The 115,343-nt window shown below is 35.6% G+C and carries 82 protein-coding genes (2 of these 82 cut by a window edge); 33 read left to right on the plus strand and 49 right to left on the minus strand.

Annotated elements, in window-relative coordinates; genetic code table 11:
* The 3 genes from GQ45_RS16585 to GQ45_RS16595 form a co-directional block, all read left to right on the plus strand.
* Nucleotides 1-788 carry the 3' portion of a pitrilysin family protein gene (locus tag GQ45_RS16585; RefSeq protein WP_047419711.1) on the plus strand. The gene continues 2,077 nt to the left of window position 1, outside the view, so the window shows 788 of its 2,865 coding nt (coding positions 2,078-2,865); its start codon lies beyond the left edge, outside the window; the stop codon is at nucleotides 786-788.
* A 537-nt stretch (nucleotides 789-1,325) separates the two neighbouring features.
* Complete coding sequence (gene rlmF, locus GQ45_RS16590; RefSeq protein ID WP_047419713.1) at nucleotides 1,326-2,288, plus strand: 23S rRNA (adenine(1618)-N(6))-methyltransferase RlmF; 963 nt, start codon at nucleotides 1,326-1,328, stop codon at nucleotides 2,286-2,288.
* A 107-nt stretch (nucleotides 2,289-2,395) separates the two neighbouring features.
* Nucleotides 2,396-2,974, plus strand: a complete 579-nt coding sequence (locus GQ45_RS16595) for a hypothetical protein (protein WP_047419715.1) — start codon at nucleotides 2,396-2,398, stop codon at nucleotides 2,972-2,974.
* An 84-nt stretch (nucleotides 2,975-3,058) separates the two neighbouring features.
* Here GQ45_RS16595 and GQ45_RS16600 read toward each other — a convergent pair whose 3' ends face one another.
* Nucleotides 3,059-3,274, minus strand: coding sequence for a DUF2945 domain-containing protein (locus tag GQ45_RS16600; RefSeq protein WP_047419716.1), 216 nt, complete (start codon nucleotides 3,272-3,274; stop codon nucleotides 3,059-3,061).
* Between the two features lie 410 nt (nucleotides 3,275-3,684).
* On the opposite strand from GQ45_RS16600, the gene GQ45_RS16605 reads away from it, so the two are divergent.
* The 3 genes from GQ45_RS16605 to GQ45_RS16615 all read left to right on the plus strand — a co-directional run bounded on the left by GQ45_RS16605 (nucleotide 3,685) and on the right by GQ45_RS16615 (nucleotide 5,473).
* Entirely contained in the window at nucleotides 3,685-3,927 is a 243-nt protein-coding gene (locus GQ45_RS16605) for a hypothetical protein (protein ID WP_047419718.1), read from the plus strand.
* 617 nt (nucleotides 3,928-4,544) lie between these two features.
* Complete coding sequence (locus GQ45_RS16610; RefSeq protein ID WP_047419720.1) at nucleotides 4,545-4,787, plus strand: hypothetical protein; 243 nt, start codon at nucleotides 4,545-4,547, stop codon at nucleotides 4,785-4,787.
* Nucleotides 4,788-5,230: 443 nt separating this feature from the next.
* Nucleotides 5,231-5,473 (plus strand): hypothetical protein, encoded by a 243-nt coding sequence (locus GQ45_RS16615; protein WP_047419718.1) that lies wholly within the window; start codon nucleotides 5,231-5,233, stop codon nucleotides 5,471-5,473.
* A 115-nt stretch (nucleotides 5,474-5,588) separates the two neighbouring features.
* Here GQ45_RS16615 and GQ45_RS16620 read toward each other — a convergent pair whose 3' ends face one another.
* From GQ45_RS16620 to GQ45_RS16650, 7 genes are all read right to left on the minus strand, one after another.
* A complete protein-coding gene (locus GQ45_RS16620; RefSeq protein WP_047419722.1) occupies nucleotides 5,589-6,797 on the minus strand; it encodes a sensor histidine kinase in 1,209 nt (402 codons plus the stop codon).
* A 181-nt stretch (nucleotides 6,798-6,978) separates the two neighbouring features.
* Nucleotides 6,979-10,341: a preprotein translocase subunit SecA gene (gene secA / locus GQ45_RS16625; RefSeq protein WP_047419725.1), complete on the minus strand. Its 3,363-nt coding sequence runs from the start codon at nucleotides 10,339-10,341 to the stop codon at nucleotides 6,979-6,981.
* A gap of 174 nt (nucleotides 10,342-10,515) precedes the next feature.
* Nucleotides 10,516-10,740, minus strand: coding sequence for a DUF2795 domain-containing protein (locus GQ45_RS16630; RefSeq protein ID WP_013551418.1), 225 nt, complete (start codon nucleotides 10,738-10,740; stop codon nucleotides 10,516-10,518).
* A gap of 143 nt (nucleotides 10,741-10,883) precedes the next feature.
* Nucleotides 10,884-11,456 (minus strand): cob(I)yrinic acid a,c-diamide adenosyltransferase, encoded by a 573-nt coding sequence (locus tag GQ45_RS16635; RefSeq protein WP_047419728.1) that lies wholly within the window; start codon nucleotides 11,454-11,456, stop codon nucleotides 10,884-10,886.
* A 363-nt stretch (nucleotides 11,457-11,819) separates the two neighbouring features.
* The gene (locus GQ45_RS16640) at nucleotides 11,820-12,308 is read right to left on the minus strand and encodes a hypothetical protein (RefSeq protein WP_156125459.1); all 489 of its coding nucleotides are present in this window, start codon (nucleotides 12,306-12,308) and stop codon (nucleotides 11,820-11,822) included.
* Between the two features lie 42 nt (nucleotides 12,309-12,350).
* Nucleotides 12,351-14,237 (minus strand): ABC-F family ATP-binding cassette domain-containing protein, encoded by a 1,887-nt coding sequence (locus tag GQ45_RS16645; RefSeq protein ID WP_047419730.1) that lies wholly within the window; start codon nucleotides 14,235-14,237, stop codon nucleotides 12,351-12,353.
* Nucleotides 14,238-14,287: 50 nt separating this feature from the next.
* On the minus strand, nucleotides 14,288-15,466 hold the full coding sequence (locus tag GQ45_RS16650) for a DUF4105 domain-containing protein (protein ID WP_047419731.1): 1,179 nt from the start codon (nucleotides 15,464-15,466) through the stop codon (nucleotides 14,288-14,290).
* Between the two features lie 273 nt (nucleotides 15,467-15,739).
* Here GQ45_RS16650 and GQ45_RS16655 point away from each other — a divergent pair, with 273 nt between their 5' ends.
* The gene (locus GQ45_RS16655) at nucleotides 15,740-16,483 is read left to right on the plus strand and encodes a phosphatidylcholine/phosphatidylserine synthase (RefSeq protein ID WP_047419732.1); all 744 of its coding nucleotides are present in this window, start codon (nucleotides 15,740-15,742) and stop codon (nucleotides 16,481-16,483) included.
* A gap of 441 nt (nucleotides 16,484-16,924) precedes the next feature.
* Nucleotides 16,925-17,374 carry a pyridoxamine 5'-phosphate oxidase family protein gene (locus GQ45_RS16660; RefSeq protein ID WP_047419733.1) on the plus strand — a complete coding sequence of 150 codons (450 nt, stop codon included), beginning with the start codon at nucleotides 16,925-16,927 and terminating at the stop codon, nucleotides 17,372-17,374.
* 3 nt (nucleotides 17,375-17,377) lie between these two features.
* Here GQ45_RS16660 and lptB read toward each other — a convergent pair whose 3' ends face one another.
* From lptB to GQ45_RS16675, 3 genes are all read right to left on the minus strand, one after another.
* Nucleotides 17,378-18,115, minus strand: coding sequence for an LPS export ABC transporter ATP-binding protein (gene lptB / locus GQ45_RS16665; RefSeq protein WP_047419734.1), 738 nt, complete (start codon nucleotides 18,113-18,115; stop codon nucleotides 17,378-17,380).
* Between the two features lie 140 nt (nucleotides 18,116-18,255).
* Entirely contained in the window at nucleotides 18,256-19,101 is an 846-nt protein-coding gene (gene tatC / locus GQ45_RS16670; RefSeq protein ID WP_047419735.1) for a twin-arginine translocase subunit TatC, read from the minus strand.
* On the minus strand, nucleotides 19,101-20,066 hold the full coding sequence (locus GQ45_RS16675) for an SIS domain-containing protein (protein ID WP_047419736.1): 966 nt from the start codon (nucleotides 20,064-20,066) through the stop codon (nucleotides 19,101-19,103). Before GQ45_RS16675 ends, tatC begins: the two co-directional genes overlap by 1 nt.
* Before the next feature lie 190 nt (nucleotides 20,067-20,256).
* Here GQ45_RS16675 and recQ point away from each other — a divergent pair, with 190 nt between their 5' ends.
* Nucleotides 20,257-22,458, plus strand: coding sequence for a DNA helicase RecQ (recQ, locus tag GQ45_RS16680; protein ID WP_047419737.1), 2,202 nt, complete (start codon nucleotides 20,257-20,259; stop codon nucleotides 22,456-22,458).
* 198 nt (nucleotides 22,459-22,656) lie between these two features.
* Here recQ and GQ45_RS16685 read toward each other — a convergent pair whose 3' ends face one another.
* From GQ45_RS16685 to GQ45_RS16750, 14 genes are all read right to left on the minus strand, one after another.
* Nucleotides 22,657-23,709 carry an LD-carboxypeptidase gene (locus tag GQ45_RS16685; RefSeq protein ID WP_047419738.1) on the minus strand — a complete coding sequence of 351 codons (1,053 nt, stop codon included), beginning with the start codon at nucleotides 23,707-23,709 and terminating at the stop codon, nucleotides 22,657-22,659.
* Nucleotides 23,710-23,911: 202 nt separating this feature from the next.
* A complete protein-coding gene (locus GQ45_RS16690) occupies nucleotides 23,912-25,246 on the minus strand; it encodes a carboxypeptidase-like regulatory domain-containing protein (RefSeq protein WP_047419739.1) in 1,335 nt (444 codons plus the stop codon).
* A gap of 189 nt (nucleotides 25,247-25,435) precedes the next feature.
* Nucleotides 25,436-27,475, minus strand: coding sequence for a DUF349 domain-containing protein (locus tag GQ45_RS16695; protein ID WP_047419740.1), 2,040 nt, complete (start codon nucleotides 27,473-27,475; stop codon nucleotides 25,436-25,438).
* Between the two features lie 194 nt (nucleotides 27,476-27,669).
* On the minus strand, nucleotides 27,670-28,419 hold the full coding sequence (locus GQ45_RS16700; protein WP_047419741.1) for a shikimate dehydrogenase: 750 nt from the start codon (nucleotides 28,417-28,419) through the stop codon (nucleotides 27,670-27,672).
* Nucleotides 28,400-29,410: a DUF368 domain-containing protein gene (locus GQ45_RS16705; protein ID WP_047419742.1), complete on the minus strand. Its 1,011-nt coding sequence runs from the start codon at nucleotides 29,408-29,410 to the stop codon at nucleotides 28,400-28,402. Before GQ45_RS16705 ends, GQ45_RS16700 begins: the two co-directional genes overlap by 20 nt.
* Before the next feature lie 12 nt (nucleotides 29,411-29,422).
* Nucleotides 29,423-30,340, minus strand: a complete 918-nt coding sequence (locus GQ45_RS16710) for a DUF368 domain-containing protein (protein ID WP_047419743.1) — start codon at nucleotides 30,338-30,340, stop codon at nucleotides 29,423-29,425.
* 144 nt (nucleotides 30,341-30,484) lie between these two features.
* Nucleotides 30,485-31,885, minus strand: a complete 1,401-nt coding sequence (locus GQ45_RS16715; RefSeq protein WP_047419744.1) for a lipopolysaccharide assembly protein LapB — start codon at nucleotides 31,883-31,885, stop codon at nucleotides 30,485-30,487.
* 81 nt (nucleotides 31,886-31,966) lie between these two features.
* The gene (locus GQ45_RS16720; protein WP_047419745.1) at nucleotides 31,967-33,160 is read right to left on the minus strand and encodes an aspartate aminotransferase family protein; all 1,194 of its coding nucleotides are present in this window, start codon (nucleotides 33,158-33,160) and stop codon (nucleotides 31,967-31,969) included.
* Nucleotide 33,161: 1 nt separating this feature from the next.
* Nucleotides 33,162-34,958 carry an OstA-like protein gene (locus GQ45_RS16725; protein ID WP_081980944.1) on the minus strand — a complete coding sequence of 599 codons (1,797 nt, stop codon included), beginning with the start codon at nucleotides 34,956-34,958 and terminating at the stop codon, nucleotides 33,162-33,164.
* A 138-nt stretch (nucleotides 34,959-35,096) separates the two neighbouring features.
* Nucleotides 35,097-36,371: an adenylosuccinate synthase gene (locus tag GQ45_RS16730; RefSeq protein ID WP_047419746.1), complete on the minus strand. Its 1,275-nt coding sequence runs from the start codon at nucleotides 36,369-36,371 to the stop codon at nucleotides 35,097-35,099.
* Between the two features lie 13 nt (nucleotides 36,372-36,384).
* Nucleotides 36,385-36,852, minus strand: coding sequence for a Fur family transcriptional regulator (locus GQ45_RS16735; protein ID WP_047419747.1), 468 nt, complete (start codon nucleotides 36,850-36,852; stop codon nucleotides 36,385-36,387).
* A 43-nt stretch (nucleotides 36,853-36,895) separates the two neighbouring features.
* Nucleotides 36,896-39,100 carry a bifunctional (p)ppGpp synthetase/guanosine-3',5'-bis(diphosphate) 3'-pyrophosphohydrolase gene (locus GQ45_RS16740; RefSeq protein ID WP_047419748.1) on the minus strand — a complete coding sequence of 735 codons (2,205 nt, stop codon included), beginning with the start codon at nucleotides 39,098-39,100 and terminating at the stop codon, nucleotides 36,896-36,898.
* Nucleotides 39,101-39,145: 45 nt separating this feature from the next.
* Complete coding sequence (locus GQ45_RS16745; protein WP_047419749.1) at nucleotides 39,146-40,378, minus strand: M48 family metallopeptidase; 1,233 nt, start codon at nucleotides 40,376-40,378, stop codon at nucleotides 39,146-39,148.
* Nucleotides 40,379-40,416: 38 nt separating this feature from the next.
* Nucleotides 40,417-41,226, minus strand: coding sequence for an RNA methyltransferase (locus tag GQ45_RS16750; protein ID WP_047419750.1), 810 nt, complete (start codon nucleotides 41,224-41,226; stop codon nucleotides 40,417-40,419).
* A gap of 274 nt (nucleotides 41,227-41,500) precedes the next feature.
* Here GQ45_RS16750 and GQ45_RS16755 point away from each other — a divergent pair, with 274 nt between their 5' ends.
* From GQ45_RS16755 to GQ45_RS16770, 4 genes are read left to right on the plus strand one after another with little or no spacing between them, the layout of a single operon-like run.
* The gene (locus GQ45_RS16755) at nucleotides 41,501-42,100 is read left to right on the plus strand and encodes a molybdenum cofactor guanylyltransferase (RefSeq protein WP_047419751.1); all 600 of its coding nucleotides are present in this window, start codon (nucleotides 41,501-41,503) and stop codon (nucleotides 42,098-42,100) included.
* Complete coding sequence (locus tag GQ45_RS16760) at nucleotides 42,093-43,166, plus strand: HesA/MoeB/ThiF family protein (RefSeq protein WP_047419752.1); 1,074 nt, start codon at nucleotides 42,093-42,095, stop codon at nucleotides 43,164-43,166. The genes GQ45_RS16755 and GQ45_RS16760 overlap by 8 nt, the downstream gene beginning before the upstream one ends.
* Nucleotides 43,150-43,920, plus strand: a complete 771-nt coding sequence (locus GQ45_RS16765) for a sulfite exporter TauE/SafE family protein (protein WP_047419753.1) — start codon at nucleotides 43,150-43,152, stop codon at nucleotides 43,918-43,920. The genes GQ45_RS16760 and GQ45_RS16765 overlap by 17 nt, the downstream gene beginning before the upstream one ends.
* Nucleotides 43,917-45,107 carry a molybdopterin molybdotransferase MoeA gene (locus GQ45_RS16770; protein WP_047419754.1) on the plus strand — a complete coding sequence of 397 codons (1,191 nt, stop codon included), beginning with the start codon at nucleotides 43,917-43,919 and terminating at the stop codon, nucleotides 45,105-45,107. The genes GQ45_RS16765 and GQ45_RS16770 overlap by 4 nt, the downstream gene beginning before the upstream one ends.
* 57 nt (nucleotides 45,108-45,164) lie before the next feature.
* Here GQ45_RS16770 and GQ45_RS16775 read toward each other — a convergent pair whose 3' ends face one another.
* The 3 genes from GQ45_RS16775 to GQ45_RS16785 all read right to left on the minus strand — a co-directional run bounded on the left by GQ45_RS16775 (nucleotide 45,165) and on the right by GQ45_RS16785 (nucleotide 50,831).
* Complete coding sequence (locus GQ45_RS16775) at nucleotides 45,165-46,457, minus strand: amidohydrolase family protein (protein ID WP_047419755.1); 1,293 nt, start codon at nucleotides 46,455-46,457, stop codon at nucleotides 45,165-45,167.
* Nucleotides 46,458-46,587: 130 nt separating this feature from the next.
* Nucleotides 46,588-49,554 carry an amidohydrolase family protein gene (locus GQ45_RS16780; protein ID WP_047419756.1) on the minus strand — a complete coding sequence of 989 codons (2,967 nt, stop codon included), beginning with the start codon at nucleotides 49,552-49,554 and terminating at the stop codon, nucleotides 46,588-46,590.
* A gap of 209 nt (nucleotides 49,555-49,763) precedes the next feature.
* On the minus strand, nucleotides 49,764-50,831 hold the full coding sequence (locus GQ45_RS16785) for a DUF3810 domain-containing protein (RefSeq protein WP_047419757.1): 1,068 nt from the start codon (nucleotides 50,829-50,831) through the stop codon (nucleotides 49,764-49,766).
* 72 nt (nucleotides 50,832-50,903) lie between these two features.
* Between GQ45_RS16785 and GQ45_RS16790 the strand changes: the two genes are divergently transcribed.
* On the plus strand, nucleotides 50,904-52,361 hold the full coding sequence (locus tag GQ45_RS16790) for an aminoacyl-histidine dipeptidase (RefSeq protein ID WP_047419758.1): 1,458 nt from the start codon (nucleotides 50,904-50,906) through the stop codon (nucleotides 52,359-52,361).
* Between the two features lie 211 nt (nucleotides 52,362-52,572).
* Here the strand turns inward: GQ45_RS16790 and GQ45_RS16795 are convergent, their stop codons facing one another.
* A complete protein-coding gene (locus tag GQ45_RS16795; protein ID WP_047419759.1) occupies nucleotides 52,573-54,162 on the minus strand; it encodes a peptide chain release factor 3 in 1,590 nt (529 codons plus the stop codon).
* A 470-nt stretch (nucleotides 54,163-54,632) separates the two neighbouring features.
* Here GQ45_RS16795 and GQ45_RS16805 point away from each other — a divergent pair, with 470 nt between their 5' ends.
* The 12 genes from GQ45_RS16805 to GQ45_RS16860 all read left to right on the plus strand — a co-directional run bounded on the left by GQ45_RS16805 (nucleotide 54,633) and on the right by GQ45_RS16860 (nucleotide 84,132).
* Nucleotides 54,633-59,075 carry a gliding motility-associated C-terminal domain-containing protein gene (locus tag GQ45_RS16805; RefSeq protein WP_052188317.1) on the plus strand — a complete coding sequence of 1,481 codons (4,443 nt, stop codon included), beginning with the start codon at nucleotides 54,633-54,635 and terminating at the stop codon, nucleotides 59,073-59,075.
* A 31-nt stretch (nucleotides 59,076-59,106) separates the two neighbouring features.
* Entirely contained in the window at nucleotides 59,107-60,057 is a 951-nt protein-coding gene (locus GQ45_RS16810) for a type IX secretion system membrane protein PorP/SprF (protein WP_047419760.1), read from the plus strand.
* Between the two features lie 9 nt (nucleotides 60,058-60,066).
* Entirely contained in the window at nucleotides 60,067-62,004 is a 1,938-nt protein-coding gene (locus tag GQ45_RS16815; RefSeq protein WP_047419761.1) for an OmpA family protein, read from the plus strand.
* Between the two features lie 292 nt (nucleotides 62,005-62,296).
* Nucleotides 62,297-65,332, plus strand: a complete 3,036-nt coding sequence (locus GQ45_RS17695; RefSeq protein WP_052188320.1) for a PA14 domain-containing protein — start codon at nucleotides 62,297-62,299, stop codon at nucleotides 65,330-65,332.
* A 403-nt stretch (nucleotides 65,333-65,735) separates the two neighbouring features.
* Nucleotides 65,736-67,409 carry a hypothetical protein gene (locus GQ45_RS16825; protein WP_047419762.1) on the plus strand — a complete coding sequence of 558 codons (1,674 nt, stop codon included), beginning with the start codon at nucleotides 65,736-65,738 and terminating at the stop codon, nucleotides 67,407-67,409.
* Between the two features lie 320 nt (nucleotides 67,410-67,729).
* Complete coding sequence (locus tag GQ45_RS16830; protein ID WP_047419763.1) at nucleotides 67,730-78,568, plus strand: hypothetical protein; 10,839 nt, start codon at nucleotides 67,730-67,732, stop codon at nucleotides 78,566-78,568.
* A 29-nt stretch (nucleotides 78,569-78,597) separates the two neighbouring features.
* Nucleotides 78,598-80,613: a gliding motility-associated C-terminal domain-containing protein gene (locus tag GQ45_RS16835; RefSeq protein ID WP_047419764.1), complete on the plus strand. Its 2,016-nt coding sequence runs from the start codon at nucleotides 78,598-78,600 to the stop codon at nucleotides 80,611-80,613.
* Between the two features lie 5 nt (nucleotides 80,614-80,618).
* Nucleotides 80,619-81,572: a type IX secretion system membrane protein PorP/SprF gene (locus tag GQ45_RS16840; RefSeq protein ID WP_047419765.1), complete on the plus strand. Its 954-nt coding sequence runs from the start codon at nucleotides 80,619-80,621 to the stop codon at nucleotides 81,570-81,572.
* A gap of 308 nt (nucleotides 81,573-81,880) precedes the next feature.
* Entirely contained in the window at nucleotides 81,881-82,414 is a 534-nt protein-coding gene (gene idi / locus GQ45_RS16845; RefSeq protein WP_047419766.1) for an isopentenyl-diphosphate Delta-isomerase, read from the plus strand.
* Nucleotides 82,411-82,818 (plus strand): 6-carboxytetrahydropterin synthase, encoded by a 408-nt coding sequence (locus GQ45_RS16850; protein WP_047419767.1) that lies wholly within the window; start codon nucleotides 82,411-82,413, stop codon nucleotides 82,816-82,818. Before idi ends, GQ45_RS16850 begins: the two co-directional genes overlap by 4 nt.
* A 14-nt stretch (nucleotides 82,819-82,832) precedes the next feature.
* Nucleotides 82,833-83,798, plus strand: a complete 966-nt coding sequence (locus tag GQ45_RS16855; RefSeq protein ID WP_047419768.1) for a type I phosphomannose isomerase catalytic subunit — start codon at nucleotides 82,833-82,835, stop codon at nucleotides 83,796-83,798.
* Nucleotides 83,799-83,862: 64 nt separating this feature from the next.
* Complete coding sequence (locus GQ45_RS16860; protein ID WP_047419769.1) at nucleotides 83,863-84,132, plus strand: hypothetical protein; 270 nt, start codon at nucleotides 83,863-83,865, stop codon at nucleotides 84,130-84,132.
* Between the two features lie 87 nt (nucleotides 84,133-84,219).
* Here GQ45_RS16860 and GQ45_RS16865 read toward each other — a convergent pair whose 3' ends face one another.
* From GQ45_RS16865 to GQ45_RS16905, 11 genes are all read right to left on the minus strand, one after another.
* Nucleotides 84,220-84,936: a DUF4369 domain-containing protein gene (locus tag GQ45_RS16865; protein WP_047420578.1), complete on the minus strand. Its 717-nt coding sequence runs from the start codon at nucleotides 84,934-84,936 to the stop codon at nucleotides 84,220-84,222.
* Nucleotides 84,937-85,086: 150 nt separating this feature from the next.
* Nucleotides 85,087-86,349 (minus strand): DUF819 domain-containing protein, encoded by a 1,263-nt coding sequence (locus GQ45_RS16870; protein WP_047419770.1) that lies wholly within the window; start codon nucleotides 86,347-86,349, stop codon nucleotides 85,087-85,089.
* 44 nt (nucleotides 86,350-86,393) lie between these two features.
* Nucleotides 86,394-87,194 (minus strand): Cof-type HAD-IIB family hydrolase, encoded by an 801-nt coding sequence (locus GQ45_RS16875; protein ID WP_047419771.1) that lies wholly within the window; start codon nucleotides 87,192-87,194, stop codon nucleotides 86,394-86,396.
* An 11-nt stretch (nucleotides 87,195-87,205) separates the two neighbouring features.
* Complete coding sequence (locus tag GQ45_RS16880; RefSeq protein WP_047419772.1) at nucleotides 87,206-89,404, minus strand: DUF5916 domain-containing protein; 2,199 nt, start codon at nucleotides 89,402-89,404, stop codon at nucleotides 87,206-87,208.
* 64 nt (nucleotides 89,405-89,468) lie between these two features.
* A complete protein-coding gene (locus tag GQ45_RS17925; protein ID WP_081980946.1) occupies nucleotides 89,469-89,639 on the minus strand; it encodes an Arc family DNA binding domain-containing protein in 171 nt (56 codons plus the stop codon).
* Nucleotides 89,640-89,702: 63 nt separating this feature from the next.
* Nucleotides 89,703-89,873 (minus strand): DUF4177 domain-containing protein, encoded by a 171-nt coding sequence (locus GQ45_RS17930; RefSeq protein WP_081980947.1) that lies wholly within the window; start codon nucleotides 89,871-89,873, stop codon nucleotides 89,703-89,705.
* Between the two features lie 9 nt (nucleotides 89,874-89,882).
* Nucleotides 89,883-90,743 (minus strand): SPFH domain-containing protein, encoded by an 861-nt coding sequence (locus GQ45_RS16885; protein ID WP_047419773.1) that lies wholly within the window; start codon nucleotides 90,741-90,743, stop codon nucleotides 89,883-89,885.
* A 140-nt stretch (nucleotides 90,744-90,883) separates the two neighbouring features.
* Nucleotides 90,884-92,281, minus strand: a complete 1,398-nt coding sequence (locus GQ45_RS16890) for a S9 family peptidase (protein WP_047419774.1) — start codon at nucleotides 92,279-92,281, stop codon at nucleotides 90,884-90,886.
* Nucleotides 92,282-92,390: 109 nt separating this feature from the next.
* The gene (locus GQ45_RS16895) at nucleotides 92,391-92,984 is read right to left on the minus strand and encodes a hypothetical protein (protein WP_047419775.1); all 594 of its coding nucleotides are present in this window, start codon (nucleotides 92,982-92,984) and stop codon (nucleotides 92,391-92,393) included.
* A 5-nt stretch (nucleotides 92,985-92,989) separates the two neighbouring features.
* Complete coding sequence (locus GQ45_RS16900; RefSeq protein WP_047419776.1) at nucleotides 92,990-93,256, minus strand: DUF2089 family protein; 267 nt, start codon at nucleotides 93,254-93,256, stop codon at nucleotides 92,990-92,992.
* An 80-nt stretch (nucleotides 93,257-93,336) separates the two neighbouring features.
* The gene (locus GQ45_RS16905; protein ID WP_052188322.1) at nucleotides 93,337-95,583 is read right to left on the minus strand and encodes a transglycosylase domain-containing protein; all 2,247 of its coding nucleotides are present in this window, start codon (nucleotides 95,581-95,583) and stop codon (nucleotides 93,337-93,339) included.
* A 116-nt stretch (nucleotides 95,584-95,699) separates the two neighbouring features.
* On the opposite strand from GQ45_RS16905, the gene GQ45_RS16910 reads away from it, so the two are divergent.
* Nucleotides 95,700-96,473, plus strand: coding sequence for a S1/P1 nuclease (locus GQ45_RS16910; protein ID WP_047419778.1), 774 nt, complete (start codon nucleotides 95,700-95,702; stop codon nucleotides 96,471-96,473).
* 143 nt (nucleotides 96,474-96,616) lie between these two features.
* On the opposite strand, the gene GQ45_RS16915 is transcribed toward GQ45_RS16910, so the two are convergent.
* Together GQ45_RS16915 and GQ45_RS16920 are read right to left on the minus strand one after the other, a co-directional pair.
* The gene (locus GQ45_RS16915; RefSeq protein ID WP_047419779.1) at nucleotides 96,617-98,104 is read right to left on the minus strand and encodes a RagB/SusD family nutrient uptake outer membrane protein; all 1,488 of its coding nucleotides are present in this window, start codon (nucleotides 98,102-98,104) and stop codon (nucleotides 96,617-96,619) included.
* 11 nt (nucleotides 98,105-98,115) lie between these two features.
* Nucleotides 98,116-101,244 (minus strand): TonB-dependent receptor, encoded by a 3,129-nt coding sequence (locus tag GQ45_RS16920; protein ID WP_047419780.1) that lies wholly within the window; start codon nucleotides 101,242-101,244, stop codon nucleotides 98,116-98,118.
* Between the two features lie 816 nt (nucleotides 101,245-102,060).
* Here GQ45_RS16920 and GQ45_RS16925 point away from each other — a divergent pair.
* Together GQ45_RS16925 and GQ45_RS16930 are read left to right on the plus strand one after the other, a co-directional pair.
* Nucleotides 102,061-105,138 (plus strand): TonB-dependent receptor, encoded by a 3,078-nt coding sequence (locus GQ45_RS16925; RefSeq protein ID WP_047419781.1) that lies wholly within the window; start codon nucleotides 102,061-102,063, stop codon nucleotides 105,136-105,138.
* A gap of 16 nt (nucleotides 105,139-105,154) precedes the next feature.
* Nucleotides 105,155-106,732 carry a RagB/SusD family nutrient uptake outer membrane protein gene (locus tag GQ45_RS16930; protein WP_047419782.1) on the plus strand — a complete coding sequence of 526 codons (1,578 nt, stop codon included), beginning with the start codon at nucleotides 105,155-105,157 and terminating at the stop codon, nucleotides 106,730-106,732.
* Between the two features lie 59 nt (nucleotides 106,733-106,791).
* Here GQ45_RS16930 and GQ45_RS16935 read toward each other — a convergent pair whose 3' ends face one another.
* Nucleotides 106,792-107,391 carry an alpha-ketoglutarate-dependent dioxygenase AlkB gene (locus tag GQ45_RS16935; protein ID WP_047419783.1) on the minus strand — a complete coding sequence of 200 codons (600 nt, stop codon included), beginning with the start codon at nucleotides 107,389-107,391 and terminating at the stop codon, nucleotides 106,792-106,794.
* Between the two features lie 338 nt (nucleotides 107,392-107,729).
* Between GQ45_RS16935 and GQ45_RS16940 the strand changes: the two genes are divergently transcribed.
* Entirely contained in the window at nucleotides 107,730-108,122 is a 393-nt protein-coding gene (locus GQ45_RS16940) for an acyl-CoA thioesterase (protein ID WP_047419784.1), read from the plus strand.
* 104 nt (nucleotides 108,123-108,226) lie between these two features.
* Here the strand turns inward: GQ45_RS16940 and GQ45_RS16945 are convergent, their stop codons facing one another.
* Nucleotides 108,227-109,099 (minus strand): AraC family transcriptional regulator, encoded by an 873-nt coding sequence (locus tag GQ45_RS16945; protein ID WP_047419785.1) that lies wholly within the window; start codon nucleotides 109,097-109,099, stop codon nucleotides 108,227-108,229.
* 209 nt (nucleotides 109,100-109,308) lie between these two features.
* On the opposite strand from GQ45_RS16945, the gene GQ45_RS16950 reads away from it, so the two are divergent.
* Complete coding sequence (locus GQ45_RS16950) at nucleotides 109,309-109,893, plus strand: DUF3244 domain-containing protein (RefSeq protein ID WP_047419786.1); 585 nt, start codon at nucleotides 109,309-109,311, stop codon at nucleotides 109,891-109,893.
* A gap of 67 nt (nucleotides 109,894-109,960) precedes the next feature.
* Here GQ45_RS16950 and GQ45_RS16955 read toward each other — a convergent pair whose 3' ends face one another.
* The 3 genes from GQ45_RS16955 to GQ45_RS16965 all read right to left on the minus strand — a co-directional run bounded on the left by GQ45_RS16955 (nucleotide 109,961) and on the right by GQ45_RS16965 (nucleotide 112,841).
* Complete coding sequence (locus GQ45_RS16955; protein WP_047419787.1) at nucleotides 109,961-111,742, minus strand: DUF885 family protein; 1,782 nt, start codon at nucleotides 111,740-111,742, stop codon at nucleotides 109,961-109,963.
* Between the two features lie 46 nt (nucleotides 111,743-111,788).
* Nucleotides 111,789-112,433 (minus strand): MOSC domain-containing protein, encoded by a 645-nt coding sequence (locus tag GQ45_RS16960; RefSeq protein ID WP_047420580.1) that lies wholly within the window; start codon nucleotides 112,431-112,433, stop codon nucleotides 111,789-111,791.
* A gap of 63 nt (nucleotides 112,434-112,496) precedes the next feature.
* Complete coding sequence (locus tag GQ45_RS16965) at nucleotides 112,497-112,841, minus strand: DUF6249 domain-containing protein (protein ID WP_047419788.1); 345 nt, start codon at nucleotides 112,839-112,841, stop codon at nucleotides 112,497-112,499.
* 129 nt (nucleotides 112,842-112,970) lie between these two features.
* On the opposite strand from GQ45_RS16965, the gene GQ45_RS16970 reads away from it, so the two are divergent.
* Together GQ45_RS16970 and GQ45_RS16975 are read left to right on the plus strand one after the other, a co-directional pair.
* Entirely contained in the window at nucleotides 112,971-113,555 is a 585-nt protein-coding gene (locus tag GQ45_RS16970; RefSeq protein WP_047419789.1) for an RNA polymerase sigma factor, read from the plus strand.
* Nucleotides 113,542-113,955 (plus strand): hypothetical protein, encoded by a 414-nt coding sequence (locus GQ45_RS16975; RefSeq protein WP_047419790.1) that lies wholly within the window; start codon nucleotides 113,542-113,544, stop codon nucleotides 113,953-113,955. Before GQ45_RS16970 ends, GQ45_RS16975 begins: the two co-directional genes overlap by 14 nt.
* Nucleotide 113,956: 1 nt before the next feature.
* Here GQ45_RS16975 and GQ45_RS16980 read toward each other — a convergent pair whose 3' ends face one another.
* On the minus strand, nucleotides 113,957-114,316 hold the full coding sequence (locus GQ45_RS16980) for a MauE/DoxX family redox-associated membrane protein (RefSeq protein ID WP_047420582.1): 360 nt from the start codon (nucleotides 114,314-114,316) through the stop codon (nucleotides 113,957-113,959).
* Nucleotides 114,317-114,468: 152 nt separating this feature from the next.
* Nucleotides 114,469-115,343, minus strand: partial view of a molecular chaperone HtpG gene (gene htpG, locus GQ45_RS16985; RefSeq protein WP_047419791.1) — the end only. The gene runs 1,012 nt beyond the window's last position; only the last 875 of its 1,887 coding nucleotides appear in the window; the start codon falls outside the window, past its right edge; it ends in the stop codon at nucleotides 114,469-114,471.

Raw genomic sequence — 115,343 nt, forward strand, 5'->3', positions numbered from 1 at the left:
CACCTTCTATTAGCACCATTCACGTAGTAGGTAAAATTGATAAAGCCAAAACTTTAAAAACCTTAAAAGGATTAGAAACGGAATGGGCGGCAAAAGAAGTAACTATTCCAGAATACCCTATTGCTAATAACCGTGATAAGGCTTCTTTGTATTTTGTAGATATACCAGAAGCAAAACAATCAGTTATTACTATTGGTAACATTGGTTTGGCGCGTAATGACAAAGACTTTTTTCCAGCCGAGGTTATGAACTACAAGTTAGGTGGTTCTTTTTCAGGGAATATAAACTTAATTTTAAGAGAGGAAAAAGGATATACCTATGGAGCAAATTCAAGGTTTAGCGGTAGTAAAATACCAGGAACCTTTACCGCTTCGTCAAGTGTTAGAACCAATACTACAGGAGAATCAGTTAGTATTTTCAAAGATGAAATTAAAAAGTATAAAGAGGGTATCTCTCAAGAAGATTTAGATTTTACGAAGAATGCATTAATAAAGTCTAATGCACGTCGTTTTGAAACACAAGGCTCTTTATTAGGTATGCTTCAAGAAATGAGTGAATATGGTTTGGATCCTAATTATATAGAAAAGGAAGAGGAAATCATCAGAAACATGAGCTTGGAGCAACATAAGGCTTTAGCTAACAAATTATTAGATGAATCAAAGATGGCTTATTTAGTAGTAGGTGATGCAGCAACGCAATATGCTCAATTTAAGCTTATGGGCTTTGATGAGGTATTATTAATTAATAAAGAAGGAGAAGAAGCAAAAATGGATGGGGTAAAAAACTAAGTCTGTTTAATGCTATATTTAAAAAGGTTGATGTGTATGCATCGACCTTTTTTTTAGTTTAATTTTTGAATTTGTTAGGCGAATAAAAATCTAAAAAGTAATAAGCTGAATAAGATTATAGCCAAAACAATTCCAGAGATTTTTAAGGTTGGTCTTTTTAATTTTTTCATTTTGTTGAGCTTTGACAGGTATTTATTACTAAGATACAGCATATTACATGGTGTAGCTGCACAACTAGTAGTTGAATTTTTTTCAGAGACTATCTTTAGGCTATTGAGATCATAAATTCATAAAAGAAGGGATTAGAAGTGCTACCTTTGTGCTTTTAAAAGGGCTAATGATTTCTGGGTTCAGAGCCTTATGGAAAAACCTTGCGAATTTCAAAAGCGAGCATATGTCGTGATTTATAGCTAAACTCCTTAAGTCAAAAAAGAAATTGAATCTTACAGGTGCATCTATGTGAAGAAAAACAAGAAGTACCCCCATGAAATTAAAGAAGGGTACATTTCAATGAAATATAAGAAAACTAGCCTACTCATGTCCAAAGAAAAAAAGCAACAAGAAAAGAAAAAACTACATACCAGAAACAAAAATCGCGATAGGTATGATTTACCAGCTTTAGTCACTGCAACTCCTGAGTTGGCACAGTATGTAAAGCCTAATTTGCATGGCGAAGATACCGTTGATTTTTCGAATGCTAGTGCTGTAAAACTTCTTAACAAGGCCTTATTAAGTCACTATTACGGGATAAAGAATTGGGATTTTCCTGATGAAAATTTATGTCCGCCTATTCCAGGGAGAGCAGATTATATACATTATGTCGCTGATTTGTTAGCGGAAAGCAATTTTGGTGTGATTCCAAAAGGGGATAAGATTAGGTGTTTAGATATTGGTGTTGGCGCTAATTGCATTTATCCTATTATAGGCGTTACCACATACGATTGGAACTTTATTGGCTCAGATATTGATCCAAAATCTATTGCATCAGCACAGCATATTGTAGCGAGTAATGCAGCACTTAAGGATAAAATTGATTGTAGGTTACAGGAAAATCGAAAAGATGTTTTATATGGTATCCTAGATAAGGAAGATAAAATTGATGTAAGCTTGTGCAACCCACCTTTTCATGCATCAGTGGAGGAGGCTGAAAAGGGAGCACTCCGAAAAATCAAGAATTTGTCTGGGAAAAATGAAAAACAGCCTGATCTTAATTTTGCAGGAATTAGTACGGAGCTTATTTGTGAGGGTGGTGAACTTAAGTTTATTACCAATATGATTAGAGAAAGTAAAAATTTTGGCAAAAACTGCTTTTGGTTTACAAGCTTAGTCTCTAAAAAATCTAATCTGACAGGAATTTATAAAGCCTTAGAAAAAGCGGATGCCAATCAGGTAAAAACGATTCCCATAGGTACCGGTAATAAATCGAGTAGAATTGTGGCTTGGACGTTCTTAACCAAAGAAGAACAGAAAGCGTGGAGAACAACGAGGTGGAAACTATAAGTAAGCCTCTTTTCGAAATGCCGATGCAGTACAACTAAAAATTTTTTCCTTTATTAGGTTAATTTGGATATATTTATCTTGGAGCAATAACACCAGGTTAAGAAGCTATGAATACTAAAATTAACGAAAGAAAGAACATCATTGTTTCTTTTAAAGCTAATGTAAGCTTACCCAAGGGTATAGACAAAAGAATTCAAAGCCTTACAGGGCTAACAATTATTAATGCGCTTATTGCTTTGCCTTGTATTTGTATTGTTATTTCTACTATTCTTTTGGAACCCTTAGGCATAGAGGTTTTTAAATGGGATAAAATGGGGTTATTAGTTATTTTTAGTGTAAGCTTTTCTTTGGGATTACCAGAGTATTTTTACGAATTAAAGCTATTGAATCATCTCAAAAAAATAAATAAAGCTACAGATTTTGAAGGCCTTGAAGCCTTAAATTCTGAATTGAAAATGATCATTAACGTACTAAACAACAAACTTAAAAACTACAAGTATCTAATTCCTTTGGTCTTGGTGATTTTTATTTTTGGACTCCTTCAGATTTTTTCAGATAGGCTGAATCCATACTGGGGCTATATAAGAATTCCTGTGCTTTTATTTTATGGAATCAGCATCAGTAGGTTTGTTTTGACCTATCCTAAAATCAACAAAAATATAAGAGCTGCCGAAAAAGCGCTGTAGTAAGTTCTAAGTGGCTCCAAACTAATTCTCAAATTTCAAGTACCCCGAAGTGGTTCAGGAGCAAGATACATTAATGAATGTTATTTATTCATCTTCGCGCGCTACCTCGTTCTCACTCTTTAAAACAAAATCACCATCCTCTTGTTCAATAAACAAAGCTTTATTGCCTACCTCTCCATGTCGTGTAACTTCGGAACCTTTTATGGTCTTGGTAATAGACTCGGTATAGGTCTCTTTAACTGTTCCTCTTCCAAATCCGTTTCCCCATTTCCATTGTACTCTGCTGCCTTTCTGTATCATAGCTACTTAATTTTATACAAAGATCCTTCATTGCTTGCCTTTTTGGGGTCGCAATCCAGATAAAATATTGATCCATATGCACCATGGTAAATATTAAAAACAAACGGGTAGCATGAAAGACAACTTTAATTTAATACTGCTTTAGAGCAAGATGCTAAAGTTCAATTAGCTTCACTTTTTGTTTTTAAGTCAACTTAGGCAACAGTAATCTAGAAGCTTAAAAAATATTTTACCGATAAAAAGCACAATAGTTCGGTCAATGAATTTTCAATGCATTTTCGGTAAACGGTGAAAATGTTGCTGATATCTAGATAAATTTCATTCACCGATAGATAAGCGGGACTGACCGATTTATGGCGAAATAGGCTTCATCGCGGGGGTATCTTTACAGTGTAATTAAACCACAAGTCATGAAAACTATCTTAACTATCTTATTTATTCTTTTTACAGGTCTTTTCGCTCAAGCTCAAGAAAACACTGTGAATGTTAAAGTAGAAGTGACTATAGAAACTGTTGTTTTGGTTACACCAACAATCGAGTCAGTTTTAAATGCTAACGAAACTAAAGTAGCTCGTTTGTATATGGATAAGAATTACAAAGTAAAAAAAGAGTTGTCTTTCGCAACTAAAGCTAACAAATCTAAATTAGCCTAATTCATCTCCCTTTTATTTTAAACGACATAGCCTTACCGCATTTTCTAAAATTACCGTTCTCCCTTAAATTTTATAAACACGAATTGACTACCCGTAGCGCTAAGAATTTTTGTGTTTCTAACAGACTCCTTTTTAGGAATACATAAATAGAAGTAGCAGAAGCTATTGGTTATAGTTTGCTCATGTTTTTATTTTCACACTTTCTGAAATAAAAATACCACTCGAAGTAGTAGTTTATAAAAAGCTATTTAAAAGAATATCACAGTAGCTACAAATTGGGTCATTTAAAGATCCTTGAAATTACTCATCAGGCATTTTACCCTGCACTAAGTTCACAGACCGTAAGATTTTTAGGAGCCACTACTTAATTTATTCCATCACTTTCAACTCCAAAGCAGCGTTTTGGACAGCTTTCGATACGGATGTCAAATTAGAAATTCCGATAAAAAGCACAATAGTTCGGTCAATGAATTTTCAATACATTTTCGGTAAACGGCGAAAATGTTGCTGATATCTAGATAATTTTCATTCACCGATAGATAAGCGGGACTGACCGATGTATGGCGAAATAGGCTTCATCGCGGGGGTATCTTTACAGTGTAATTAAACCACAAGTCATGAAAACTATCTTAACTATCTTATTTATTCTTTTTACAGGTCTTTTCGCTCAAGCTCAAGAAAACACTGTTAATGTTAAAGTAGAAGTGACTATAGAAACTGTTGTTTTGGTTACACCAACAATCGAGTCGGTTTTAAATGCTAAAGAAACTAAAGTAGCTCGTTTGTATATGGATAAAAATTACAAAGTAAAAAAAGAGTTGTCTTTCGCAACTAAAGCCAACAAATCTAAATTAGCCTAATTCATCTCCCTTTTATTTTCACACTTCCTGAAATAAAAATTCCACTCGAAGTAGTAGTTTATAAAAATCCATTCAAATAAACATCAGAGTAGCTGCCAATTTGGTTATTTATGGATATCTCTTACATCAAATACAAGGCATTTTATCTTTCACTAAGTTCACAAACCATAAGATTTTTAGTAGCCACTACTTAATTTATTCCATCACTTTCAACTCAAAAGCAGCGTTTTGGACAGCTTTCAATACGGATGTCAAATTAGAAATTCCGATAAAAAACACATTAGTTCGGCCAATGAATTTTCAATGCATTTTCGGTAAACGGTAAAAATGTTGTTTACATCTAGATAATTTTCATTCACCGATAGATAAACGGGACTGACCGATTTTTCGCGAAATAGGCTTCATCACGGGGGTATCTTTACAGTGTAATTAAACCACAAGTCATGAAAACTATCTTAACTATCTTATTTATTCTTTTTACAGGTCTTTTCGCTCAAGCTCAAGAAAACACTGTTAATGTTAAAGTAGAAGTGACTATAGAAACTGTTGTTTTGGTTACACCAACAATCGAGTCGGTTTTAAATGCTAACGAAACTAAAGTAGCTCGTTTGTACATGGATAAGAATTACAAAGTAAAAAAAGAGTTGTCTTTCGCAACTAAAGCAAACAAATCTAAATTAGCGTAATTATGATAGGTATTTTAATTTTCGTAGGCATTTCAACCATTATTTCATTATTTTATTTTAAGAATAAAACAACGTTTACCAAACTTATAAAGGTAAAAGCAGATAGGAAGTAGATTTATTGAGCTCCGATAGCTTGAAAGTGTTGGCCTATCTCTTTGAACTTTATGATATAATTGGTGCCTTTTTTATTATCATCTTTTAAAATAGAGCCTTTGAGCTGCCTTGTAAGGTTGTAAATAAGCTTTAAGCCTAAAGATTTTGTGGTTTGCGGATTGATGTTTTCTGCGTAACCCTCTCCGTCATCTCCAATATTTAGGACATAGTCGTCTTCATTTTCTTTTTTTAGGGTAATATTAATTTCTCCTTCACCATTATCTTTAATACCGTATTTTAAAGAATTAGTGATAGCTTCATTAATTAATAAGCCTAAGGGAATGGCAGTGTCGATTCCTAAATTAATATCGATGATATCGATGGCTACTTTAATTTTATTATCTGTACCTTTTATAGACCGCACTAAATAATCACTGAGTTCTTCGACATAAGATTTATATTCTATTTTCGATAAATCTTCTCGCATATATAACATTTCGTGTACCATAGCCATAGAGTTTACTCTGTTTTGGCTACTTTTTATCATGCTTTTCATTTCAGGATCATTCATGCTACGGGCCTGTAAACTCAATAAACTTGAAACCGTTTGTAAGTTGTTTTTAACTCTATGGTGTACTTCTTTAAGTAGTGTTTCTTTTTCCTTAACCTGTTGTTCTACTTCCATCTTAGATCTGTAGAGGTCATAATGCGTTTTAACCAACACTTTTCCAAAAACACCTCCTAATAAGTAAACAGAAAACATGATACTCATAAAGCTAAATAAATTTCTTGAGGATTCGGGAACAACGTTCACTAGAAACTTGAGTTCAGCAATACTTTCAATATAAATTAAACTTACAATTAGAAAAACCAGATACAAATAAAATTTACCGTATTTTTTAGTGGTAACATAGCCTCCAAAGACAATAAGTGCTAAAACAAATATAAAGGCACTATTGATGCCACCGCTGTACATAGTAATGAGCACGGCACTAATTAATGCTAGAAAAGAACTTATGTTATAGGTTACTGTTAGATTTTTGTGAAATTTAAAAGCACTAATGTTTAGTAGGTTCAGAAGCGAAAATCCAATAAAAATATAGGGGATGATACGGTACACTTCTAGGAGATAAATACACGATAAACCAAATAAAAATGAAAGTCCTGAGGAAAAGTAACTTACCTTTAAGGTTAACTTGGTTTTTGTTTTAAGGCGCTGTTGGTATGCCATTCAGTTTTTTTACTTACTAGTAATTATCTTTATTAAGAGCTCTTAAGGTATGAAGATAAGTAATTTCATATTAAAGTAGCTATTGCTTATCATATTGTAAAGCTAATTATGTTTTTGATGAAAATCAAAAACGACAGCTTTTTTTTGCTGTCGTTTTTGAAATAATATAAGTAAAGATCAATTAATGTTCCGTAATAACCCATTCTCCCTTAGAAACTAATGGCTCTGCTTGTTTGTATTTTAAGGTTTTGCTTTCACCAGAGAGTACATTTTTGATGGTTACTCTGTCATTACGTCCAATTTTTGGAGCTTCTCGCGTTATGGTTTCAGTAACTTGCGGTCTATTCCCTTGGTTTTGGCCTACAGAACGGTTCTGAGCAGCTAACTCATCACTATTTAAAACCTCTTCTTTATTTAAGTTCAATTTTTCTTTTGGACGGTTCACATTTCTTGCCTCCTGAATATTGGTATTGTTTCCGTTCGGAATGTCTCCTTTGTATAGGAACGATACCACCTCTTTATTCACTTTTTCAATCATTTTTTGAAAAAGTTCAAAGGCTTCGAACTTATAAATTAAAAGAGGATCTTTTTGTTCGTGAACCGCTAATTGTACCGACTGCTTTAATTCATCCATTTTTCTTAAATGAACCTTCCAAGCATCATCAACGATAGCTAATGTAATATTTTTTTCAAAATCATTAATTAACTGTTTTCCGTCACTTTCATAAGCTTCCTTTAAATCTGTAACAATGTTAAAGGTTTTAATCCCATCAGAAAAAGGAACTACAATACGTTCAAATTTATTAGCTTCTTCTTCATATACATTTTTAATAACCCGGTAGGCACTAGTAGCGCTCCTATCCATTTTTTCCAAGTAGTGCTCATAGGCCTTTTTATAAAGTAAGGTAGCTATCTCTTGGATGGTTTTTTTTGTAAATTCTTCTTCTGAGATAGGGGCAGTAATTGCAAAATACTTTATAAGCTCAAACTCAAAATTTTTATAATCGCTTGCGTTTTTATTGGTTTCGGCGATAACTTCGCAAGTATCATAAATCATATTGGCGATATCTACTTTTAAACGTTCTCCATGCAGTGCGTGTCGTCTTCTTTTGTATATCACCTCACGTTGAGCATTCATCACATCATCATACTCCAATAAACGCTTACGAACACCAAAGTTATTTTCTTCTACTTTTTTCTGAGCGCGTTCAATAGATTTGGTCATCATCGAATGTTGAATAACCTCACCCTCTTCTAAGCCCATTTTATCCATCATTTTAGCGACCCTATCTGAGCCAAATAAACGCATCAAGTTATCTTCTAAAGAAACATAAAATTGGGAGCTTCCGGTATCTCCTTGACGTCCGGATCTACCTCTTAACTGGCGGTCAACTCTTCGAGAATCATGACGCTCTGTTCCAACAATGGCTAAACCACCGGCTTTCTTTACTTGTTCAGATAGTTTAATATCGGTACCTCTACCAGCCATGTTTGTAGCAATAGTAACAATTCCTGATTTACCAGCTTCTTCTACAATATCAGCTTCTTTCTTGTGTAATTTTGCGTTCAGTACATTATGTGGTACTTTACGAAGCGTTAACATGCGCGATAAAAGTTCTGAAATTTCTACAGATGTGGTTCCAATAAGTACTGGTCTGCCTGCATTAGAAAGTTTGGTGACCTCCTCTATAATCGCGTTGTATTTTTCTCTTTTTGTTTTGTAAATTAAGTCGTTACGATCTTCGCGTGCAATAGGTCTGTTCGTAGGAATCTCCATAACATCTAGTTTGTAGATTTCCCAAAATTCTCCTGCTTCTGTAATTGCCGTACCAGTCATACCAGCTAACTTGCTGTACATTCTGAAGTAATTTTGTAAAGTTACAGTTGCAAAAGTTTGAGTAACGGCTTCAATTTTTACATTTTCTTTCGCCTCAATAGCTTGATGCAATCCGTCAGAATAACGGCGACCATCCATGATACGACCTGTTTGCTCGTCGACAATCATTACTTTATTTTCCATTACTACATACTCCACATCTTTTTCAAATAAGGTATATGCTTTTAATAATTGATTTAAAGTGTGGATGCGTTCGCTTTTTACCCCAAAGTCTTGAAACAGAACTTCTTTTAATTCTGCTTCCTTTTCAATATCAAGGTTTTGCTTTTCGATTTTTGCTATTTCACCACCAATATCTGGCATCACAAAAAATTCTTTATCGTCTTCTCCAGAAATATGCTCAACTCCTTTTTCAGTAAGTTCTATCTGGTTATTTTTTTCATCGATAACAAACCATAATTCCTCATCAACCTTGGGCATTTCACGGTTGTTGTCTTGCATATAAAAATTTTCAGTTTTTTGAAGCAGTTGTTTAACACCCTCTTCACTCAAAAATTTGATCAATGCTTTGTTTTTTGGTAAGCCTCGATATACACGCAATAATTGAAAACCACCTTCTTTGGTATCACCAGCGGCAATTAATTTTTTAGCCTCAGCTAAAACACCGGTTAAATATTGCTTCTGCAGCAGTACTAAGTCATTGACCTTTGGTTTTAACTGATCAAATTCATGAATATCGCCTTTTGGGACTGGACCAGAAATAATTAATGGCGTACGCGCGTCATCCACTAAAACAGAATCTACTTCATCGACAATCGCAAAGTTGTGGGGGCGTTGCACCAAGTCGCTTGGTGTGTGTGCCATATTATCTCTCAGGTAGTCAAAACCAAATTCATTATTGGTACCATAGGTAATATCTGCATTATAAGCACTGCGTCTTCCTTCAGAATTTGGTTGGTGGTTATCGATACACTCAATAGTCATCCCATGAAATTGAAATATAGGAGCCATCCAAGCACTATCACGTTTTGCTAAATAATCGTTTACGGTTACTAAGTGTGTTCCGTTTCCTGTTAATGCATTTAAATAGAGTGGAAGGGTTGCTACTAAAGTTTTACCTTCTCCGGTTTGCATTTCGGCTATTTTACCTTGGTGTAATGCAATACCGCCAATTAATTGTACATCGTAATGTACCATATCCCAAGTGACTTCTTTTCCTGCAGCGTTCCAAGAATTTTTCCAAATAGCTTTATCCCCATCGAGAGTTACATAATCTTTGGTTCCTGAGAGTTCCCTGTCGTATTCTGTGGCTGTTACAATTAAGTTTTCGTTATTTTTAAAGCGCTTTGCAGTTTCTTTAACAACAGCAAATGCCTCAGGAAGAATCGTCTCTAATGTTTTTTCTGATATCTTATAAGACTCTTCTTTTAGTTTGTCGATTTCCGCATAAATATCTTCATTTTTATCAATATCTTTTGAAGCTTTTACCTCGGCTTGAAGTGCGGCAATTTTATCGTTAATTTCTTTACAGTCTTGGCTTATTTGCTCTTTAAATGCCAAGGTTTTATTTCTGATTTCATCAAGGCTTAATTGCTCAAGCTCTTTTTCAAAGGAATGAATTTGATCGATTATAGGTTGTAGTGCTTTGACATCTTTTTTTGCCTTGTCTCCTACGAAAATTTTTAAAACTGAATTTAAAATACTCATACTAGTAATTTATTTATATAATAATATGCCATAACCATACCAAACGATTTTTGGTAGAAAAACATGACAGAATGATCTCTCTATACAATTTCGATCAGGCTAACCTAATCTAGCTCAAAATTAAGTAAAAAAAAAGCCTCAGATGAGACTTTTTTAATGTTATTCGATTCTATTTTAATATTCGTCCTCATTCCAGAGGTAATCTTCTTCCGTTGGGTAATCTGGCCAAATTTCTTCAATAGATTCGTAAATTTCACCACCTTCTTCTTCCATGGATTGTAAATTTTCTACAACCTCCAATGGAGCACCGGTTCTAATAGCGTAATCTATTAATTCGTCTTTGGTAGCTGGCCAGGGTGCATCACTTAAATACGATGCTAATTCTAAAGTCCAATACATGTTAGTAGTCTGTTTTTAATTTTTGCAAAAATAAATTTTAAAATGATATATACAAGTAAATTTGTGCTTAATATTTTTATTTATGCAGAAGTAAGGGGTATCGTATTGAAATAAAGGCTTTTAGTGCCCATTTTAGGGCTTAATTATTTTTTTTCTGGAATCCATTTTATTTCATCTGCCTGAAGTTCTACCGCTAATTTTCGAGATAACACAAATAAATAATCAGAAAGTCGATTAATATAAGACAATACATTAGCTTCAAAGGGTTCTAATTCATTTAAATGCGATGCTAAACGTTCAGCACGACGACATACTGTTCTAGCAATATGACAGTATGACACTGTGGTGTGGCCACCAGGTAATAAAAAATGAGTCATTGGCGTTAGTTGTTCTTCCATAGCATCCATTTCTGTTTCTAAAAGTGCAATATTCGCATCGCTAATTCTATTGATATTTAAACGTTCTTGGCCATTTTTTAAAATAGCTTTCTCAGGATCTGTGGCTAAAACAGCACCTATAACAAAGAGCTTATCTTGAACTTGTATCAAGATGTCCTTGGCGTGTTGCTCTATTTTTTGATCACGAATTAACCCAATCCAAGAGTTAAGTTCGTCAATGGTACCGTAACTTTCTATTCTTATATGGTGTTTTGCTACTCTCGTGCCGCCGAATAGGGCAGTTGTTCCTTTATCACCCGTTTTTGTATATATTTTCATAATTTAGTATCTAAATATCTAGTCTCTACTATTGAATTAATTTTTTTATTCCCGATTTCTGAGTACTCAGCGAATGTAACTGCATGCTACCAAGAAAATAAGGAGTAGTTGATAAGGGTTTCTTTGTTGATGCCATACCCTAGTTTCTCTTACATGCTATTTAACCTGATGCTTATCGCTTTAAGATTCATTTCCATCATTCTTTTTTTCGATCTAAAAACTTACGATCCTTTCTTTTTTTAGTTCTTTTTTTGTTGTTGATAAGATTGTAAACAAAAACAATTGCGAGTAAAACAAATAGAATGTATAAACCGTACTTCATAATGCTCCTTTTTAATACTGATGTTGTTCAAAAATACCGGTTTAAATCCTAATCTTAAAATCCTCTTTTACTTGTTCTTTTCTAAAAAAAAGCAAACCACAGTAAAAAAGATCAATGCTCACTGTAATTTTTTCAGATTTAATTAGTTTTTGCCAAGCATCTTTTTCCTTGAAAATTTCATCTATAAAAAAAATACTTTCGTTGTGGAATTGATTTTCCGCTATTCTTTTTAAAAGTTGACCCTCCTTTATCGACTTAACATACAAAAAGTTTTCTTCAGAACCAATGAGATCAATTTCTGGAAATATTTTTAAAATTTGATCCGCTATTGCAGCATTTTCTTTATCAACTTGCAAGGACTCCATCTTAAAATAGCTCAGTACGTTTAAAAGTATATTTGTCGATTTTTGAGCACTATACTTTTTTTTAGCATATAGGCATTTTGTCACAAAAGCATACACAAATGGAGAGTGTACACCGTGCTGATTGGTGGCAGAAACCAAGAATTTCAAGTAACTAAAAAAGTACATTTTTAGTGTTATTTTTTTTTGACTTTTATAAGCGGCTACTACTTATTCTAATAGCGCCGATATTTCAAACCAACGTTCTGTTTTAGCTTCAATTTGATCTTCAAGCTCTTTGAGTTCGACAGCAAGCTTATCTATTTGCTCTCCCGAAAGTGAAGCGTCTGTAAACTTATGCTGGGTTTCTTCTTTTTGAGCTTCAAGCTTTTTTATTTCTTTTTCCAGGTTGTTAAATTCTTTTTGGTCGTTAAAAGAAAGTTTTTTCTTTTCTTCTGTCTTTCTTGAATTTTTATCCTGTGCATGTACAGCAACTGGTGTTGCTACTTCTTTTTTTGTATTTCTATTTTCGATGACAATACTATCTTCATAACTTCTATAGTCTGAGTAATTACCAGGAAAATCCTCAACCACAGCATCTCCTCTAAACACAAAAAGGTGATCTACAATTTTATCCATAAAATACCGGTCGTGTGATACTACCAGTAAGCAGCCCGGAAAATCCATTAAAAAACTCTCTAAAACGTTTAGGGTAACAATATCTAAATCGTTGGTAGGCTCATCGAGAATTAAAAAGTTAGGATTCTGAATTAAAATGGTACATAAATACAGACGCTTACGTTCACCACCACTTAATTTATCCACAAAATCGTATTGCTTTTTACGATCAAACAAAAAGCGTTCTAAAAGCTGTTGTGCTGATATTTGTCGTCCTTTCATTAAGGGAATATAGTCGCCAAATTCACGGATTACATCAATAACTTTTTGGCCTTCTTTAATATTGATGCCTTTTTGAGTGTAGTATCCAAATTTAATGGTTTCCCCAACAATGACTTTTCCGCTATCCGGTTCATCTCGACCACTTATAATATTTAAGAAGGTAGATTTTCCTGTACCATTTTTACCAATAATCCCTAGGCGCTCACCTCTTAAAAAGTTGTACTCGAATTTATCTAGAATAGGCTTTCCAGGATATGATTTTGAGATTTTATGAAGCTCAAGAATTTTACTTCCCATGCGCTCCATATTAATTTCTAATTCAACTTCATTATCATTTCTTCTTTTACTAGCGCGTTCTTTTATTTCGTAGAAATCATCTATTCTTGATTTAGATTTTGTAGTACGTGCTTTTGGCTGACGACGCATCCAATCGAGTTCTTTTTTAAACAACAGTTTAGATTTGTGTTGTTCCGTAGCTTCTTGCTCAATTCTGTTTTCTTTTTTTTCAAGATAGTACGAATAATTTCCTTTGTAACTGTATAAAACGCCATCTTCAAGTTCCATGATTTCATTACATACACGTTCTAAAAAATACCGATCGTGTGTCACCATAAAAAGGGTCATATTTTCTTTGGCAAAATACTGCTCTAACCATTCGATCATTTCTAAATCTAAATGGTTGGTAGGTTCGTCTAATACCAATAAGTCTGGTTTATTGATCAATGCATTAGCGAGGGCTAAACGCTTTTTTTGTCCACCTGATAAAATATTCACTTTTAAGTGAATGTCGTTCAAATTTAATTTAGAAAGAATTTGTTTGTATTGTGTTTCAAAATCCCAAGCTTGGAAACGTTCCATACCTTCGAAAGCAGTCTGGTAGGCATCGGCATCATCTGGATTTTCCAAGGCTTTTTCATAGGCTCTAATGACTTGCAAAACTTCGTTATCGGAAGCAAAAATAGTTTCTTCAATTGATAAGTTTTCGTCTAAATCAGGTTCTTGATCTAAAAAAGAAACTCGAATGCCTTTTCTAAAATTTACTTGGCCTGAATCTGGGCTATCTAAACCCGACAAAATATTTAAGATTGATGTTTTTCCTGTACCGTTTTTAGCAATTAAAGCTATTTTTTGGTCCTTGTTAATACCAAAAGATAAGTCTGAAAACAACACGTTTTCACCATAGGCTTTGGCTATATTTTCTACGGATAGTAGGTTCATTATGAAAATTGAAAGTTAAACTGAAAAATTTATTTTTTACCGCAGCAAAGTTAGTGAACTCTACTTGACCTATGACTATAAATTAAAAATAGATACCTTACTGCCAAAGGCACTATAATGAGCAGTACTAAAGGTGAGAAAACTTGAATTTTAAAACCCCAAAGTATAAGGCTTAGCAATAAGAACACTAGAAGCACCATTACATAGGTAGTGATCCATTTTGGTATTGTCGCTTTTTTAACCAACAAAAAAGCGATAAAGAAATTGAGAGGAAAAGTCCATAAGAAATTATAATTACTGGCGGTAGCTTTGTGGTCTGTACCAAACCAAAGAAATACAATTAACATACCCGCTAATCCAGTGGTCAAAAACAACCCAAAGTCTAACCAACGAGTTCTTGTCTTATTTTTATAATCTTGATACGTGATGAACAAGATAAAAATGGCTGCTATGCTGAGCCAAAATAAAGGAGATCCTAAAAAATTTGCCCTAGATGTTGTTGGTTTTTCATCTAATAATAAAGAGTCTTTGATGACAAAATTTTCACCGTTTAGGCTGTCAAAAGAGAGTTGTTTGTACACATAAATGGGTAAAAATAGCTGTTCATAAGGGCTCGCTTCGCGATCTATTACGGAGCCGAGAGCAAGGTCTATGCCGAAATTTGACCATGAATTTACGTCTAAATTCTGGTGCAGTAATTCCCTAAAGGTATAGCGGTTTTGTATATGTGAATAATCAAAGCTTAATTCATCTTTTAAAACCGTTACGAGGGCATCAGGAATCCTAGTGGAACAATTGTCAAACAAAAAATCGTATTTGTAAAACCTATTTTCAGGGAGGTAATTATTTTCTAAGAATTGTAATACTTTATTTTTTTGAGGGGTAGTAAGATTTAATTCTTGCTCGCGAACCCACCTATTTTCCAGTTCATAATTGTATAAAAAATTAGAGAAACGCTCTCTTGCCAGGCTATACAGTAATTTTCCGCGGGTAAATTTCATGTAAAAATTGGGTGTGGTAAAGTCAAAATGGCCATAATTGTAGACCACATCAATACCTAAAACAGGATCCTGCACTCGGATAGCACTATGTCCAAATTTTGCATACAATTCATCTGCTGTACCAACAGTAAGGATGCTAATGGTTGAAGACGAAGACAATTCTGGCTGTGAAAAACCACCTATTGAAATCAAAATAGCACCTATTAACAATATTTTTTTTAATCGCATCTCTTATAAAATCACAAGCATACGGCAAATATGCAACGTTTTTTTTTGATTAGATCTTGTCTTGACTTTTTTTTAAGACCCGATTAGGGAGGTTTTTATAGCTTAATAAAACAATCATAAGGTATGGAGCCGTCATGAGTAAAATCAAAAATACCAAAATTAAGGCTTAGACTGCAAAATACGGAGTTAAAATAAAAGTTGGGATTAGTTCTTATAGGGCTTATGAATTATTTGATTAAAAATTATGTTATTTTTACCAAAATAGCATAAAAAATGAAGAAGCACATTCCTAACTTGATTACTTTATTAAATTTATTCTGCGGTTGTATAGCCATACTTTTTGCTGTTCATAACAGATTTGAAATGGTAGCACTTTTTGTTTTTTTAGGGATTATTTTTGACTTTTTTGATGGCCTAGCTGCACGTTTATTAGATGTAAAAAGCGAATTAGGCTTACAATTAGATTCTCTTGCCGATATGGTTACTAGCGGAGTGGTGCCAGGTTTGGTTATGTTTAAATTATTAGAAATGTCACTTTCAAATGGTTGGGAAACGAGTGGCATTTTATCGGATAGTTTAGAAATATCTAATTTATGGCCGCTTTTAGGTTTTGTCATTACCTTAGCCTCTGGCTATCGCTTAGCGAAATTTAATGTGGATGAAAACCAGACAGATTCTTTTATTGGTTTACCAACACCCGCAAATGCACTGCTTATTATCTCCTTACCCTTAATATTGTTTTACCACAACAACGATATTTTAAATACTATGATCTTAAATCCATGGTTTTTAATAGGACTTACGTTTTTAAGTGCGTTTTTATTAAATGCCAATATGCCACTTTTTGCCTTAAAATTTAAACATTGGAGTTTTGTTGGGAATGAAATACGCTATCTATTTTTAATTATCAGTGCTATACTTTTAGCGACCTTACACTACTTGGCAGTACCGGCCATCATTGTGTTTTATATTTTGTTGTCTGTTGGTCATAATATTCAGCATAAGAAAATATCCTAAACAGTAAACTATAGGCTTAACTAACACAAGGGTTAAAGGTGGTATAATTTTTAATTGTATCTTTTTGTTTTAAAATTTTGAGCATCTAGTTTCCACTGCTAGACCAAACGTTTGTGGTTATAGATATACTTAGTGCTGAGATGAATGTAGAAATGGTTATTTGTTACCATCAAAAAGGAATGTAAGTATAAAGAATTTCATTTAAAACCAAACCTAACATAGCTTCTTTTTTCTCAATTCAAATTGTTGATTTAAATGTCCTGTATTCGTCATTTAATGGGCAGCTAAGTTTTCGGGAATGACAAATATACGCGTAACGACTTCGAACACTACATAAGATCATTCCCTTTGTGTTTTTATAAAGTTTTATTGTGTGGATAACGCATTAAAATAATGATAATTGTCATTCTTCATATCGGCAATAATTTGTAACTTAGATTTATGATAAAATCTATAAAACAAGAAGAATGTGAACTGTTATTGCAGCAAAATTATATTGGGCATTTGGCATACGTTTATCAAAATAGACCATTTGTAATTCCGATCACTTATTTTTATAATGATGCTAAAATTATTTGTTATTCTAACGACGGTCACAAAATTAAGGCATTGCGAACAAATAGTGCGGTTGCCTTAGAGGTTTCTGAAATAGCATCGGTAAATAAGTGGCAATCTGTTGTAGCACATGGCACCTATGAAGAACTTGATGGAATTACGGCAAAGGCCATGTTGCATGAGTTTTCACTGGGGGTTAAGGAGGTGATTTTGAAAAAAGAATTAAAAGATCTTGATTTTATTAGAGAGTTTTCTGTAAAAATTGAAAACGGTCTTATTCCGGTTGTATTTGTCATTCATGTTGAAGAAATGACCGGTAAAATACGCCGTGAATAAAAGCTAAAATAATTTCTTTTTTCGCAATTCAAAATTCTGACCTAAATAAACTTTACGCACCATTTCATCCGCAGCTAAGTCTTCAGGAATTCCAGATTTAAGAATACCGCCTTCGAACATGAGATAAGAGCGTTCTGTTATGGCTAGAGTTTCTTGAACGTTGTGATCGGTAATTAAAATACCAATATTTTTATCCTTTAATTGCGCTACAATACGTTGAATATCTTCTACGGCCACAGGATCAACCCCTGCAAAGGGTTCGTCTAGCAATATAAATTTAGGATCTGTGGCTAAAGCTCGTGCAATTTCTGTTCTTCGGCGCTCACCACCTGAAAGTAAGTCGCCACGGTTTTTGCGAATATGACCTAGGCTAAACTCTTCAATAAGCGATTCCATTTTCATTTCTTGCTCTTTTTTACTGAGCTTCGTGAGTTGTAAAACGCTTAAAATATTATCTTCAATGCTTAATTTTCTAAAAACCGAAGCTTCTTGTGCCAAATATCCAATGCCGTTTTGTGCTCTTTTGTACATAGGGAATTTGGTTATATCCATATCATCCAAATAGATATTTCCTCCATTTGGTTTTATTAAACCAACAATCATATAAAACGATGTTGTTTTACCTGCACCATTGGGCCCCAGAAGGCCTACAATTTCACCTTGGTTTACTTCTAAAGAAATACCTTTAACCACCTGCCGACCTCGGTACGACTTCATTATATTTTCTGCACGTAACTTCATAAATGGTTATTCTATATCCGGATTCTTATTTGTATAAGAGGTAAATTTTATTTTTCAATCCTAAATTCAAAACTAAGGTAAATTATAGTGCTGCTCAATTAATTTACTAAAATTTAACCTTCTTACTCTTTAGCGCTCTACTATTTTGACGCAGCTTTCTTTTTTAATTTAGCTTCTCTTTTTGCTTCTTTTCGCAATACGTAACCAGAAATATAAATACTGATCTGGTATAAAAATATAATAGGAATGGCTACAACAATTTGACTTGCAACATCTGGAGGCGTAATGATAGCAGATAATATTAAAACGACTACCAAGGCAATTTTGCGATACTTCTTAAGAATAGCCGGCGTTACCAAACCAATCTTAGTTAAAAAGTAAATGATAATCGGCAGCTCAAAAATAATTCCACAGGCAATAACGGATGCTCTTAATGTGGATATATAGGAACCAATATCAAACTCATTGGTCACCACATCGCTAATAGAATAAGTCCCTAAGAAGTTAATCGATAATGGCGCTACCACATAATAGCCAAATAATACTCCTAAAAAGAATAGAAATGAGGCGATAATGATAAAGCCTCTTGAGTTTTTACGTTCTTTTTCATATAAACCAGGACTGATAAACTTCCAAATCTCATAGAGTACATATGGAAAAGCGATAATAAATCCAGCCCAAACAGAAGTCCAAATATCGGCAGAAAATTGCCCAGCCATTGTTCTACTTTGTATGGTAAAAGGTAAAGATTCTGCACAGAAATCAGAATCAAACCCAAAATATGTCGCGATACTACAAAAGAATTTATAGGTAGGAAAATCCATTCGTGTGGGGGCAAAAATAATCTTATCAAAAATAATTTTGCTAAAGGCAAAAGCAGCCGAACCAATAATTAAAATCGCAAGTGTTGATCGTATTAAGTGCCAACGTAACTCCTCTAAATGATCTAAGAAAGACATCTCTTCCGTTGTTTTTTTCTTTGCCATTATAGTATTCCTTCGTTGATTAAATTGTGTAAATGTACTATGCCCATATAGGTCTCGTTTTCCATGGCGAGGAGTTGTGAAATTCCTTCAGATTGCATTAATTCTAGCGCTTTTACGGCAAGCATAGTGTGTGCTATAGTTTTTGGATGAGGACTCATAATATCTTTCGCTTTGAGTCCTTTTATTTCATCATATTTTTTGAGCATTCTTCGAATATCACCATCGGTGACAATACCTACAACTTTGTTATTTTCAAGGACAGCGGTAACTCCTAGCATTTTTTCAGAGATTTCAATAATCACTTCTTTTACATCGGCGTTGAGGTCTACCTGTGGTTTCATATTATTTTGTGCAATATCACAAACACGAAGGTAAAGTCTTTTTCCTAAGGAGCCACCAGGATGATACTTAGCAAAATCTTTACTGCTAAAGCCGCGAAGTTCTAAAAGGCATATAGCTAATGCATCACCCAAAACTAACTGTGCTGTTGTACTGGTGGTTGGTGCTAAATTATTTGGACATGCTTCTTTTTCTACAAAACTATTTAAAACATAGTCTGATTGTTTTGCCAATGCAGAGTCTAGATTTCCGGTTATGCCAATTAAGGTGTTGCCTCCTTTTTTAATTAAGGGAACTAACATTTTAATTTCAGGGGTATTCCCACTTTTTGAAATACAAATCACCGTGTCATGCTCTTGAATAGTACCTAAATCGCCATGAATAGCATCAGCGGCATGCATAAATATAGCAGGTGTGCCGGTAGAATTTAAGGTAGCTACTATTTTTGAAGCGATGATGGCACTTTTTCCAATGCCTGAAATAACAACTCTTCCTGAGGAATTTAAAATATGAGTAACGGCATCTGCAAATGTAGTATCTAAAAGTGTCGCTAAGTGCTGTATCGCTTTTGCTTCATTTTCGATAGTGTTTCTGGCAATGTTGAGTATTGTCGAATTGTTTTTCAATGTAATAAAATCAATTATTTGATGGTATTGCTAAAAGAATGTGTTATATTTAGTTACAAAATTACGTAAACTTAATGTTTTTAGAAGACGTAATATTCTGTAATATAAAAATTTGTTTTTTATCTTAAATTTGAATGAATCACTGATCCTGAAAATCAGCAACAAAAATATATAAATAGTACATACCATTATGAGTACGAATGAAATTGATTTACATTCTTCACTAAAAAAATATTTCGGTTTTTCTAAGTTTAAAGGACTTCAAGAGGGAGTTATGAAAACCATTCTGGAGGGTAAAAATTCTTTTGTAATTATGCCAACAGGAGGTGGAAAATCGCTCTGCTATCAGTTACCGGCTTTAATGCAAGAAGGTACAGCCATAGTTGTATCTCCACTTATCGCATTAATGAAAAATCAGGTTGATGCTATCCGCGGTGTTTCCTCAGAAATAGGTGTGGCGCATGTTTTAAATTCTTCCTTGACAAAAACGGAAATAAAACAAGTAAAGAGCGATATTACAAGTGGTATAACGAAACTACTATATGTAGCTCCAGAATCATTAACGAAAGACGAATACGTAGATTTTTTACAATCTGTGAAGGTTTCATTTGTGGCTATCGATGAAGCCCATTGCATTTCAGAATGGGGCCATGATTTTAGACCTGAATATCGTAATTTAAAGCATATCATCAGTAAATTAGGAGAAAATATTCCTATCATGGCGCTAACGGCAACTGCAACGCCTAAAGTTCAAGAAGATATTATAAAAAACTTAGGTATTCCTGATGCCTCTCTTTTTAAGGCGTCTTTTAATCGACCTAATCTTTATTATGAAGTTCGACCTAAAACAAAAAACATAGAATCTGATATTATCCGATTTGTAAAACAAAATTCAGGAAAATCGGGTATTATTTATTGTTTAAGTAGAAAAAAAGTAGAAGAGTTAGCTCAGGTTTTACAAGTAAATGGTGTGAGTGCAGTGCCTTACCATGCTGGTTTTGATACCAAAACAAGATCTAAATATCAAGATATGTTTTTGATGGAAGATGTTGATGTGGTTATTGCCACAATCGCTTTCGGAATGGGTATTGATAAACCCGATGTTCGATTTGTGATACATCATGACATTCCGAAAAGCATAGAAAGTTATTATCAAGAAACAGGGAGAGCCGGCAGAGATGGGGGAGAAGGTCATTGTTTGGCTTTTTATTCCTATAAAGATATTGAGAAACTAGAAAAGTTCATGTCTGGTAAGCCCGTTGCAGAACAAGAAATTGGCAATGCGCTTTTACAAGAAATGGTGGCCTATGCAGAAACATCTATGTCGCGTAGAAAATTTATTCTACATTATTTTGGGGAATATTTTGATGAGATACATGGAGACGGGGCTTTAATGGATGACAATACCAGAAACCCTAAAGAAAAGCAAGAAGCTAAAGACGATTTAGTAAAGGTGATTCAAGTAGTACAAGGCACAGCCGAAAAGTTTAAATCAAAAGAAGTCGTAAAAGTATTGATAGGAAAAACCAATGCTTTAATTGCCTCACATAAACTCGAAGGAAAAGATTTTTTTGGTGTTGGTAAGGATAAAGACAAAGAGTACTGGATGGCTTTAGTGCGTCAAGCTTTGGTTGCAGGCTTATTGCGCAAAGAAATAGAACAATATGGTATTTTGCATGTCACAGAGGAAGGGAAGGCCTATTTAAAAAAGCCAGTTTCTTTTATGATGACTAAAGATCATGTCTACAATCAAGAAACTGATGATGCTATTGTTAGTGCTGCTAAAACGAGTGGAGGTGTCGCTGATGAAAAACTATTAAAAATTTTAATGGATTTAAGAAAAAAAGAAGGAAAAAAACTGGGAGTGCCTCCCTTTGTTATTTTTCAAGATCCTTCTTTACAAGACATGGCTTTAAAATATCCAATTACCATTGATGAACTCGTTAATATTCATGGGGTTGGTGATGGAAAAGCTAAAAAGTACGGGAAACCATTTATAGCGTTTATCAAAAACTATGTCGAGGAGAACGATATTATTCGCCCTGATGATTTGATTGTTAAAAGCACAGGCGCTAATTCTGCTTTAAAATTATATGTGATTCAGAATGTAGATCGAAAATTACCTTTAGATGATATTGCTTCCGCAAAGGGCTTAGCGATTCCTGAATTAATTAAAGAAATGGAGCAGATTGTGTATAGTGGAACCAAACTAAACATTAGCTATTGGATTGACGATATTTTAGATGAAGATCAGCAAGAAGAACTTCACGATTATTTTCTAGAAGCTGAAACCGACGGTATTGATGCTGCCATTGATGAATTTGAGGGGGATTACGAAGATGAAGAATTGCGCTTATTCAGAATTAAATTTATAAGCGAAGTGGCGAATTAAATGTATCTATTCAATAGTTCGGGAACCCTAGCTTTTTGGATTACAAAAAACAAAGGTATTCAATAGCAGGCAATAGGAATTTTTTGAAGTGTAGCAATTTTAGCGGTTCCAAAATATTTTGACTGCTCAAGGCCAATGGCCTACTTTTTATGTCAATATTGTTGTTACCATACGATTTTCGCATTATGGTAGATTCATTTATTTCACGGCCGTTTCCAATAAATCTAAGGTCATGGCATCTGCATCGAAAGTAGCTGCAATGCCAATGGGAATTGTAAAATTGTGGTCAACGTGGCCAAAACTCATCCCGTAAGCGGCAGGAATATTCAGAGGCTTTATCCTATCGATCATTACTTCTTTTAAGGTGAAACCATCCGGTTTTGGTGGTTTGTCACATCCCTTTGACACCCCAAGCATAACGGCAGCAGCTTTTTTAAAAGTTGGTCCCTCCAGAAGTTGCGTTAGCATTCGATCCATCCGGTACGGTGCTTCTTCCACATCTTCAATACAAACAATAGTACCCGTAAAATCTATTTCATGTGGGGTGCCAATCATTGCTGTAATTAATGTTAAGCTACCTCCCACTAGTTTGCCTGTAGCTTTGCCAGAATTTATGGTATAGCGCTCAAATTCAGAATCTTTCATTTGAGTATCGTCTAAGGATACATTTTCTATACGAAGGTTATCTTTTGGAGTGATCAATATATTCTCCAGTTGCTCAATACTGTATTCATTGTTTAAAGTACTACCAACCGGTCCATGAAATGTAATTAGGCCAGTTTTTTTGTAAATTCCATTGGCTAGTGCTGTAATATCACTAAAACCAAGCAATACTTTTGGATTTTTTTTTATAAGGTCATAATCAATACTTTGCATAATTCGTGTACAGCCATAGCCACCACGTGCACATAAAATACCATGTACATTAGGATTAGCAAACATTTCGTTGAGATCAGTTGCTCTTTCTTCGTCGGTATTGCTAAAGTAACCGTGATTACCTAAAATTCGATGCGTATGGTACGGAATAAAACCCAAACTTCGAAGTGTTTCTTTTGCAGCTTCTAAAACATCTTCTTTAATTGCTGAAGCTGGCGCTATAAGTCCAATGGTGTCACCTATTTTGAGCCTATTAGGCTTTATGGTCATTAAATGATGTGGCGCTTCAATTATACGCGCCACTGTAGAAAATGGAAATAGTGATACAGTAGATACCCCAAAAAGATTTCTAAAAAAATGTCTACGGGTCTTCATAAATGTTATATTTTAAACCAAGATAAAAAAAATGGACCTAAACTTAAACTAAAAAATATAGTTTAAGTTTAGGCCCATTTTTCAAAATTTGTCACCAAAAAGTGTGGTCATTAATTACCTTATGTAATTCTGGTCTAAAAACAAAACCATAGAACCAACACTACATTTAATTTTCAAAAATTAATATCCATATACTATAAAATCAAGGTTTTGGATCGGCAATCGCAACAGTTCCCCCAATTTTATCTTTCTTAAGTTGTTTTTGAATTTTTTTGATAGCTGATTCGATAGATTTCTCTGGCTCTATAATATTGTATTCTCCCCAAAAATCAGGATCTGAAAACCCAATAGCTTCATCACTTAAAATAATACTTTTTCGCAATTTTTCTTTGTTCTTTAAGCGATCATTTAAGTTTTTCTCCCAATCGGTAACTGCCATCTCACAGGTCATGCTGTAAACGGTGTTGAATAAACGGTCATCCCAATTAATTTTAAACTCTAACATAACATTGCTATACCCGTAATACCATTTGTTATCTTTTTCTCTGTAATCGACTCTATAGGCCACTTCAGTCGGGAAAACATTTGCTTTTGCTGGTTTTTTTCTCACAAACATACGTGAAGCTTCATATTTGTCCGTAATGTTCAAATTAAAAATAGCACTGGTTAAAATTTTCTTTTCAGCATCGATAAATAATTGCCCTTCGTAAAGCTGATCTGTTTGATTTTCTTTTTGTGAAAAGTTGATGACATAAATTAATTGATCGTTTATTCTTGCGGAGCGGTCAAAAGAGTAATTGTAGAACGACAAGGTTTCTGGTGTAAATACATATTCTGGATATTTCATGATGTCTACAAATAGCGCATTGAATGGACCACCTTGTAACTTTAGGGCTAGGGTATCTAGTTTGTCATAATCGGTACTCTTGCGCGCCTTATAAAGTTCTACATCATCTCTTTGGTTGGAAGAATACCCTGCTTTATGAATATTTACCACGGCTTCGGACAAAGATACATTTTTACGTCTTTTACGTATCGTCTCTCTGTAAAACGCAGTCATCAGTGTAGGATCTTCAAAATAATTTTGACCTTTTTTCTTAAAGGTTTCTCTCACTAATTCCTCTGCATTTTTAGGCACTATAATATTCACTTCTGAAAGTTGAAGAACAGAAGTTTCTAGCGCTATCGTATTATAGGATTCTTTCAGGTCTGCTAACGAAATCCCCTTAGTTTTATACCCTAAAAAACTAACACTAACAGTGCCATTTTTAAGGCTTGAAGGTACCTTTAAGGAAAATTCCCCTTCCGTGTTAGAAACGGTGCTGATATTCGAATTTTCTATAGAAATTGTCGCAAAAACCAACTCTTTATTAGATGTGGCATCTACAACTTTTCCTTTAAATTGAATATAGGTTTCATTTTGAGAAACTTGATCTTGAACTATAGCAGCATTTAGTGATGCTGTAGACCCAAGTACGAGCATTATACATGCTGCTACGAAGGATTTTTTTGAGGTATTTATCGTTGTTTGTTTCATGATACTATAAGATATGTTTGCTTTTTTTTAGGGTTAAGTTAATGAAAAATAGGGGGACAACCTAGTACATTATCTAATATTTAACTTTTTTTAGCTCGTGAATTTTTGCTGTGACTTTTGTTCAAAAAAAAATCCACGACGCTTCATAAGAAGGATCGTGGATTTTAAGGGATTGGTTTTTTATTTTATCTAAACCTCATTATCCGCATCATCATTTAGTTTTTCAGCGTCCTCCTCAGACTCTTTAGTAAGGGTATGTTTAAAGATGTTAAGCTTTTTAAGTTTTGCTTTCCACGTAGCTAATTCTTCCTTGTGGACGTTGATTTTCTTTATCACGTCTTTAACAACAGGGCTATCTTCCGAAGCATTTGAGAAAAATTGTAAATTAGTTTCAAATTGTCGAACTTCATTTTTACATTCATCTATTTTTCGTCTGATAAACGTACGCTCCCGTTGTAAGGCTAGTTCTGTATCCTCGTTTTGTGATAGTTGTTCTATTTTGTTTCCGTATTTTAGTAATTCACCCTCTTTTCGGTCAATATCTAATTTTTTAAATAAAACATCTAAAATTTTATTGAACTTAACATTGATATTTTTTTTATTGAAGGGCACTCTTCCGTATGTTTTCCACTCCCCAATAAATCCTTTAATAGCTTCTAGATCTTTGGTTCTTTCTCCAGATAATGTAAAGGCTTGTAAGCGTTCTAAACACTTATTTTTTTGCTCAAAGTTTTCCAATTCTTCTTTTTGCGCTTCATTTTTACTTGCATGTAGTTTGTTAAAATAATGATTACAAGCGTCCTTAAACTGTTTCCAAATTTTATCAGAATATTTTCTAGGTACATGCCCTATCTGTTTCCATTCATTTTGAATTCGCTTCATTTCTGAAGTTACATCTGCTGAATTTTCGCTATCTTTTAAACGTAAGGCTAAATCTAAAAGTGCTCTTTTTTTATCTAAATTATCCTGTTGCTCTTTCTTTTGGTCTTTATAAAAATTGTTCTTTTTTCTATTGAAGGCACGAACACTATTTTTAAAAGTAGCCCACGTTTTTTCATTGACTTTTTGAGGTACTTTACCGGCGCCAAAGAATTCATTTCTTAGGATTTCTATTTCTTTTATTTGTTGCTGTAGCCCTTTGTGATTATTGGCTACTTTAGCCGTAATGGCATCTATTGATGCTATAATTTCGGTTTTCTTAACAAGATTTACTTCATACGTTTTTTCTATTTCGGCATAATAATCTTGTCTTCTATTGTGTAGGGCTTTTGTGGCATTGCTAAACCGTTCCCAAATTGCTTCGCGGTGTTGTTTGTCGACAGGGCCTATGTCTTCTTTCCAGATTTTATGTAATGTTTGTAATTCTTGAAAAGCAGTGTTTAAATCTTCTACTTTTTCTAATGCCTCCGCTCGATCAGCCAGTTTTTCTTTTTCTTCTAAATTTCTTTTAAAATCTAAATCTCGAAGCTCTCTATTTAAATGTAAAAAATCATAAAAAATTTCAATGTGATGATGGTATGTGCGCCAAACATCATTATAATTATTTCGGGGGATAGGACCCGCTTGTCGCCAGCTTTCTTGAAGGTCTTTAAAGCTTTTGTACGTGGTGTTTATATCCTCTTCAATAGTAACCAAGCCTTTTAAATCTTCAATAATTTGAAGTCTATTTTCAAGATTATCTTTTAGAGATTTTTCTAAACTTTTATAATATTGATTTCTTTTTTCGCGATACTCCGAATAAACCTCGTTGTATTGTCTTTTGGTCACCGAATTATACTTAAAGTCTATTTCTTGACCTCCATTTTCTATAAACTCTTCTTTTTTCTGGTCTATAAACTCTTGAAACTTTAAATCAAATTCATATTTAATGCCATCTACATGCTTTTTTATGGCCTGTACTTTTTCATTTTTGACCAATCGTTGCAATTCTCCCACTAAATTTTCCATAGATAGGGCATGGTAATCTAATACAGGAATCACATGACGTTGATGGTTATCCGTGTCTTCAGCATCCTCTGCATTAGAATCATCTATTTCATTTAGTAGTTCGTCATTGGGTTTCTTGTCTACTTCTGGTTTATTTTCTGCTGTTTTTTCCTCGTTAACAGTTTCGTTGCCAGTAGCTTCTGTCTTGTCTATTTCTGACTCTTCTCTACTATCTCCTTTTGATGTTATAGTTTGGTCATTACTACCGTTATTCTGTAGTGTATCATCTTTCTCGTCCAACATTTTGTACGTATTCGGCTGTTAGCCTATTTCTAGGGTAAGATAGTAACAAGCTTGTGAACTTCAAAAAAATAAAGCAAACTTCTTTAAAAAAAGAAAAAAACTAAAAAATGAAATATAAAATACACTAGCATTTCAAGGCAAAAAAAAGTTGTTTTTAGTTTTAGGGAGCGGGGAAGTGTTTCGTAAAATTAAAATTAACTATGCCAGATTTCCCAAGCTTTTTCGGCTTGTAAGGCTAACATTTTTTCTCCGTTTTTTATTTGTGCTCCTTGTGCTTCTCCTGCTGACAAAAAAGCTGTTTTTACGGGATTGTAAATTAAATCAAAAAGAATGTGTTTGTCAGTGATAAAGCCGTACGGAATGTCTGGTTTATGATCAATATTTGGAAAAGTACCTAATGGGGTACAGTTTACAATTACGGTATATTTGGCTAAAACTTCTTGAGTTAAATCAGTGTAGGTCAAATGATCTTTATGAGCACTTCTAGATACATAGGAATAAAACATGCCTAGGCGTTTAAATACATATGCCACTGCTTTGGACGCTCCACCTGTACCTAAAATTAAGGCATGGGTATGGTGTTTTTTTAAAATAGGTTCAATGGCTTTTTGAAATCCATAATAATCTGTATTATAGCCTTTTAATCCTGTGGAAGTAATTTTTATAGTATTCACTGCGCCGATTTCCTGAGCCGTAATGTCTAAGGCCGATAGCAATGAAATCACTGCTACCTTGTAAGGGATGGTCACATTAAAACCTTGGATGTTTTGGTTGTTTTTTAAAAGGGCTGTCAGCTCGTTAATATCTTGAAAATCAAAATTCTCGTAGCTGTGGTTTTCTAGTTTTAAATCTTTGAATTTTTGAGTAAAGTGCGCTCGCGAAAATGAGTATTCAATATTTTTTCCAATTAATCCGTAGCGAATGTTATTTTTTTCTTTTTCCATACCAATCTAAACCTAAAAGAATACCAACTCCAAAAATAATAAAGAAAAATGCCCACCATGTTTCTAAACTTGAAAAATTTGGAAAGTAACGTTCGTAATTAACAATAATTGGGTTCTGACTTGAGTCTAAGATTAACCTTCCATTTTCTCCTGTTTTGAAAATGGTTTTTTTCCACGGCCATACCACGCCCAACGACCCTGTAATAAAACCAATAATTAGGGCATTAGTAACGTGCTTAAAGTGTTTTAATAAATACGATAATACGTGTGACAACGTGACCAAACCAACTGCTGATCCTGAGGTAAATACGGCTAAAATGGTTAAGGTGTTTACTCTTTTTTCGTTTTTTATAAAGCTAAAATCGCCCGTAATCACTTCCGCAAAAGTATCATACAACGCATTTACTGAATCCACCAAAAGCAATACATAATTGCCTAGAAGAATCAGTATAAACGAACCAGAAAGTCCAGGTAAAGTCATGCCAGAAACGCTAATGATACCACAAAAAAAGATAAAAATTAAATTGGTATTTTCTTTTGCAGGATTTAAAAAGCTAATCGCAATTCCCAATACTAAACCAATAAAACCGGCGGTATATGTTTTTTTATTCCAGTGATTAAAATCTTTTGAAATGTAATAGATAGAGCCTAAAATCATTCCGAAAAATGCCGACCAAACAAAAAGTTCTTTTTGCACTAGAAAGTAATCTAATATTTTAGAGATGCTAAAATAACTCACAAGCATGCCGAAAATTAAAAGACTTAAAAATTGTAGATTTGTATAGCGGTAAAAACTTTTAAAACGACCATTAAAGAAAAGTTTAAAAGCTTTGCTGTTTACTTTTTGTAGGGAATAAATAAATTCTTCGTAGAAACCAGCCACATAGGCAACAATACCGCCAGAAACCCCAGGTACTTTATTCGCAGCACCCATGAACAAGCCTTTGATAACAAGCCAAAACTTATCTGAGGATGTTCGAGTTTCGTACATAAAAAGTTGTGCTTATTTTTTCGAAGCAGATTTTTCTAGGATAAAAATAAGGGAAAAACCCACTAAAGCCAGCAATATGGCAAATAATAATTGATTATCGCCCTCGAAAGTGAAAGGAGAAATACTTTGTTCTTTTATCGTAATTATTTTATCGCCAAAAATTTTGGTTTCTAACACCTTTTTCCAAGGCCATATTTTGGGTAAAGAACCTAAAATAAAACCAGTGAGCACGGCTAAGGTGATGTTTTTGTAGCTGTTAAATAGCCATTTTAAAACTTTAGCAAAACTCAACAGGCCAAAAATAGCGCCAAAACCTACAGTGACAACTATTTTTAAATCTCTTTCATGAACAGCTTCAAGAATTACCTTATAAGAACCTAAAAGCACTAAAATAAAAGCACCTGATATGCCTGGTAAAATCATAGCGCATATGGCTAGCGCCCCAGAAAAGAATAAAAACGGTAAACTTTCAGTATTCTCAGCAGGCGGTAATGTAGTGATGTAGTACGCCAATACCGCCCCTATAGCAAAAAATAGCACTGCCGCTAGATTCCATTTTTCTATAGATTTCCCTACAAAAAAAATGCTGGCAAGGACCAAGCCGAAAAAAAACGACCATAAAAGAATAGGTTGGTGTATTAGTAACCAACTAATACCTTTGGCTAAAGAAAGTACACTTATGGCGATGCCCGTAAAAAGAGCCAGTAAAAATGGACCATTTAATTGTGTCCAAAAAGCTTTAAAACCATCCCTTTTTAAGGTTTTGAAAAGCGATACATTAATATTGTTGATAGAGGTGATCAACTCTTCATAAATTCCTGATATAAAAGCTATGGTACCACCTGAAACACCAGGAACTACATCTGCTGCTCCCATGGCTAGGCCTTTCAAAGTAATAAAAAAATACTGTAGTAAGTTTCTGTTTCTCATTCCAATAAAAATTCACTGATCTATTTAGGTACTTTTTGTTCCCGTATATTATTTTATACCTTCAAAATTGGACCATTCAAGAAACAAACCTAATTGGGGTTTTTTCATAGAAAATAGCGAAAGTAGTGGACAAAAATACTTTTTTTATTTGGAAGTCTTTTTATATTCTTTTAGGATCATCTTCACCCAATCTGTTTCACAAAACTTAGGGTAATTTATTTGAAAATCAGGAAGACCATCGGCATCTAAAATAATGGCTTCGGCTAACAAAACCTTGGCTCTTTCGTTATTAAGCACTAAACTGTAAAGACCCGACAGTTGAAATAAAATAGAAGCTTCTTCAGGATGAAACTCCCTTCCTTGCTTTAAAATTTCGATAGCGGCACTGTATTCTTTGTTTTTTACCACTACGGCCGCCCAATGCAACCAAGTGTCTAAGTCATAATCACCAAAATCAATGGCTTGCTTATACGCATAATCAGCTTCATCATACTTTTTTAAAGCATTTTTTATTTTACCGCATTTTTTCCAATAGCGTGGATTTTCGGCATCAATGTTTAAGGCCTTATTAATATAATACCCAGCTTTTTGGTAATTATTTAAGCGGAAATAAAAATCAGTAATGGCCAACCAACCCTTGTCTAATAGGGGGTCTTCATGGACTGTTTGGTAATAGTGGTATTTTGCCATTTCGATATTCCCTAATTTCTCATGGCATTTGCCTATTCTTAAATAGGCATGTGATGTAGGATCCTCGATACTTATGGTAGTTTCGTAATTTTCAATAGCTTCATTGTACTTACCCAATTTTTCAAGTACTTTTCCTTTTTCAAAATAGGCGCCTAAAAAAGTATCATCAGATATAATTGCGAAATCATAAGCGGTTAGCGCTTTTTTGTACTTCTTTTTGGAAAAATACTGTTTTCCAAGTTGGTGCCAAGCAACTTCACTGTAAGGATTCTTTTCTAAATAATCATTCAGGTAACTTATGGCACCATCAAAATCTTCTAAAAACTCAAAGCAATAAATCACATTGTAAAGTGAGGAATAATCCTCCTCATCAAAATCTACACATTTCATGAAGCTCTTCTTAGCCATTTCAAAATCATCCATAAATAAATACTCCATACCCAGGAGAGCATAAATATCAAAGGTGTCATCTGTAAGTTCTAATGCACGTTCTAACAATTTAACGGCTTCGGGATGGTTGTTCTTTTTTGAGTGGATATTAGCTCTTTGAATGTAAATTTCTTCGTTAGAATGTGCTATAATTTGAAGTTCGTCTAACAAGTTTTGTGCCGCTTCAAGCTTATCTTCAAACACCAAAACCTCGACATGCAACAATTTAAGTTCTATAGAATTAGGATGTTGTTGTAGTCCAATTTTTATTGCTTTTTTAGCCAAAGAAATTTTTCCATTATTTAAATAATGGTGTATAATGTCTTCAAAATCTTCTGAATCAAAGAAATAGACATCATCTGTCTTTAACATGGATTCAAACTTGGTTATGGGTTGGCTAGGTCTTTCCTCTGCATCTAATGCCATTGGCCTTTATTTTTCAATTATTTTAAAAGTAAGATTTTGAGGTGGTCTATTACCTCCGTGTGTAGCTATATTATTAACAAATTAGTTAACAAGTTCTGAGGTGTGGTGATTTAAAATACTGATGATTTGCTCACAGCCTACTTTAATCTCTTCATTAGAAATGGTTAATGGCGGAGAAATGCGCACAGCTCTAGGTTCAAAAAGCAGCCAAAAAAGAATTAAATTTTGCTTTGCAGCGGTTAAAACCAAAAAGTCTGCCATCTCGCTACGATCCATTATTAAAGCTAACATGAGACCTTTACCTCGTATTTCTTGAATGAATTTATGTTTTAAATACCTTCTAAAGAGCGCTTCCTTTTGTAAAGTTTGAGCCATTAAGGTAGTTTCTGTAATTTCTTTTAAGGTTGCCAAACTTGCTGCGGCAATTACAGGATGGCCACCAAAGGTCGTAATATGACCTAATTTAGGACTGTCTTGCAAGGTTTGCATTAAGCTTTGTGAGGCCACAAATGCCCCTGCAGGTAAACCACCTGCCATTCCTTTTCCAATCACTAAAATATCAGGAATACAATTATAATGTTCAAAAGCAAACAGCTTTCCTGTGCGTCCAAATCCAGGTTGAATTTCATCTAAAATTAATAAGGCACCAACTTCGGTACAACGTTTTCTAATTTTCGAGAGGTAGCCATTTTCAGGTTCAATAAACCCAGCGCCGCCTTGTATTGTTTCTAAAAGTACACCAGCGGTTTTATCTGTAATTTTTTGGATGTCTTCTTCCTTGTTAAAAGTAATGAAGCGTACATCCGGAATTAAAGGTCTAAATACGGCTTTTCGCTCCTCAAATCCCATGACACTTAAGCTGCCCATAGTATTGCCGTGATAGGCATGGTTCGCAGCAATTAATTCGGTTCTTCCTGTAGCTCTACGTGCCAATTTTAATGCCCCTTCAATGGCTTCTGTTCCTGAATTAACTAAATAGGTGGTCTGTAGGCTTTCGGGTAGGTGTGAGGCTAATAGTTTGGTATAAGCAACTGCTGGCTTTTGAATATATTCCCCATAAACCATGACATGGGCATACTGATCTAGCTGATCTTTAATGGCTTGAGTGACTTTTGGGTGGCAATGTCCCAAACTACAAGCCGATACGCCTGCCACAAAATCTAAATGGGCATTACCGTGAGTATCATAAATATAAGAGCCTTTAGCATGCGAAATTTCCAGTGCTAAAGGGTGCGGTGTGGTTTGAGCTTGGTGTTTATAAAAGTCGGTTTTCATACTAATTATTCGACTTTTTTAAGATGGTGTTCGATATATCTTCCTTAAGTTCTGGTTCTTTGGGAGCCGTTACTTTGGGTTTAGCAGCGCCTTTTTTGGGCGCTAAATTTTGTGTTTTCTGGTTAATGGGATCAGAAATATTTTTGCTTCGTTCTGCTTCTTCGGCATCGATATCTATGGGGTTTTCTATACCGCGAATAACCACTAAGGTTAAATTGTTATCATCCTCGTCAAAAATAGCATCCTTAGTTAAAATTCGTTCATCGCCACGCCAAACCATACCTTTTAAAATTCTAAATTCTTCTTCTAAATTCGTTTCGGTGAAAATAGTGCCGTCTGGTTCAACAAAAAAAGTTAAATCTTCTACATCATTATTTGCAAAGGTAATATTGATTTTACTGCACAGGGTTTTATTGATACCGATGAGTTCTTGATCGTCGTTATACATCCAATAAACCACTTCGGTGTTGCTAATTAAATCTACCTCTTTGAGCTCATTCTCGAAAAATTTTCCGAATAAATTAATGCCTTTTGCTTGGTTATACCCTGTTTTTCCGACGGTATCTAACGAAACGATAAAGGCGTTTTGTAACACTTTAAGGGAATCTAATTTTTCTGTTTCTACATTTGATAATAAATGAATAGTATCACCAGTCATCTGGTTTTCACCATTCCAAATTATAGGATAAAACTTCGGCCAGTCTTTTTCTTTTGCCACGACAGGAATTTTTTTTCCAATCAATTTTGTTAATCCTGTAGCTTGATCTATATGTATAGAGTCTGCCTTACCGCTTAAATCTGTTTTAAAAAATTTTGCATTTCTAAAGGCTCTTACAATTCTTTTGTCAGGAACACCGGTAATCATTAAGGTGTCACCATGCATATAGAGCGAATCTTTTTCTACTAAACTCACAGCAACTGCTCTTCTGGTGGCAAAAACCGAATCTTGTGCTTTAAAAACTTCTGCGTAATGGGCTCTTAAAATACCTTTATTAATGGTATCCGTGATTTTGATATTGTTGGTGGCAGAAGCAAATTCATTTGCTTTATTGAAATACACGCTATCACCAACAATTATTCGGTTATTGTAGTCAATTCTAGTGTTCTTAATGCCATAGCCACTTTCTACTTTAGTGTCATAAAAGCCTCTTTCGCAGTAAATTTTATAGGTTTCACCGGTTATAGTAGATGGCCCGTACATGTAGGCATTTTTAGAATTGGTATAATAATCTAACTGCTTTGAATCTAAAATGTATTCTGGATTATCAATATGGACACTATCTAAAAATTGATATTTTTTAGTTTCCATATAATAGCGACCAATTTGGCTAGTCAGTGTGTTTACAGAGTCGATAACGGTCCCGAAATCTTTGTAATAGGCTTCTTGGTTTTCACGGTCAAAACGCAAGGTATCGGTTTCTAGACGCATACCTGGATTTTGTTCTAAGATCACACTTTGCCATGCTTTGGCGAGTTTTGTATTCCCGTCGTAATCTATTTTGCCACTTGTCATTTGAATCGAATCGCCTTGCTGTAAACGAATGTTTCCTATAGCTTTTAGACGATTCTCCTTTTGATAAAAGATAGCAATATCGCACCATAAATCAGCTCCTTGATGCTCAAATTGTACTTGTCTTTCATCCTTGCTGAAAATAGAGGCGCCAGGATATTGAGCTTCATCTTTACTAAACGAACCTCCGTAAACAATATTTATTTGCTTGCCTTCAGCCGGTTTAACCTGCCCAAAACTAGAAGTAACAATAGCAAGCGTAAGTAAAAAGTAGAGGGTTTTATACACCTATTTTATTTTTGTCCAAAAATAGCGAATTTTCAAGCAGTCAAAAGCAGATTGGGATAATTTTAGTAAATCTGTGCGCCAAATAAAAAGAAAGCTACTCGAGAGTAGCTTTTTAGATGTAGGTAAATGATTCTTAATTTAGTTGCGATAAATGGTCTGCTTTCTATCAGGCCCTACAGAAACTATTTTAATAGGCACTTCCAATTCTTTTTCAAGAAAATGTATATAATCGTTTAGCGCCGCAGGTAATTCACTGGCTGCACTCATTTTTGTTAAGTCTTCTTCCCAACCCTCCATTTCAGTGTAAATAGGCGTCACACTTTCTGATTCAATATTGTAAGGAAAATGGGTTATTTTTTCTCCTTTATAATGGTAAGCCGTGCATACTTTTAGTTTTTTAAAACCACTTAACACATCGCCTTTCATCATCATTAATTCGGTAACACCATTAATCTGAACAGCATATTTCAGCGCTACTAAATCTAACCAGCCGCAACGTCTTGGTCTGCCTGTAGTAGCGCCAAATTCGTTCCCTACACGTCCCATGGTTTCTCCATCAGCATCAAAAAGCTCTGTTGGAAACGGACCGCTACCAACGCGTGTGGTATAGGCTTTAAAAATTCCTTTTACCTCACCAATTTGGTTCGGGGCAACGCCCAAACCAGTGCATGCACCAGCGGCTGTAGTGTTTGAGGAGGTGACAAAAGGATAGGTGCCAAAATCAATATCTAATAAAGAACCTTGGGCGCCCTCTGCTAATATTTTTTTACCTTCTTTTTGTGCTTTGAATAGGTATTCTTCGCTATCGATAAAGGTCAGTTTTTTTAACTCCTCAACCGATTTGAAAAAATCAGCTTCTAATTCGTGCAAATCATACTGAACATCTACATTATAAAAACCAATCATCGCTTCGTGTTTATCCGCTAAATGACGGTACTTCTCTTTCCAATCACTTAATTCTAAATCACCAACGCGCATCCCATTTCTTCCGGTTTTGTCCATATACGTTGGACCAATACCTTTTAAGGTAGAACCTATCTTTGCTTTACCTTTTGCAGCTTCTGAGGCAGCATCAAGCAAGCGATGTGTGGGTAAAATTAAGTGCGCTTTTCTAGAAATGAATAGGATTGATGGGATATCTAAATTAAATTTCTTTAGGTTCGCTAATTCCTTTTGAAAAATAACAGGATCTATAACGACACCGTTCCCAACAATATTGATAGCGCCTTTATGAAAAATACCCGATGGTATGGTGTGTAACACATGTTTTATACCGTCAAATTCTAAGGTATGACCAGCATTAGGCCCCCCTTGAAACCGGGCGATAATGTCATAGTTTTTAGTTAATACATCAACAATTTTTCCTTTTCCTTCGTCTCCCCATTGAAGCCCAAGTAGTAAATCTACTGCCATTCTTGTAATTTGCTTAGTTGTTTTTAATTTCTTCTTTGTGCTCGTTTTTATTCTTTGTTCCGTAGAAGTATAGCGAGTGGTTGCTAATGGTGATATCAAAAACCTCTTCTATGGTTTTTTTTATAGATTGAATTCTAGGATCGCAAAATTCGATAACTTCACCCGTATCGGTCAAAATTACATGATCGTGCTGCCTATCAAAATAGGATTTTTCGTATTGTGCCTGATTTTTGCCAAACTGATGTTTTCGAACCAATTTACAATCTAATAAAATTTCAATAGTATTGTATAAGGTGGCTCGGCTTACCCTGTAATTTTTGTTTTTCATTTTAATGTAGAGACTTTCTATATCAAAATGATCTTCACTAGCGTATATTTCTTGAAGTATAGCATAGCGTTCAGGTGTTTTTCTGTGCCCGTTTTCTTCTAAAAAAGTGGTAAAGACATTTTTTACGATGTCTTGGTTCTTGTTATTGCTCATGAGAACTTTTGCATCAATCAGGTTACAAATGTACAGCTAAAATTTAAATTCTACTGACTTTATCAATGCCATTGATGCTCTTTAAATTGTTGATAACTTTTTTAAGAATCTCATTGTTTTTGACCACAACTGTAATTTTTCCTTTAAAAGTACCCCCATCCGTACTAAAATTAATATTTCGCATATTTACATGCATATTTCCTGAAATTACTTCTGTTATTTTACTTACCAAACCTAGATTATCAATACCTGTTAAGTTAATTTCAGAGGTAAATTCTTGTTGGCTCGAGTCAATCCATTTCGCAGACATAATACGGTAGGCGTAATTGGACTGCAGCGCAATGGCATTCGGACAATTTTTTGAATGCACCTTAATGCCTTCGTTAATACTTACAAAACCAAAAACTTCATCTCCTGGAATAGGGTTGCAGCAAGGCGATAACTTGTAGGGTAGTTTTTCTTCTTCTTTTCCAAATACTAAAACATCAAATTTTGACGTAATTTCTTCTTTATCAATTTCACCAGGAGTTTGCTGTCTTCTTATTTTATTTTTGAAAAAACTAATAAATGCGTTGCTGTAAGACGAAGCAAATTCTTTTATTTTTTGATTGTCTATGGTCCCAATACCCACCCTGTAAAACAAATCTAGACTTGTTTTTAATTTAAAATAAATCACCATTTTATTGATGGTATCCTCGCTGAAATTTATTTTTTGGGATTTTAATTTCCTTCTTAATACCTCTTTACCTTCAAGGGCAACACTCTTTTTTTCTTCTCTTAAAACCGATTTTATTTTTGATCTCGCCCTAGCAGTAGTGGCATAGTCTAACCAATTTTGATTAGGTTGAGCGCTTTCAGAAGTGATGATTTCTACTTGGTCACCGCTCTGCAATGTGGTATTTAAAGGTACAAGTTTGCCATTTACCTTGGCACCACGGGTATGCATCCCAACTTCGGTATGTATGTTGAATGCAAAATCTAATGGGGTCGAATTTTTCGGTAGCGACTTTAACTCACCCTGAGGGGTAAACACAAATATTTCTTTGGCGTAAAGATTTAATTTAAATTCCTCAACGAAATCTACGGCGTTGGTATTTGCATTTTCTAAGGCTTCCTGTAGTTTATTGAGCCATTCTTCAATCCCAATTTCTTTTTGGTTGCCATGTTTGTATTTGTAATGTGCTGCGTATCCTTTTTCTGCAATTTCGTGCATGCGTTCGCTGCGTATTTGAACTTCCACCCATTTCCCTAAAGGTCCCATTACGGTAATGTGCAAGGCTTCATAGCCTGTAGATTTAGGCGAAGAAATCCAATCGCGTAAGCGCACTGGGTTGGGTGTGAAATGGTCTGTGACAATAGAGTAAATTTTCCAAGCCAGGAACTTTTCGTTTGGTTTATCAGACTTATAAATGATACGAAGCGCAAATTTGTCATAAATTTCATCAAAGGTCACGTTTTGAGTAACCATTTTTCTTCGGATAGAATAAATAGACTTCATCCTGCCTTTTATCGTGTAGTTCAACCCTTCCTTATCTAGAGAATCGCTGATGATCGCCGAAAAATCTTCAATATATTGTTTTTGTTCCTCCTTAGTTTCTTCAATTTTACCAAGAATATCATTGTAGACTTCGGGCTCTGTATATTTTAAACTTAAATCTTCTAATTCTGTTTTAATATTATATAATCCAATTCTATGGGCAAGCGGTGCGTAAATATATAAGGTCTCTGAAGCTATCTTTACTTGTTTATGCTCTGGCATGGAGTCCATCGTGAGCATATTGTGGTACCGATCTGCGATTTTGATAATGATAACCCGAATATCGTCATTTAAGGTCAAAAGCATTTTTCTAAAATTCTCAGCCTGTTGCGATATGTTCATATCTTTTTTCAGGTGGGCAATTTTTGTAAGTCCGTCAACAATTCGCGCAACAGTTTCACCGAACATGCGCTCGATGTCATCTAAAGTATATTCAGTGTCTTCTACCACATCGTGGAGTAGGGCAGAAGCGATAGAGACAGCATCTAAGCCAATTTCAGAAGCTACAATTTTAGCTACAGCAATAGGATGAAATATGTAGGCTTCACCAGATTTTCTCCGCTGATCTTTATGCGCATCAACCGCAACATCAAAAGCAGTCCGAATTAATTTTTTATCATCGTCGCTTAGTGTTTGGTAGCTTATGCGTAATAACTCTTTGTATTGCTTGGCAATTTGTTTGTTTTCTTTTTCTAAAGCTTCTTCGGTCATCATAAATGGTACGTATACTATAATAGCTATACTAAGTTACAAAAATTATGCCTTTAAATTTTTTATTCTTTCTAGTAAGGTTGGGTGTGAATAATGCATAAATACATAGGCAGGATGTGGTGTTAGATTGCTCAAACTATTTTTTGATAATTTTTTTAGCGAAGAGATTAAGGGAGACGCGGCAAAAGTAAATTTTGCATAATCATCAGCCTCGTATTCAAATTTACGAGACATAAAGTTCATCATCAATCCAGTAATTTCAGAAATAGGACTGTACAAAATTCCAAAGCCAATTAAGGCCGCATGAAAACTAGCTTGTTGTACCCCAATGACCAAAGATACCTCTGGTGTATTTATAAAAAGTGACAAAATAAACAGGGTAAATCCTGTAAGAATAATTGAGGCAACTAAATTAAATACAATATGATTTCGTTTATAATGCCCAACTTCATGGGCTAAAACAGCGACAACTTCATCTTCACTTAAATCGTTGACTAATGTATCGTAGAGCGTTACCCTTTTTTGTTTGCCAAATCCTGAGAAATAGGCATTGGCTTTCGTCGAGCGTTTAGAACCATCTATGATAAAAATATTGCGCAACTCGAAACCCACTGTAGCGGCATAATGTTCTATTTTACTTTTTAAAGTGCCTTCTTCTAGCGGGGTTTGTTTATTAAATAGGGGAACAATTAATCTACTGTAAAATAGGTTCATGATTAAGGTAAAACCAGTTACTAGGAGCCAAGCATACATCCAAAAATTAGTACCAGCCCATTCAAAAAACCAAAGTATTAAGGTCAAAATTGTTCCTCCCAATAGCGCCGTCATCAACCATCCTTTTACTTTGTCAAGGATAAATAATTTTTTGGTAGACTTGTTAAAGCCGTATTTTTCTTCAATCACAAAGGTGGCATAGTATGAAAATGGTGTCGTGAGAATATCGCTGCCAATCATAATTATTCCAAAAAAAGTTAAAGCGATTACTATTGGGTTATCCGACAAATTTCTAGCCAGTGCATCTATCCATTCAAAACCACCAAATAGCAAAAAGGATAGGGTAAGTACAAAAGAGAAGGCTGAGGTTAGTACCCCGAAATTATAATTCGTTTGTTTGTATTCTTGTGATTTTTGATAGGCTTCAGAATCATAAACATCGTTTAATTCATTGGGAATGGCATCTTTATAATGTTTTGCATTTAGATACTCTAAATAGGTTTCAATAATAAATTGAAGTGTAAGAATCGTAATGATGATATAAAATAAAACTTGCGTATTCATTAGCGTGATGGTTTGGTTTGGTTCGTGTGGCCATCGAGCTACATAGCTCGTTGTCTTTTGGCTTCAAAGATAATTATTGCGGCGGAGACCGACACATTCATAGAGTCTATTTCGCCTTCCATAGGAATGATGATATTTTGAGTACTGCTTTCAAGCCATTCTATAGGTAAACCAGTTGATTCGGTGCCTACGACAATAGCACTAGCTTTTGTGTAGTCAATTTTCGAATAATTTTCTGAGGCTGTAAGTGCTGCGCAATAGATAAAAATTTTATTTTCTTTTAAAAAAGCAATCACCTCTTCTGTGCTTCCTGTTGCTATAGCATTAGTGAAAATACAACCTACACTGGAACGAATGATGTTGGGGTTATAGAGGTCGCCTTTGGGATTGACTATAAGCACCGCATCTAGTCTAGCGGCATCGGCAGTTCGTAATATAGCACCCAAGTTACCTGGTTTTTCGGTGGCATCAGCCACTAGAATAAGCGGATTTTTATTTTTAAATTTTAAATCGGATAGTAGGTGCGATTTACTTTTTACCAAAGCGATGATACCTTCAGTCGTTTCTCGATAGGCTATTTTTTGATAAACGTCTTTAGAAACTTTAATGACTTCTAGTTCGCCATGATCAAGCGGAATGATTTTTTCTAATTGATCGCTAGAGAGGATGGCTTCATTAAAAAAAACAGTTTTAATATCATAATTAGCTTTTAAGGCTAATTGAAATTCTCGTAGTCCTTCTAAAATAAATTCACCTGTTTTTTTACGTTCACGCGACTTATCTTTTAGGACTAAAACCTTTTTAATTAATGGGTTTTGTAAGCTACTTATTTCTTTATACCTGTTCATGCTTTACTAAATGACTACCAAAATAAATTTTATAAAAAACAATGCGTTTTTCATTTTATTTACCAGCTGTATCCTTGAAAGTCAAAAGTATAACAAAATCTACAGAAAGTCTCCGTTAAACATTTGGCAATTTTCAGTTTTTATTGCCAAGCATTATCCTTAACTTTCTACCTTAATTTTAAAAGCAAAATTTTAGAAACCTATTGTACCCTATAAGGCGTACCATTTTTCGAAAAATTTATAAGTACTGCATCAGATAAAAAGTTTATTGAAAATGATTTTCCCAGATACATTATATGGTTTAGTACTTTCTGGCGGTAAAAGCATCCGAATGGGAACGGACAAAGGATTAATTACTTATCACAACAAACCTCAACGAGAGTATGTTTATGATTTGTTAGCTAAAGTATGCAACAAAACTTTTTTAAGTATCCGCCCAAATCAATTGGATGAGGTTTCTAAAAAATTTGAATTTATCGCAGACGAGGATGAGTTTAGTGGTCCTTTTAATGGGATACTTTCAGCGCATAAAAAACACCCAAAAGTAGCTTGGTTAGTTCTAGCCTGCGATTTGCCGCTGATGAAAATTGAGGCCTTGGAAGTCCTAATTTCAAAACGGAATAGGTCTAAATTAGCCACTGCTTTTGCTTTAAAGGAGAATCCGCTACCAGAACCCTTAGCGGCTATTTGGGAGGCAAAAGGGCTATCACGAGCACTAGATTTTAAAAAAAGTGAACAGGGTACCGGTCCTCGCAAATTTTTAGTTCACCATGATGTGGAACTTGTTTTTCCGAAGGATGACAACGTACTTTTAAACGCTAATTCCGAATCAGAGTATGTACATGCCCTTAAATTAGTGAGTAGTTATGAATAGCAATCGATATTCAAGGCAAATTCAACTTGCACAATTTGGTGAAAAAGCACAAGAAAAGCTTTTCAATGCTAAAGTTTTGGTCGTTGGCGCTGGAGGTTTAGGAATTCCGGTACTGACGTATTTAAATGCTATGGGCGTGGGAACACTCGGTATCATCGATGACGATGTCGTTAACATATCTAATTTACAACGCCAAGTGGCTTATCGTGAATCGGATGTTGGAAAACTAAAAGTAGATGTTTTAACCAAAGTTTTAAAGGCTCAAAATTCTGAAACCACCCTAATTAAGCATTATGAATTACTGACCACAAAAAATGCCTTAGCGCTCATTAGTTTGTATGATTTGGTCGTCGATGCCTCTGACAATTTTGGTACACGGTATTTAGTAAATGATACTTGTGTTATTTTAAAGAAACCTTTTGTGTATGGGGCACTACACGGTTTTGAAGGGCAAGTAAGTGTTTTTAATTACAATGAGGGTCCCACCTATCGTTGTTTATTCCCTGACTTACCAAAAGCGAATACTGTTCCTAATTGTGATGAAAATGGCGTTCTAGGAGTTATCCCTGGAATTATCGGGAATTTACAAGCCTTAGAAGTTGTGAAAGTGATCACAGGAATAGGGAAAGTGCTTGCTGGAAAATTATTACTTTTCGATGCCTTGCAACAAAATTATCAAAAAATAAGCTTTAAAAAAGTACCTGAAAATTTAGAAATAAGCCAATTAAAACAGCATTACGGTTTTGATTGTGCCACTAGCTTTTCGACGATTGATGCGCATAGCTTTGAATTAATTTTAGGCAAAAAATCGATTCAAGTAGTAGATGTGCGAACCGCAGAGGAATTTCAAGAATTTCATTTAGAAAATACCATTCATATTCCACTTTCTGATTTAGAAAACAAGCCAACTGAATTAGATGTCTCCCAAGAAATATATGTACTTTGTGCTTCAGGAAAAAGAAGCCAACAGGCAATTTTAATTTTAGAAAAGTACTTTCCCCAAACAAATTTTATCAATGTTGTAGGAGGTATTCAAAAATTTAAGCGCTATGATGCTAAGCACTGAAAACTTAATATTGCTTTGTTTAGGGTTTTTTGTTGTGGCTACCTTATACTCTTCGGTTGGTTTTGGTGGAGGCTCTAGTTATTTGGCTTTGTTGACCTTATTTTTTGCGAGTTTTTTTGTCATACGCTCCATTGCTTTACTGTGTAATTTAGTGGTAGTGAGTACCAGTACCTATTTGTATTTTAAACACGGTCATGCGAAGCTCAAAGACTTTCTCCCATTTGTTGTTACTAGTATTCCTTTGGCCTATGTTGGGGCTAGCTTTACATTAAGTGAAAATGTGTTTTTTGTCATTCTAGGGATTTCTTTAATCATTTCAGCCTTGGCCTTGGCATGGCAAACCTTTCGTAAAACAAGCTCAGCTATAAAAAATTATCCGTCTTATTTTAGTTATAGTATAGGGGGGGCTATTGGTTTATTATCAGGTTTGGTGGGCATTGGAGGGGGTATTTTTCTAGCCCCTATTTTAAATCATTTTAAATGGAGTCTTCCCATAAAAATTGCGGCTTTGGCCAGTTTTTTTATTTTGGTAAATTCGGTTTCAGGTTTGGTAGGTTTGTTTCATGCAGGCACCTTGGTTTTGCCCTGGAAAGAGGCTATTATTTTAATAATCGTTGTTTTTTTAGGGGGGCAATTGGGCATTAGAATTAGCTTAAAAAAATTGACGCCCAACGGTATTAAAAGAGTAACGGCACTGCTAGTTTTAGTCGTTGGTTTAAGAGTATTATTAAAAAACGGATTAGAAGTATTATGATAACATATGACGAAGCTTTTAGAAGAGTGATGCTTTATGCCAAAGAATACGGTGTTGAGTCTGTTCCCTTATTAAAAAGTAATTGCAGAGTTCTTGCAGAAACAATTCACGCAGATCGCGATTTTCCTCCCTTTCATCGCGCTACAAAAGATGGAATTGCCATAAATTTTTCAAGCTTCGAAAATGGAACAAACACCTATAAAATTGAAGCTGTTGTGGGCGCTGGAATGCCTCAGAGCGAACTTCAAAATACTGCCAATTGTTTAGAGATAATGACAGGAGCGGTATTGCCTCAAAATACAGATACCATTATTATGTATGAGGATATTGAAATTAAGGATGGTTTTGCTACTATTTTAAGTGTTCCGGAAGTGGGTCAGAACATCCATATCCAGGGCGCAGACAAATTAAAAGGTACTGCGCTTTTAGAAAAAGGACTAAAAATAACGCCGGCAGAAATTGGTATTTTAGCCTCGGTGGGTAAGCGAAAAGTTAGGGTCACAAAATTACCGAAGGTGCTTGTTATTTCTACTGGAAATGAACTCGTGGCAGTATCAGAAACACCAAAGCCACATCAAATTAGGACTTCAAATGTTATATCACTACAAGCAGCATTAAGCGCAGAGCATGTAAGCGCCAGGCACATGCATATTTCAGATAATAAAAAAACGATAACTAAGAAAATTAAAAAAGCACTAAAAGAACATGATGTTTTGTTATTAAGCGGAGGGGTGTCAAAAGGTAAGTTTGATTTTATACCCGAAGTCATGGATGATTTAGGCGTAGAGAAAGTTTTTCATAAAGTGTTGCAACGCCCCGGAAAACCTTTTTGGTTTGGAATTCATGACAACCTACAAACTTTGGTTTTTTCATTTCCCGGAAATCCTGTTTCTACGTTTGTCAATTACCATAGTTATTTTTTGCCATGGTTTAAAAATTCTATTGGTATCGGCTATGGCGACCAGTTTGTAAAAATAGATGAAACTGTATCAAATAACACTGGAATGATGCTATTTCATCTTGTAAAAACGTATTGGGAAAATGGTTCCTTGTATGCATCCATTATTGCCAATAATGGCTCTGGAGATTTAACTAGCCTTTCTGAAGCGGATGGCTTCATTTGTTTGCCGCACAAAGACACAGCCTATGAAAAAGAAGCATTAGTGGTTTTTGTGGGTACGAAATAAAAAAGCATCAATTAAAAAATTGATGCTTTTTTGATTAAGTTAAATGTTTTTTATAGTTTATTCCCCTTGGTATTTTCCCATATAACGTTTCCAAAGTTCAGTTTGGTGGGTTTCTAATGATATAGCCCTTCCGTCAATATAAGCATGGCTTAAGAGGTTGGTTCGCATGTCTAAAGCATCACCTTCTGATACAAAAAGGGTAGCGCTTTTACCAACTTCTAAGGTGCCATAATCGGCGTCAATTCCTAAAATTTTAGCATTGTTACCTGTGATCATCTGTAGTGCCACTTCTTTATCTAGTCCTTGACCAACGACTTGTCCGGCATAAAAGGGTAGGTTTCTAGTCTGAAAATTAGCTTTATCTGCGTTTTGCATGCCTACTAAAAGTCCGGCATCTATCAATAATTTTGGATTTTTATATGGCAAATCATAATCTTCATCTTCATGTTCTGGTATGTTATGCGTGAAATTGGCCAATACCGGAATATTATGTGCTTTTAAAAAATCGGTTATTTTGTAGGCTTCATAGCCACCAACAAGTACTATTTCTTTTATACCATGCGCTTTTGCTAAGGTAATGGCGTCAATAATTTCGCGTTCACCATCAGCATAAATAAATAGCTTTTGGGTACCACTAAACAAACCTTGCATGGCCTTGAAGGCTAAGTTTTCTTCTTTTGCAGTTGATTGGCTGTAAGCGGTAGCATTTTTTAAAAACACGCTAATGTCATCTAGTTCTTTCTTATAGTTGTCATTAGGTTTAAAGCCGCGCTCTTCGCCAGCCCACCAACGCCCTTGTCGAAAAGCATTTGGCCAATTCATATGAATGCCATCGTCTACTTTTAGTGCTGCGTCTTCCCAGTTCCAAGCATCAAACTGTACGATCGAAGAGGTGCCCGAAATACGCCCACCTTGTGGCGTAATTTGACCAATTAAGACACCATTTGGGCGCATACTTTCAACGACCTTAGATTCTGCATTATAAGCGATTAAACTGCGAACGTGCGGAATCATGTCCCCAATTTCATCTTCATCTACACTGGCACGAACGGCATCTACTTCGACCAATCCTAAAGATTTGGTAGGAGCAATAAAACCGGGATAAATATGTTTTCCAGTTGCATTGATGACCGTACCATTTCGTGCAATTTTTGCATTGGCACTACCTATAAAGGTAATTTTGCCGTTTTCAAACATCAAAAGGGCGTTGTCTATAACCTGCCCATTTCCTAAATGCGCTGTAGCACCTTCAATACTTATGGCTTGAGTTTGTTTTGGTGCTGGTGTTTGTTGTGCAAAAGCAATGCTTGCACAGCAAAACAGCATGAGAGTACATATGTGTTTTTTCATTTTTTATGGCTTTATGCTTTTGGCCTTAAGTGGTATGCTTTAGGCCCTAAGCTTTTTAATTTTATTAGCTTTACGCTTTAGGCGCTATGCCTTAAACTATTTATTTTATTATTTTTCTAACAACGAACAACTAATTACTACTATAGGTCATACTATCGCAATTAAACTCTTCCTTGTCTTTTTTCATTGGTTTTTGAGTAGGTTTTCCACCTTCTTTTTCGGTCAACATCATGTTAATTAAGGTGTTGCGTTCATTGAGAATAGCCTCTCTTTGTTGTTTGTCTCTATCTATATCAAAATATACGGTACCATCAATAACTGTTTTTTCTGCTTTTGCATAGATCGATAAAGGATGGTCTGACCAAAGTACTAAATCGGCATCTTTGCCTTCTTTAATACTTCCTGTTCTGTCATCAATATGCAATAATTTTGCAGGGTTTATGGTCACCATTTTCCATGCTTCTTCTTCAGAAACACCACCGTACTTTACAATTTTTCCAGCTTCTTGATTTAAGCGTCTTGACATTTCACGATCATCACTATTAATAGCCACCGTAATCCCTTGACTGTGCATGATCGCTGCGTTATACGGAATAGCATCATTTACTTCGTATTTGTATGCCCACCAATCGCTAAACGTAGAGCCACCAACACCGTGTTCCGCCATTTTATCGGCAACTTTATAGCCTTCTAAAATATGCGTAAACGTATTGATTTTAAAATTGAATTTGTCAGCTACTTTCATCAACATATTAATTTCGCTTTGTACGTAAGAGTGGCAGCTGATAAAACGTTCTCCGTTTAAAATTTCGGCCAAAACTTCCATTTCTTGGTCGTAACGGAATGGTTTTCCGCTTTTTTTCAAGGCATCATATTCTTTTGCTCTTTGAAAGTAGTTTATAAACACCTGTTCAACACCCATTCTCGTTTGAGGAAAACGACTAAAGCTTCCCCAGTTCGATTGTTTTACGTTTTCTCCAAGTGCAAATTTTATAAACTTAGGACTGTTATTATAAATCATTTTGTCAGCCGATTCACCCCATTTTAATTTAATAATCGCCGAACGACCACCAATAGGATTTGCTGAACCGTGCAGTAATTGCGCAGAGGTTACACCACCAGCTAAGTTGTGATAAATGTTCATGTCCTCATTATCAACAACATCTTCCATTGTCACTTCCGCTGAAGAGTTTTGTCCGCCTTCGTTTACGGAGGATAGTGCAATATGGGTATGTTCATCTATGATGCCCGCAGTTACGTGTTTCCCTGTGGCATCAACAATTTTTGCGCCACTACTACTTAAATTTGTTCCTATTTTACTGATTTTTCCGTTTTTAACCAGTACATCAGTATTTTTTAGAACGCCATCATTTTCACCTGTCCATACCGTAGCATTTTTAAATAAAATGGTTTCTTGTGAGGGTTTTGTAGTATTTCCATAACCAATATTGGGATAGGAAACTGGCATAACTTTTGGCGCTTCTGTAGCTTTTTCTTCCTTTTCTTTCTCGGTAAAACTTTTGGTTTTTACCGCCTTAAAGGCAGACTCTCGTCCTGTTGGAAGAATTAGTCTTCCAGAAATGTCCTCTGAGTTTTTAGCGGCTACACCGGTCATTCGATACATTTTCTCTCCTTCGTCTGTGGAAAAAGATAGGTCTATCCAATTGTCAGCATAGCTTAGTTTTGATTTTAATTTTATAGTGTCTTGTTTTACTTCTACTTTAGGTTTGCTTATTTCTCCTGAAATTGCTAATTGATATGTGTTACCACCAGCAGTTAAGTCATAATCGCCACGAATATCTTTTAAATTAATATCGTTAACGATGCTTTTATTTCCTTGAACCCAATTTTCGTAGAGCGTTGTGTTTTTATCAAAAATAGGACCAGAGGTAATTAAAAAATTAGCATAACTACCAGCTTGTAATGAGCCTATTTGAGCACTTTTCCCTAAAATTTGAGCGGGGATGGTAGTCAAAGCTTCTAAAGCCTTTGTTTCTGAAAGGCCGTAAGTGATTGCTTTTAATAAATTTTCTTTAAATTTTGCCGCTGATTTAGAATCGTGCATGGTAAACGAAAATGCAATACCATTATCCGCCATGGCCTTAGGATTACTTGGTGCTTGATTCCAATAGCGCATATCGGCTAAAGAAACATAACCCGCTTGATAGGGATTAGAAACATCGTAGGCATTTGGAAAATCTAAAGTCACTATATATTTAGCGTTGGTAGCTTTAATATCTTGAATGTTTTCATATTCGTCACCACCGGCAACGATCACATATTGAACTCCATTGGCATCACCAATTTTATCGGCTAATACATCATTTTTTTTGTCTTTCGCTTCAAAAATTTGAACTAGATTTTTATTGGCTATTAAAGCTTCTAGAGAACGGTCTTTAGTGCTGGAGTTTCCTTGAGCATACCAGCTCATGTCGCTGTACATTTGACGCAGCAAAGCCGTAGTTCCCATAAGAGAGCTTGGGTAGGCTTGACTCGATAAAACACTTCGATCTAGTGAAAAATATTGTGCAGATTTGCCGTCAATAACACGAGTTGCATCAGTTTCTTCGCTATTTAAGGTAATTAAAACACCTGTTCCACGTGCTATACCATCTTGAATGTGCGTGTTTACAACACCAAAACCAGCTTCACGTAAATCTTTTGCTTTTTTATCATCGTATTTGAACGCTGTTAAAGCATTATTTTCTGGCATGATGTGGTCATTCCAATAAAAACCCTCACGAGAAGGTTCATATTGTGCATTTCTACCTCCACCAGTAGATCTTTTAGGCTTTTCAACGCCAAAATCAGAATACAAATCAATAAAAGAAGGGTAGATAGATTTTCCGCTGAGATCAATCGTTACCGTATTCTTTGGGATGGTAACTGAGTTACCTACTTGTACAATTTTCCCATTTTGAATGAGTAGGGTTCCATTTTCAATGACCTGAGTAGGGGTTACAAATATTTTAGCATTTGTAAGGGCGGTGTAATTATTGTTTTTTGATTTTACTCCATCATTTTTGGGGAAATAATCTTGTCCAAACATAGAGCCGGTGCACCATAACAAGGTGAGCACGAGAAGTCTCATTTTCATAAATTTTGATTTAGTTAATTAGTCGGTCTTAAAAATAAGTGAAATGAATGACACAAGACTCGAATTAAGCTTTTTTTAACAATTGAGAAAAATAGATGTACCTCCTGGTGCTTATAACAATAGGCGCTGCACTGAATGATGTTTTCTATTTAAATTGGTAAGCCTGATGTAATTTTATGACTAAAAATACTATCCTCTAAAAAAATCACCTACAGTGGATATTTTTGATGATAACTCACCATTAGTAATACCACTTTGCTATAGCTTTTAATACCATCAGACTGATTGTTAATTATTAAAAAAGAGTTGAAAATAGCTTTAAAAATAGGTTCTGTACTATTTTCGTAGGCTTGCCAAAAGGCATTTAAAGCCTCGTAATTTTTTAATACCCCTGCATTAATTTTTGGCAATAAACTTTGAAATAGTGCTTCATCATTTTGTTTGATATCGCTTAAACAATAACTTAGCGCGTAGGCATAGGCTGCGTATTTGAAATACATATCCTCATTATGTACGGTCACTAAATATCCAATTAAATTTGTTTCATTTTCAGCAGAGTAGCCTAATTGGTGGCCTACCTCATGACCACTAATCACTGGAAATCTAAAAGGTGGAATTAAGCTGTTGACCTGTGCTTCATTTGTAAATGGGTTAAGGTACCCACCATACCCCATATAGCTTAAAGGAATACTAAACAATGAATTTTTGATACTCGGATTTTCGTACTTTAAGAAAGGATGAACTTTTTCCAAACGTTTATAGCCTTCTATGGTTTTATCAAAAATTTCTTGGTTAGTATAGGGTGTTTCAATCATAGCCGTACTATCGTTTGCAAGCAGTAGCTGAGTTTCATTGGTTTTGTCAATTAACTCCTGTACAAAAGAGCGCAAGTCGTCACGATTACTATTTTCTTTAATACCTATTGCAATGGAAACTGGGAGTCTGTGATAGTTAAGTCCCCAGCACATATTAAAAGTAAAATAGGCTATGGCTACAACAACAATTCCGTTTTTTAAAAAGTAAAACGGTTTTCTCACCATACATTTTCTTTTTATAATAAGATATCGAATACTGTAAATTCCAAGTACGGCATAAAGCAAATCGCCTAGTGAAAAGGGGATCCAACCATTTAAAAACCTAAAAAGCTTAGCACAGTACTGATAAAATCCTAAGCTGTAATAGTTCTCAATAAATTCAGGATAAAAACTCAACCATTTTACCAATAGTATTTGTGGTAGTAAGGATAGTGCTATTCTGTTTTTAGTTTTTGTTTGCATTCAAGAAAATTTCTAATTCAAAAATAGGCATTTCTATAACTATCCGTATTTTTGAGCAAGAATATTAGGATTATGAGCAAAACGATACAAGAATTAGAGCCCAAAGCAATTTGGAAAAATTTTACAGCCTTAAACGCAGTTCCAAGACCTTCAAAAAAAGAAGCCCGTGTAATTCAGTTTATGCTTGATTTTGGCGCACGGCTAAAATTAGAAACCTTTAAAGATGAGGTGGGTAATGTAATCGTCAGGAAGCCTGCAACGAAAGGCTATGAAAAGCGAAAAATGGTGACCCTGCAATCGCATTTAGATATGGTGCATCAAAAAAATAACGACACGAATTTTGATTTTGATACTCAAGGAATCGAGATGTTTGTCGATGAGGATTGGGTACGCGCTAAGGGTACAACCTTAGGTGCGGATAATGGGTTGGGAGTAGCCACTATCATGGCACTTTTAGAAAGTGTAGATATTCCACACCCAGCACTGGAGGCTTTGTTTACGATTGATGAAGAAACTGGAATGACAGGTGCCAAGGGGTTAAAAGCAGGTGTTCTAAAAGGTGATATATTATTAAACTTAGATACCGAAGAAGATGATGAAATTGGCATAGGTTGTGCGGGAGGTATTGATGTTACCGCAGAACGAAAGTATAGAAGCAAATCAACATCAAAAAACTCCATGGCATTTGAGATCATTGTTAAAGGTTTGAAAGGCGGGCATAGTGGTATGGACATTCACAAAGGACTTGGGAATGCGAATAAAATTATGAATAGAGTATTGCATTTGGGTGCGGAGCATCATAAACTTAGAATAGCTACTATTCAAGGAGGTAGTCTTAGAAACGCTATACCAAGAGAAAGTGCGGCAACCGTAGTCATCGATAAGAAAAAGCAGAAAGCTTTTCAAAACGATTTTGAAAATTGGTCAACAACCATTAAGAAAGAAAAATTAATTACAGAACCCGCTTTAGAAATTATGCTTCGGGAGGTGAAGCGACCTAAAGGAGTGCTGCCTCAAAAAGTACAAACTAAGCTTTTAAATGCCCTATATGCTGCTCATAATGGCGTTTATGCCATGAGTGCTGCTTTTGATAATTTAGTAGAAACCTCTAATAATATAGCAAGGGTTGAGGTTGAACAAGGAAAAATTCGTATTTCATGTTTAACACGATCTTCTGTAGACTCTGGAAAATTAGATTTAGCACAATCGCTGCGTGCAGCTTTTGAACTTGCGGATTGTAAGGTTAGTTTTAGTGGCGATTATCCAGGATGGAATCCGAATCCCAATTCGGCAATTTTAGAAGTGCTAAAAAACCAGTATATAAAAATATTCAAGGCAGCGCCGAATGTGGCCGCTTGCCATGCGGGATTGGAATGCGGAATCTTAGGTCAAAATTATCCAAAAATGGATATGATTAGTTTTGGACCCACCATTAGAGGTGCGCATTCACCTGATGAGCGTGTTCAAATTTCATCGGTTCAAAAGTTCTGGACATTTACTTTGGCCATTTTAAAAAATATACCTGAATAATGGCTTAGAAGAAAGCCAAACATTTTGAAAAAACAAAGAACGAATCGTAAAAGTGGGTTATCATAAAGGAATAAGCCTTAAAGGTTTTATCTCTTAACAAAAAATCCTGTTCTGGTAAAGAACAGGATTTTTTATGCTTATTTTGCTCAGCTATTGGTACGTTTGTAGGCAGTTTTAAGAGTTTTTAGATGATCTATCATTGGCTTTAAAATCACTCAAATTCAGATGTAAATTTAAGTTCTACCGTAGGGTATTTTTGTTGGGTCATTTGTAGCGAAAATTGGGAGTCCGCTAAAAATACCAATTTTCCACGTTTGTCTTTAGCTAAAAACTTTTGCTTCACACGTTTAAATTCCTTGAATTCGTCGTTTTTAGGGTCTTTTGGGACTACCCAGCAGGCTTTAAAAACAGGGAAATTTTCATAGGTACATTTCGCACCATATTCATGTTCTAAGCGGTATTGTATTACTTCGTATTGTAGGGCTCCAACGGTACCTATGACCTTTCTACCATTCATTTCTAGAATAAATAATTGTGCTACCCCTTCATCCATTAATTGATCAATACCTTTTTCTAATTGCTTAGATTTCATAGGATCGGCATTGTTAATATACCTAAAATGTTCCGGTGAAAAACTAGGTATGCCCTTGTAGTGAAGGATCTCTCCTTCGGTCAAGGTATCGCCAATTTTAAAACTACCGGTATCATGCAATCCTACGATATCGCCTGGATAAGAAATATCTACAATCTCTTTTTTCTCAGCAAAAAAGGCATTGGGACTCGAAAATTTTAATTTTTTATTACTTCTTACGTGTAAATAGGGTGTATTTCTTTCAAAGGTTCCAGAAACTACTTTAATAAACGCTAAGCGATCTCTGTGTTTGGGATCCATGTTTGCATGAATTTTGAAAACAAAACCAGTAAAATCTTTTTCGTTGGCAGTGACAAGTCGCTCTTCAGACATTTTAGGTCTTGGTGTCGGCGCAATATCAACGAAACAATCTAACAACTCACGAACTCCAAAATTATTTAAGGCAGAGCCAAAAAATACCGGTTGCAATTTACTTTGTAAATAATCTTCTCTATTAAATTCTGGATAAACGCCATGAACAAGATCTAGATTTTCCCTGAGTTCTTTTGCTGCTTTCGTGCCAATAGTTTTTTCTAACTCCGGACTTTTAATATCGCTAAAAGCAATAACATCTTCAATATTTTTTTTACTATCACCACTAAAAAGGTTGATGTTTTTCTCGTAAATATTGTAAATGCCCTTAAAGTCGTATCCCATGCCAATAGGAAAACTTAAGGGTGTAACGGTTAAGCCTAATTTTTGTTCTACCTCGTCTAACAAGTCAAAGGCATCTTTACCCTCCCTGTCCATCTTATTAATAAAAACAATAATTGGAATGTTACGCATGCGGCAAACTTCTACTAATTTTTCCGTTTGCTCCTCAACTCCTTTTGCTACATCAATTACCACAATAACACTATCTACAGCAGTCAGTGTTCTGAAGGTATCTTCAGCGAAATCTTTGTGACCAGGGGTATCTAAAATATTAATTTTTTTATCCTTATAAATAAAAGCAAGAACAGAAGTGGCAACAGAAATACCCCTCTGGCGTTCAATTTCCATAAAGTCACTTGTGGCGCCTTTTTTTATTTTATTATTTTTTACCGCTCCAGCTTCTTGAATGGCACCACCAAACAATAGTAACTTTTCGGTAAGAGTCGTCTTTCCGGCATCGGGGTGAGATATAATGCCAAAAGTTCTTCTTCTTTTAATTTCACTCTCAAAACTCATACTCAAAATTTCGGCAAAAATACGTTAAAATAGATTGAGCATCAATTTTTAAAAAAACTAAAATTAATTTTTTGTCGCTTCACATCGTATCACTTTTTAGGATTATTGGCCAAATAGGTTTGTAGGCCTAAACTGGCATTAGGATTCCTTGTTTACAGCAATAACCTGGGGCTATTTAAGGTTTGTATTCTCCACTTTACATCGTTTAAATGCTTTTTTTTAAGATAAACTATAAAAATGAAAAATTGATTTTATCGATAACCTGCTATTACCAAGCTAAGGCATAGGTCATTGGACGGTAAAATATGTTTTTTATAGATTTTTAATATATACAAAGCTCGAGAGTAGAATCGATTAAGAATTTAACTATATCTTGCACCATAAAATTAAATTGAAGTCCCAACTTCTTACATTTACCTAATAGTTAAACCTACAGCCATGGTGATTAGTTGAATAAAAAGCTAACGCGTATGGAGATTTTTACTTGGATTAAAATTAGTGCCAACAACAAACTTAGGCTTATCATGAGTTTACTGTTGGTATTTTTTGGCATCACCTCTTTTTCTTTTAATGAAGCAGACACTTCTAGTGAGGTTATTTCTGTGGTGTTTTTAGATACTGATGGTGATGGTATTCCTAACAACGTTGATATCGACGATGACGGTGATGGCATTATTGATACGAACGAAGGATCTAATGCTAAACCGCCAAGAGATACAGATAAAGATGGTATTCCAGATTATTTAGATATTGATTCGGATAATGATGGAATTTTAGATAATGTTGAAGCGCAAACTACGGCTGGGTACATACCACCAAGTGGTAAAGACGTAGATTGTAATGGATTAGACGATGCCTATGAAGAAACCCCAGGGGCTTGTGGCGGTTTAATTCCTATAGATACAGATAAAGATGGAAAGCCCGATTTTAGAGATATTGATTCGGATAATGACGGTATTTTAGATAATGTTGAAGCTCAACCTACGGTTGGGTTTATTGCGCCTTGCGGAGTTGATAATAATAATAACGGCTTAGATGATCACTATGAAAATGGAACTACGAAAGGAATTACACCCGTAGATACCGATGGAGATACAAAGCCTGATTTTAGAGATATCGATTCTGACAATGACGGTATTATAGATAACCGAGAAGCACAAAATTCGTCTGGATACACTGCACCTTGTCTAGTAGATAAAGATGGGAATGGTTTAGATGATCATTATGAAACCACTCCGGGGTCTGGAGAAGGGTTAACACCTCTAAATTCTGATAACGATACAAATCCAAACTTTAGAGATATTGACTCCGATAATGATGGTATTCCAGATAACGTGGAAGCACAAACCACAATTGGGTATATACCGCCTTCAGGTAATGATACGGATGGTGATGGCTTGGATAATGCCTACGATGGTTCGGGGAGTAAAGGCCTTACGCCAGTAAACACGGATGGTACAGATACCCCAGATTATATTGATTTAGATAGTGATAATGATTTAGTACCGGATAACAATGAAGGGAACGATTTTAACTTCGATGGTATTCCAGACCAGACTTTTACGGGTACCGATACGGATGGAGATGGTTTAGATGATGGGTACGAAGGTGCTAATGTAAATGATGGCTTTGATGTTAACGATGAGATCAATGATCCAGCGAACGACTTGCCAGATACGGATGGTACTGAAGATGTGAACTACAGAGATTTGGATGATGACGGCGATGGGATTGATACGCCAGATGAAGATGCGAATAACGATGATGACCCAACGAATGACGATACGGATAATGACGGTACACCCGATTATTTAGATCCGACCGATGATAGAGGCCCAGACACCGATGGTGATGGTGTTCCAGATGCTGTAGATTTAGATGATGATAATGACGGAATATTAGACAGTGTAGAAGATGCTAATACGGATGGTGATAACGATCCCTTAACGAATCCTACGGATACGGATGGTGATGGTAAGCCCAACCATTTAGACATTGATGCTGATAATGATGGTATTCCAGATAACGTAGAGGCCCAAACCACTGCTGGTTATGTAGCACCAAACAATGACGATGCAGCAACCTATGCCGCTAACAATGGTGTGAATAGCGCTTACTTAGGTGGCCTTACGCCAGTAAACACGGATGGTACAGATACCCCAGATTATATTGATTTAGATAGTGATAATGATTTAGTACCGGATAACAATGAAGGGAACGATTTTAACTTCGATGGTATTCCAGACCAGACTTTTACGGGTACTGATACGGATGGAGATGGTTTAGATGATGGGTACGAAGGTGCTAATGTAAATGATGGCTTTGATGTTAACGATGAGATCAATGATCCAGCGAACGACTTGCCAGATACGGATGGTACTGAAGATGTGAACTACAGAGATTTGGATGATGACGGCGATGGGATTGATACGCCAGATGAAGATGCGAATAACGATGATGACCCAACGAATGACGATACGGATAATGACGGTACACCCGATTATTTAGATCCGACCGATGATAGAGGCCCAGACACCGATGGTGATGGTGTTCCAGATGCTGTAGATTTAGATGATGATAATGACGGAATATTAGACAGTGTAGAAGATGCTAATACGGATGGTGATAACGATCCCTTAACGAATCCTACGGATACGGATGGTGATGGTAAGCCCAACCATTTAGACATTGATGCTGATAATGATGGTATTCCAGATAACGTAGAGGCCCAAACCACTGCTGGTTATGTAGCACCAAACAATGACGATGCAGCAACCTATGCCGCTAACAATGGTGTGAATAGCGCTTACTTAGGTGGCCTTACGCCAGTAAACACAGATGGTACAGATACCCCAGACTATATTGATTTAGATAGTGATAATGATTTAGTACCGGATAACAATGAAGGGAACGATTTTAACTTCGATGGTATTCCAGACCAGACTTTTACGGGTACCGATACGGATGGAGATGGTTTAGATGATGGGTATGAAGGTGCTAATGTAAATGATGGCTTTGATGTTAACGATGAGATCAATGATCCAGCGAATGACTTGCCAGATACGGATGGTACTGAAGATGTGAACTACAGAGATTTGGATGATGACGGCGATGGGATTGATACGCCAGATGAAGATGCGAATAACGATGATGACCCAACGAATGACGATACGGATAATGACGGTACACCCGATTATTTAGATCCGACCGATGATAGAGGCCCAGACACCGATGGTGATGGTGTTCCAGATGCTGTAGATTTAGATGATGATAATGACGGAATATTAGACAGTGTAGAAGATGCTAATACGGATGGTGATAACGATCCCTTAACGAATCCTACGGATACGGATGGTGATGGTAAGCCCAACCATTTAGACATTGATGCTGATAATGATGGTATTCCAGATAACGTAGAGGCCCAAACCACGGCTGGTTATGTAGCACCAAACAATGACGATGCAGCAACCTATGCCGCTAACAATGGTGTGAATAGCGCTTACTTAGGTGGCCTTACGCCAGTAAACACGGATGGTACAGATACCCCAGATTATATTGATTTAGATAGTGATAATGATTTAGTACCGGATAACAATGAAGGGAACGATTTTAACTTCGATGGTATTCCAGACCAGACTTTTACGGGTACCGATACGGATGGAGATGGTTTAGATGATGGGTACGAAGGTGCTAATGTAAATGATGGCTTTGATGTTAACGATGAGATCAATGATCCAGCGAACGACTTGCCAGATACGGATGGTACTGAAGATGTGAACTACAGAGATTTGGATGATGACGGCGATGGGATTGATACGCCAGATGAAGATGCGAATAACGATGATGACCCAACGAATGACGATACGGATAATGACGGTACACCCGATTATTTAGATCCGACCGATGATAGAGGCCCAGACACCGATGGTGATGGTGTTCCAGATGCTGTAGATTTAGATGATGATAATGACGGAATATTAGACAGTGTAGAAGATGCTAATACGGATGGTGATAACGATCCCTTAACGAATCCTACGGATACGGATGGTGATGGTAAGCCCAACCATTTAGACATTGATGCTGATAATGATGGTATTCCAGATAACGTAGAGGCCCAAACCACGGCTGGTTATGTAGCACCAAACAATGACGATGCAGCAACCTATGCCGCTAACAATGGTGTGAATAGCGCTTACTTAGGTGGCCTTACGCCAGTAAACACAGATGGTACAGATACCCCAGACTATATTGATTTAGATAGTGATAATGATTTAGTACCGGATAACAATGAAGGGAACGATTTTAACTTCGATGGTATTCCAGACCAGACTTTTACGGGTACCGATACGGATGGAGATGGTTTAGATGATGGGTACGAAGGTGCTAATGTAAATGATGGCTTTGATGTTAACGATGAGATCAATGATCCAGCGAACGACTTGCCAGATACGGATGGTACTGAAGATGTGAACTACAGAGATTTGGATGATGACGGCGATGGGATTGATACACCAGATGAAGATGCGAATAACGATGATGACCCAACGAATGACGATACGGATAATGACGGTACACCCGATTATTTAGATCCGACCGATGATAGGGTAATGAAAATAGAAGTCAACCAAATGTTGACGCCCAATGCAGATGGTAAAAACGACTTCTTATTTATCAGAAATGTGGATGAGGCTTTAAATAATTCTCTGAGAATTTTTAATCGATGGGGAGTAGCAGTTTATGAAGGAACGGGTTATAACAATCAAAACAATGTTTTTGATGGTCGTTCAAAAGCTAGGTCTACCGTTTCACAAGAAGAGTATTTACCGGCAGGAGTTTATTATTATATCTTTGAATATCAAGATAGAAACAATAAAAATATAACGGATAACGGTTATCTATATATCAGTAAATAAACAAATAGTAGTACTGAGAACACTATATATTATGAATAAACCAATATTATTATTAGCACTAGTATGTACATTGTTTTTTATGGGTAATTCCTACGCACAACAAGATGCGCAGTATACCCAATATATGTTTAATACCATGAGTGTAAACCCAGCATATGCAGGATCAAGAGGTCAGTTGAGTATAGCTGCCTTGTACAGATCCCAATGGGTCGGCTTAGATGGGGCGCCAACCTCCCAGACACTAAACATTCATTCTCCTATTCGCAATAGTAGATTAGGGTACGGTATTTCAATTGTAAATGACGAAATAGGGGATGGCACAGTTCAGGAAACCTATTTAGACGGGGTTATTTCGTATACCATTGATGTTTCGCGAACAGGAAAATTATCTTTTGGTTTAAAGGCTGGTGGAAATTTTTTAAATTTAGATTTTAATAAATTAAGAAATTTTGATAACGAATCAGTTTCAGGTGAGAATATAGAAAATAGATTTTCTCCAAATTTTGGAGTAGGTGTTTATTATCATACCGATAAATTTTATTTGGGATTATCGGCTCCAAATTTATTAGAAACTGATTATTTTGATAATTCAAATAGAGATGCAAATTCAGTTAGTTTTTTGTCAAAAGAACGGGTTAATTTCTATGCCATCACTGGTTATGTTTTTGATTTATCTAACGAATTTAAATTCAAGCCAGCATTATTGACAAAGGTTGTGGGAGGCGCTCCATTACAGGTTGATGTTTCTGCCAATTTTATGTATAATGAAAAATTTACTTTTGGTGGAGCGTATCGATGGGATGCTGCGGTTAGTGCTTTAGCCGGTTTTCAAGTAAGTGATCAAATTATGATTGGCTTGGCGTATGACAAAGAAACTACAGCATTGGGTTCAACTAGATTTAACGATGGTTCCTTCGAGGTTTTTTTACGATATGAACTGGTTAGATCGTTCCGAAAATTAGTATCACCTCGTTTCTTTTAAATAATAATTATGTTAAAAAATATAGTTTTTACGGTACTCTTAATTTTTGTTACTGCAGAAAACACCTTAGCTCAAGAAAAAATTCTTGAAAGGGCTAATCAAAAATACAATGAATATTCTTTTAGTCCGGCTATAGATATCTATAAGAAAGTATTAGATAAAGGATTTGTTTCAGCTGATTTGTTAAAGAAGTTGGGTAATTCTTATTATTTTAATGCAGACTATAAAGAAGCTTCTTTAATTTACGAACGATTATTGAAAGAATATGAAGGAGAAATAAGCCCTGATTATTTTTTTAGATATGCTCAAACCTTACGAAGTTTAAATCAGTATGTGGAGGCAGATAAATTAATGCGAAAATTTTCGGAAATGACTTCGGGAGATGTTAGAGCGAATAGCTTTCAAACCAAGCGAGATTATAGGACTGAAATAAAAGAAAACTCTGGGCGCTATACCCTAGGTAATTTTGACTATAATTCAGTGTATTCAGAATTTGCACCTTCTTATACTAATAACGGACTTTTATTTGCATCGGATCGGGATACAGGAAACTTAGCAAAATACAGACATACTTGGAATTCAAAAGACTTTTTAGATGTATATGAAGTCAAGGTAGAAAATGCTTCTAAAAATACCGTAGTAAAATTAGATAAAAACATTAATACCAAATTGCACGAGTCAACAACAGCGACAACTAAAGATGGTGCCACCTTATATTTTACACGAAATAATGTGGTAGATGGCAAAACCGTAAAAGATCAAGAAGGGATCACTAGGCTCAAAATTTTTAGGGCAAAATTAGAGGAGGGTATTTTTACAGAAATTGAAGAATTACCCTTTAATAGCGATACCTATTCCGTAGCGCATCCCACCTTAAGCCCAGACGAAAAAACACTTTTCTTTGTCTCGGATATGCCAGGAAGCTATGGAGAATCTGACATTTTTAAAGTAGCTATCAATATAGATGGTACTTTTGGACCCCCAGAAAATCTTGGAAATACCATTAATACAGAGGCAAGAGAAACTTTTCCATTTGTAACGAGTGAAGAAATTCTTTATTTTTCATCTGATGGTCATCCTGGTTTAGGAGGCTTAGATGTTTTTGCCACAAGAATAAAAAACAAATCTTATACGGGAATTGTTAAAAATGTTGGGGAACCCATAAATAGTAATCTAGACGATTTTACTTTTATTTTTAATGAGGAAACACGAACAGGTTATTTTGCCTCCAATAGAGAAAATGGTTTAGGGTATGATGACATATACAGCTTTGTAGAAAATATACCTCTTAAATTAGCATGTCAGCAAATAGTAACGGGCACCGTAAGAGATAAGATATCAAATCAGGTGCTGGTAGGGGCTACTGTTAAAATCATTGACGAAAATAATGTAGAACTTTTAAAAACACTAACTGATGCTAATGGAGATTACAATTTGATGATGGATTGTAATGTGGGTAATTTTGTTCGTGCCTTAACCGATGGGTATGTTCCTGCAGAGGTCTATATGGGTGCATCTGATGGACAGCCTCAAATCATAGATTTTTATTTAGAACGAGACGTTGTTACTGCTGGTTTTGGAGATGATTTGGCTAAGCTATTGCAATTAAGTACTATATATTTCGATTTAAATAAATACAATATTAGGGTAGACGCAGAAGTTGAAATACAAAAAGTAATTGCGGCCATGGATAAATATCCAAGTTTAAAATTAAAGGTAAATTCACATACTGATAGCAGAGGAAAAGATGCTTATAACTTGTGGTTATCTCAAAAAAGAGCCGAATCTACAGTGGCTTATATGGTTTCTAAGGGCATAGCTAAAGAGCGTCTTCAAAGTGAAGGTTTTGGCGAAACCCAATTGGTGAATCAATGTGGTAACAATTCAAGGTGTTCAGCCAATGAGCATGAATTGAACAGAAGATCTGAATTTATAATTTTAGAGTAACTTAAAAATAAATTTTACAACCTAAAAAAGCAGTTGCCCATAGCAACTGCTTTTTTAGATTTTATACAGTACCAACTAGTAAGTTTTTGCTAAGCCGCAATTTTCTTATTCATAATTTACACAGTAAATTTAGCTGGGCAAACAGCAATATAGTTGCGCTTCACTAGTCAAATAAGTGACTTCACAACATTTATTTTCGCTCTATGGTTATACCCTTAAATTTGTTAGGTGTGTGCTTAAAAATAAAATAGGTAAGCTCCGTATTTAAGCCATGTTAGTATCCACTTATATCATGAAAAACTATTTTTTTTATCTAATCCTATTTGTAATTTTCTGCATTTCTCATCAAAGTTTGGCTCAGCAAACCTATTTAGATAATTTCAATACAAGTTCTTACTCGAATAGTAACGGAAGTGAAACGTGGTCAACATCTTGGATTGAAGTGGGTGAAAATACCAATCCAAATGGTGGTCGAATTAGGGTTAATTCCAACCAATTGCGATTTTCGAATTTAGATGATAATACATTCATCTATCGATTGATTGATCTTTCAGGGTTCTCTCAAGTTACTTTAACTTTTCAATATGATGCCACAAATATAAATGGTAAGGGTCTTAACCTCTGGTTAATAGATTCTGGTGGATCATTTCAGTTTATAGGAACAATAAACAGTGGCACTGGCACAGTTACCTACCCCCTTCCTGCTGGTTTTGTATCTTCCAATAGCGGATTGGCATTCAATAGTTTTGACAATGATTGGACGAATTCTGATGTTGCCTTCATTGATAATGTTCAATTTACGATCATTACCGATACAGACGGTGATGGGATTAATGATTCGGTTGATAATTGTATTTCTACGTCAAACCCAAGTCAACTGGATACTGATGGCGATGGAATAGGCGATGTTTGTGACAATGACGATGATAATGATGGTATTCTTGATACTGTTGAAATAGCTTCCTGTTCTGCAACAACAAATGCTTTATTCTACGAATTTTATGATTTGGTACCTTCAGGGTCAACAGTTGACAATATCCCAACAACGGGTGCCTTAGCAACCGGAACGATAAGTACTTTTGATGTAAATACCTTGCAAAACTCAGTAGATCCAGGTGATACAAATTCTTTTGCTATACGGTATACGGGTACTATAAACATAAGCAATGCTGGGAATTATACATTTTATACGAGTTCAGACGATGGTTCAAAATTGTTTATAGACGGAGTGCAAATTGTAGATAATGACGGTAATCATGGCATTCAAGAACGCTCTGGTACAGTAAATCTTACTTCGGGTATTCATACTATTCTAGTGCTGTTCTTTGAAAATTCTGGTGGGCAATCGCTTCAGGTGCAATATCAGGGACCTTCTATTAGCAAGCAAACTTTACCATTTTCTATTTTATCAACCAATACGGGTTGCGATATTGATGGTGATGGATTGATTAACTCTTTAGACCTAGACAGTGACGGTGATGGTATTCCTGATAACGTAGAAGCGCAAACCACCACAGGGTACACAGCACCTACTGGTTCAGACACAAATAATGATGGTTTGGATAATGCCTATGGTACAAATGGTTTGACTTCTGTAGATACTGACGGCGATGGTATCCCCGATTTTTTAGATACCAATAGTGATAATGAAGGGGCCAATGATACGGTGGAAGCCGGAATTACCTTATCAGGATCTGATTCGGACGGGGATGGACTAGACAATACCATCGATACCATTAATGGCTATGCAGACCCAGGAGGAACTATAGACAATCCTTTAAATACCAATGGAGGTTCTATAGTATTGCCCGATTCGGATAATGATGCTGGCACAGGAGGTGATGTTGATTTTAGAGATGCTATAGATAATGCTGTGAATGAACCGCCTACCATCACCGCAACAGGTGATCAGGTGTTTTGTCCGGGAACTACCCTGCCAGTTGTTGAAACAGTAACGATAACAGACCCCGACGACAGCACTATAGCGGCAGTTTATATTCAAATATCAGCGGGTTATGACAATACAGGTGATGAATTGGTATTAACTGGTTCTCATCCGGGGATAACAGCATCTTGGGATGTTTCTGAAGGAAAATTAAGTCTTGTAGGTCCTGCGAGTTTAGCATCGTTTGAAGCTGCAATTTTGGGGGTTGTATTTCAATCATCAGTAACGTCTATAGGTGGAACCATGAAAGAAATTTCTATTGTTTTGAATGAGGCCAATTATTTACTAGCTACACAGCATTATTACGAATTTATTCCGGCTTTGGGAATTACTTGGACGGCTGCAAGAGATGCGGCAGCACTTAGAACGTTTTACGGACTTCAAGGATATTTAGCCACATTAACAGTTGCTGAAGAATCTGAATTATTAGGAAAACAGTCTAGTGGTGCAGGCTGGATAGGAGCAAGTGATGCGGCTGTCGAAGGCCAATGGCGTTGGGTAACAGGTCCAGAAGCCGGCACACTATTTTGGACGGGTACTGCAACAGGTAGCGTAACCGCTCCTTTTAATTACGCAAATTGGAACAATGGAGAACCCAACAATTCTGGAGATGAAGATTATGCACATATTAATGCTCCGGGGACTGGTTTTGATGGTTCTTGGAATGATTTATCTAATACTGGAGCTGGAAGTGGAAATTATCAACCAAAAGGCTACCTGGTAGAATATGGTGGTTCAATTGGAGATCCGGTAGCACCTCAGATTTCTGCAGTGACTAGAATTTGGGTAGATAGTGTAAACCCTACCGCTAGTAATCCAGCAGCACTTACAGTTTTTTGTAGTTCAGATGTTCCAGCGGCCGATATTACTGTCGTCACCGATGAAGCGGACAATTGTACTGTTAATCCAACAGTAAGCTTTATAAATGATGTTTCTGATGGAGGATCAGACCCCGAAATCATCACAAGAACCTATCGCGTTACAGATGCAAGTGGCAACGCAATTGATGTGATTCAAACCATTACGATACAAGCTATTGTTGTTAATACGCAACCCATAAATCAAACCGTAATTGTGGGGAGTTCAGCTACCTTTACTTCAAGTTGGACAAATGCCGATACTTATCAATGGGAGGTAAGTACTGACGGTGGTAGTACATTTAGTCCAATTTCAGATGGTTCTGAATATTCAGGAACACAAACGGCTATAGTTGTAGTGAACGATACAGCTATTGAAAAAAATGGTTTTGTTTATAGAGTAATAGCGACGAATTCTGCCTCAACATGCCCAAATGGAGTTACTAGTATCGGGGCTGTTTTAACAACGAAAGTTGGCACCGTAATCACCAATAGGAGAATAACCTACCGCGTTAAAAATAATTAATAATACAATTGAAACCGATGATTCAAATATTCCTAAAGCGACTTTAGGAACGCTAGTAAAAGTTGTCCTAATTAAAAATTATGTAATTTCTGAACACAGTTCTTTTTGGATTGTCAATTAGGCAATAAACCGTATTCTTTCATTTGTTGAATACCTATAATTTTCGATAAATAGGAGTTTTTTTAAAAATTACAGCGCGCTAGTTTTTAAGGTTTTCTTTTCTTTTTAACACTTTTAAAAATATTTCATTTTTAAATCACTTCATGAACTATTAGGTACACACTGCTTATATAAGCCTTCACAACATTAATTTTAATAGGGAAATTTAAGCCATAGTTTTGTGCCAAATATTTTGTTAGGTTTTTATTCTTAAATTTTAAAAACCTACATATTAAACACTCACATGTTAAAAAGTTATGCGAGCTATTTCAGTATTATGATTAGAAAATTATTATTGATTATTTTCTTTTTACTTCTTGGCTACCCTATTTTGGCGCAGGTTACTGGTGACTATAGATCAAAAGCCTCTGGCAACTGGAGTAGTGCTACTACCTGGCAAATATATAATGGTTCTGCTTGGGTAAATGCTACCAATTACCCAGGCCAAAATAGTAATGTGGGCACGGTAACTATTGGTAGTGGTAATACAGTTACCTTAAATGTAGATATTACCATTTACACTATAAACAAACTTGTTATAGGAGATCGCTCTGGTGGCAACGATACCCTGTCATTACCAGATAATGGGAGCTTTCAAGTTAATATTATGCAATTATCAGTGGAAAGTGATGGTATTTTATCTTGGGTCAAGAATGCCGATTTGTATTTACCTGCAGGTGCCCAGATTTACAATAATGGAGGACAAATTACTACCGATAAGAATTGTAATTCCTCACAAAGCATATTTATTGGTAACGAAAAGTTTTCAAATTGTAACGGAAATGGAGGGGCCGATTTTTCTTTTGATGACGTAGAATCTGCACTTCCTCCTCCGACTAGCAATGGGAATATTACTGAGTGTGCCCAGAACCCTATACAGACCTTAACAGCTTCTGCCACACCACCGTCAGGTGCTTCTGTGGTTTGGTATACCGCTTCTAGTGGTGGTTCTCCAGTTTCTCCAACATTAAATACGGTTGGTAATGTCACCTATTACGGTGAAAGTGTAGATAATTCAAATTCTAGCCGTAGAAGCCTTTTTAGAACTGCTGTTACATTAACCATTCGTTCAAGCCCTACCATATCGGTCACCACTGCCCCTAATTGTGTTTTTGCTCTATTTTCGCCTACAACCTATAGATTGGAAGTAACGGTCAGTACAGGCAATGTTACGAGCACGGCGGGTAACGTCACAAATGTTTCTGGTAATAGATGGTCAATCACCAATGTGCCAAATGGCAATAATATTGTAGTAACGGTAACTGCGGCCAATGGTTGTACCAATCAACTCCCAGTGACGGCACCTAATTGCTCTTGCCCTGTGGTCAATGCACCTACCAGCGGAGGTAATAGGTCGTATTGTGTTGGGGATCCAGTGCCAAGTATTACAGCGTCCGTAGGTTTGGGTGAAACGGTAGATTGGTACAGTGCGCCTAGTGGAGGAACCTCATTATTAATAGGTAATGCAACATATACCCCTTCCGCTCCAGGTACTTTTTATGCGGAGGCTAGGAATTCAACTACTAATTGTCGTAGTGGTTCAAGGACCGCAATAACGGTAACGCGTGATACACCCTCTACAGCAACTATTGGACCAGATCAATCTATTTTCACAGGAGGTAATGCAATTTTTACGGTCACTGCAACCAACGCCGATACCTATCAATGGGAGGTCAGTACCAATGCAGGTGTCACTTTTAGTACAATAGTCAATGGTGCGGAATATGCAGGCACACAATCAACCGCGCTGACTGTAATAGCAGCAGGGGTAAATAAAAATGGGTACAGGTACCGTGTTTCAGCTTCGAAATCAGGATCGGCTTGTCTGCCTACAATTTCAGCTTCGGCATTATTGACAGTTAAGCTAACGAATGTAATAACTAATCGAAGAATAACATATCGGGTTGATAAAAACTAGATTTCGGTAGGCGTAAAACTATCTTAATTGGGTGTTTTTACAAAATACTTGTAGTTAAAAGCATTAAAAATATATTTCCGGAATATCTTGTTTTTATTGGCGTTATCGGCAAAACGTATACGCCAAAATTGGAAAATGAGATGTAGGAAACCTCATGAAATACCCACTAGACCCATAAAAAATATACGTACACAACAATTATTTTCTTTCGGTGCAGCTTATGTTAATATTTGTAGAGTGTAGAAATACCTAAGTTTTTAGGATTTGTACCTACGTCATAAATAACCATTTTGAGAATAGAAATAAAGTTAACCCCAATCATGAATAAAAAATTCTTCTTATTAGTCTTTCTTCTAATATCAACTGTTGCCTTTTCGCAAACTGTAGTTACTTTAGAAGATCAATGTAATTGCGAGGTATTAAGTGGTACAGCTGTAAATGCTCCAGGCGTTTCAACTCCTTCGGGAGCTGACATTGGTGATATTTATGTCAACACAAATACAGGTGTCATCTATTTTTGGGATGGTAATTCTTGGGAATTAACAAGTTCCGATAATCAGCAAATTCAAGATTTTAGCTTTAATGGCGCAACAAACCAATTAACACTAACTATCGAAAATGGCGGTTCTATTACTGTTGATTTAAGCAGTTTAAGTGATTCTTTAGCTGATACCAATACGACTAACACAAGTTTAACGGAAGACGGTACGAACCTTATCATCACCGATAGTGATAACAATACCGTGACCTTAGCTTTAGCCGCTATTGCAGCGGTAACAGATACCAATACTACGAATGCAACTTTTGCAGTAGTAGGGACAGACTTAGTCATCACCGATAGTGAAGGCGCAACAGTTACAGTGGCCTTAGCCGATATTGCAGCGGTTACAAATACCAATACAACTAATACGAGTTTAACAGAAGACGGTACGAATCTTATCATCACAGATAGCGACAACAATACGGTTACTTTAGCTTTAGCTGATATTGCAGCAGTAACAGATACCAATACTACGAATGCAACTTTTGGCGTAGTGGGGACAGATTTAGTCATTACCGATAGTGAAGGCGCAACAGTTACAGTAGCCTTAGCAGATATTGCAGCGGCCACCAATACCAATACAACTAATACGAGTTTAACAGAAGACGGTACGAACCTTATCATCACGGATAGTGATAATAATACCGTGACCTTAGCTTTAGCTGATATTGCAGCAGTAACAGACACCAATACTACGAATGCAACTTTTGCCGTAGTGGGGACAGATTTAGTCATTACCGATAGTGAAGGCGCAACAGTTACAGTGTCCTTAGCCGATATTGCAGCGGCCACCAATACCAATACAACTAATACGAGTTTAACAGAAGACGGTACGAACCTTATCATCACCGATAGTGATAATAATACCGTGACCTTAGCTTTAGCAGCTATTGCAGCGGTAACAGACACCAATACTACGAATGCAACTTTTGGCGTAGTGGGGACAGATTTAGTCATTACCGATAGTGAAGGTGCAACAGTTACAGTAGCCTTAGCAGATATTGCAGCGGCCACCAATACCAATACAACTAATACGAGTTTAACAGAAGACGGTACGAACCTTATCATCACCGATAGTGATAATAATACCGTGACCTTAGCTTTAGCTGATATTGCAGCAGTAACAGACACCAATACTACGAATGCAACTTTTGCCGTAGTGGGGACAGATTTAGTCATCACGGATTCAGAGAATAATACGGTAACGGTAGCCTTAGCTGATATTGCAGCGGCTACAAATACGGATGCTCAGACGATTGCATTAAACAATACAACCAACATCCTTACTTTAGGAAACGGAACAGCAGCAGATACGACCGTAGACTTAAGTGCTTATGTAAGTACTGATGATCAGAATTTAACCAGTGCTACGATAGATGGAAGTAATATTTTAACGATAGCGATTGAGAATGGTGATCCTGTAACGGTAGACTTAAGTGCTTATTTAGACAATACAGACGATCAGAATTTAACCAGTGCAAGTATCGATGCTAGTAATATTTTAACGATAGCGATTGAAAATGGAGACCCTGTAACGGTGAACCTAAGTGCTTACTTAGACAACACGGATGCTCAGACGATTGCATTAAACAATACAACCAATATCCTTACTTTAGGAAACGGAACAGCAGCAGATACGACAGTAGACTTAAGTGCTTATGTAAGTACTGATGATCAGAACTTAACCAGTGCTACGATAGATGGAAGTAACATTTTAACGATAGCGATTGAGAATGGTGATCCAGTAACGGTAGACTTGAGTGCTTATTTAGATAATACCGATGAGCAGAATTTAACCAGTGCAAGTATCGATGCTAGTAATATCTTAACGATAGCGATTGAGAATGGAGACCCTGTAACGGTGAACCTAAGTGCTTACTTAGACAATACGGATGCTCAGACGATTGCATTAAACAATACAACCAACATCCTTACTTTAGGAAACGGAACAGCAGCAGATACGACAGTAGACTTAAGTGCTTATGTAAGTACTGATGATCAGAACTTAACCAGTGCTACGATAGATGGAAGTAACATTTTAACGATAGCGATTGAGAATGGCGATCCAGTAACGGTAGACTTAAGTGCTTATTTAGATAATACAGACGAGCAGAATTTAACCAGTGCAAGTATTGATGCTAGTAATATCTTAACGATAGCGATTGAGAATGGAGACCCTGTAACGGTAGACCTAAGTGCTTACTTAGACAACACGGATGCTCAGACGATTGCATTAAACAATACAACCAACATCCTTACTTTAGGAAACGGAACAGCAGCAGATACGACCGTAGACCTAAGTGCTTATGTAAGTACTGATGATCAAAACTTAACCAGTGCTACGATAGATGGAAGTAACATTTTAACGATAGCGATTGAGAATGGCGATCCAGTAACGGTAGACTTGAGTGCTTATTTAGACAATACAGACGAGCAGAATTTAACCAGTGCAAGTATTGATGCTAGTAATATTTTAACGATAGCGATTGAAAATGGAGACCCTGTAACGGTAAACCTAAGTGCTTACTTAGACAACACGGATGCTCAGACGATTGCATTAAACAATACAACCAACATCCTTACTTTAGGAAACGGAACAGCAGCAGATACGACCGTAGACTTAAGTGCTTATGTAAGTACTGATGATCAGAACTTAACCAGTGCTACGATAGATGGAAGTAATATTTTAACGATAGCGATTGAGAATGGTGATCCAGTAACGGTAGACTTAAGTGCTTATTTAGATAATACAGACGAGCAGAATTTAACCAGTGCAAGTATTGATGCTAGTAATATCTTAACGATAGCGATTGAGAATGGAGACCCTGTAACGGTAGACCTAAGTGCTTACTTAGACAACACGGATGCTCAGACGATTGCATTAAACAATACAACCAACATCCTTACTTTAGGAAACGGAACAGCAGCAGATACGACCGTAGACTTAAGTGCTTATGTGAGTACTGATGATCAGAACTTAACCAGTGCTACGATCGCAAGTAACATTTTAACGATAGCGATTGAGAATGGTGATCCAGTAACGGTAGACTTGAGTGCTTATTTAGATAATACCGATGAGCAGAATTTAACCAGTGCAAGTATCGATGCTAGTAATATTTTAACGATAGCGATTGAAAATGGAGACCCTGTAACGGTGAACCTAAGTGCTTACTTAGACAACACGGATGCTCAGACGATTGCATTAAACAATACAACCAATATACTTACTTTAGGAAACGGAACAGCAGCAGATACGACCGTAGACTTAAGTGCTTATGTAAGTACTGATGATCAGAACTTAACCAGTGCTACGATAGATGGAAGTAACATTTTAACGATAGCGATTGAGAATGGTGATCCAGTAACGGTAGACTTGAGTGCTTATTTAGATAATACAGACGAGCAGAATTTAACCAGTGCAAGTATTGATGCTAGTAATATCTTAACGATAGCGATTGAGAATGGAGACCCTGTAACGGTAGACCTAAGTGCTTATGTTGGTAGTGATGATCAAACAGCATCAGAGGTACCATATACACCTTACAAGACTATTAATTCTACAGATACTCAGAATGCTCTTAATGAGATAAAAGATGAAATAGATGCTTTATCCTTGGCAGCGGGAGCAAATACTGATGATCAAATTATACAAAATTTTTCTGTAGATGCCGTCAATGGAAATTTGAGTATTCAAATAGAAGATGGTAATACAGCTACAGTACCTTTAGCTGATATTGCAGCAGAAGTAAACACGGATGCTCAGACGATTGCATTAAACAATACAACCAACATCCTTACTTTAGGAAACGGAACAGCAGCAGATACGACCGTAGACTTAAGTGCTTATGTAAGTACTGATGATCAGAACTTAACCAGTGCTACGATAGATGGAAGTAACATTTTAACGATAGCGATTGAGAATGGTGATCCAGTAACGGTAGACTTGAGTGCTTATTTAGATAATACCGATGAGCAGAATTTAACCAGTGCAAGTATCGATGCTAGTAATATCTTAACGATAGCGATTGAGAATGGAGACCCTGTAACGGTAAACCTAAGTGCTTACTTAGACAACACCGATGCTCAGACGATTGCATTAAACAATACAACCAACATCCTTACTTTAGGAAACGGAACAGCAGCAGATACGACAGTAGACTTAAGTGGTTATGTGAGTACTGATGATCAGAACTTAACCAGTGCTACGATAGATGGAAGTAACATTTTAACGATAGCGATTGAGAATGGTGATCCAGTAACGGTAGACTTGAGTGCTTACTTGGATAATACAGACGATCAGAATTTAACCAGTGCAAGTATCGATGCTAGTAATATCTTAACGATAGCGATTGAGAATGGAGACCCTGTAACGGTAAACCTAAGTGCGTACTTAGACAATACGGATGCTCAGACGATTGCATTAAACAATACAACCAACATCCTTACTTTAGGAAACGGAACAGCAGCAGATACGACAGTAGACTTAAGTGCTTATGTAAGTACTGATGATCAGAACTTAACCAGTGCTACGATAGATGGAAGTAACATTTTAACGATAGCGATTGAGAATGGTGATCCAGTAACGGTAGACTTAAGTGCTTATTTAGACAATACAGACGATCAGAATTTAACCAGTGCAAGTATCGATGCTAGTAATATTTTAACGATAGCGATTGAAAATGGAGACCCTGTAACGGTGAACCTAAGTGCTTACTTAGACAACACGGATGCTCAGACGATTGCATTAAACAATACAACCAACATCCTTACTTTAGGAAACGGAACAGCAGCAGATACGACCGTAGACTTAAGTGCTTATGTAAGTACTGATGATCAGAACTTAACCAGTGCTACGATAGATGGAAGTAACATTTTAACGATAGCGATTGAGAATGGCGATCCAGTAACGGTAGACTTAAGTGCTTATTTAGACAATACAGACGATCAGAATTTAACCAGTGCAAGTATTGATGCTAGTAATATCTTAACGATAGCGATTGAGAATGGAGACCCTGTAACGGTAAACCTAAGTGCTTACTTAGACAACACCGATGCTCAGACGATTGCATTAAACAATACAACCAACATCCTTACTTTAGGAAACGGAACAGCAGCAGATACGACCGTAGACTTAAGTGCTTATGTAAGTACTGATGATCAGAACTTAACCAGTGCTACGATAGATGGAAGTAACATTTTAACGATAGCGATTGAGAATGGTGATCCAGTAACGGTAGACTTGAGTGCTTATTTAGATAATACAGACGAGCAGAATTTAACCAGTGCAAGTATTGATGCTAGTAATATCTTAACGATAGCGATTGAGAATGGAGACCCTGTAACGGTAGACCTAAGTGCTTATGTTGGTAGTGATGATCAAACAGCATCAGAGGTACCATATACACCTTACAAGACTATTAATTCTACAGATACTCAGAATGCTCTTAATGAGATAAAAGATGAAATAGATGCTTTATCCTTGGCAGCGGGAGCAAATACTGATGATCAAATTATACAAAATTTTTCTGTAGATGCCGTCAATGGAAATTTGAGTATTCAAATAGAAGATGGTAATACAGCTACAGTACCTTTAGCTGATATTGCAGCAGAAGTAAACACGGATGCTCAGACGATTGCATTAAACAATACAACCAACATCCTTACTTTAGGAAACGGAACAGCAGCAGATACGACCGTAGACTTAAGTGCTTATGTAAGTACTGATGATCAGAACTTAACCAGTGCTACGATAGATGGAAGTAACATTTTAACGATAGCGATTGAGAATGGTGATCCAGTAACGGTAGACTTAAGTGCTTACTTGGATAATACAGACGAGCAGAATTTAACCAGTGCAAGTATCGATGCTAGTAATATCTTAACGATAGCGATTGAGAATGGAGACCCTGTAACGGTAAACCTAAGTGCTTACTTAGACAACACCGATGCTCAGACGATTGCATTAAACAATACAACCAACATCCTTACTTTAGGAAACGGAACAGCAGCAGATACGACCGTAGACTTAAGTGCTTATGTAAGTACTGATGATCAGAACTTAACCAGTGCTACGATAGATGGAAGTAACATTTTAACGATAGCGATTGAGAATGGTGATCCAGTAACGGTAGACTTGAGTGCTTATTTAGATAATACCGATGAGCAGAATTTAACCAGTGCAAGTATCGATGCTAGTAATATCTTAACGATAGCGATTGAAAATGGAGACCCTGTAACGGTAAACCTAAGTGCTTACTTAGACAACACCGATGCTCAGACGATTGCATTAAACAATACAACCAACATCCTTACTTTAGGAAACGGAACAGCAGCAGATACGACCGTAGACTTAAGTGCTTATGTAAGTACTGATGATCAGAACTTAACCAGTGCTACGATCGCAAGTAACATTTTAACGATAGCGATTGAGAATGGTGATCCAGTAACGGTAGACTTAAGTGCTTATTTAGATAATACCGATGAGCAGAATTTAACCAGTGCAAGTATTGATGCTAGTAATATCTTAACGATAGCGATTGAAAATGGAGACCCTGTAACGGTAAACCTAAGTGCTTACTTAGACAACACCGATGCTCAGACGATTGCATTAAACAATACAACCAACATCCTTACTTTAGGAAACGGAACAGCAGCAGATACGACCGTAGACTTAAGTGCTTATGTAAGTACTGATGATCAGAACTTAACCAGTGCTACGATAGATGGAAGTAACATTTTAACGATAGCGATTGAGAATGGCGATCCAGTAACGGTAGACTTAAGTGCTTATTTAGACAATACAGACGATCAGAATTTAACCAGTGCAAGTATTGATGCTAGTAATATCTTAACGATAGCGATTGAGAATGGAGACCCTGTAACGGTAAACCTAAGTGCTTACTTAGACAACACCGATGCTCAGACGATTGCATTAAACAATACAACCAACATCCTTACTTTAGGAAACGGAACAGCAGCAGATACGACAGTAGACTTAAGTGGTTATGTGAGTACTGATGATCAGAACTTAACCAGTGCTACGATAGATGGAAGTAACATTTTAACGATAGCGATTGAGAATGGTGATCCTGTAACGGTAGACTTGAGTGCTTATTTAGATAATACAGACGAGCAGAATTTAACCAGTGCAAGTATCGATGCTAGTAATATCTTAACGATAGCGATTGAAAATGGAGACCCTGTAACGGTAAACCTAAGTGCGTACTTAGACAATACGGATGCTCAGACGATTGCATTAAACAATACAACCAACATCCTTACTTTAGGAAACGGAACAGCAGCAGATACGACCGTAGACTTAAGTGCTTATGTAAGTACTGATGATCAGAACTTAACCAGTGCTACGATAGATGGAAGTAACATTTTAACGATAGCGATTGAGAATGGTGATCCAGTAACGGTAGACTTAAGTGCTTACTTGGATAATACAGACGAGCAGAATTTAACCAGTGCAAGTATCGATGCTAGTAATATCTTAACGATAGCGATTGAGAATGGAGACCCTGTAACGGTAAACCTAAGTGCTTACTTAGACAACACCGATGCTCAGACGATTGCATTAAACAATACAACCAACATCCTTACTTTAGGAAACGGAACAGCAGCAGATACGACCGTAGACTTAAGTGCTTATGTAAGTACTGATGATCAGAACTTAACCAGTGCTACGATAGATGGAAGTAACATTTTAACGATAGCGATTGAGAATGGTGATCCAGTAACGGTAGACTTGAGTGCTTATTTAGATAATACAGACGAGCAGAATTTAACCAGTGCAAGTATCGATGCTAGTAATATCTTAACGATAGCGATTGAGAATGGAGACCCTGTAACGGTAAACCTAAGTGCGTACTTAGACAACACCGATGCTCAGACGATTGCATTAAACAATACAACCAACATCCTTACTTTAGGAAACGGAACAGCAGCAGATACGACCGTAGACTTAAGTGCTTATGTAAGTACTGATGATCAGAACTTAACCAGTGCTACGATAGATGGAAGTAACATTTTAACGATAGCGATTGAGAATGGTGATCCAGTAACGGTAGACTTGAGTGCTTACTTGGATAATACAGACGATCAGAATTTAACCAGTGCAAGTATTGATGCTAGTAATATCTTAACGATAGCGATTGAGAATGGAGACCCTGTAACGGTAAACCTAAGTGCTTACTTAGACAACACGGATGCTCAGACGATTGCATTAAACAATACAACCAACATCCTTACTTTAGGAAACGGAACAGCAGCAGATACGACCGTAGACTTAAGTGCTTATGTAAGTACTGATGATCAGAACTTAACCAGTGCTACGATAGATGGAAGTAACATTTTAACGATAGCGATTGAGAATGGTGATCCTGTAACGGTAGACTTGAGTGCTTATTTAGATAATACAGACGAGCAGAATTTAACCAGTGCAAGTATCGATGCTAGTAATATCTTAACGATAGCGATTGAAAATGGAGACCCTGTAACGGTAAACCTAAGTGCGTACTTAGACAATACGGATGCTCAGACGATTGCATTAAACAATACAACCAACATCCTTACTTTAGGAAACGGAACAGCAGCAGATACGACCGTAGACTTAAGTGCTTATGTAAGTACTGATGATCAGAACTTAACCAGTGCTACGATAGATGGAAGTAACATTTTAACGATAGCGATTGAGAATGGTGATCCAGTAACGGTAGACTTGAGTGCTTATTTAGATAATACCGATGAGCAGAATTTAACCAGTGCAAGTATCGATGCTAGTAATATCTTAACGATAGCGATTGAAAATGGAGACCCTGTAACGGTAAACCTAAGTGCTTATGTAAATTCAGACAACCAAACAATAGATGCTTTTGCACTTTCTGGAACTACTTTAAGCCTTTCATTAGAGCGAGATGGAGTAGCAGATCAAACTGTAGATTTGGGAGCAACATTTGCCACCGACGCAGAAGTGACTTCGGCTGTAAACGCGAGTGCTGCTTTAGATTTAGATAAAATAATTGGCAATGAAATAACAAATGCTACTGATGCTACCTTAGTACGAGCAGGTGCAGGAACAACAGCAAGTCCGTATACCTTAGATGTAGCTGTTTCTGGAATCACTGCGAATGAATTAGCGAGTAATGCGGTAACTACTATAAAATTAGCAGACAATGCCGTTACCAGTGCAAAAATAGCTGACGGAACTATTGTAACCGCTGATTTAGCAAATAACTCGGTGAACAGTTCAAAAATTATAGATGCAAGTATAGTGACAGCTGATTTAGCTGATAATGCTGTTACCAGTGCTAAAATAGTAGATGGAACTATAGCAACAGTTGATTTAGCTGATAACGCTGTAACTAGCGCTAAAATAGCTAATAACGCAGTAACGCCTTTAAAGATAGATGCCGCTATAGCAGGTTCTGGATTAACAAGAAGTGCTTTGGGTGTGTTATCAGTAAATGGAGCGGCTTTAGCTAATGGCAATATCACTTCATCTGATTTAACAGTAACAGGGGGTGCCAACGCAGCTTTCACCAATGTGACGTTAACGATTGCTGATAATGCAGTAACAAGTGCTAAAATAGCAGATGGAACTGTAACGATAGCTGATTTATCTGATAACTCAGTAACGAGTACAAAGATTGTTGACGGAACCATTGCAGCAGCAGATATAGCCAATAATGCAGTAACGCCATTAAAGATAGATGCTACACTAGCAGGATCAGGCTTAACAAGAAATGTTACCACAGGAGTTTTATCGGTCGATGGAAGTTTGGCCACGGATACAGAATTAGCGGATGCCATAAATGCAAGTGCAGCACTAGATTTAGATAAAATCGTTGGGAATGAAATTACAAATGCTACTGATGCCACATTAGTACGAGCAGGTGCAGGAACAACAGCAAGTCCTTATACTTTGGATGTAGCCCCAGCCGGAATTACAGTAAATGAATTAGCTGATAATGCAGTAACCAGTGCCAAAATACTTAATGGAACTATTATAACTGCTGACCTGTCTGATAGCTCGGTAACCTCGGCAAAAATTACTGATGGTACTATTGCAAGTGCTGATTTATCCAATAATGCAGTAACTACAGCCAAAATAGCTGATGATGCAGTAAGCTTATCAAAATTAGCCAATGGCACCACAACAGGGCAGATAATGCGTTGGAATGGTAGCGATTGGGAATTAGCACAACCTACAGCAACCACAGTAAATACTACAGTTATAGATGCTGATGGTGACGGTACTAATGAAGCAAACATCCAACAAGTGGTTGATGCCATTGCGCCAATCACATCAAAGGCAGCTAGAATTTTTTATCCACCGTCCATAGCTGTCGATGCATCAAGTACTGGAACCTTACGAACTTTAAATTTATATACTGAATATACAGCTCAGTACGCTACACCAGCTGTAGCCAGTGCAGGTGCACCATTAGCAATACCAACCTACGCTGCTACGGAACTTTATTATTATGTTACTTATTTTGACACCAGTGTTTTTGCAAATGTTAGTGTCAATGCCAGTGGCGTCATGACTTATGATGTTATTGGTTTGCCATCAGATTATAATTCATTGATCAATGTAGTGTTTGTAGTAAAGTAATAGGTACGAATAAAAAATAGACAACAAATTTGAAATCAATCAACACATATAAGTTTTTATTCGTTCTTCTCTTTGGATTGCTCTGCGCTAATTTAGCTAGTGCTCAATATTTGCTGCAAGCACCAAATAGTACCGATGAAAATAATTATCGATGGTTTAATGCTTCCGATACCAATACGGTTTTAGGTACTGATTTTTTCTACGAAGTAAATCAACCTGGGGTTTATTTTGCTACCTATGACGGAACAGCCTGTGGAAAAAATGCAACTACGTATTTTATTTTAACAGACTGCAATGCACCTGATAATCAAGTGACTTTAGATATCGCAAACAATGTTCCTCCGGGAGCGAGCATTACTTGGTCACCAGCCTTAACAGGGGATCAAAACGCACCTACCATTACAGCAACGCAAGATGTTATTAAATATGTCGCCACATTGGTAAAGGCAGGAAACTCAAAATTATTACCGAGTTTTACGGTGGTTTGTATGAGTCAATCCAGTACCTTGTTAAATGATGTGGCAACGGTAGATGAAGATTCATTTGTAGTGATTGATATTCTTACTAATGATACTGATGTACCCAATTCGGGTACCTTAACTACGTCTAGCCCTGCTAATGGTTCAGTAACGATTGATGACAATGGAACACCAAATGATCCGTCTGACGATCGTGTTACCTATACACCCAATCCTGATTTTAATGGAGCAGATAGTTTTACCTATACCGTATGTAACGCTTTAGGAGATTGTAGTACGGCAACCGTAACGATTGATGTATTGCCAATTTTAGATACCAATGATGACGTTGTAAGCATTAATGAAAATCAAATTATTGTCATTGATAACTGGGATGTAAATGATAATGACCTTCCATCAAGTGGAACATTTACAACGACCTCACCTACCAATGGTAGAATCGTTATTGACACAAATGGAACTCCTAACAACCCATCGGATGACATAGTTACGTACACCCCTAATAATGGTTTTGTAGGCACAGACACTTTTCAATATACCGTTTGTGATACCGCGGGCAACTGCAGCACATCAACCATAACTATAGTAGTTTCGAATGCCTTAGATTTAGATAGCGATAATGACGGTATTTTAGATGCATGGGAAGATTTGAATACTGATAATGATAATGATCCAGCAACTAATGCTACCGATTCTGACGGCGACGGAATTCCTGATTATTTAGATATTGATTCTGATAATGACGGAATACCGGACAATGTAGAAGCGCAAACCACGGCAGATTATATCGGGCCAAGCGGCGTAGATGCAAATAATAATGGTTTAGATGATGCTTATGAACAAAATGGTAACCTTGGTTTAATCCCTGTAAATACGGATAACTCAGATTTACCAGATTATTTAGATGAAGATAGTGATAATGATGGTGTTCCTGATGCCATTGAAGCGCACGATCACAATCATGATGGTATTCCAGATGTGGTATTATTAGGATTGGATGAAGATAACGACGGACTTGATGATGGTTATGAAGGTAGTAATACCAATGATATTGATCCTAATGATGAAATAGATAATCCTTTTACAGATCTTCCAAATACAGATGAAGATGATGAAGTAGATTATAGAGATGATGATGACGATGATGATGGTATCGCGACTATCGATGAAGATGTAAATGGTGATGGTAACTGGGCTAATGATGACATTAATAATAACGGAATTCCAAATTATTTAGATCCTGATTTAGTGGTTGCGGGTGATAGTATAAAAGTGTATAATGTGGTCACACCTAATGGTGATGGTGCTCATGATGTACTTAGAATTGATGGATTAGAAAATTATCCTAATAATACGGTTAAAATATTTAACAGATGGGGTGTGATGGTGTTTGTAACGAAAGCATACAATACCCAAGGAAACGTATTTGATGGTACTTCTAATGGTAGAGTAACTATTGATAAGGACAATAAACTTCCTGTGGGTACCTATTTCTATATCATAGATTATCAAGATGCCGTCAATAATATGAAAAAACTTACAGGATACATTTACATAAACAGATAGTATACATGAAAAACCCCAATCATCATACTTATTTTAACTCACTATTTGCCTTACTATGCTTTACACTATGTGTAACAACTAGTAGTGTTTTTAGCCAGCAAGACGCACAGTATACGCAATACATGTACAACACAGTTAGTGTAAATCCTGCCTATGCAGGTTCACGTGGACATATGAGTATTGCAGCCCTGCATCGTTCGCAGTGGTTAGGCTTAGAAGGTGCGCCAACAACGCAAACACTAAATGTACATACACCAATTGGGTATAGGGGCATGGGTTTAGGAGTATCCATAGTAAATGATCAAATAGGACCCACCTCTGAAACAAATTTAGATGTTGATTTTTCATATACCATTCAAACCTCAAGAGAAGGGAAACTGAGTTTTGGACTTAAAGCAAGTGCTAACTTATTAGACATTCGATTTTCACAGTTAGATCAATATGTTCAGAACGATCAAACCTTACAACAAGATGTCGACAATAGGTTTTCCCCGAATATTGGTGCAGGTGTGTATTATCATACGGATAAATTTTATTTAGGCTTGTCAGTACCAAGAATATTAGAAACATCTCATTTTGAATCTTCCTCTTTATCGACGGCTAGTGAACAGATGAATTTTTATTTTATTACTGGGTATGTTTGGGACCTAAATCCTTTCTTAAAATTTAAGCCAACAGTGCTAACTAAAATGGTTCAAGGAGCGCCCTTACAAGTAGATGCATCCGCTAATTTTATGTTTGATAATAAATTTATACTCGGTGCGGCATACCGCTGGGATGCTGCACTTAGTGCTCTAGTAGGCTTTCATGTTTCTGATGAGTTGCTCATTGGAATAGCCTATGACAGAGAAATTACCGAATTGGGTAATGCTGCCTTTAATGACGGTTCCTTTGAAATTATTTTAAGATATGATTTAGTAAAGACCAGAGGTAACCTAAGATCACCTAGATTCTTTTAAAACGATAAGTTTTTTTTACCAAATTTCACTTCGCTTTTTACTGGTCATCCAATATAAAATAGGCCTAAAGCATTTTTTTGTCTGAGCTGCTATTCCATAAAAAAATACATCCTCATAGAACTATTAGGTTTTTATATCTTCTTTCTAGTGCTTGTTTTATTGTAACACATGTCTATATATTGATTTCATAAGGTCTTTAATCATATCCACAGCAATATTTTAGGTTTTCATTATAAATTATAACTTAAAGGTATTATTTTTGTCCTGCGATGTAGTATCGCAATTGCTAAGATTTAAAGAAGATAAAATTGAAAGAAGAACGTGTCATACTCGTTAATGAATTAGACGAACAAATTGGTACCATGGCAAAAATGGAAGCTCACGAAAAGGCCTTACTTCACCGTGCTTTTTCTGTTTTTGTGATGAACGATAAAGGCGAAACTATGTTGCAACAAAGAGCAGCGCATAAATACCACTCTCCTTTATTATGGACCAATACCTGTTGCAGTCATCAACGTGTGGGGGAATCAAACATTCAAGCAGGAAAAAGAAGGTTACAAGAAGAAATGGGTTTTACAACCGAATTAAAAGAACTTTTTTCATTCATTTACAAAGCACCTTTCGATAATGGGTTAACAGAACACGAATTAGATCATGTGATGATAGGTTATGCCCATGATGCGCCACAGATTAATTCTGATGAAGTTGCCGATTGGAAATGGATGAAACCTGAAGCTATAAAAGCAGATATGATTGAAAACCCAGACCGGTATACGGCATGGTTTAAAATTATTTTTGATAAATTTTACAATCACATTACTGAAAATAATTTTATACAATGAAAGTAAAAGTAAGTAGAAAAGCACATTTTAATTCCGCACATAGATTATACAGACCAGATTGGAGTTTTGAAAAGAATGATGCTGTTTTTGGTTTGTGTAATAACCCTAATTTTCATGGCCACAATTACGAACTTATTGTAAGTGTTACCGGTGAAATCGATAAAGAAACAGGATTTGTTATGGATGTAAAAATCCTAAAAGATTTAATTAAAAGCGAAATTGAAAATGCCTTTGATCACAAAAATCTAAACGTAGAGGTTCCTGAATTTAAAAACCTAAATCCCACAGCTGAGAATATTGCAGTGGTCATTTGGGATAAATTAAGACCACATATTGATCAAGATAAAGAGTTAGAGGTGGTGCTCTATGAAACCCCAAGAAACTTTGTGAGCTATTCAGGATAAATAAAAAAATAAGCATGTACTACCCACTAAAATTTAATCCTATTTTAAAAGAGCGCCTTTGGGGTGGTACTAAGCTAAGGGATATTTTTGGCAAACCTATAGCTAGCGATAGTGTTGGCGAAAGCTGGGAAATATCAACTGTAGAAGGCGATATTTCGGTGGTTGCCAATGGCGATTTAGCCCATACATCGCTACAACAATTAATCGACGAAAACCCAGAGGCCTTGTTAGGTAAAAGTGTCGTAGAACGATTTGGCACTGCATTCCCTATTCTGATTAAATTTATTGATGCGAAACAAGATTTGTCGATCCAATTGCATCCTAATGACGAATTGGCAAAAAAACGTCATAACTCTTTTGGCAAAACCGAAATGTGGTACATCATGGACGCTGAAACAGATGCCGATTTAATTGTTGGATTTAATAAAACGGTCACAAAAAAAGCCTATCAAAAGAGTCTAGAAAATAACACCTTATTAGAGCTGCTGCATTATGAAAAAGTGAAAGAAGGGGATACTTTTTTTATCAATACAGGAAAAATACATGCTATTGGAGCAGGAGTTGTGCTGGCAGAAATTCAGCAAACCTCTGATGTGACCTATCGAGTTTTTGATTTTAATAGAAAAGATAAAGCTGGTCAATTAAGAGAATTGCACACTGATTTGGCTTTAGACGCTATCGATTACGAGAAGAAAGATGATTTTAAGGTTGTATATACCACCGATACAAATACTGTAAATTCTATGGTAGATAGTCCTTATTTTAAAACAAATTATCTACAACTTACAGAAAATATGAATTTCGACTTGAGTCAAAGAGATTCATTTACCATTTATATGTGTGTAGCAGGGGAAGCAACTATCGTTAACGAGCATGGCAAAGCACATTTAAATAAAGGAGAAACGATACTCCTATCCGCGAGTTCAACAAAAGTGAGTATTCATACCCAAGATGCTACCTTATTAGAAGTAACGATTTAATTCTATTCGATAGTACTATTGTACTATTAAAAAGATTACTTTTGCAAAAAATAAAATTAGTAAAATGGCAAGTATTCAAAATTTAAAAAAAGATATCAACTACGTTTTAGGTGATATTATTGAAGCAGTATATTTTTGGGAAGCTTCAAATAACAAAAAAAGTTCAAAAGAAGGTTCTGCCCTTATAGATGATGCAATTAAAACTTTTGACGATTTAATTGTTGAAGTAAATAATAAAAAGGTAGATAACAGAAGTAAGCATCTTAAAAAAGTGCGCGTTGAGTTAGAAGAAAAAGCAACAACTTTGGTTGAGAGATTAAACAAATTGGGTTAAGCTAGGTATTCAACGATACAAAACAAAAAAGCATCCAATTTAATTGGATGCTTTTTTGTTTTCTATTAAAAAATACAGATAAAGATTTTAATTTTTTGCCTTTTTTACTTCTTCAATATGTTGTTTTAATTTTTTACCGTATTTAGAAGCTGCTACTTCTGGTGTAAGCATTTTGTAAATAGAGTCTAAATATTTTACGTTCGATTCTGCCACCTCATTTACAGCAACGTAAGGAGCTACATAAGAATCTTTGTTATTTAAAGCAAAATTTAAACCGTAGGCATAACTTCTATATAAATTTTTATCACTTAATTTTAGTAAAGAGTCTATAGCTAAAGAGTCATTAGAAAACTTAGGATTAAATTGAGCCTGTAATAGTTCTAAATCTTTTGCATTATAGCGAGCCATTCCTTTTCGATACTCTTCATATTTTTCGTTCGATGTTGACCCTGGTCCCGTTATTTTAGCCTCAGCTTCAAATGAATTCCAAGAGCTTGTAATAGTAATAATACCGGGCTCACCAAAAAAAGTAATTCTGTCATTGATATCATTATTATCATCTTTAGTTAAATAAAGGTAAAATATATCTGGATCACTAAGCCTTGTAGAAAAACTAAAATCGCCACTTCCCTTTATTTCTAAGGAGTCTAAGTTTTTAAGAATAGTATCTTGAATTTGCTGCAAGTATAAGGTTCCTTTTTTTAAGCCTTTAATAGTGCCGTTAACCACCATGGTATTTTTATCATCACTACCACAAGAAGCAACTAAAAGTCCTACTAAGGACCATAAAATTAAGTTTTTCATCTTCATAAATTTTAACCAACTCATTGTATTTTATGGAAAAAGTTGGAACGTATTAGTTGTTTTATGAAGGTCTATTTTAGACCTTCACTTTAATTAGTTTAGAGGGCAAATATCACTATTTTTTTTATTTAAACTAAGTTAAATCGTATTTTAAAAATGAGAAGCAACTTCCATCAAATAGGCACAAAGTAAAGCACCACCAGTACCCACCACATAACCAAAAACAGCTAATAAAACTCCAACAGAGGTCAATGAGGGGTGAAATTCGGCAGCAACGACTGGAGCAGAAGCAGCGCCACCTACATTGGCTTGACTACCCACGGCCAAAAAGAAGTATGGCGCCTTAATCAGTTTGGCGACAAGAATAAGCAAACCGGCATGAATGCTGATCCAAATAAAACCTATGATTAATAAACCCGGATTTTCTAGTACTTTACTTAGATCCATTTTCATACCAATAGTGGCCACAAGGATATAAATAAAAACACTCCCAATTTTACTGGCTCCAGCTCCTTCATAATTTTTTGCCTTGGTAAAGGATAGTACAATGCCCAGCACAGTGGCAACAACTACCATCCAAAAGAAACTAGATCCTAAAAATGATAGAAAGTTACTAGGATCTGCCACAGAACTACTATTTTTTGTTAAGTAGTCACTGATACCATCTCCGAAGAAATGAGAAATACCTACAGCTGTAAAAGCAAAGAATAACAACATCATATAATCTTTTAAGCTAGGTACACGTGTAATTTTCTCAGAAAATAGCGTTACTTTTTTTCGCAATTCTTCAATGGCAGACGTGTCGGCCTTAAGCCATGTATCGATTTTTTTTGTTTTTCCAACACCAAATAAGATGATCGCCATCCAAACATTAGCCACAACAATATCCACTAAAACCATTTTGCCATATTCATCAGGATTATACTGAAAAATTTCAAGCATGGCAGCCTGGTTGGCACCACCACCAATCCAACTACCTGCAATCGTAGATAAACCTCTCCAAATAGCATCAAAATCATTACCGCCAACTGTTTCAGGAGAAAAAATAGATACGATTAAAATGGCCAATGGACCGCCAATAATGATACCTACTGTTCCTGTAAAAAACATAATTAAGGCTTTTGAGCCTAAGCTGGCAATTGCTTTTAAATCGATACTCAATGTCATTAATACCAATGCTGCTGGGAGCAAGTATCTACTCGCCATAAAGTAAAGATTAGATATCTCATCAGAGATAACCCCAGTGCTTGTTAAAATTGCAGGCAGTAAATAGCACATTAAAACGGCAGGTACAACGCTATAGAATTTACTCCAAAAACCTTTAGAGATCGACGATGTGTAAAAAATAAGACCTAAACATAGGGTGAGTAATCCAAAAACTACGGTATCGTTGGTAATAAGTGTTTCGTTCATAATTTTTTAAAGCTTTTGTCAAATATAATTAGAACAGTTGAAATTTACAGCTGTTCTTTTATGAATCTAGCAACACCATCATCAGTATTTTTTGCTGTAATGTAATTTGCTATTTCTTTTACAGTATCACGAGCATTAGCTACAGCAACGCCACAACCTGCATATTTAAGCATATCAAAATCGTTATAGTTATCGCCAAAGGCAATGACCTGGTCTAAGGTTTCATTAGGCGCCAATAATAATTGTATAGCGGTTAATTTAGAGACCGATTTTGGGGCTATTTCAATGAGCGTTTCGTTAGATCTGTAAATAGCAATGGCATCACTAAGTGTATCTTGTAAATCTTGAAATAGGGAGTCAGTTGTGTCTTCGGCTCCCATTAACATTACTTTGTGTGCTCCAGAAATTTGTCGCGCTTCCCAATCGCTCAAGGTGTCCGTAGTACTTCTAAATTCTGGGTGGTTTTTTGTATAGTTAATTTCTTTTGCTACCCGTTCTGAGTCTTCTTCTACAAACCATTCATTTTTATAATACAAACCTAATTTAATACCATGAACGGCTGCAAGCTGGTGAATTCTGTTTAAAATTGTAAGGGGAATAGTGACCGAGCTTATTTCATTTTCTCCATGTACAACAAGTGCTCCATTATAACAAATCATTGGCTCTTTTTCAATTCCTAAGCTTTTCTGAAGGTAGGTCATGGCCTTAGGCATTCTAGCAGAAACTAAAATAACGCGAAGTTTGTCTTTTATCCTTGAGATTTCAGAAATGGTAAATGCAGACACATCACTTTTTGTAGAAAGTAGGGTGCCATCCAAATCAGAACAAAGTAGTTTGTAATTCAATGAAGTGTACTTTATATATTTAACCAGTAGGTAAATTTAAGATTTAAAGATCTATTTCTTGGTTGAAAACTATTTACAAAATAATTGTCGTTATAGACGATAAACAGGTCAGATAAAGGAGCAAAACGCCATTGTAGTCTAGAATTAAATCCTAAATTATCTCTCTGGTTGCTGTATTGTACCAACGTAGACCAAAAAACGGACTTACTAAAGGTAAAGTCGAAACTTGGACTCAATAGCCAAAAATTAGCGCTAGAATAGGGCTGTGGTAAGTCTACTTGGTCGTAGTTGAGCGCTAATGAAATATTGGCTTTGGGCTGTAATCGCAAACTCATTTCAAAGCCTGCAGCGTATCGGGTACCATTAAAAAACTCACCATAGGCTTGTTGAAGTTCAAAAGAAAAAACCTTTCTCCGATCTGATCGAAAACTTGTTTCAGCCCCAGAATAGTAGTATCCCACATCGGCAGGAAGAGGTGTTGCACCCTCTTTTCTACTGGGATCAAAACTACCTAATAAAAAGGTGTAGTTATTTTCGATACTTGCGTTTAATCTAGATTGATTTTTAAATTCTGCTCCCCATGAAAGTTTAACGGTATAGTCTGTTGTTTGGAAATCGAGGGATGGGTTTAAGGTGAAGACTGGAAATAACTCAAAGCTATGCTGATTTATTTTCCCAGAACTAGGCCAGAAAATTTTTTCAAACCCTGTTACGAACTTAAAGATATCTTTTCGTCTAATAAAACCTAAGTCCGAATTAAAATTCTCCCCAATGTATACCCAATCGGTAAAAACATTTAGTTTTCGGGTTTTATACGACATGAAGGCACCCGTAGATAGGTCATTACCATCACTATCTGGATCAAATGATTTGTGTACATAAAACTTGCCATTCCAAACGTTATCCTCGGAGGCTAAATTGTAATCAACCCCTAAAACACGGTTGTAACGATCTTCGGGAGCTAAAAAATCATAATCTTTAAAACTTTCCCTATTGATAAAAAAGAGGCCAAAGTTAGATCTTGAAAAGACTTTCTTTTGAATAGCTAACATCATGTTATTGTTCGATGCAATTTCGTTTTCTAAATCTTCTGCCGTTTGCATATTTAAAAAACCTAAACGCCAATTTTCATTTAATTTACCACTCAAGCGAACGCCGCCAATAATTTTATTTTCTACAGAATTTCCATTTTCGTCCGTAGCAATACCAATTCGCCGTGAGAAAAATGGATTTGCATCTCTACCACCACCAAAACTCGCAAATAAATCTCCATTATCTACAAAAAATTGCCTTCTTTCAGGTAAGTTAACCTCAAATCGAGTAAGGTTGGTAAAAAGATTATCTACTTCAACATTAGAGAAGTCTGGATTTAGGGTAACATCTAAATTCATTCCATTACCTATGGCTATCTTGGCATCACCACCAAAGTTAGCTTTCGAAAGGCCTTCATCGGTTTCAAAGTTTTTTTGTGACAAGCCATTTACGTAGGGAATAATAGCTATAGGTGTTCTGTATTTTCCGAGAGGTTTCTCAAAAGTCATAACTCCCATAAAAGCTAAACTATAGATCGATTGATTTTGTGGTATTCTAGCCCAAGTGCTCGTCTCATTAGATTGGGTGTCAAAGCGGTAGGCGTTGAACCTAAACTTAGTTTCACCTTCTTTAAATTTTAATGAGGTAAGGGGAATGGCTAATTCAGCTGTAAAATAATTTTCAAAAGTTTTAGCCTCACCACGCCATTTAACATCCCAAGAAGTATTAAAACCGCCATCGTCTCCACCACCATTTGAAATTAAGGCTTCTCGAATTACGCCATAAGGATTGATGCCAAATAAAAATGCATTTGTGGCATCATTAAAGGTATCGAACATTAAACTAATATTATCATTGCCACCAGCTCTAAAATCTCGCCGTAGGGAAGGAGTGACATAATTATTCCCTGAGGTGTTTAATTTTAATGCTACATACAACGTAACACCATCGTAATACATTTTTATACCAGTATCTTTATTGGCTAAAATAGTATCTGCTGGAAAATATTGTTGAAATTGGTTCACCTCTTCAATCTCATCCCAAACAGCTTCGTCGAGAATGCCATCTATTTGAGGAATATCGGCAAAAAATTTAACAGTAAATTTTTTATCTTCATTTTGGGCATTAGAGGTGTAAAAAAAGAAAATTGTTATAAAAAAACAATAAAACCTGGCCATTTGTTAGTTTTTTGGATGGTCCGCCAAAAATAAGGATTTATCTAGTTAAGAAAATCTTAAAACCTTAGTCTTTTTCTGATTTGTTTTTAGGTTCGCGTTTAGCATCCTTTAAAGTTTTCATTAACATCCATTCTATTTGTCCATTTGTGCTACGGAACTCGTCTGTTGCCCATTTTTCAATGGCCTTCATCATATCTTCATTTATCCGTAATGCAAATGGTTTTTTTTTAGCCATAGCTGTATTTTTAGCCACTAAATTAAACTATAATTAATGCTTTTATTCGTGTAATTTTTCTATTTAATATTTTTGCCGTTCTAAAATGACTTTTAGCAAATGGGTGTGAGGGTTAGAGGTGGAACTAATTACCGACCACCCTTCACGAGCAAAATCATTCAAAATTGTTTCAAACTCCTCATCTTTATTTCTAAATAAGCCTCCTTTTTGGGCTATAATTTTATATTCTTTCATCAGGTTTTATTAGTGGTTTAAAGTTCCTGAATTGACTACAGGACTTACATCTTTATCAGAACATAATACCACCATCAGGTTGCTCACCATGGCTGCTTTTCGTTCTTCATCGAGTTCAACGACTTGTTTTTTATTCAACATATCAATGGCCATTTCCACCATGCTTACAGCACCTTCTACGATTTTGTGACGAGCCGCGACTATGGCTGTGGCTTGTTGGCGTTTTAACATGGCACTCGCTATTTCTTGCGCATAGGCCAAATATCCAATTCTCGCCTCTAACACCTCAATACCAGCCATTGCCAAGCGCTCTTGAACTTCTTTTTCTAATGCTTCACTTACCTCATTAACACTCGACCTTAATGTAATATCCTCTGTATGCCCTTCATCAGCAAAATTATCATAGGGGTACATACTTGCTAATTTCCGAACAGCAGCATCGGTTTGTACTCGTACAAAATTTTTATAATCATCTACTTCAAAAGCCGCCTTATAGGTATCAGTAACCCGCCATACCAAAATGGTGCTAATCATGACAGGATTTCCAAGTTTATCATTAACTTTTAAGCGTTCACTATCAAAATTACTAGCCCGTAGTGAAATTTTACTTTTTGAATAAAATGGAAGGACCCAGTAAAACCCGTTTTCTTTTATCGTTCCAATATACTTACCAAAAAGCAATAAAACCCGTGACCCATTTGGGTTAACCAAAATAAAACCGGGAAGTAAAAATAGGGCTAGGACTATACCAATAATATAAATCGGATTTTGTTGTGAAATTATAAAATAGACGCTTAGTCCGATAAGCAGGAATACGAGAAATAAAAATAAATAACCGTTGGCAGGTTTGGTGGTTTTTTCGTTTGTCATGATTTCTTAAATTTGATATTAAAATGATATCATAAATATATTAAAATAAAATGATATTTTAAACTGTTATATATTTTATTTTTTTTAAATCGTATGGAGACAGGACTTTTTTAGTTGTTATTCTTATACATAAACTATGCTTACTCTACTTGCTTTTTGATCCAAGTAGTAATTGCTTCTAAAGCCATAGGGGAGAAGGTTTGTTCAATGCTAGCATATTCAGAAGGCGCACCTGTTTGTGATTCTTGAAATAAATGGTTTAGATTAGGAAACTCAATAGTCGTTAGCTTTTTATTTCCACCTTTTGCTAGCGCATTTTTAATAGCCGTTAAATTTTCTTTAGGCGGAACTTGTAAATCTTTTTCTCCATTGACCGCCAAAACAGGACATTTTACTTTTTCTAATGCAGGAGCTGGGTCGTATTTTATAAAGAATTTCATCCAAGGATTTAAAATTTGATTCAATTGTTGCGCCACATATTTTTCTTTTGTCATGCCATCAGGAATTACAATACTGGCATCATTTTCAATAGCTGTATGGATTAGTTTTGACAAATCATCATTCAACTTTTCACTGTTCTTAGAAGTAGCGACTAAATTAAAAATAACTTTATTTACGTCGTAGGTCTTTTTTATTTCGGATTCAGAGATTCCAGAAGCTCTAGCGATTAATTCTTGCTGTAAGAGTAGTATTTCACCTCCTGAAATTCCAGTTCCAGCTAGTAAAACAATAAAGCTCACATTTTTCGATGTTGAAGCAACCATCGGTGCAATTAAGCCACCTTCACTATGCCCTACTAAACCAATTTTATTTTTATTGATTTCTTTTCTAGTATTTAAATAGGCAATAGCACTTTCTACATCTGTGGCAAAATCAGCAGAGGTTGCTGTAGTGAAATCTCCTTTTGATGCACCAACGCCTCTGTCGTCGTACCTTAAAACTGCAATTCCGTTTTTGGTGAAGTGGTCAGCTATTACCAAAAAGGGTTTGTGGCCTAGCAGTTCTTCATCTCTATTTTGGGGTCCACTCCCTGAAATTAGAATAACTGCCGGATATACACCTTCTTTTTTAGGGAGTGTTAGTGTGCCTGATAAAGAAATATTTGCTTTGGCGTTTTGAAAACTAATATCTTCTGAATAGTAAGAATAGGGTTTTTTAGGCTCTTGTGGTCTTTTTAGTACTAATTTTTCAATCTCATTCCGAGATAAATTCATAGCAAATGCTTGTCCGCTCTGAGAAAAATTACCGATGATCTCATTATCTTTTAATTCACCAACATAGCTAATAAGTAAGTTTGCGACTTCAAATTTTATGCGATTGTTTTCAAAGGTGGTTTTGGTAACAGGAATGTCAAAGGCGCCTTGGTCTGGACTGTCCATGGTGGAACTAAATCCGGCATCTGATTTATCCACATTAAAAGCGAGTCGCAATTGTGTTCCTTGAACTTTTAAAACACCATTCCATTTTCCAGTAATTTCTTGGGCATTTACAGTAAAAAATGTACCCACGATTAGGAGTAAAATTGTAGCTTTTTTCATGATGGATATGTTTAGTATTTATTTTTCTTGTCGCAAGGCTGTATGCTCTGAGTACTTCTGTGAAATGGGTGTTAAAGTAAACCTCTAAGCATGTTTTAGTATAAATAAATCAATACGGAAAATTAACAATGATAACTTTTGTCATAATTTCCGCTAAAATAAGTGCCAAACAAAAGAATAAAATAGTTAGTCCGCCTTTTGCATTAGAAGCAATTTTATAGCCATTGAATAGTAAAATGATATACCAAACTAATGCTACAAGAGATATCAATGCAAAAACGCTAATGATTATTAATGAGCTTACGGGAATAACTGCCATATTGATATTTATGGTATCACCAACAATAGCCATCATTTGGTCTGTCGCCTTCGAAATAGTGTTGTTTATATTCAGTAAGGGAACTAAATAATAGGGAATTCTCGCAATCAGCACCGCATTTAAAATATCAACAGCTCTTGTTTTTTTATTGTGGTATTTTGCCAACACAAATAGCACTACAAACAGCGTTGCGATATTAATGCTATTGTCAATAAAGGGCTGCCAAAGGTTAATATCGGGTGTAAAATGTAAATCAATCGCCCCGTCAAAACGCGCAAAAAAAATATAGGCGACCAAGGACCCTAAAAGCGTGGCAATGATTCCAATAACTAACAAGGTATTTTCTTGGTATTTTTTAAAGGGATTAAAAAGTATGGTTTTCATAGTTTTTATAGCTTAGGTTGTAGTTTTTCAATAATATCATCTAGCTTATTCCGCATGGTAGGGTAACTGATTTCCATTTGTAAAGCCATTTTTTTAAGACTTCCGCTGTGCAGCACAAATTGAAGTATAAAGTCTTGATCTTCTTGTGGAAGTTGCATTAATTTCGGTAATGGATAACTACCAGAAATTAAGGTATCACACGTTAAACAGGAAAGCTGGCTTACATGTAAATGCTGTTCGCAACTCGGGCATTTGACGGGTAATTTACTCATAATAAAAGTATTATTATGATGTAAATATACTATTTATTTAAATAAAGTTAAAACAAATTTAAATAAAGTTAAATAAATAATTAATTATCTTTAAAATTTTTAGTTCTCTTTTTGTCAGGATTTTTGAAAAGTCGCTTTAAAAATCCGTCTTTTTTAATAGGATCACAGTCTAATTTATCGAGCACATTAGCCGAAGGGGTTTCAAACTGTGCCTTGGTAATCTCTGAAAATTGTTTGTCTTTATTCAATTTCTGCATAAAGATGGCGAACATGGGAAGTGCTGCATTAGCACCTTGTCCTAAACTCGTATTTTTAAAACCGAGTTCGTAATTATCTAGTCCAACCCAAGTGATGTGTATTAATTTTGGAGTTATACCCACAAACCAAGCATCTTTATTATCTTGTGTAGTTCCTGTTTTACCGGCAATGGCATTAGGCAATTTATAAGTGCTTCTGATTCTTGATGCTGTTCCAGTGTTGATGGTGCTTTTCATCATCTCGAGCATTAGTTGTCTTGTTTCTGATGAAAATGCTTCAGGTACATTGATAGTTGGTTTAAAAACCTGAACAATAGCATCTTTGCTATTGACAATTTTTTCAATTAAATAGGGGGTTACGGGCTTACTTTCATTGACATAACTTGCGTATGCACCTGCTAGTTCTGTAATTTTTATTTCTCCAGTTCCTAAAGCTAATGATGGTTCGTTGGGTAGCTTTTCTAAAATACCCATTTTACTGGCTTGACGAATTACGTTTAAGATACCGACATCTTCTAATACTTTTACGGCTACAGTATTTACGCTGTTACTTAAGGCTTCTTCCATGGAGTAGTTTAAGTAGCCTTCCTCTTTAGTTCCAGAATTACTAGGGGACCAGCCTTTTAAATTTTTGTATTCCACTTCTTGAGCCGAAAAATAGGTACAAGGTGAAATACCATCTTCTAGGGCGGCAGTATAAACAATAGGTTTAAAAGTAGAACCTACTTGGCGTTTGCTTTGTGAAATATGATCGTATTTATAATATTTAAAATTGATACCACCTATCCATGTTTTCACCGCACCGGTTGTAGGATCTATACCTAATGAACCCGTGTTTAGGAATTTCATATAATGTTGCAAACTGTCAATGGTACTTACCATACTGGATTTCTCACCATCCCAATCAGCTAAGATGATCGTTTTTTTAATCTCCATGGAATCCATGATTTGAGAAGAAGTAAGTCCCATTGCTCTAAGCTTTTTATAGCTTTCAGTTCTTTTTAAAAGTTTATCGATTAGCTTTTGATCACGCAGCCAAGGTGGATTTTTACCATAGCTTTCTTCAAAATTTTTCTGTAAAGCAGTTAAATGCTCTACCATAGCCTGCTCTGCGAGCACCTGCATGTCATAATTTAGCGTGGTGTATATTTTTAAGCCGGAGGTATAGATATTGTAATTGGCACCTTTTTCATTTTCACTTTTTGTCCATACCAATAGTTGTTTTCGTACCTCTTCTCTAAAGTACGGTGCCAAGCCATCACTGTAGTTGTAATCCTTATAATCTAATTTTAGTGGAATTTGTAGTAGACTATCTTTTTCAACTTCTTTTAAAAAACCATTAGAAAACATCGCTTGTAACACCAAATTTCTTCGTTTTAAACTATTTTCAGGATAAATTCTGGGATTATAGCCATAAGTAGCTTTTAGCATTCCTACTAAGACCGCAGCTTCTTCCGTTTTTAACTGTTTGGCTTTTTTGTTGAAGAATTTTAACGAGGCACTTTCAATACCAAAGGTGTTATCACCAAAACTTACGGTGTTTAAATAGTGATAAAGAATATCTTCTTTGGAGTAATTAGCTTCTAACCGAGAGGCAATCATCATTTCTTTTAGTTTATCAACAACAATATTGGTTTTTGTCCTATCTTTTCGTGGATATAAATTTTTTGCTAATTGTTGTGTTAAGGTGCTTCCTCCTCCAGCAGATTGGTCTTGCATTAAGATAGACTTAAAACCTACTCTCATTAAGCTTTTATAATCAATACCAGAATGCTCGTAAAAACGCTCATCTTCAATGGCGATCAATGATTTTAATAAATGTTCAGGGAATTCTGTATAAGCGATTGGCTGTCGATCAAATAAATAATACTTTCCAATTAAAACACTATCTGCTGTATACACCTCGCTAGCTTTTTGGTATTCTAAGCTTGAGAGTTCTTTTTTAGATGGAATTTTTCCCCACAACCCGAGGTAAACAGAGCCAATAAAAAGTAATAAAAATACAAGTAAGGCCCCTAGTATTAGGATGCCATATCTAAAAATGGGTGATTTTATTCGGTTAAATTTCAATGCTGATAAGATTTTGTTAAATGCTCATAAACTATATACGCGTTAAGGCTGAATTTAAGATCTATTCTCTATTTTTGAGGCTTATTTAACGCAAATATTGACGAAATTTTTAAACCATGAAGAAAATATCCATTTTATTACTAACACTATTGGCTCAATTAACTTTTGCTAATGAGTATGATTGGTCAAAAACTGGTCACAGAACCACGGGTGAAGTAGCACAAAGACATCTTACAAAAAAAGCGAAAAAGGCAATTGCTGAAATTTTAGACGGCCAAAGTTTGCCGTTAGTGTCTACGTATGCGGATGATATCAAATCAGATCGAACCTATAAAGAGTTTAGTGCTTGGCATTACGTGAACTTTCCTGCGGATAAAAAATATACCGATGTAGCTCCTAGTCCATATGGCGATATTGTGTTGGGTATAGAAAAATGTATGGCCATCGTAAAAAATGAAAATAGCAGCAAAGAAGACAAAGCTTTTTACTTAAAATTATTAGTTCATTTAGTGGGCGATTTACATCAGCCTATGCACGCTGGGCGAGAAGAAGATAAAGGCGGTAACGATATTCAATTGCAATGGTTTGGCAAGGGAACTAACCTACACCGACTTTGGGACAGTAATATGATTGATGATTATGGAATGAGTTATACCGAATTAGCAGATAATTTGCCAGCCGTAAATAAGAACCAAATCAAAGAAATTCAAAAAGGAAATGTATTTGATTGGGTAGAAGAATCTCAAGACCTAGCCAATGAATTATACAATTCTGTAGAGGTTGGCGAGAAGCTGGGCTATGACTACAGCTATAAATATTGGGGTATGGTCGAAACGCAACTTCAAAAAGGAGGTTTACGTTTGGCTAAGGTGCTGAATGATTTGTTTTAATAGATAGTAATTAGTACCTAAAATAAAACCCCTAAGCTTAAAAAAGCTTAGGGGTTTTTTACTAATCATAATTAGAATCACTTATTTTAAACCGATTGGGTTATCATTAAGCTTTTTAATAATCATATTTATTCATTGATTATTTATAGTGGATTTTGCTCTAAAAGTGGGTTTGCATTTAAGGCATCCTGAGGGATTAGCCATTGCCATCTGCTATCTCCAGCAGGAACTTGAAATACATCAGATATTAAATCTGCACTATGATTTGAACCCCTGCGATCTAAAGGAAGGTTTAACCTCTTTAAATCATAAAATCTAAATCCTTCTCCCCAAAGCTCAATACGTCTTTGAACGTATATTTCTTCCTTTAAAGCTGGACCTGAATTTGTAGATAAGGTATAATTTGGATCTCTATTAGAAGCCAATTCAAAGAGTACCTGTCTGGCTGCTGCTTCGTCACTGTAGGAAAGTGCTTCTGCTTCTATAAGATACATTTCGGCAGCTCTCATATAAGGAGTGTCCATTCTACTGTCTCCAGTACCTGCCGCTAAAAACTTTTGGTTCGTATAAGGTCTTCTCGAGTGTGCAGAACTTATTTCAATACCAGCAGGTAATACTGGATGTGCACCTGTTGGATCCCATAATCTTTTTCGAACATCAGTCGCTGCTATTTGGTCATATAATAACCTGCTTATAGCTTTTGGATTACCACGAATATTTGATGAACTAAAGTTACGTGAAATATAAGCGCCAAAATTACCAAAAACATCAGTTTGATCTTCCTGAATAAAGCTGCCCCACATCCATTCCACATTATTATAATCACTAAAATTATTAAAATAAGTGTCATTATCCATTAATTGGTAACCATCTTTTGCTTGTGATGCAAAATCTGCGGCTATACCGTAATTACCTTGTACTAGTGCCACTCGAGCTTTTAAACCTCTGGCAACACTTACATCTAAATGCGATTTATTAGGTCTAGTATAGTTGCTAAATACAGCGATTGCATCGTCTAAATCTTGATTTACCTGTGTATAAACCTCTTCAACAGTATTTCTTGCCAATGGCTCATTATCAGGCGTAAGACGAATAGGAATTCCTAATTGGCTGTTGCCTCCTCCTGGCACATAACGCTGACCGTATAATTGTACCATTTGAAAATGAGCCCAAGCTCTATAGGTCAGTGCTTGACCTACAGCTGCATCTCTTTCGGCCGCATCCCCAACAGCATTTTCAGCCCCATTAATAATAACATTGGCATTTCTAATGATCCTATAGTAGGTTCTATATGGGAATAAATCATCAGCGGCCGTTGCATTTGTATGTGATTGCCAACCACTAGTAGCTATAAACCAACCATTGGCTCTGGCTGTATTGACGTAATCTTCACCAAGATTCTCATTCTGAAGCATAAGGGAACTAATACCCGTTCTACCCTGTGCTCCATACCTAATATATAGCGATCTATGAATTCCATTAATCACTAAAAATAAGTTACCAGTGGTTTCTGTAGCACTGGCAGTGGCCACACCTTCTGTGGGCACTTGATCTAAATATTCTTTTTCACATGAAGTAACTAGGACTCCCGTAAAAAGAACAAAAATTAAAATAAAACTAAATTTTTTCATATGTATATTTTTTAAAATGTAACATTAAGTCCTACGGTAATAGCTCTGGAAGGTGTAAACCTATTGCTTGTTGTTCCTTGGAAATTTTGAACAACATCCAAACCTTGTCTTTTATTTAATAAAAATAAATTCTCACCAGCTAAAAATATTCTTAATCCATTTAAGCCAATGCTTTCTGAAACTTTTTTATCAAAACTGTAAGCTATGTTTGCTTGTCTCAGGGATAAGAAATCTGAATCTACTAAAAATCTATCAGAACCAGCTCCAAACTGTGCAATTTGATTCGAATCTAACCTTGGTACATCAGTAATATCTCCAGGTTGTTGCCATCTTCTTAAAATTTCGGTGCTTAAAGCATCGCCAGCGCTACCAGGGTCCATTAGATTTGCCCAAGTAGTGTCATAAGTACTTCCTCCTAATTGGTAGGTAAATGTAAAACCTAATTCAAAACCTTTATAAGCAAAGGTATTGGTAAATGCTCCAAACACGTCTGGAGTAGCAGAACCTACAAAATCAAAATTAGCTTTATTTTGGTTGGTCGTAACATCGTTTCCGTCAATTTGTCTAACATCGGCATCACCAACAGCTCCTAATTCTGGATCTAAAACGTAAAGCGCTGAACCATCAGCTGGATCTACCCCATACCAATCTCTAAGCCAAAAATCAAAAATATCACCTCCTACAATTAGCTTTTTAGAACCATTAATCAATTCTTCTTGTGGCAATACCGTAATTTCATTATTTAAGGTTGAGGCATTTATATTTAAATTCCAAGAAAAATCATCTGTCCTAATAATCCCTAAATTTAAGTCTAGTTCGATACCAGAGTTTGTCCAACTACCAATGTTCGAAGATACTTCATCCAAACCGGCACTTACTGGTAAGGGTACATCAAATAATAAATCTGTCGATTCTCTTGTGTAATACTCCAAAGTTCCAGAAATTCTATTCTCTAAAAAGCCAAATTCCAAAGCAACATCTGTTTGAATGTTCGTTTCCCATCTTATGTCTGGATTACCTGCCGCGGAGGCAAGAATACCACCTTCACCTGCATTATTGTTACCAAGAGCAAAAAGTGCTTGACTTGGAAAGAAACCACCTATTTCATCATTACCAACCTCACCATAGGAAGCTCTTAGTTTTAATGCATTAATCCAAGAAATATTATCCATAAAATTTTCTGAATCTATTCTCCAAGAAGCCCCTAGAGAGTAAAAATCACCCCATCTAACATTTTCATCAAATCTAGAGGATGCATCTCTTCTATAAGAAGCAGAAAGGTAATATCTGTCATCAAAATCATAATTTACACGAGAAAAATAGCCTTCTCGCGTAAGGTTTCTTCTATAAGATTCTAAATCTGTTGTAGTAGTAAAATTAATAAGCTCTGTGTTACCATCAACAATAATATCTTGTCTTGTTCCTGTTAGTAATTCTATTTTAAAGTCATAGTTTTCATGACCTAATAGCACACCTACAGAGTGTTGTCCAAATTCTTTATTGTAGTTCAATAACTGATTGTAATTGATGGTAGTCTGTATCGAAGAAGTTTTAAGGGACCTTCCAGCAGGGTTACCATCGCCTACCACTGGCGTTTGAAAACGCTCTCTATAGAAAAAACGCTTATCTAAAGTGGCGTTAGCTGTAAATGTAAAATCTTTTAAGAATTTTATTTCAGCAAATGTTCTCCCTGATAAGTTATCAGTTTGTTGTATGTCTGTATTTAAAATAGTTTCTAAAATGACATGTCTTCCTGTTGTATTACCTACTCTGCTGTCATTACGGAAATCATATATGCGGTCTCCATTGCCATCAAGTATAAACTCTCCCGTTACAGGATCATGCTCAAATACTGGGTAAATCGGGGCAATAGATCTTGTGGTGAAAAATGGATTTACAAAAGAATTTGATCCCCCATCAGATGCTTGGTTTGATACGGCAGTAGAGGCAGAAATATTTACGCCAGTTCTCAACCAATCTGTAACATTTGAATTTACATTAACACGTCCTGTAATTCTTTCAAAACCTGAATTAATAATCCAACCTTCATCATCTAAATATCCTATTGAGGCAAAAAAGTCTGAATTTTCAGTACCTCCAGAATAGGCAAAATCAATATTTTTTCTATTACCAGCTCTCACTAAAGGCTCTTGCCAGTCTAGATCGTCTGGATACAATAAGCTCGCTGCAGGGTTTAACTCTCCAGTAGGTAAAACAATTTGATTGTTGGGTACGTTGAAAGGATTAACTCCTAAAATACCAAATATTTCATCAGTAGCTCTTTGGTTTGCAGTTGCAACAGGTACAGTTCCGCTAATAGAAAGGGCATTTCTTCTAGCTTCCCATAATAGTGGATAATATTGTTGAGCATTTACTCTGTCATATTCTTGTATTGCTCTTGAAGTTATCCCCTGAGAAACCGTTAGGTTCGCAGTGCTTCTACCTTGTCTACCTTTTTTGGTGGTGATTAATACAACACCGTTAGCAGCTCTGGAGCCATAAAGTGAAGTAGATGCAGCATCTTTAAGTACGGTAAGGCTTTCTATATCATTTGAATTTAAACTAGAAAGATCTCCTCCAAACTGAACACCATCTACAACGTATAAAGGTTGGTTAGAAGAGCTAAAAGAACCATTACCTCTAATTTGAATTTCTGGAGTTGAACCTGGCTGTCCGTTGGCAGCTGAAACGTTAACCCCTGGCGCAGCACCTTGTAACGCCTGTACAACATTAGATATTGGTCTATCCTTAATATCTTCTGCACCAATCTGCACAGCAGACCCGGTAAAATCTGATTTTTTAGAAGTACCATAAGCAACTACAATAACTTCATCAAGAGATTGTGCATCTTCTTGCAACTGAACATTAATGGTATTAGAAGTACCAACTGTTTTTTCAGTTGTTTTTTGACCAATGTAACTAAATCTTAATTTTTGACCAATCGCAGCAGTAATTGAGTAGTTACCGTCAAAATCAGTTTGTGTTCCGTTAGTAGTTCCTACGACAACAATTGATACTCCTGGTAAAGGAATACCACCTTGATCCGTAACGCTACCCGTTATAGTTTTTTCTTGTCCATAAGAAAAACTAATGAGTAACATCATCATTGATGTTACAATCCAAGTGATCTTTTTTTTCATTTAGTTTGTTTTAAATTAATTAGCAAGCCTAAATTGCAAATAAATATGCAACTAATCAATTAAAAAATCCATTTTCTAAAGAATTTGTTAAAATATAGGGTTTAAATTATATATAATTTTTTATGTATGTTTATTTATTAGTTTATTCTCAGTATATTTAATTATATTGAAATTATTATTATTTTTTTAACTAAAAAAAACATTGTTATAATATTAATTAACTTTTTTAACAGTTTTTTGTAATAGTATGCTAAAATAAAATTTCGATACATACAAATGAGTACCAAACATTTGAGTTGGCTTGAGTTTTTTATCTAGGCTAACTATGGTAATTGTGTTTATTTTTTTCATCCCAAGTACTTCTTCATTTTTTAAATAAAACTACTTATTTGTTAAGATCTATTCAGTGAATTATACAATTCTTTCTTTTGAGCTTGATGACAAGCTGGGCTATGCGTATAGCTATGAATATTGGGTATAGTCCAGTCGCAATATAAAAAGAAGGTTTGCGATGCATTAAGGTGTTAAATAAATTATTTCAATAATTAGCTATAATCATGTTATGGTGTAATCTGTATTTGTTTTCTTGAAATAAATTTTTTTTATCATCTATATAAAAAAAATTATCAATATTTCAAAAAGTAATCCTTATTTTTTGATTTATAATTAAAATTTTAACATAAATTATTTTAAAAACCATAAAAAAATAACTAATGATGTATTTTATGTAAAAATGCAAGTTTAAAGTGTTAAAATTTTAAAACTATTTAACTTAAAATCTAATTTTGGATTTACTAATTCAAAAATTTAAGTTAAATGAAATCAAAAATAAGAATGTTTTTAACACCGCTCTTGGTGTTATTTTTCAGTTTTGCTCTTGCTCAAGACAAGACTATTACCGGTAATGTCACAGACCAAAGTGGAATGCCATTGCCTGGAGTTTCTGTGCTTATTGTAGGATCTACAACAGGTACGCAAACCGATTTTGATGGTAACTATACCATAAATGCTAGTGAAGGCCAGCAGTTAAGGTTTAGTTATATCGGACAAAAAACAACAGAAAGACTCGTTGGTGCTTCAAACACCATTAATGTTCAGCTGCAAGAAGATGCGCAGGCTTTAGATGAGGTTGTGGTAGTTGGTTACGGTGTGCAACGTAAGCGCGATTTAACGGCAGCAATTTCTACCATCAAAGGTGAGGAAATTGCGAATTTAATTACACCAAGTTTTGAAGCACAATTAGCGGGTAGAGCTGCTGGTGTGCAAATCACAACACAATCAGGAATTATAGGAGAAAGACCCAGAATAAGAATTCGTGGAATTGCATCTATTAGTTCTGGAACATTTCCTTTAGTAGTTGTTGACGGTATTCCAATCTTCACAGGAGAAAGTGGAGGTTATGCCGACACAAATCCACTAGCAGAAATTAATCCTGCGGATATTGAATCTTTTGATGTGTTAAAGGATGGTGCAGCTACAGCTATTTATGGTTCTAGAGCTGCCAATGGGGTTATCTTAATCACCACTAAAAGAGGTAAAGAAGGTACGGTTGCTATCAACTATAATACCTCTGTTGGTTTTGCTAGTCCTATAAGAACCTTTGATCTTTTAAAGGCTCAAGACTTTATCACTATCAATAATGAAAAACGTACCAATAGAAACCAAGGTTTATGGGCAGCAGGTACTGATTTTGAAACCGATTGGCAAGCAGCAGTTTTAAATAATAATGCTTTTCAACAAGATCATAACTTATCATTTTCTGGAGGAACTAAGAATACACAATTTTTTACTTCTGTAGGTTATAATGACCTTGAAGCTGTGGCTAGACCAAACTCTCAAAGTAGATTTTCATTTCGTTCTAACATAGATCAAAAAATAAAAAGTTGGTTGAATGTTGGGGTTAGTGCAGGTTTTACCAGAACAGAAACCTTTGGTTTGAATACAGGAACGAATTCCTTATCTGGAAATATTTTCAATGCCATGCGTCAACATCCTAACGTAGCTATTTTTGATGCTAATGACCCAACTGGGTATAATTTAGATGATGTTTTTCCAGATAGAATGGGTAGAGGTTCTAACCTAGAAACCATTGGTGATAACTTACCTAACATTCGATTTGTCTTAGATAATAATCAAGAAACCAGTAGAGTAAATAGATTAATTGGTAATGTTTATATGGACATTAAGCCATTCTCTACAGTTAACTTTAGAACTCAGGTAAGTATTGATAATACAAATGCTAACGGTTTTTTATATTGGAGTCCTACACATGGTGATGGTTTTGGTTCCAATGGTCGAGTTCAAAATAATTTCCAAGAAACGGTGAACTGGAACTGGCAAAATGTATTGAGCTATAATGAAACCTATGGAGAAGACCATAATGTTTCTGCTACCTTAATTAATGAATATCAAAAAAGAACAATTAAAAGCTTTTTTGGATCGGGTACAGATTTAAGTAATGAGTTTTTTAATCAGAATTTAGTTTCTGGAACCTTCGGCGTACAAGGTTCAGGTGGTGGTTTTACAGATAATGGAATTATATCTTTCGCGGGTAGATTAAATTACAACTACAAACAAAAGTATTTTATTCAAGGAAGTTTACGTAGAGACGGTTTGTCTTCTTTACCACAGGCCAACAAATATGGTGTTTTCCCAGGTGCTTCCGTAGGATGGACAGTGAGTAAAGAAAACTTTATGCAAGGCTTAGAGAATGTAGTGTCTGACTTTAAAATTAGAGGTTCTTACGGTAAAGTAGGGAATACAGAAATTGGGAACTATCCTTATTTTGGCCTGTATGGCTCTGCACAATATGGTAACAATAATGGTATTGCTTATGTGCAATTTGGAAACAATAATCTATTGTGGGAAACAAGTGAAAAGATTGATATTGGTGCTGATTTAAGTTTATTTCAAAATAAATTCTCTTTGGCCTTTGATTATTTTAGAAATACCACAGACGATTTAATTCTAGCTTTAGAAACACCACAATCATTTGGTATTCCAAGCAATAGTTATGATACCAATATTGGTAAAGTAGAAAATTCAGGTATAGAATTCGCTGCTAATGCTGTTTTGTTTGACAAAGATTTTAAATGGAATGTTTCTGCTAATATTTCTTTTGTAGATAATGAAGTACAAGAATTAGTAAATGGTCAAGATCGTATCGGAACCAATACCATCACTCGCGAAGGTGAGTCTATCAATTCTATTTATGGCTACAGGTATGGTGGTGTAAACGCGGCGAATGGTAATCCTATTTATTTTAAAGCAGATGGGACTCGTGTTCAAGCTTTATTACCAGGCGCTAGTTTTGCCGTATACGATGAAGCTAACCCAGCAGACGTTTCAGTACCAGGATCTATTAGTGCTATAACTGACCGAGAAATACTAGGACAATCACTTCCAAAATATTTTGGTGGTTTTAATTCTAACATGTCTTATAAAAACTTTGATTTAGGCTTCTTGTTTCGTTTTAGTGGAGGTAATAAAATTTTCAACGCTACGCGAAGAGAATTGTTAAATACAAACTTTACCAACAATGGAACCGAAATATTAGGCAGATGGCAAAGTGTGGATAACCCAGGTGACGGTGTAACGCCAAGATTGTATGCCTTGAGCAATACAACAAGTAACTTAACCTCTGTAGCTACTTCTAGATTTTTGGAAGATGGCGATTTTATCAGATTAGATAATATTACCTTAGGCTATTCTTTACCTAAAACCATTACAGAGCAAATTGGAATTTCAAAAATGAGAATGTTTGTACAAGCTCAAAATGTATGGGTGATTACTAATTACAGAGGTTTAGATCCTGAACAGGAGGCTGCTGGTGTAGACCTTAACGGAACTCCGATATCGAGTGTATTTTCTTTTGGACTTAATGTTGGATTTTAATAAAATATAAATAAATATGAAAACAATATATAATAATAAATTTTCAGCCTTAAAATTTGTCCTAATAGCCGCACTTGGCTTTGGCTCTTTTACTAGCTGTACCGATGATAATGTAATAGCCCTAGAACCTTTTAATCAGGTTTCAGAAGCAGCAGCATTTACTACGCCTGCATTAATTGAATTATCTGTGACTGGAATGTACAATGCTGCCCAAATAGGTATTTATAACGGTGCTGGTCGTGGGTATCCTTTTGGAGCTGCTTTTGTGCAACAAGGGGATAATAGAGGTGAGGATGCTGTAAATATAGCAGGGTTTTACCAATTAACGTATACGGCTACCTATGACCCTACTACGGCAAATAATGTTTTTTATTGGAGCGATACCTATCGCTTAATTAATAGAGCAAACCTTGTTTTAGAAGGAGTAGAAGGAGCTGTAAGTAATGGTGTTATTACTCAGGAAGTGGCCAACGATTATATTGGTCAAGCTAAATTTTTCAGAGCTATTGCACATCAAGAGTTGTTGTGGCATTTTGCAAAGCCATATAACGATACACCAGGTGCTACACACTTAGGCGTACCTTACCGTGATTTTGCAATTAATACGACCGAGTCTATAGATTTAGCCTTAACATTAGGTCGTAATACAGTGGCAGAATGTTATACAAGGATTCTTGAAGATTTAAATGATGCAGAGGATTTAATGGATACCAAAGCAGAAAGAGGTGGAACTTTAGGAATTGTAAGAGCTACCAAAGAGGCTGCTATAGCATTTAAGACTAGAGCCTATCTTCATATGCGTAATTGGCCCATGGTCATTGCAGAAGGAGTTAAGTTAAATGGAATTTACTCAGTTACTGCTACACCTGATGGTGTTTTTGGTGACGCTGGCTATAACAATTCAGAGTCTATTTTTTCTATGGAAAACACAGCACTGAATAATCCTGGAGTGAATGCAGCTTTAGCATCACAATACAACCGAAGAGGTTTGGTCGCTATAAGTCCAATTATCTGGAGAAACCCAGCTTGGTTGGTTGACGATTTACGTAGAGAAGAAGGTGTTTTAGTACGGACTGTTGGAGGTGTGAAATACACTAACAAATATAAAGATGGCGTAAATTATACCGATCCTTCTCCAGTAATGCGTTATTCAGAGGTGCTTTTAAACATGGCTGAAGCCTATGCTCGCATTCCAGGTAGTGAAGGACTTGCACTTACCGCTTTAAACACGGTTCGAAACAGATCTTTGGCTTCACCAGCTACACAACAATATTTAGCCGCTAACTTTCCAACACCGGCAAGTTTGGTGGAAGGAATTATTACTGAAAGAAGAATTGAATTCGCAATGGAAGGCAGAAGATGGCCAGATATTCACAGATTGCAAAATGATAACTTGGCGCCAATAGTTGGTATTCCAGCAAAAGTAGGCAATGGAACCCCACCAGCTTCGGCATATACCCTTGGTACACCTTATGCAGGTCCCTTCGGTGTTCAAGCATTCCCTTACAGTGCCAAAGAGTTTTTATGGCCAATACCACAACAAGAGGTTAATAATAATCCTATTCTGGCAACGCAGCAAAATCCAGGCTGGTAATCCATTTAGGGTTTAAAATTGAATTAGCAAAAAAGGCTGCCCATAATTTGGGCAGCCTTTTATTTTATCACCCTAAAGGTTAAATTAATCCGTTCTTGTATGGGCCTAGCTGTTTTTGGAATTTGGTGCAACCAATGGTGTTGTGTTTCGCCTTTCATGACTAAAAGACTGCCGTTCTCTAAAAGAATTTTGTGTTTTAAGTTTTTGTGGGTTCTGTGTTTTAGATGAAAAAAACGTTCCTGACCAAAGGTAACCGAAGCGATAACAGGATTTATGCCCAACTCTTTTTCATTATCGGCATGCCAACCATTACTGTCTTTGCCATCTCTATATAAATTTAAAAGGCAGGTTGTAAAATTCGTTTCAGCAATTAATTCTATTTTCTTTTTTATGGCTATGAGTTCATCAGAAAATTCATGGGGTTGCATGGTAATGTTCGAATAAGAGTAAGGTTTGCCGTTGTTTGCATATAAGGCCGTTAATCTTGGTTGCGCATAGGTTTTGCCAAATACTTTAATAGCATCTTGTTGCCAAGGGGTATTTGTTTTTAAGTGGTTAAAATAGTTGTTTGACGCTTTTATAGTGAAGAAGTTAGGGTAGTACCAAATATCACTAACAGGTAGGTTGAGGTTTATTTTTTCACTAAATAGACTGCTCATAAAATTTATTTCTATTGTTTTCTTGTTTTACTTAATGCTATAAACTTTTGTACTTTAAAGCTTGGTGTCAATTCATTGTCTATACAATTGGTTGAATTTATGATGGTCACAATATATAAAAATACGTTTATTTTTTAAGTTTAGTTGTCTTTACTTTTTGAAAATAGTTTGCATTTAAGGTCTTATATCAATAAATGAAATTTAAAAATTAACGGCTATTTAATTCCTAATTCAAATTAAAAACGCGTGTCAAATTTTCATATTCTGAAAAATGAAAATTTATGTTTAGGTTCGGTAAATGAAGCTAAAATTCTTTTTTACCTTTATCAAAAAAAAGCATGAGATACCATACAAGAAAATGGGTTAAACCAGAAGATTTAAATGCAAATAATACGCTATTTGGAGGTAAATTATTAGCTTGGATAGACGAGGAAGCCGCACTTTACAGCATAATTCAATTAGAAAATAAAAGAGTTGTTACCAAATATATATCAGAAATTAACTTTATGAGTACTGCCACAACTGGAGATATAGTTGAAATTGGCATAGAAGTAGTGAAGTTTGGAAAAACTTCGATCACCATTAATTGTGAAGTTCGGAATAAAATGACCCATGAAACTATTGTTACCGTAGATAATATTATTATGGTAAATTTAGATAATGAAGGTAAACCTTTACAACATGGTAAAACAAAAATAGAATTTGTTAAAGATAGGTTAGCATCAAAATAATTAATTTTAGCACTAAATTTCTTATAAATAAAAATTAAGCAATAGATAATTTTAAATTAATACCAATTAAAAAGCATACGATATTTCTAAATTATCATAGCTTATTATTGTAATACTTTTTTTAGTTTATTTCGATATTCAGACGGATTTTGTCCTGTGAAATTTTTGAAAGATTTGTTAAAGTGAGAAAAGTTATTAAATCCACTTTCAAAACACACTTCGGTTATACTGGTGGCATTTTCTGCTAATAATTTTGAGGCGTGTACCAAACGATATTCGTTCACAAACTGCACAAATGTTTTTTTGGTGATATTTTTAAAATATCTACAAAATGATGGTATTGTCATGCTCACCATATCCGCAATTTGTTCTAAGGTAATTTCTTGCTTAAAATTTGTTTTTACGTAATTGAAAACCAGATTTATTCGATCGTTATCTTTAATAGAGGTTTCCATAGAAAAACCTTCACCATTTAAAATTTTAAACTCACTAGAATTTGCCAATTCATTTAAAATATTTAAAATCGATAATAGTCTTTGAAAATCGGTTTGATATTCTAAAACTTCAATTTTTTCTCCAATTTTCTTTTTTGTTTTACCATAAAAAGCAATCCCTCCTTTACATACATCAAAAATAGTTTGAATCTTCTTCATTTCAGGAATATCAAAAAAATCATTTCCTAAAAAATCGTGTTTCATTTGCACCACGGTTTCTGTTTTATTGCCTGTAAAACTATCCGTGAAGCCACAATGCGGTAAGTTTGAGCCTATGAGTATTAAATCCCCGTCAGCGTAATAAGATATATGGCTACCTATTTGACGTTTGCCCGTACCACCATTAATATAGACTAATTCTATCTCAGGATGAAAATGCCAAATGGCATGAGTATTGGGTTTATCTTCATCAAATTTTTGATAGGTAAACGAATGTCCGAAATCGGGAGCTATTGCTTCGAAAGCAGGTTTTGGCACTATCATATTTTCTTTTTTGTAAAATTAAAAAACCTTGTTTTTCTAATTCTTTGCAAAGTTAACCATAATCAATGTTATTTTACCATAGTTGTGCGTAAACATGTTTGTGAATGGTAAAATAGCAAAGAAATCGGCAAATTATGGTGTATTTATAGTGGTTTTTCGAGGGTACATTTGTACCATCATCATTTAGTAATCTTTTAAAATAAAAAATTATGAAAACAGTCGTAAAATTTACAGTAATGGCAGCATTATTATTCCATATAGTAATAGCAAATGCCAGTGAGCCAAAATTAAACCTAGTGGCAGACCTTAACGAAAAAAGTTTAATCATTGATTTTGATGAAGTATCTAAGGACACTAAAATTCAATTTTTAGATAGTGAAAACTACATCATTTACTCTGATAATTCTTTTAAAAACAAATCAATTCACACAAAATTTGATTTAAGTAATCTTAAGGCGGGAACCTACACTTTTAAACTTGAAAGTTTAACGAAAACCATCAATTATGATATCTTAATTCAAAAAGAAACAATTATCATAAAGGATAAAGTAGAAGTAATTAAGCCAGCATTTAGAGTCAAAGAAGATGTGGTTTACATAAATTTTCTGAATATTTCTAAAGAAGGTGTTGAGATTAAGGTTTATGATGGGGAAGACAGAATATTATATTCAGAAAAATTTATGGATACCCTTACGGTTGAAAAGGCCATCAATTTTAAAAATGCCAATAAAGGAGAATATACGGTTATCGTAAAAAACACTCATGGTAATTACCAAAAAAGCGTCAGTATTTAAATTGGTTTTAAGTTAAGTTGAGTTAATTTTTTAAACCAGAAGGGGAGCGTTTGCTCCCCTTTTTTTTCTAGGACTTAGTCTTTATCCAAGCATCAATCTTATTTTCTAAAAGTGCCAATGGCACACACCCGGTTTCTAAAACTTGGTTATGAAATTCTTTGATATCAAATTTATCTCCTAATTCTTTTTCTGCCTTCGCCCTTAGATCTTTTATTTTTAATTGTCCTATTTTATAAGACAAGGCCTGACCCGGCATCGCCATGTAGCGTTCAATTTCTGAAATAATACCTGCTTCAGACTCTGCTTCATTAGCTAAAGAGTATTGAATGGCTTTTTCACGAGACCAACCCTTAGAATGTAAACCCGTATCTACCACTAAGCGAATAGCTCTATGCATTTCGGCACTTAACATGCCAAAGTATTGATAAGGATCATCGTATAATCCTAATTCTTTCCCCAAAGATTCTGTGTAGAGGGCCCAGCCTTCACCATAGGCGCTATACCATAAGGTTTTTCTAAATTTAGGTAAGTCTTCATTCTCTTGAGTCAATGAAATTTGAAAATGATGCCCAGGAATAGCTTCATGTAAAAATAGATCCTCGTCAGAAAATACATTGTATTCGTTTATGTCTGGAATGGGCACATAAAAAATGCCTGGTCGTGTTCCATCCATAGAACCTGAATTGTACTCCGCACTTGCAGAAGCTTCTCTGAAAGCCTCCGTTCTACGTACTTCAAACTTTGTTTTTGGCTGTTTCCCAAATAGTTTGTTCACCTGAGGTTTCATTTTTTCATGAATCGCATTAAAATTGGCAATCACCTCTTCTGCACTTGTAAAAGGCATCAACTCTTTCTTAGTCCTTACATGATTAAAAAACTCTTTTAAATCGCCCTCAAAACTGACTTCCTTTTTTACTTTTTCCATTTCAGTAGAAATCCGAGCTACTTCACTTAATCCTAATTCATGTATTTCATCCGCTGTCATATCAGTTGTGGTGAATAACTTAATCGCATAGTCATAATAGGCTTTTCCGTTGGGAATGCTATCTATGCCGCTACTTGTTCTTCCAGCCGCCATATATTCTGAGGCCATAAAATCATGTAGCCTCTGGTAGGTTGGAATGATATTTTCAGTAATCATCGCCTTATAATAACTCCTAAGATTTTCTTTTTGCTCATCGGTAAAGTCTTCAGGAAAATTCTGAATAGGGCTGTAAAATAAATTTTCCTCCATATTTTTATTGGTCATGGCCAATAGTTGTGGAATTACTTTTGCAATCAAAGATTTGGGTAATACATGCCCATGAGCCATACCTTCTTTCATACGCGTTTCTGCGGTATTTAACCAAGTGATATAGGCATTTAAACGCAACAGCCAATTTTTATAGTCTTGTTCGGTTTTAAAAGGTTGTGAGCTTTGACCACTGGCTAATTGCCCCATCATTAATTGTAGTGACCACATCTGGTTTATGGGCATTAAATCTTCTCTAAAGCTTAAACGTTCTAAATTTCGATTGCACTCCCAAATAAGTATGGCTTTACTCATCTGCTGACTTTCACTCAGCGATTCGTCATTTACTTCTTGCGCTTTAGTCAGGTATTCGGTATAAAATGCTTTTTCCTCAGCTTTAAACGCGTCACTTAAGTTGTTTGGTAATATATCATTGTAGCGCGCATCGCCTTGTGAGGTAGCGTTTAAAGGGTATAATTTTAGACCTTCTTCCGCATAGTTGTTTAATAGGAGATCAAAATTTATATTTCTTTCAAGCCCTTCTGTTGGGTCTTTTTTCTCTTCTTTACACCCTTGGAAGGCGATGATACTCAAAACTAAAAGAATTATTTTTTTCATAGGACTATTATTTTTAGGATTTTTTATACACCCATTAAGTGCTTTTTTAATTTGCTTTAGACAATGTGTTTATTAATTTTTCTTTTTTATCAGCAGGTAAAGCATCGTTGTCTAAAATAAGTTGAATCGTTTCAGGATCTTTATTTTTTGCAAACAAGAATTTATAATATTGGTTGATGGTTAAGGTACTTTTGGACTGGGTAACTAATTGCATTTCATCACCTTTTTTAACGCTTCCCGTGCTTAAAATTTTAACGTAGGCACCGGGAAATTGGTGCTCCACGTATTGTTGTATAATTTGTTGATTTTCAAAACGAATTCCCAGTTTATAGCAAGGTTCTCTGGGTTGGGTTATTTGCACCAAAGCAGATCCTAGGGTATAGATATCTCCAATTCGTAAGGTATCTTCGTCTAAGCCTTCCACTGTTAAATTTTCGCCGAACATACCCCAATCCCATGATAAGTTAGGGTATAGCGCTTTCCAATAGGTATATTGATCCGCACTAAACAAAAAACAGGCTTTGTTTTCTCCACCATGGTGTTTTCTATCAATAACGGTATCCTTTTCAACATCATTCGCCCCTAAAAATAAGGCTGTGTTCGTAGGATATTTAAATATACCCGTTTGCTCTTCTTTTCCCTTCCATTGAAAAGTAGTAGCTGTTCCCAAATTTGTGGAGATTACCTTCATATTGTAAATGTAAAAAACCATTGTAAGTTACTACAATGGTTTTTACTTTTAAAAAATAATTTTTTACACTAACTTTTTTGTCACAAAAAAACCTGCTAAAAGTGCAATGCCAGCCATTAGGAAAATAGTACCTGGGTAGGCAATACTTTCCTCTATACCCATTGTATTCTCTAATAAAGAGGCGATAAAAATAGCTATTCCTATTCCGATTAGTAGTAGGGCAAAATTTAAAATAAATATTTTCCATGTTGATGTAACATTTTCTGATTTCCCCTTTGCAAAAATACTTGCATCTGCACCTTTTTCAATAAGTGCCATTCGTTCTCGGTTTCGAGTAGAAAAATAAAGATACGTTATTGCAAAGACTACTAGAAAAAAGCTAATTGGGATTAAAATTGCTGCTGCCATATTGTTTTTTTTAATGATTAATGAATTATGTTTTCATGTATGACGATATTTATTTATTTGAGGTTACAAAAAAACATATTTTTATAGTTTATGTAACCACATGTTTATATTCTTCGTCATATAGATTAAATGAACCAAAAAGAAGACCAATACTACATACGCAAAGTATTAAATGGAGACGAAAAAGTATACAGCTTTTTAATTGAGAGGTATAAATATATGGTTTTTACAATAGCTTTAAAGGTGTTAAAAAATAGAGAGGACGCGGAAGAAGTTGCCCAAGATACTTTTGTAAAGGCTTATCATTCTTTGTCTAAGTTTAAAGGTGAATCTAAATTTTCAACTTGGCTTTATAAAATTGCTTATTTTGGAGCTTTAGATGCTCTAAAAAAAGAGAATAGAAGATTGGTTACGACTACTATAGACAACGACTACGATATTAATTTATCAGAATTAATTGGTGTTTTAGATCAATTTGAAATAGAAAATAGGACTAGGATTATCAAGGAATCATTAAATGAACTTTCTTCTGAAGACTCAATTTTGGTCACCTTGCATTATTTTGATGAATTGTCTTTAAATGAAATTTCTGAGATAGTAGACCTTTCAACCAATACTGTAAAAGTTCGTTTATTTCGAGTAAGAAAAAAATTAGCAGAAATTCTAGAGAAAAAATTAACACCAGAAACCATAAAAAGTTATGGAAGAAAATAAGATAAGTGAATTTGATATCTTTTTAACTAAGATAGTAAAAGAAGCAGGTGTGGAAGCTCCCAGTAAAAATTTCACAAATGCTATAATAGCTAAGATTGGTTTAAAGGAAGAGGCTAAAGTAAAACTATATAAACCTTTGATTTCTAGTTTTGGATGGATTTTTTTATCTACAAGTCTATTCTTAGGAATACTGGCTACTATGTTTTATAATCAGGGCAAAACGGATGCTACTTGGGTTACAGGAATATTTGATGGTATATTTAATTCAAGTTTAATTACTAGTACGATCAATATTAAAATTTCAGATATAACAAGTTATGCCATATTAGGTTTAGTTTTTTTCGTGTATGTACAAGTCTTCATCGTCAAAAAGTATAGAAATAAATCGTACGCTATTTAAATTAGTAGATTAAATACCTATACGCCCAATACATCAATCCAAACTGTAGGGGTATGCGCAGCAGTAATATCCATTTTGGAATACCTGCAGCCGCTTTTTCGCCTGAAAGCATATAAAAATGAACCAATAGAAATACCGCTAACATGGCGATAATGCCATAGATGGCTATGTTTTTAGTAGCAGGAAAACATAGACCGATACCCAAAGCAATTTCTGCCAAACCACTCAAGGCTACTAGCGATTTATGATTGGGTAAATATTTAGGCATGATGCGCAAATATACTTTTGGCTTGATAAAATGCATGATGCCAGCAAAAATATATAGGGCCGCCATAAAGTATAAATCGTAAGGATACATCATCATTTTATTTTTTAGAAAGGTATTGATTTTTCCACAAAAAAAAGCTGCTTCAATGAAATGAAGCAGCTTTTTTTTTCTTAGATTGAAGGCAAAGGTCAAAAGTTTTGGTGTGTACCCTCAACGCTTGCATCGAGCCTAGTCAAAGGGAACAGCTATTTTACCATGTCGTAACTACGCTTAATAAAGTTCGTTAATTCTTCGCCTTTTAGTAATCCTTTTGACAATCGAGCTAAGTCTAAAGACTGATTAATTAAACGTTCTTTTTTCTTAGCAGTTTTTGTATTTAAAATTTCGCCAACCAATTCATGATTGGTGTTCACAATAAGATTATACATTTCAGGCATATTCCCCATGCCGAACATTCCGCCACCACCAGTTTGCTGCATCTCTTTCATTCTACGCATAAACTCTGGTTCTGTAATGATAAAAGGAGAAGCACTGCTATCCATTGCTTCAAGCTGAATCGTGTATGATTTATTTGCAATAATACTTTCTAAATCAGCCTTAAGGCTATCTTTTTCCTCATCAGACAATTTAGAAATCTGTGTGTCTTCTTTCTTAATTAAATTATCTAAATGATCCGCATCAACGCGAGCAAAAGAAATATTTTCTTTTGAGCTCTCTAATTTTTGCATCAAGTGCGAAATAATTGGAGAATCTAATAATAAAACCTCAAAGCCTTTTGCTTTAGCAGCCTCAATATAACTGTGTTGTGCCTCTTTGTCAGAAGCGTACAGAATTACTAATTTATCATCCTTATCGGTCTGGTTTGCTTTTACTTTTTCTTGTAACTCATCAAAGGTGTAAAATGCACCATCAACAGTTGGGTATAGTGCAAATTTGTCTGCTTTGTCAAAGAATTTATCTTCCGAAAGCATTCCGTATTCAATTACAATTTTGATATCGTTCCATTTTGCTTCAAAATCTTCTCTATTGTTTTTAAATAAAGAGGCTAGTTTATCGGCCACTTTTCTAGTGATATAAGACGATATTTTTTTAACGGCTCCATCGGCCTGTAAATAAGAAC

This window comes from Cellulophaga sp. Hel_I_12 (assembly GCF_000799565.1).
Classification (GTDB): domain Bacteria; phylum Bacteroidota; class Bacteroidia; order Flavobacteriales; family Flavobacteriaceae; genus Cellulophaga.

Excerpts from the sequence above, each read along its gene's own strand:
- GQ45_RS16830 (WP_047419763.1), top strand. The coding sequence starts at position 67,730 with ATGAATAAAAAATTCTTCTTATTAGTCTTTCTTCTAATATCAACTGTT.
- GQ45_RS16730 (WP_047419746.1), bottom strand. The coding sequence starts at position 36,371 with ATGGCAGTAGATTTACTACTTGGGCTTCAATGGGGAGACGAAGGAAAA.
- GQ45_RS16890 (WP_047419774.1), bottom strand. The coding sequence starts at position 92,281 with ATGAAAAAAGCTACAATTTTACTCCTAATCGTGGGTACATTTTTTACT.
- GQ45_RS16690 (WP_047419739.1), bottom strand. The coding sequence starts at position 25,246 with ATGAAACAAACAACGATAAATACCTCAAAAAAATCCTTCGTAGCAGCA.
- GQ45_RS16650 (WP_047419731.1), bottom strand. The coding sequence starts at position 15,466 with ATGCGATTAAAAAAAATATTGTTAATAGGTGCTATTTTGATTTCAATA.
- GQ45_RS16980 (WP_047420582.1), bottom strand. The coding sequence starts at position 114,316 with ATGATGTATCCTTACGATTTATACTTTATGGCGGCCCTATATATTTTT.
- GQ45_RS16655 (WP_047419732.1), top strand. The coding sequence starts at position 15,740 with ATGAAGAAGCACATTCCTAACTTGATTACTTTATTAAATTTATTCTGC.
- GQ45_RS16805 (WP_052188317.1), top strand. The coding sequence starts at position 54,633 with ATGGAGATTTTTACTTGGATTAAAATTAGTGCCAACAACAAACTTAGG.
- GQ45_RS16870 (WP_047419770.1), bottom strand. The coding sequence starts at position 86,349 with ATGAACGAAACACTTATTACCAACGATACCGTAGTTTTTGGATTACTC.
- GQ45_RS16765 (WP_047419753.1), top strand. The coding sequence starts at position 43,150 with ATGATGCTAAGCACTGAAAACTTAATATTGCTTTGTTTAGGGTTTTTT.
- GQ45_RS16910 (WP_047419778.1), top strand. The coding sequence starts at position 95,700 with ATGAAGAAAATATCCATTTTATTACTAACACTATTGGCTCAATTAACT.
- lptB (WP_047419734.1), bottom strand. The coding sequence starts at position 18,115 with ATGAAGTTACGTGCAGAAAATATAATGAAGTCGTACCGAGGTCGGCAG.
- GQ45_RS16780 (WP_047419756.1), bottom strand. The coding sequence starts at position 49,554 with ATGAAAATGAGACTTCTCGTGCTCACCTTGTTATGGTGCACCGGCTCT.
- GQ45_RS16610 (WP_047419720.1), top strand. The coding sequence starts at position 4,545 with ATGAAAACTATCTTAACTATCTTATTTATTCTTTTTACAGGTCTTTTC.
- GQ45_RS16935 (WP_047419783.1), bottom strand. The coding sequence starts at position 107,391 with ATGAGCAGTCTATTTAGTGAAAAAATAAACCTCAACCTACCTGTTAGT.
- GQ45_RS16630 (WP_013551418.1), bottom strand. The coding sequence starts at position 10,740 with ATGTATTGGACTTTAGAATTAGCATCGTATTTAAGTGATGCACCCTGG.
- GQ45_RS16855 (WP_047419768.1), top strand. The coding sequence starts at position 82,833 with ATGTACTACCCACTAAAATTTAATCCTATTTTAAAAGAGCGCCTTTGG.
- GQ45_RS16645 (WP_047419730.1), bottom strand. The coding sequence starts at position 14,237 with ATGAACCTACTATCCGTAGAAAATATAGCCAAAGCCTATGGTGAAAAC.
- GQ45_RS16920 (WP_047419780.1), bottom strand. The coding sequence starts at position 101,244 with ATGAAAAAAAAGATCACTTGGATTGTAACATCAATGATGATGTTACTC.
- GQ45_RS16745 (WP_047419749.1), bottom strand. The coding sequence starts at position 40,378 with ATGAATACGCAAGTTTTATTTTATATCATCATTACGATTCTTACACTT.
- GQ45_RS16615 (WP_047419718.1), top strand. The coding sequence starts at position 5,231 with ATGAAAACTATCTTAACTATCTTATTTATTCTTTTTACAGGTCTTTTC.
- GQ45_RS16605 (WP_047419718.1), top strand. The coding sequence starts at position 3,685 with ATGAAAACTATCTTAACTATCTTATTTATTCTTTTTACAGGTCTTTTC.
- GQ45_RS16970 (WP_047419789.1), top strand. The coding sequence starts at position 112,971 with ATGAACCAAAAAGAAGACCAATACTACATACGCAAAGTATTAAATGGA.
- GQ45_RS16640 (WP_156125459.1), bottom strand. The coding sequence starts at position 12,308 with ATGTACTTTTTTAGTTACTTGAAATTCTTGGTTTCTGCCACCAATCAG.
- GQ45_RS17925 (WP_081980946.1), bottom strand. The coding sequence starts at position 89,639 with ATGGCTAAAAAAAAACCATTTGCATTACGGATAAATGAAGATATGATG.
- secA (WP_047419725.1), bottom strand. The coding sequence starts at position 10,341 with ATGAGTATTTTAAATTCAGTTTTAAAAATTTTCGTAGGAGACAAGGCA.
- GQ45_RS16965 (WP_047419788.1), bottom strand. The coding sequence starts at position 112,841 with ATGGCAGCAGCAATTTTAATCCCAATTAGCTTTTTTCTAGTAGTCTTT.
- GQ45_RS16810 (WP_047419760.1), top strand. The coding sequence starts at position 59,107 with ATGAATAAACCAATATTATTATTAGCACTAGTATGTACATTGTTTTTT.
- GQ45_RS16880 (WP_047419772.1), bottom strand. The coding sequence starts at position 89,404 with ATGGCCAGGTTTTATTGTTTTTTTATAACAATTTTCTTTTTTTACACC.
- GQ45_RS16600 (WP_047419716.1), bottom strand. The coding sequence starts at position 3,274 with ATGATACAGAAAGGCAGCAGAGTACAATGGAAATGGGGAAACGGATTT.
- GQ45_RS16955 (WP_047419787.1), bottom strand. The coding sequence starts at position 111,742 with ATGAAAAAAATAATTCTTTTAGTTTTGAGTATCATCGCCTTCCAAGGG.
- GQ45_RS16760 (WP_047419752.1), top strand. The coding sequence starts at position 42,093 with ATGAATAGCAATCGATATTCAAGGCAAATTCAACTTGCACAATTTGGT.
- GQ45_RS16885 (WP_047419773.1), bottom strand. The coding sequence starts at position 90,743 with ATGACAAACGAAAAAACCACCAAACCTGCCAACGGTTATTTATTTTTA.
- GQ45_RS16735 (WP_047419747.1), bottom strand. The coding sequence starts at position 36,852 with ATGAGCAATAACAAGAACCAAGACATCGTAAAAAATGTCTTTACCACT.
- GQ45_RS16775 (WP_047419755.1), bottom strand. The coding sequence starts at position 46,457 with ATGAAAAAACACATATGTACTCTCATGCTGTTTTGCTGTGCAAGCATT.
- GQ45_RS16950 (WP_047419786.1), top strand. The coding sequence starts at position 109,309 with ATGAAAACAGTCGTAAAATTTACAGTAATGGCAGCATTATTATTCCAT.
- GQ45_RS16825 (WP_047419762.1), top strand. The coding sequence starts at position 65,736 with ATGTTAAAAAGTTATGCGAGCTATTTCAGTATTATGATTAGAAAATTA.
- GQ45_RS16695 (WP_047419740.1), bottom strand. The coding sequence starts at position 27,475 with ATGTTGGACGAGAAAGATGATACACTACAGAATAACGGTAGTAATGAC.
- GQ45_RS16720 (WP_047419745.1), bottom strand. The coding sequence starts at position 33,160 with ATGAAAACCGACTTTTATAAACACCAAGCTCAAACCACACCGCACCCT.
- GQ45_RS16595 (WP_047419715.1), top strand. The coding sequence starts at position 2,396 with ATGAATACTAAAATTAACGAAAGAAAGAACATCATTGTTTCTTTTAAA.
- GQ45_RS16900 (WP_047419776.1), bottom strand. The coding sequence starts at position 93,256 with ATGAGTAAATTACCCGTCAAATGCCCGAGTTGCGAACAGCATTTACAT.
- GQ45_RS16975 (WP_047419790.1), top strand. The coding sequence starts at position 113,542 with ATGGAAGAAAATAAGATAAGTGAATTTGATATCTTTTTAACTAAGATA.
- GQ45_RS16795 (WP_047419759.1), bottom strand. The coding sequence starts at position 54,162 with ATGAGTTTTGAGAGTGAAATTAAAAGAAGAAGAACTTTTGGCATTATA.
- GQ45_RS16860 (WP_047419769.1), top strand. The coding sequence starts at position 83,863 with ATGGCAAGTATTCAAAATTTAAAAAAAGATATCAACTACGTTTTAGGT.
- GQ45_RS16840 (WP_047419765.1), top strand. The coding sequence starts at position 80,619 with ATGAAAAACCCCAATCATCATACTTATTTTAACTCACTATTTGCCTTA.
- GQ45_RS16705 (WP_047419742.1), bottom strand. The coding sequence starts at position 29,410 with ATGTACGAAACTCGAACATCCTCAGATAAGTTTTGGCTTGTTATCAAA.
- GQ45_RS16785 (WP_047419757.1), bottom strand. The coding sequence starts at position 50,831 with ATGCAAACAAAAACTAAAAACAGAATAGCACTATCCTTACTACCACAA.
- GQ45_RS16620 (WP_047419722.1), bottom strand. The coding sequence starts at position 6,797 with ATGGCATACCAACAGCGCCTTAAAACAAAAACCAAGTTAACCTTAAAG.
- GQ45_RS16850 (WP_047419767.1), top strand. The coding sequence starts at position 82,411 with ATGAAAGTAAAAGTAAGTAGAAAAGCACATTTTAATTCCGCACATAGA.
- GQ45_RS16915 (WP_047419779.1), bottom strand. The coding sequence starts at position 98,104 with ATGAAAAAATTTAGTTTTATTTTAATTTTTGTTCTTTTTACGGGAGTC.
- GQ45_RS16660 (WP_047419733.1), top strand. The coding sequence starts at position 16,925 with ATGATAAAATCTATAAAACAAGAAGAATGTGAACTGTTATTGCAGCAA.
- GQ45_RS16715 (WP_047419744.1), bottom strand. The coding sequence starts at position 31,885 with ATGGCATTAGATGCAGAGGAAAGACCTAGCCAACCCATAACCAAGTTT.
- GQ45_RS16750 (WP_047419750.1), bottom strand. The coding sequence starts at position 41,226 with ATGAACAGGTATAAAGAAATAAGTAGCTTACAAAACCCATTAATTAAA.
- GQ45_RS17695 (WP_052188320.1), top strand. The coding sequence starts at position 62,297 with ATGAAAAACTATTTTTTTTATCTAATCCTATTTGTAATTTTCTGCATT.
- GQ45_RS16930 (WP_047419782.1), top strand. The coding sequence starts at position 105,155 with ATGAAAACAATATATAATAATAAATTTTCAGCCTTAAAATTTGTCCTA.
- GQ45_RS16700 (WP_047419741.1), bottom strand. The coding sequence starts at position 28,419 with ATGGAAAAAGAAAAAAATAACATTCGCTACGGATTAATTGGAAAAAAT.
- GQ45_RS16710 (WP_047419743.1), bottom strand. The coding sequence starts at position 30,340 with ATGAGAAACAGAAACTTACTACAGTATTTTTTTATTACTTTGAAAGGC.
- GQ45_RS16940 (WP_047419784.1), top strand. The coding sequence starts at position 107,730 with ATGAGATACCATACAAGAAAATGGGTTAAACCAGAAGATTTAAATGCA.
- GQ45_RS16945 (WP_047419785.1), bottom strand. The coding sequence starts at position 109,099 with ATGATAGTGCCAAAACCTGCTTTCGAAGCAATAGCTCCCGATTTCGGA.
- GQ45_RS16635 (WP_047419728.1), bottom strand. The coding sequence starts at position 11,456 with ATGAAAATATATACAAAAACGGGTGATAAAGGAACAACTGCCCTATTC.
- GQ45_RS16865 (WP_047420578.1), bottom strand. The coding sequence starts at position 84,936 with ATGAAAAACTTAATTTTATGGTCCTTAGTAGGACTTTTAGTTGCTTCT.
- GQ45_RS16815 (WP_047419761.1), top strand. The coding sequence starts at position 60,067 with ATGTTAAAAAATATAGTTTTTACGGTACTCTTAATTTTTGTTACTGCA.
- GQ45_RS16740 (WP_047419748.1), bottom strand. The coding sequence starts at position 39,100 with ATGACCGAAGAAGCTTTAGAAAAAGAAAACAAACAAATTGCCAAGCAA.
- GQ45_RS16960 (WP_047420580.1), bottom strand. The coding sequence starts at position 112,433 with ATGAAGGTAATCTCCACAAATTTGGGAACAGCTACTACTTTTCAATGG.
- rlmF (WP_047419713.1), top strand. The coding sequence starts at position 1,326 with ATGTCCAAAGAAAAAAAGCAACAAGAAAAGAAAAAACTACATACCAGA.
- GQ45_RS16790 (WP_047419758.1), top strand. The coding sequence starts at position 50,904 with ATGAGCAAAACGATACAAGAATTAGAGCCCAAAGCAATTTGGAAAAAT.
- GQ45_RS16925 (WP_047419781.1), top strand. The coding sequence starts at position 102,061 with ATGAAATCAAAAATAAGAATGTTTTTAACACCGCTCTTGGTGTTATTT.
- tatC (WP_047419735.1), bottom strand. The coding sequence starts at position 19,101 with ATGGCAAAGAAAAAAACAACGGAAGAGATGTCTTTCTTAGATCATTTA.
- GQ45_RS16755 (WP_047419751.1), top strand. The coding sequence starts at position 41,501 with ATGATTTTCCCAGATACATTATATGGTTTAGTACTTTCTGGCGGTAAA.
- GQ45_RS16770 (WP_047419754.1), top strand. The coding sequence starts at position 43,917 with ATGATAACATATGACGAAGCTTTTAGAAGAGTGATGCTTTATGCCAAA.
- recQ (WP_047419737.1), top strand. The coding sequence starts at position 20,257 with ATGAGTACGAATGAAATTGATTTACATTCTTCACTAAAAAAATATTTC.
- GQ45_RS17930 (WP_081980947.1), bottom strand. The coding sequence starts at position 89,873 with ATGAAAGAATATAAAATTATAGCCCAAAAAGGAGGCTTATTTAGAAAT.
- GQ45_RS16685 (WP_047419738.1), bottom strand. The coding sequence starts at position 23,709 with ATGAAGACCCGTAGACATTTTTTTAGAAATCTTTTTGGGGTATCTACT.
- GQ45_RS16895 (WP_047419775.1), bottom strand. The coding sequence starts at position 92,984 with ATGAAAACCATACTTTTTAATCCCTTTAAAAAATACCAAGAAAATACC.